The sequence below is a fragment of the Amycolatopsis heterodermiae genome (assembly GCF_034929455.1).
Lineage (GTDB): Bacteria > Actinomycetota > Actinomycetes > Mycobacteriales > Pseudonocardiaceae > Amycolatopsis > Amycolatopsis heterodermiae.
The window spans coordinates 222,121-313,718 of sequence record NZ_JAYFSI010000014.1 but is presented as its reverse complement, the minus strand read 5'-3'; the positions used below and the strand labels follow the sequence as shown (position 1 = coordinate 313,718).

82 protein-coding genes (1 of these 82 running past the window's edge) are annotated in these 91,598 nt (G+C 69.0%); 29 read left to right on the top strand and 53 right to left on the bottom strand.

The features are described 5' to 3' along the window. The first annotated feature begins 177 nt into the window (after positions 1-177). On the top strand, positions 178-5,289 hold the full coding sequence (gene mobF, locus VA596_RS42455; protein ID WP_323335351.1) for a MobF family relaxase: 5,112 nt from the start codon (positions 178-180) through the stop codon (positions 5,287-5,289). Here mobF and VA596_RS42450 read toward each other — a convergent pair. Next, a complete protein-coding gene (locus VA596_RS42450; protein WP_323335349.1) occupies positions 5,283-6,080 on the bottom strand; it encodes an NYN domain-containing protein in 798 nt (265 codons plus the stop codon). The two genes, mobF and VA596_RS42450, sit on opposite strands and share 7 nt — an antisense overlap. Before the next feature lie 246 nt (positions 6,081-6,326). Between VA596_RS42450 and VA596_RS42445 the strand changes: the two genes are divergently transcribed. Then, a complete protein-coding gene (locus tag VA596_RS42445; protein ID WP_323335348.1) occupies positions 6,327-7,517 on the top strand; it encodes a hypothetical protein in 1,191 nt (396 codons plus the stop codon). Between the two features lie 1,002 nt (positions 7,518-8,519). On the opposite strand, the gene VA596_RS42440 is transcribed toward VA596_RS42445, so the two are convergent. From VA596_RS42440 to VA596_RS42400, 9 genes are all read right to left on the bottom strand, one after another. After that, complete coding sequence (locus VA596_RS42440; protein WP_323335347.1) at positions 8,520-9,176, bottom strand: hypothetical protein; 657 nt, start codon at positions 9,174-9,176, stop codon at positions 8,520-8,522. Then, positions 9,173-11,053: a type IV secretory system conjugative DNA transfer family protein gene (locus VA596_RS42435; RefSeq protein ID WP_323335345.1), complete on the bottom strand. Its 1,881-nt coding sequence runs from the start codon at positions 11,051-11,053 to the stop codon at positions 9,173-9,175. The genes VA596_RS42440 and VA596_RS42435 overlap by 4 nt, the downstream gene beginning before the upstream one ends. A gap of 45 nt (positions 11,054-11,098) precedes the next feature. After that, a complete protein-coding gene (locus VA596_RS42430; RefSeq protein ID WP_323335343.1) occupies positions 11,099-12,064 on the bottom strand; it encodes a C40 family peptidase in 966 nt (321 codons plus the stop codon). A gap of 158 nt (positions 12,065-12,222) precedes the next feature. Continuing rightward, positions 12,223-13,587 (bottom strand): ATP-binding protein, encoded by a 1,365-nt coding sequence (locus VA596_RS42425; RefSeq protein WP_323335342.1) that lies wholly within the window; start codon positions 13,585-13,587, stop codon positions 12,223-12,225. Positions 13,588-13,754: 167 nt separating this feature from the next. Continuing rightward, complete coding sequence (locus VA596_RS42420; protein WP_323335340.1) at positions 13,755-15,263, bottom strand: SCO6880 family protein; 1,509 nt, start codon at positions 15,261-15,263, stop codon at positions 13,755-13,757. Next, positions 15,260-16,684, bottom strand: a complete 1,425-nt coding sequence (locus tag VA596_RS42415) for an ICP22 family protein (RefSeq protein WP_323335338.1) — start codon at positions 16,682-16,684, stop codon at positions 15,260-15,262. Before VA596_RS42415 ends, VA596_RS42420 begins: the two co-directional genes overlap by 4 nt. Next, the gene (locus VA596_RS42410) at positions 16,681-17,490 is read right to left on the bottom strand and encodes a hypothetical protein (RefSeq protein WP_323335336.1); all 810 of its coding nucleotides are present in this window, start codon (positions 17,488-17,490) and stop codon (positions 16,681-16,683) included. Before VA596_RS42410 ends, VA596_RS42415 begins: the two co-directional genes overlap by 4 nt. A 3-nt stretch (positions 17,491-17,493) precedes the next feature. Next, a complete protein-coding gene (locus VA596_RS42405) occupies positions 17,494-17,784 on the bottom strand; it encodes a hypothetical protein (RefSeq protein ID WP_323335335.1) in 291 nt (96 codons plus the stop codon). A gap of 91 nt (positions 17,785-17,875) precedes the next feature. Continuing rightward, the gene (locus VA596_RS42400; protein WP_323335332.1) at positions 17,876-18,799 is read right to left on the bottom strand and encodes a P-loop NTPase family protein; all 924 of its coding nucleotides are present in this window, start codon (positions 18,797-18,799) and stop codon (positions 17,876-17,878) included. Positions 18,800-18,969: 170 nt separating this feature from the next. Between VA596_RS42400 and VA596_RS42395 the strand changes: the two genes are divergently transcribed. Beyond that, entirely contained in the window at positions 18,970-19,683 is a 714-nt protein-coding gene (locus tag VA596_RS42395; protein ID WP_323335331.1) for a hypothetical protein, read from the top strand. 27 nt (positions 19,684-19,710) lie between these two features. Here the strand turns inward: VA596_RS42395 and VA596_RS42390 are convergent, their stop codons facing one another. Together VA596_RS42390 and VA596_RS42385 are read right to left on the bottom strand one after the other, a co-directional pair. After that, positions 19,711-20,919, bottom strand: a complete 1,209-nt coding sequence (locus VA596_RS42390; RefSeq protein ID WP_323335329.1) for a hypothetical protein — start codon at positions 20,917-20,919, stop codon at positions 19,711-19,713. After that, positions 20,912-21,394, bottom strand: coding sequence for a hypothetical protein (locus tag VA596_RS42385; protein ID WP_323335328.1), 483 nt, complete (start codon positions 21,392-21,394; stop codon positions 20,912-20,914). Before VA596_RS42385 ends, VA596_RS42390 begins: the two co-directional genes overlap by 8 nt. A gap of 469 nt (positions 21,395-21,863) precedes the next feature. Between VA596_RS42385 and VA596_RS42380 the strand changes: the two genes are divergently transcribed. Further along, positions 21,864-22,928 carry a cytochrome P450 gene (locus tag VA596_RS42380; RefSeq protein ID WP_323335327.1) on the top strand — a complete coding sequence of 355 codons (1,065 nt, stop codon included), beginning with the start codon at positions 21,864-21,866 and terminating at the stop codon, positions 22,926-22,928. On the opposite strand, the gene VA596_RS42375 is transcribed toward VA596_RS42380, so the two are convergent. Continuing rightward, positions 22,882-25,224: a helix-turn-helix transcriptional regulator gene (locus tag VA596_RS42375; protein ID WP_323335326.1), complete on the bottom strand. Its 2,343-nt coding sequence runs from the start codon at positions 25,222-25,224 to the stop codon at positions 22,882-22,884. The genes VA596_RS42380 and VA596_RS42375 overlap by 47 nt on opposite strands. Positions 25,225-26,019: 795 nt before the next feature. Between VA596_RS42375 and VA596_RS42370 the strand changes: the two genes are divergently transcribed. From VA596_RS42370 to VA596_RS42320, 11 genes are all read left to right on the top strand, one after another. Beyond that, on the top strand, positions 26,020-27,948 hold the full coding sequence (locus tag VA596_RS42370) for a S53 family peptidase (RefSeq protein WP_323335325.1): 1,929 nt from the start codon (positions 26,020-26,022) through the stop codon (positions 27,946-27,948). A gap of 82 nt (positions 27,949-28,030) precedes the next feature. Further along, the gene (locus tag VA596_RS42365; RefSeq protein WP_323335324.1) at positions 28,031-28,903 is read left to right on the top strand and encodes a L,D-transpeptidase; all 873 of its coding nucleotides are present in this window, start codon (positions 28,031-28,033) and stop codon (positions 28,901-28,903) included. A 34-nt stretch (positions 28,904-28,937) separates the two neighbouring features. Further along, positions 28,938-29,687, top strand: a complete 750-nt coding sequence (locus VA596_RS42360; protein ID WP_323335322.1) for a hypothetical protein — start codon at positions 28,938-28,940, stop codon at positions 29,685-29,687. Positions 29,688-29,831: 144 nt separating this feature from the next. After that, positions 29,832-30,941 (top strand): hypothetical protein, encoded by a 1,110-nt coding sequence (locus VA596_RS42355; RefSeq protein ID WP_323335320.1) that lies wholly within the window; start codon positions 29,832-29,834, stop codon positions 30,939-30,941. 21 nt (positions 30,942-30,962) lie between these two features. Continuing rightward, positions 30,963-31,436 (top strand): cupin domain-containing protein, encoded by a 474-nt coding sequence (locus VA596_RS42350; RefSeq protein ID WP_323335318.1) that lies wholly within the window; start codon positions 30,963-30,965, stop codon positions 31,434-31,436. 108 nt (positions 31,437-31,544) lie between these two features. Further along, positions 31,545-31,742, top strand: coding sequence for a hypothetical protein (locus tag VA596_RS42345; protein WP_323335316.1), 198 nt, complete (start codon positions 31,545-31,547; stop codon positions 31,740-31,742). A 2-nt stretch (positions 31,743-31,744) separates the two neighbouring features. After that, complete coding sequence (locus tag VA596_RS42340; RefSeq protein ID WP_323335375.1) at positions 31,745-32,842, top strand: 3-oxoacyl-[acyl-carrier-protein] synthase III C-terminal domain-containing protein; 1,098 nt, start codon at positions 31,745-31,747, stop codon at positions 32,840-32,842. Positions 32,843-32,884: 42 nt separating this feature from the next. Then, the gene (locus VA596_RS50850) at positions 32,885-34,648 is read left to right on the top strand and encodes a hypothetical protein (protein WP_458364034.1); all 1,764 of its coding nucleotides are present in this window, start codon (positions 32,885-32,887) and stop codon (positions 34,646-34,648) included. Positions 34,649-35,536: 888 nt separating this feature from the next. Next, the gene (locus VA596_RS42330; RefSeq protein ID WP_323335314.1) at positions 35,537-36,220 is read left to right on the top strand and encodes an RNA polymerase sigma factor; all 684 of its coding nucleotides are present in this window, start codon (positions 35,537-35,539) and stop codon (positions 36,218-36,220) included. Next, complete coding sequence (locus VA596_RS42325; RefSeq protein WP_323335312.1) at positions 36,217-36,468, top strand: hypothetical protein; 252 nt, start codon at positions 36,217-36,219, stop codon at positions 36,466-36,468. The genes VA596_RS42330 and VA596_RS42325 overlap by 4 nt, the downstream gene beginning before the upstream one ends. Positions 36,469-36,511: 43 nt before the next feature. Next, the gene (locus VA596_RS42320; RefSeq protein ID WP_323335310.1) at positions 36,512-39,226 is read left to right on the top strand and encodes a CHAT domain-containing protein; all 2,715 of its coding nucleotides are present in this window, start codon (positions 36,512-36,514) and stop codon (positions 39,224-39,226) included. A 433-nt stretch (positions 39,227-39,659) separates the two neighbouring features. Here the strand turns inward: VA596_RS42320 and VA596_RS42315 are convergent, their stop codons facing one another. Genes VA596_RS42315 through VA596_RS42305 form a run of 3 tightly spaced genes read right to left on the bottom strand, consistent with a single transcriptional unit; the run spans position 39,660 to position 40,895 of the window. Continuing rightward, the gene (locus VA596_RS42315; RefSeq protein ID WP_323335308.1) at positions 39,660-39,995 is read right to left on the bottom strand and encodes a hypothetical protein; all 336 of its coding nucleotides are present in this window, start codon (positions 39,993-39,995) and stop codon (positions 39,660-39,662) included. Beyond that, positions 39,974-40,483, bottom strand: a complete 510-nt coding sequence (gene tcmP / locus VA596_RS42310) for a three-Cys-motif partner protein TcmP (RefSeq protein WP_323335307.1) — start codon at positions 40,481-40,483, stop codon at positions 39,974-39,976. Before tcmP (VA596_RS42310) ends, VA596_RS42315 begins: the two co-directional genes overlap by 22 nt. A 31-nt stretch (positions 40,484-40,514) precedes the next feature. Beyond that, positions 40,515-40,895 carry a hypothetical protein gene (locus VA596_RS42305; protein ID WP_323335306.1) on the bottom strand — a complete coding sequence of 127 codons (381 nt, stop codon included), beginning with the start codon at positions 40,893-40,895 and terminating at the stop codon, positions 40,515-40,517. 88 nt (positions 40,896-40,983) lie between these two features. Between VA596_RS42305 and VA596_RS42300 the strand changes: the two genes are divergently transcribed. Further along, positions 40,984-41,730 carry a DUF5131 family protein gene (locus tag VA596_RS42300; protein ID WP_323335305.1) on the top strand — a complete coding sequence of 249 codons (747 nt, stop codon included), beginning with the start codon at positions 40,984-40,986 and terminating at the stop codon, positions 41,728-41,730. Positions 41,731-41,758: 28 nt separating this feature from the next. Here VA596_RS42300 and tcmP (VA596_RS42295) read toward each other — a convergent pair whose 3' ends face one another. From tcmP (VA596_RS42295) to VA596_RS42280, 4 genes are all read right to left on the bottom strand, one after another. Then, positions 41,759-42,904 (bottom strand): three-Cys-motif partner protein TcmP, encoded by a 1,146-nt coding sequence (gene tcmP / locus VA596_RS42295; protein ID WP_323335303.1) that lies wholly within the window; start codon positions 42,902-42,904, stop codon positions 41,759-41,761. Between the two features lie 346 nt (positions 42,905-43,250). After that, entirely contained in the window at positions 43,251-46,943 is a 3,693-nt protein-coding gene (locus tag VA596_RS42290) for a P-loop NTPase family protein (protein WP_323335301.1), read from the bottom strand. 65 nt (positions 46,944-47,008) lie between these two features. After that, positions 47,009-47,473: a hypothetical protein gene (locus VA596_RS42285; RefSeq protein ID WP_323335300.1), complete on the bottom strand. Its 465-nt coding sequence runs from the start codon at positions 47,471-47,473 to the stop codon at positions 47,009-47,011. A gap of 1,922 nt (positions 47,474-49,395) precedes the next feature. After that, complete coding sequence (locus VA596_RS42280; protein WP_323335299.1) at positions 49,396-50,901, bottom strand: recombinase family protein; 1,506 nt, start codon at positions 50,899-50,901, stop codon at positions 49,396-49,398. Positions 50,902-50,927: 26 nt separating this feature from the next. Between VA596_RS42280 and VA596_RS42275 the strand changes: the two genes are divergently transcribed. After that, entirely contained in the window at positions 50,928-51,203 is a 276-nt protein-coding gene (locus tag VA596_RS42275) for a hypothetical protein (protein WP_323335297.1), read from the top strand. 221 nt (positions 51,204-51,424) lie between these two features. Here VA596_RS42275 and VA596_RS42270 read toward each other — a convergent pair whose 3' ends face one another. The 15 genes from VA596_RS42270 to pyrR form a co-directional block, all read right to left on the bottom strand. Then, a complete protein-coding gene (locus VA596_RS42270) occupies positions 51,425-52,306 on the bottom strand; it encodes an IS3 family transposase (protein ID WP_323335295.1) in 882 nt (293 codons plus the stop codon). Next, on the bottom strand, positions 52,303-52,590 hold the full coding sequence (locus VA596_RS42265) for a transposase (RefSeq protein WP_323335294.1): 288 nt from the start codon (positions 52,588-52,590) through the stop codon (positions 52,303-52,305). Before VA596_RS42265 ends, VA596_RS42270 begins: the two co-directional genes overlap by 4 nt. Positions 52,591-52,768: 178 nt before the next feature. Further along, a complete protein-coding gene (locus tag VA596_RS42260; RefSeq protein WP_323335292.1) occupies positions 52,769-54,883 on the bottom strand; it encodes a primosomal protein N' in 2,115 nt (704 codons plus the stop codon). 104 nt (positions 54,884-54,987) lie between these two features. Beyond that, the gene (gene metK, locus VA596_RS42255; RefSeq protein WP_323335372.1) at positions 54,988-56,190 is read right to left on the bottom strand and encodes a methionine adenosyltransferase; all 1,203 of its coding nucleotides are present in this window, start codon (positions 56,188-56,190) and stop codon (positions 54,988-54,990) included. Positions 56,191-56,283: 93 nt separating this feature from the next. Next, positions 56,284-57,504 carry a bifunctional phosphopantothenoylcysteine decarboxylase/phosphopantothenate--cysteine ligase CoaBC gene (gene coaBC / locus VA596_RS42250; RefSeq protein WP_323335291.1) on the bottom strand — a complete coding sequence of 407 codons (1,221 nt, stop codon included), beginning with the start codon at positions 57,502-57,504 and terminating at the stop codon, positions 56,284-56,286. Then, positions 57,497-57,766: a DNA-directed RNA polymerase subunit omega gene (gene rpoZ, locus VA596_RS42245; RefSeq protein ID WP_005152353.1), complete on the bottom strand. Its 270-nt coding sequence runs from the start codon at positions 57,764-57,766 to the stop codon at positions 57,497-57,499. Before rpoZ ends, coaBC begins: the two co-directional genes overlap by 8 nt. After that, positions 57,763-58,431, bottom strand: a complete 669-nt coding sequence (gene gmk, locus VA596_RS42240) for a guanylate kinase (RefSeq protein ID WP_323335288.1) — start codon at positions 58,429-58,431, stop codon at positions 57,763-57,765. The genes rpoZ and gmk overlap by 4 nt, the downstream gene beginning before the upstream one ends. Continuing rightward, positions 58,428-58,745, bottom strand: a complete 318-nt coding sequence (gene mihF / locus VA596_RS42235; protein ID WP_013224622.1) for an integration host factor, actinobacterial type — start codon at positions 58,743-58,745, stop codon at positions 58,428-58,430. The genes gmk and mihF overlap by 4 nt, the downstream gene beginning before the upstream one ends. A 107-nt stretch (positions 58,746-58,852) precedes the next feature. After that, the gene (pyrF, locus tag VA596_RS42230; protein ID WP_323335286.1) at positions 58,853-59,701 is read right to left on the bottom strand and encodes an orotidine-5'-phosphate decarboxylase; all 849 of its coding nucleotides are present in this window, start codon (positions 59,699-59,701) and stop codon (positions 58,853-58,855) included. Further along, positions 59,698-63,012 carry a carbamoyl-phosphate synthase large subunit gene (carB, locus tag VA596_RS42225; RefSeq protein ID WP_323335284.1) on the bottom strand — a complete coding sequence of 1,105 codons (3,315 nt, stop codon included), beginning with the start codon at positions 63,010-63,012 and terminating at the stop codon, positions 59,698-59,700. Before carB ends, pyrF begins: the two co-directional genes overlap by 4 nt. Then, entirely contained in the window at positions 63,012-64,133 is a 1,122-nt protein-coding gene (gene carA / locus VA596_RS42220; RefSeq protein WP_323335282.1) for a glutamine-hydrolyzing carbamoyl-phosphate synthase small subunit, read from the bottom strand. Before carA ends, carB begins: the two co-directional genes overlap by 1 nt. Beyond that, positions 64,130-64,624, bottom strand: a complete 495-nt coding sequence (locus tag VA596_RS42215; RefSeq protein WP_323335280.1) for a PH-like domain-containing protein — start codon at positions 64,622-64,624, stop codon at positions 64,130-64,132. The genes carA and VA596_RS42215 overlap by 4 nt, the downstream gene beginning before the upstream one ends. Next, a complete protein-coding gene (locus VA596_RS42210) occupies positions 64,624-65,910 on the bottom strand; it encodes a dihydroorotase (RefSeq protein WP_323335278.1) in 1,287 nt (428 codons plus the stop codon). The genes VA596_RS42215 and VA596_RS42210 overlap by 1 nt, the downstream gene beginning before the upstream one ends. Further along, positions 65,907-66,839: an aspartate carbamoyltransferase catalytic subunit gene (locus VA596_RS42205; protein WP_323335277.1), complete on the bottom strand. Its 933-nt coding sequence runs from the start codon at positions 66,837-66,839 to the stop codon at positions 65,907-65,909. The genes VA596_RS42210 and VA596_RS42205 overlap by 4 nt, the downstream gene beginning before the upstream one ends. After that, complete coding sequence (gene pyrR / locus VA596_RS42200; RefSeq protein ID WP_323335275.1) at positions 66,836-67,447, bottom strand: bifunctional pyr operon transcriptional regulator/uracil phosphoribosyltransferase PyrR; 612 nt, start codon at positions 67,445-67,447, stop codon at positions 66,836-66,838. The genes VA596_RS42205 and pyrR overlap by 4 nt, the downstream gene beginning before the upstream one ends. A gap of 250 nt (positions 67,448-67,697) precedes the next feature. Between pyrR and bldD the strand changes: the two genes are divergently transcribed. Continuing rightward, positions 67,698-68,186 (top strand): transcriptional regulator BldD, encoded by a 489-nt coding sequence (gene bldD / locus VA596_RS42195; RefSeq protein ID WP_003096372.1) that lies wholly within the window; start codon positions 67,698-67,700, stop codon positions 68,184-68,186. A 91-nt stretch (positions 68,187-68,277) separates the two neighbouring features. On the opposite strand, the gene nusB is transcribed toward bldD, so the two are convergent. The 3 genes from nusB to VA596_RS42180 are packed head-to-tail and all read right to left on the bottom strand — an operon-like array spanning position 68,278 to position 70,417. Beyond that, a complete protein-coding gene (nusB, locus tag VA596_RS42190) occupies positions 68,278-68,733 on the bottom strand; it encodes a transcription antitermination factor NusB (protein WP_323335271.1) in 456 nt (151 codons plus the stop codon). Next, positions 68,733-69,296: an elongation factor P gene (efp, locus tag VA596_RS42185; RefSeq protein WP_323335269.1), complete on the bottom strand. Its 564-nt coding sequence runs from the start codon at positions 69,294-69,296 to the stop codon at positions 68,733-68,735. The genes nusB and efp overlap by 1 nt, the downstream gene beginning before the upstream one ends. A 44-nt stretch (positions 69,297-69,340) precedes the next feature. After that, positions 69,341-70,417, bottom strand: a complete 1,077-nt coding sequence (locus tag VA596_RS42180) for a M24 family metallopeptidase (RefSeq protein WP_323335267.1) — start codon at positions 70,415-70,417, stop codon at positions 69,341-69,343. A gap of 120 nt (positions 70,418-70,537) precedes the next feature. On the opposite strand from VA596_RS42180, the gene VA596_RS42175 reads away from it, so the two are divergent. Continuing rightward, the gene (locus VA596_RS42175; protein ID WP_323335370.1) at positions 70,538-70,930 is read left to right on the top strand and encodes a B-4DMT family transporter; all 393 of its coding nucleotides are present in this window, start codon (positions 70,538-70,540) and stop codon (positions 70,928-70,930) included. Here VA596_RS42175 and VA596_RS42170 read toward each other — a convergent pair. The 10 genes from VA596_RS42170 to VA596_RS42125 form a co-directional block, all read right to left on the bottom strand. Then, positions 70,900-72,369 carry a beta-xylosidase gene (locus tag VA596_RS42170; RefSeq protein WP_323335266.1) on the bottom strand — a complete coding sequence of 490 codons (1,470 nt, stop codon included), beginning with the start codon at positions 72,367-72,369 and terminating at the stop codon, positions 70,900-70,902. The two genes, VA596_RS42175 and VA596_RS42170, sit on opposite strands and share 31 nt — an antisense overlap. A 189-nt stretch (positions 72,370-72,558) precedes the next feature. Then, positions 72,559-73,488, bottom strand: a complete 930-nt coding sequence (locus tag VA596_RS42165; protein WP_323335264.1) for a GNAT family N-acetyltransferase — start codon at positions 73,486-73,488, stop codon at positions 72,559-72,561. Continuing rightward, positions 73,485-73,916, bottom strand: coding sequence for a type II 3-dehydroquinate dehydratase (gene aroQ, locus VA596_RS42160; RefSeq protein WP_247049129.1), 432 nt, complete (start codon positions 73,914-73,916; stop codon positions 73,485-73,487). Before aroQ ends, VA596_RS42165 begins: the two co-directional genes overlap by 4 nt. Further along, positions 73,913-75,022, bottom strand: a complete 1,110-nt coding sequence (gene aroB, locus VA596_RS42155; protein ID WP_323335261.1) for a 3-dehydroquinate synthase — start codon at positions 75,020-75,022, stop codon at positions 73,913-73,915. The genes aroQ and aroB overlap by 4 nt, the downstream gene beginning before the upstream one ends. A gap of 7 nt (positions 75,023-75,029) precedes the next feature. Continuing rightward, positions 75,030-75,554, bottom strand: a complete 525-nt coding sequence (locus tag VA596_RS42150) for a shikimate kinase (protein ID WP_323335259.1) — start codon at positions 75,552-75,554, stop codon at positions 75,030-75,032. Next, the gene (gene aroC, locus VA596_RS42145) at positions 75,551-76,738 is read right to left on the bottom strand and encodes a chorismate synthase (RefSeq protein ID WP_323335257.1); all 1,188 of its coding nucleotides are present in this window, start codon (positions 76,736-76,738) and stop codon (positions 75,551-75,553) included. The genes VA596_RS42150 and aroC overlap by 4 nt, the downstream gene beginning before the upstream one ends. A 322-nt stretch (positions 76,739-77,060) precedes the next feature. After that, positions 77,061-77,669 (bottom strand): prepilin peptidase, encoded by a 609-nt coding sequence (locus tag VA596_RS42140; protein ID WP_323335255.1) that lies wholly within the window; start codon positions 77,667-77,669, stop codon positions 77,061-77,063. Positions 77,670-77,837: 168 nt separating this feature from the next. Continuing rightward, positions 77,838-78,497, bottom strand: a complete 660-nt coding sequence (locus VA596_RS42135) for an anti-sigma factor family protein (protein ID WP_323335253.1) — start codon at positions 78,495-78,497, stop codon at positions 77,838-77,840. Then, positions 78,494-79,006 carry a sigma-70 family RNA polymerase sigma factor gene (locus tag VA596_RS42130; RefSeq protein WP_323335252.1) on the bottom strand — a complete coding sequence of 171 codons (513 nt, stop codon included), beginning with the start codon at positions 79,004-79,006 and terminating at the stop codon, positions 78,494-78,496. Before VA596_RS42130 ends, VA596_RS42135 begins: the two co-directional genes overlap by 4 nt. A gap of 4 nt (positions 79,007-79,010) precedes the next feature. After that, positions 79,011-79,379, bottom strand: a complete 369-nt coding sequence (locus VA596_RS42125) for a hypothetical protein (protein WP_323335250.1) — start codon at positions 79,377-79,379, stop codon at positions 79,011-79,013. Between the two features lie 113 nt (positions 79,380-79,492). On the opposite strand from VA596_RS42125, the gene VA596_RS42120 reads away from it, so the two are divergent. Then, positions 79,493-79,930, top strand: a complete 438-nt coding sequence (locus tag VA596_RS42120) for a QcrA and Rieske domain-containing protein (protein WP_323335249.1) — start codon at positions 79,493-79,495, stop codon at positions 79,928-79,930. 77 nt (positions 79,931-80,007) lie between these two features. Here VA596_RS42120 and VA596_RS42115 read toward each other — a convergent pair whose 3' ends face one another. Together VA596_RS42115 and VA596_RS42110 are read right to left on the bottom strand one after the other, a co-directional pair. Then, positions 80,008-80,463, bottom strand: coding sequence for a PTS sugar transporter subunit IIA (locus VA596_RS42115; RefSeq protein WP_323335247.1), 456 nt, complete (start codon positions 80,461-80,463; stop codon positions 80,008-80,010). Beyond that, entirely contained in the window at positions 80,460-80,777 is a 318-nt protein-coding gene (locus tag VA596_RS42110; protein ID WP_323335246.1) for a PTS glucose/sucrose transporter subunit IIB, read from the bottom strand. Before VA596_RS42110 ends, VA596_RS42115 begins: the two co-directional genes overlap by 4 nt. A 165-nt stretch (positions 80,778-80,942) precedes the next feature. Between VA596_RS42110 and VA596_RS42105 the strand changes: the two genes are divergently transcribed. The 7 genes from VA596_RS42105 (at position 80,943) to VA596_RS42075 (ending at position 87,766) form a co-directional block, all read left to right on the top strand. After that, positions 80,943-81,728, top strand: a complete 786-nt coding sequence (locus VA596_RS42105) for a GntR family transcriptional regulator (RefSeq protein ID WP_247049119.1) — start codon at positions 80,943-80,945, stop codon at positions 81,726-81,728. Then, positions 81,728-82,969 carry a PTS transporter subunit EIIC gene (locus tag VA596_RS42100; RefSeq protein ID WP_323335244.1) on the top strand — a complete coding sequence of 414 codons (1,242 nt, stop codon included), beginning with the start codon at positions 81,728-81,730 and terminating at the stop codon, positions 82,967-82,969. The genes VA596_RS42105 and VA596_RS42100 overlap by 1 nt, the downstream gene beginning before the upstream one ends. A gap of 38 nt (positions 82,970-83,007) precedes the next feature. Beyond that, the gene (locus VA596_RS42095; protein WP_247049117.1) at positions 83,008-83,274 is read left to right on the top strand and encodes an HPr family phosphocarrier protein; all 267 of its coding nucleotides are present in this window, start codon (positions 83,008-83,010) and stop codon (positions 83,272-83,274) included. 92 nt (positions 83,275-83,366) lie between these two features. Continuing rightward, positions 83,367-84,182, top strand: a complete 816-nt coding sequence (locus VA596_RS42090) for a serine hydrolase domain-containing protein (RefSeq protein WP_323335242.1) — start codon at positions 83,367-83,369, stop codon at positions 84,180-84,182. Beyond that, the gene (locus VA596_RS42085) at positions 84,179-85,666 is read left to right on the top strand and encodes an alpha/beta hydrolase (RefSeq protein WP_323335241.1); all 1,488 of its coding nucleotides are present in this window, start codon (positions 84,179-84,181) and stop codon (positions 85,664-85,666) included. Before VA596_RS42090 ends, VA596_RS42085 begins: the two co-directional genes overlap by 4 nt. A gap of 37 nt (positions 85,667-85,703) precedes the next feature. Then, positions 85,704-86,309, top strand: coding sequence for a TetR/AcrR family transcriptional regulator (locus VA596_RS42080; RefSeq protein ID WP_323335239.1), 606 nt, complete (start codon positions 85,704-85,706; stop codon positions 86,307-86,309). Between the two features lie 68 nt (positions 86,310-86,377). After that, positions 86,378-87,766, top strand: a complete 1,389-nt coding sequence (locus tag VA596_RS42075) for a DHA2 family efflux MFS transporter permease subunit (protein WP_323335237.1) — start codon at positions 86,378-86,380, stop codon at positions 87,764-87,766. Between the two features lie 181 nt (positions 87,767-87,947). Here the strand turns inward: VA596_RS42075 and VA596_RS42070 are convergent, their stop codons facing one another. Further along, positions 87,948-88,877: a D-2-hydroxyacid dehydrogenase family protein gene (locus tag VA596_RS42070; RefSeq protein WP_323335235.1), complete on the bottom strand. Its 930-nt coding sequence runs from the start codon at positions 88,875-88,877 to the stop codon at positions 87,948-87,950. A gap of 4 nt (positions 88,878-88,881) precedes the next feature. Then, on the bottom strand, positions 88,882-90,075 hold the full coding sequence (locus VA596_RS42065) for an endonuclease/exonuclease/phosphatase family protein (RefSeq protein WP_323335233.1): 1,194 nt from the start codon (positions 90,073-90,075) through the stop codon (positions 88,882-88,884). Positions 90,076-90,226: 151 nt separating this feature from the next. On the opposite strand from VA596_RS42065, the gene VA596_RS42060 reads away from it, so the two are divergent. Together VA596_RS42060 and VA596_RS42055 are read left to right on the top strand one after the other, a co-directional pair. After that, positions 90,227-90,664, top strand: coding sequence for a hypothetical protein (locus tag VA596_RS42060; protein ID WP_323335231.1), 438 nt, complete (start codon positions 90,227-90,229; stop codon positions 90,662-90,664). 25 nt (positions 90,665-90,689) lie between these two features. After that, entirely contained in the window at positions 90,690-91,349 is a 660-nt protein-coding gene (locus tag VA596_RS42055) for a TetR/AcrR family transcriptional regulator (protein WP_323335230.1), read from the top strand. Here VA596_RS42055 and VA596_RS42050 read toward each other — a convergent pair. Next, a protein-coding gene (locus tag VA596_RS42050; RefSeq protein ID WP_323335228.1) for a GrpB family protein crosses the window boundary here: on the bottom strand, positions 91,336-91,598 show its final stretch. 994 nt of this gene lie beyond the right edge of the window; 263 of the gene's 1,257 nt are visible here — the last part of the coding sequence; its start codon lies beyond the right edge, outside the window; the stop codon is at positions 91,336-91,338. The two genes, VA596_RS42055 and VA596_RS42050, sit on opposite strands and share 14 nt — an antisense overlap.

The window sequence follows — 91,598 nt, the reverse complement described above, 5'->3', positions numbered from 1 at the left end:
GCGCCCCGCCCCCCACCCACACCCCCCCCCCACGCCCCCCCGCCGCCCCCTCCCCCCGCCGACCACGCCACCGCCACCACCTCACCCCAGCCCGCCCCTACCCCGCACACAGCACGTCTTGCAGACGTTCTGAACCAGGTGGGCTTCGCCAGATTTTCGGCGTAGTCTGATGTGGACATGATGGGCTTGCGCAAGCTGAGCCCTGGTGGTCATGAGTATCTCACGAACACGGTGGCGTGCGCCGATCGCAGCCGTGAGCTCGAGCCCGGCGAGCTGTTAAGTGACTACTACCTCTCCCGTGGTTACCCGGCAGGCCAATGGTTCGGCGCCGGAGCAGAGCACTTAGGACTCTCCGGCACAGTCACTCCTGCCCAGATGAACGCCCTGTTCGGCGAAGGCCGGCACCCGAACGCCGACGCCATCGAAGCCAAGATGATCGCCGGCGGCGCCACCGCCGCCGAGGCGCTGAAGGCAACTCGGTTGGGTCGGCGGTTCCCGCAGTACTCCGCGCTGGATCACCTGCGCTCCCAGGTTTCGCAGGCGTACAAGGACCACAACCGCCTGCATGGCCGCCCGATCGGCGCGCCGATCTCCGCAGCCACGCGCGCCGAGATCCGCCGCGGCGTGCAGATTCAGGCCTACCGCAAAGCCCATGACGGCGAGGGCCCGGTCAGCGACACAGAGCTGAACGAATGGCTGGCCGAGCAGAAACGGAACCTCAAGTCCGCGGTCTCCGGTTACGAGGCGGTGTTCGCTCCGGACAAGTCCGTCTCCATCGCGTGGGCAATGGCCTCGCCGGACCGGCAAAAACTCATCGTCGACATGGCCCGCCAAGCGGCTATGGAGACGGTGTCATACATGGAACGCAACATCGCGTTCACTCGCCGCGGGAACATGGGTGAGGCCCAGGTCGACGTCAACGGGATCACCGCGGCGATGTTCGAGCACTGGGATTCCCGCGCCGCGGACCCGCACCTGCACTTCCACGTGCTGATCTCCTCGAAGGTGCAGCGCAGCGACGACGGAGAATGGTCTGCTCTCGACGGGCGCACCATGTTCGCTGCGACGGTCGCCGCGTCGGAGCACTTCGACAACCGGCTGCGCGACCTGTTCCGCGAGCAAGGCGCCTCCTGGGTGCAGCGCGGCGCAGAGGGTGTCGACGTGAAACGCCCCGTGTGGCAGCTCGAAGGGTTGCCTGTCGAGCTGGTGAAGCTGTTCTCCCAGCGGCATCGCCAGTTCAAGGCCGCGCGCGCGAAGCGCATCGTCGAGTTCAAAGCCAAGCACGGGAAGGAGCCGACACCGAAGGACATCTTCGCCATCGACCGCGCCGCCCAGTACGACAACCGGCCCGGCAAACAACCCCCGAAGACACTGCCCGAACACCTCAAGGCATGGCGTGAACACGCGTTGACCCTCGTGCGAGCCAACGTCCTGGACAGCCTCGCCGATCGCATGTTCCTCAGCGGACGCGCGGAGCCAGACGCGTTCGACATCGCCAAGCTAGCGCAGGCGACGCGGGACGTGGTGTCGGACAACTACAGCCACTTCTCCTGGTGGAACCTCGCCGCCGAAGCCCACCGCCAGACCGCGCACCTCACGGTGCCAGTCGACAAGCGCGAACAGCTCGTCGACGACGTCGTCGACACCATCCTCGCCCAACCCGACACCCTCGCCCTCGTCGGCCCGACCGCAGTCAACGAACCCGCCTCACTGCGCCGCCGAGACGGCGAGTCAGTGTTTGTCGAGCACCGCTCCGCCCGCTACACCACCACGGCGACCCTCGCCGCCGAAGGCGACCTGCTCGCCTGGGCGCGCCGCGGCGGCGGCCATCGTCTGCGCGTCGACACCATCGAGAAGTCCCTCGCCGGCCAGGGCCTCAACGCCGGGCAGACGGAGATGGTGCGCCAGTTCGCTCGTTCCGGCCGGAGGGTGCAGCTCGCGTTGGCCCCGGCCGGGGCCGGGAAAACCTCGGCGATGAAGGTCCTGGCCACGGCGTGGCGGCGCACCGGGCACCGGGTCTACGCCTTCGGCCCGTCCGCTCGGGCGGCGCAGGAGCTCGGCTCCTCGATCGGGGCGAAGCCGCACACGCTGCATCAGCTGACCACCGCACTGCGGTTCGGGTTCGCGCGCGTCGCGTTCCCGATGGAGGCCGGGGACCTGGTGATCGTCGACGAGGCCGCGATGGCCGGCACCCACACGCTGCACAAGGTCGTGAAGTACGCCCTGAACAAGGGCGCCGATGTACGCCTGATCGGTGACGACGCGCAGCTGGCCGCGGTCGAGGCCGGCGGTGCGATCCGGCTGATCGCCCACGACGTCGGTGCCGTCCGGTTCCGGGAAGTCGTGCGGTTCCGCGGCGAAGACCGCAAGGAGCAGGCCGCGGCGTCGCTACAGATCCGGGCCTGGAATCCGAAAGGGCTCGAGTACTACTTCGACACCGGCCGAGTCGCTAACGGGTCATTGGAGACGATGCGCGATGCCGCGCGCTCACGCTGGCAGGCCGATCTCGACGCCGGCGTCCAGTCGCTGCTGATCGTCCCGACCAACGAAGACACCGTCGCGCTCAACATCGAAGCCCGCGAACTGCGCCTGCGCCGCGGGGCGATCGACCGCGGCCCCGAGGTGGATCTGCACGACGCCACGAACGCCGGCGTCGGGGACTGGGTCGTCACCCGCCACAACCAGCGCCTGCTCTCGCTGTTCGGCGGAAAGGACTTCGTCAAGAACGGCGACATCTGGACCGTCACCGACGTCCACGCCAACGGCAAGATCACCGTCCAGCACCGCGTCCACAAGGCTGCGATCACGTTGCCGGCCGGGTACGTCCAAGCGCACGTCGAGCTCGCTTACGCCGCCACCATCAACCGAGTCCAGGGCATGACCAGCACCGGCAACGCGCACCTGCTGGTACCGCCGACGATGACCCGCGAGCAGTTCTACCCCGGCATCACCCGCGCCATGCTCCGCAACTTCGCCTACGTCGTCACCCACCATCACGTCATCGACCAGCACCGCGAAACCCCCGAACCAGTGTCGCCGCGGTCGGTGCTGACCGGCGTGCTGAGCCACTCCGGCGCCGAGGTTTCGGCGACCGAAACGTTGCGGGAGGCCCAAGATGAGGCGGTGTCGATGGGCACGCTGGTGCTGCGCTACAACTACACCGCCACCTACCGCGACGAGGACCGCTACCGCGACATCCTCAGCCGTCACGCCCCCTCCACCGTCGATCTCGACAGCGAACCGTCGCTCATCCAGACGCTGCGCAACGCCCACGACCTCGGCTGGGAACCCGACCCGCTCGTCACCGCCGTCGTGCGCTGGCGCCTGTCCCTCGACGACGCCGACAACCCCGGCGCGGCGCTGCAAGCACGCATCAGAAAGCACCTCGAACGCCGCCGGCCGCCCTCACCGACCGCACCACCCCAACCGGCCGATGTGTCCCGGTGGCGGGGCATCGTCGACGCGATCGCCCCGCACGTGGCCGTCGAAAACCCGGAATGGGAGAAGATCTGGATCCGCGCGGCCGGCGCGCTGGCGGTCGGGTTCGACATCGATGCCGCGGTGACCACCGTCGCGCACCAGCTGGCTGGGCGTCCGGTGGTGCCGGATCCGATGCCGGATGACCGCTACGCCGACGCCGCTCTCGCCACCGAACTGCAGCGCCGGGGCGAACGCGGCGAGGCCCACGTACGAGCCGTTCCCTGGCTGGCCCGCCCGGACTTCGCCCACGTCCGGCACCACCCGGGGCACGCCCAGTATCTGCATGAGATGAACCACGCCATCGCCGACCGCGTCGAAGTGTTACGCGCCGCGGTGATCCGCGATCAACCCGCATGGGTATCGGACCTCGGGCCGCGCCCTGACAACCCGATCGCTGCTGAGGATTGGGACGACCTGGTCGGCCTGGTCGCCGCCTACCGCGAAACCTTCCGCATCAAGGGCGAAGCGCCACTGGGCGGTAAGCCCGATAGTCACGGAGCGAGGGCGCACGCCTGGCGCACGCTGTCCGCGCGGTGGGACTCCTTCGGCGGAGCGCCGCCGCCCACGTCTGCCTCGCCCTCACCTGTCAAGGCGCACACAGCCGACCAGACCTCCCGGATGGACGACGTGTTCACCGAGTTCGAGCACGCCGAGGAACGCGTCGTCCTCGAGCCCCTCAACGTGCTCATCCGCCGCTACGAGCTGCTGGCCCGCGACGGGGACGAAGACCGCTACCTCGACGTCCTCGCCCGCTACGTCCCCGACGCGGTCAACGCCGCCGCCGAGCCCGCCGTCCTGAACGCGCTGGCCAACGCCCAGGATCAGGGCTGGCAGGCCGAACGGCTGGTCCGCAAGCTCGCCGACGAGAGCGGGTTCTCCTGGGCCAGCGACCCGGCTGCCGTCCTCGCCAAACGCATCGCCGAGCACGTCAGCGAGCACCGGCCGCCGGCGCGCATCGGGGCACCGACCGACGAGCAAGTCGACCGGTGGCGCAGCATCGTCGCCGGGCGCCTGCCGGACGCGACGGTCACCGACGAGCAGTGGGGCATCGTGTGGCGTCACGCCGCAGGCGGGACCGCTATCGGCGTCGACGCCGACACGGCCCTCACTGACGCCCTCGCACGTCTGGCCGATGGCATCTCACGGGACGGCGCCGACGACTACCGGCGTGCTGGTGAAGCGCTCGTGGCCGCGCTGGCCGACCGCCACCGTGCGGGCGAAGGACTGCACGCCGCGCTCCCATGGCAAGCCCAGCCGGACCTCGGAGCGCCCGGTGAGCACCGTGGTGCCCTGGAACGGCTGGACGGGCTCAACGGCGAGATCGCCGCCCGCGCCGACCAGCTACTGGACCAGGCGCAGCGGGAGCAGCCGCGGTGGATTGCGCAGCTCGGTCACCGGCCGGGCGATTCCGGTCAGGCAGTGAACTGGGATCAGGCTGTCCGGCTGGCAGCGGCGTACCGTGAAACCTACGGAATCACCACCACCGATGCCGCCTCCCCGCTCGGCCTGCGACCCGCCGGCCATGGTCCCAAAGCCGTGGCCTGGGACCAGATCACTACCCAATGGAGGCAGCTGATGACCACGCCAGAACCACAGGACGCCGCATCGGATGCGATGCTGACCGTTGAATCCCGCCGCGACACCCTCGTCGCCCTGCGTGACGAATTCGCCAGCGGCGTCGCTGCCCGCACCCAGCAGCTCCAGGACGAGAAGGACGGTAAGGAGGCACGCCGCGACGAGGCTGCCGATGAGTACGACGGTCGCCATGAAAGCCTTGGCGACGACCTGCACCGCGGAATGGGCTACTGACCGTTGCGAAGATCCGGGCCGGGCCGCTGGCGATCGTCCAGCACATACACGACGCTGGCCTTCCCGTCGGGCGCGGAACGGCGCTCAATCTGAAACAGCGTCGTGGCTTCGATCAGGCCGGACAGTTTCGGGTAGCCGTAGTTGCGGGCGTCAAAGTCCGGGCGCCGTTTGAGGATGATGTTCCCGACCGCGCCCAGCGGCGCCCAGCCGTCCTCATCGGACGCCGCGTCGACCGCGCTGCGCAACAGGGTCACCAGTCCGGTGTCCTGTTTCAACTCGGCGGCTGATCGTCGCGGGTTCGGCTTCTCCATCGTGCCAACCGGGCTCGCCGGGCTGGCTACCCGGACCAGGTTTTCGGTGTAGACGAACTTGTCGCACGCCGCGACGAACGGCGCCGGTGTCTTGCGTTCCCCGAATCCGTACACCGTCAGCCCGGACTCGCGCAGCCGCGAGGCGAGGCGGGTGAAGTCGCTGTCGCTTGATACCAGGCAGAATCCGTCGAACCGGCCGGTGTAGAGCAGGTCCATCGCGTCGATGATCATCGCCGCGTCGGTGGCGTTCTTGCCGGTGGTGTAGGCGAACTGCTGCATCGGCTGGATCGACGCGGTCAGCAGCTGTTCCTTCCAGCCGCGTAAGTTCGTGCCGGTCCAGTCGCCGTATGCGCGCTTCACGTGGGCGGTGCCGTACTTGGCGACCTCAGCCAGCAGTCCGTCGATGGTGCCGGGCTGGGCATTGTCCGCGTCGATCAGGACAGCCAGCTTCGCCGCATCGGAGTTGGCCACGGTCGTCATTCCCTTCACCTGCTACATCGGTGATCGTCCGTCGACGCGCCCGGGCGTGCGACTCCGCGATCTTGCCAAGCGTGCACGACGCCGGCTTACCTGGCAACGGGAAGGCCCGCGGCGGCGCCACGCACCAGAGTCCTCCTCGAGCTGGCTTCGGCATCGGCTGGCGCGATCCTGGCTTCGGTCTCTCAGGTTCATCACCTAGTGACCCTGCCTCAGCGCGGGGTTGGCGGATCGAGTGTGATGGTCGGTATGACCATCTTTTCGGCACTTGGGCGGACTGACTCATCCTCGCGTGCGCACGCGGAAAGCCATTTCGGCTTCCTCGACCGGGTGGCGGGGCACTACTGGGACCAGGTCCGGGGGCTGATCGAGGACTGGTTCTCTCGGCTCTGTCCGGACGCCCAAGCGGACGTCAGAGGACGGCTGCGCTCCCGGGATGACCGGCAGTGCAATGGGGCCTTCTTCGAGTTGTACTTGCACGAGTGCCTTCTCCGGATGGGCTACGCGGTGACCTGCCACCCGGAAATCGAGGGATCCAGTCGCCGTCCTGACTTTCTCGCGGAGAAAGATGGTGCGGCCGTCTATGTCGAAGCTCGCTCAGCGTCGTCCAGCGATGTCGTGGTGGGCGCTGTCGCGAGGGTCAACACTCTGTACGAGTCGCTTGACAAGATCGACAGCCCGAACTTCTTCCTGTCGATCGACGTGGAGAAGCAGGGAGGCGGCCCGCTTCGGGCGCGTCCGCTGCGCTCAAAGCTGGAGAACTGGCTCAGAGAGTTGGATCCAGACGCATACACGGATCGCGGGAACGGCCGCCACGACTTCCCAGATCTGTCCTACGCAGCAGACGGGTGGCGGATCCAGTTCCACGCGCTCCCGAAGTCACCTGAAGCACGCGGGAAAGAGGGCGTGAAACCGCTGGGGATCTTCGGCGGCGGACAGGACTTCCCGGTGCATGACGAGGAGGGGGTCAGGAGTGCGTTGAGCGACAAAGGCTCTGCGTACGGGCCACTCGGTGCTCCGTACATCGTCGCGGTGGCGTCGAGCAGCATCATCAACGATGACTTCGACGTGAAGAACGCCCTGTACGGCACTGAAGCCCTACTGATCGGCACCGGCCCTGGCGGTGATACCAACCCGGCCGTCGTCCGCGATCCCAACGGCTACTGGTACAAGGGCGACCACTGGGGCCACCGCCACGTGTCGGCGGTGCTCGTCGTCAAGCAACTTCACCCCGCTTTCGTTGGCACCAAGCAGCACACCGTCTGGGAGCATCCAGACCCTGAGTGGTCCGTCCCGCCGCTTCCGATGTGGCGGCGATCTACCGTTGACCCACATGGCGTAATCCATTTCGCTGATCCGGCGCGCGCGCCGACGGAGTGGTTCGGCCTGACAGACCCGTGGCCGATCGGGGAGCCCTTCTCGACGCCGAGTCACTCATAGGGCCGCCAGACTGGTGCGCCCCAGCCCATGCCGACCTGCACTGTTTCACGCCACCTTGTCGCTCCGGCGAATGCCACGTCCAGCTCGCTGTTCACGACGGAGCGGACCCCGGTTCCGCTTCGTCATCCAGCTCCACGACCTGTAAGTCCTCCTGCGGCGCGGCGCGCTTGCCTGCGGCGAAGGCATCCTCGACCTCCGGGTTTAGCCTCCGCGGCCGGCTGTGCCGAACGACAACCGGCACCGGCCGCGGTTTCTCTTCCGTGTCACTCACCAGCTCCACTGGCTTCCATTGAGGTTACTCGACCTCGGACTGCCGGGATTTCCGACACAGAAGACTACGGTTAACAATAGAATCGCAGCATGATCTACTGACGTTCGTCAAAGAACGCACCGTTGGCACTCAATCTACCGATGCCTATATTCGAAAGTCATCAAGCACATTCATGCCCGGAGCATCTAAGACCGGATATCCGGTTACGGTTTCATGCGCTTTCGCGCAACTGCGCCTGCGCCTGCCGTCAGCGCGCTCACGCCTGCCAGCAGGCTTGGAGCCCACGGTCCCGCGAAGTACGCAAGCGCAACCAACGCAGCCAAGCCAGCAACGACGGCCACTAGCGCTAGAACCAACCACAGCGTGAACCAGATGGGCGCCGTACCTTCCGGGAAGAGCCGGTCCAGCACCAGCTTGAGAGTCGCGTGACTGTCGGAAGGAGGGTCACCACTGTCGGCGGGAGACGTCATACCCAGATCATGGCCCAGTTATCCCACCCAGGGTACCCGGTGAATCACTTAACGTAGTCAAGGCAGAACTCAGTGATATTTGTACAACAGCGTCAAGTTCAGGCTTAACTAGGGGGGCAGACTGGCAATTCTCTGACCAGCGATAATTACTCTGAGCAACATTGATGGCTTCGCAAAATCAACCATTCAGACCACTGGCACACCTACAGACATGTGATGCATATCACTTCTGGCGCCGTGTGTCTGTCGCTTTGCCGCCTTTCATAACCCGGTGTCGTCTCGAGCGACGGGAGCGCCGTCTCTGGTGGTGGAGGCATATGATTCTTCAAGAGTGAAGCGGTCTGCCAGTGGCATCGCGCCTACGGCCTTGTGGACCTCGGTGAGGCACTGCTGGTGAGTCCACTCGGTGATCATGCGTTCGGCGAATCCGGCCCGCCACCGGTCGTGCCAGTACTGGGCGTCGCTGGCCTTGGCGCCCTTGCCTAAGTGCGCGGCCCGCCACGTGTAGGTCAGCGTCGCCAGTTCGGCCACCAACCCGGGGTGCTTTGGCCAGCAGTCGGGGATCGCGACCGCGCGGGTTCCGCCTTTGCCGACGTAGACGGCGTTGTAGTACTGCACGAAATTGGTGACAGTGAATACCGGGGTCTGCTCCCGATGCTGCTTGTCCTCCGCGGCCGGCGGTGCCGAGAACGGCAACCACGGCGCCATCCGCGGTTTGTTTTGGGCGTCGCTCTCCAGCTCCGCGATCTTCCCGTTGAGCTGCTCGATCTCCGACTGCTGGGACTGCACCCTGTCCCATAGTTCCTCGGTCATCGCATCGAGTTCGGCGCGCGACCGGGCGGGCTGCTGTTCCGGCTGCGTCGTTCGGTCGTTCGGTCGCTCGGGTTCCGGGGTGGTGATGTCGTCGTCTTCGGTCATCGCCGCGGCTCCTGAATGTACGGACTGCCCGCCATCGTCGGCGGGAGCGGGCGGGGATACCCGTCTGTGCCGACCGGGGTCTCGCCGCGGCGGATAGCGGCGACATCGGCCTTCAGCTGAGGCCAGTCCGGGCGTTGTCCGACGTCGACGGTGCGGCCGAGGATCGGGCGGAGGTTGCCGTGCAGGATCAGGACCCGGTCGCGGTCGAGGGTGCGGATGTCCCCGGCGCGCAGCGTCGGGACGGTTTCCTCGCCGCTGGCGCCGCGTCCGGGGCTGAAGATCCCGTCGCTGTGGTGCTGGTGAGTGCGGCGGCGGTGGTACCCGGACAGTGTGGACAGCCACTCGAGGGTCTTGTCGTCCTTCAGACCGGGGAACGCGGTGAGGGTGAGGGTGTTGTCGATCAGCTGGAGCCGGCCGGGTTCACCGTAGAGCTCGTCGAGCTGGGAGCGGGACTGCGCGGACCAGTGGATCAGGACGCCGCGCCCGGCGGAGTCGGCGATGATCGCCGGCAGCCGCGGCACCGGCGTCCCGGCGAACAGTTCGTCCAGGATCGCCGTCATCGGCGGTTCCAGCCGGCGTCGTTCACAGCGCAGCGCGGTGTCCTGCGCCGTGGTGAGGATCTGCTCCACCACGGCGGTCAGTACTGCTCGGGCCTGGGGTGCCTGGTGTTCGCCGGCGACGATGAACAGGCTGCCGCGGCGGCGCAGGAACTCGTCGACGTCGAGTTCCTGCCCCGGTGCGGGGGTGGCGAAGTACCTGATGGCCGGGTTCATGAACGGCTCGATCGCCCGCCGCACGGACATCCAGACCGCATCGGCGGTCTCGGCGACCATCCCGATCTCCGAGCGCAGGTTGAACGCCAGCTCGGGGAACTGGTGCCGCAGCAGTTCGACCGGCTCCTGATCCGGTGGCTTGGTGACCGACCAGACGACCAGGTCGCGGACCGTCCGGTGATGTACTGCCGCGGCGAGCAGGTAGGCCTGCAGCACGATGGTGGCGCGGCCGCGGAACACCGCATCGTTGCCGCCGAGGTCGTCCAGCCCGAGTGAGGATGCCTCGATCAGCGTCTCCGCCCGACGCAGCGCGACTGCGGGGTCGGCGCAGCCGGTGATCGGGGACCAGCGGGCGTGCGCGGGCCAGGACAGGGTGCCGGTGGCGTCGATCACCAGCACTGGCCCGGCGTCGGGGCGGCGGGTGCGGGCCAGCAGGCACCACTCGGCGAGGTCGTTCTTCGTCGTCGACGCGATCAGCGCGCCTGGCGCGGCGAGGACCTTGTGCACCAGGTCGGTGCGGCTCTTGCCCGAGCGGGTCGGTGCGATCGTCCCGGTCGGGGTCTCCAGCGAGGTCACCAGCCGCTGGCGCCGGGGGCCTCGATGTAGCGGGACCGCGATCTGCTCGACCGGCGCGGTCCGGCGTTGCTCGTCGGTGAGGTCACCGCGGGTCCACACCGCGGTCGTGCGCGCGGCGGCGACCGACAGGGTCCTGGTCATCTCGCGGCGGGTGGCGTGTCCGGCATCGGTGGGAGCCACCCGCCGCCAGACCGGGATCGCGGCGCCGACGGTGAGGCCGGCGGCGAGCATGGTGATCGTGGTGAACCAGATGTAGAACGCGATCTGGTGGTCGCTGACCGCGCCCGACCACGGGATCGGCAGCCCTGGCCCAGGATCAGCGGCGTGGAACGCGACCGTCAGGGCGAAGCCCGCCCATGCGGTGATCGGGGGCCAGGTCCACGTGCCGGTGAAGAACCCGGTCACCAGAACGGTCGCAGCGATGACGATCGCGCCGAGCGTGCACAGTATCGCCAAGGCGGCGACCGCCAAGCCCATCAGGGCAACGTCGCGGTCCAAATTGAGTGTGTCGGTGTGTGTGCGCGGCATCGGCCGCTCCTCCCGGACAGCGGGAGGGCAACGCCACGAGGGTCATCAGAGTGGGCTCCCTCCCGGTGGCGGGGAGGGCAAATCTGGGTCGGCGATCCGGCGGATCGCGACGACCTTCGCGGTCCACGCGGAGAGGGGTTCGAGGATGACGCCGGTGCCGGTGTCGTAGGCGTCGACGATCAACCCGTGCCCGGCGTACATCCCCACGTGCCGCGGCACCTGCGCGGTCCCGAGCGAGCCGGGGATGAACAGCAGATCGCCGGGTTGGACCTGCTGGATCGAGGTGACGGCGTGTCCGGCGTGGACCTGGCTGACGGTGCCGGCGGGGATCCCGACTCCGGCGGCGGCCCAGGATGCGAGCATCAGTCCGGAGCAGTCGTAGGCGTTCGGGCCTTTCGCGCCCCACACGTAAGGTTTGCCGAGCTGGCCCAGGGCGAAGCCGACCGCGGCACGCTGGTGGACATCGTCCGGCAGCGTGAACCCTGGTGGCAGCTTCGTCGGGTCGACCTGGCCTGGGTCGCGGGGGACGTCGGATCCGCCCTGGTCGGGGCACAGCGTTTTCGCTTGGACTGCCTCGGTGCCGCCGCCGGGCGCCGCAGGCGGGGTCGGGTTGTCCGGTCCGGTCCAGAACCGATCCACGATCGCGGCGGCGGCTGGTTCGCGTGGGGCGTAGCGGTCGGGGAAGCCGCTGCGCTGCACGGCCTGCTCGGCCCGGCCTGGGGCCATGGTGTCCCAGCCGGGCAGGGCGATCAGGGCGTCGAGGAACTTGCCCGTGGCGTAGACGGGGTTGAGGATCTCTTCGCGGGTGCCCCAGCCTTGGCTAGGGCGTTGCTGGAACACCCCGAGGGAGTCGCGGTCGCCGTAGTCGAGGTTGCGCAGCCCGGATTCGACCATTCCGGTGGTGGTCGCGAGGACCGCGGCTCGTCGCGGCAGCCGGCGTTGCTGGACGACGTCGGTGATGGTGCGGGCGATGTCCATCTCGTCGGCGCCCAGTTGCTGGCGGTCCACCACGATCGAGCCACCGCCCGGGCCCCCTTGGTCGCATCCGGTCAGTTGCCCGAGCGTTGCGGTGGCGGCGGGCCCTACCAGTAACGCCAACACGAGGGTCGGCAGGAGCACAAACCCGACGAGAGCAGCACCTACCGCAGCGACAACACCTGTGGGTCTCGTCATAGCATCGCCGCCAATTTACTGCTGTGTAACGAGTTCTGCTTCCGCGTGAGTTGAGCGTTGGTATCGAAGATCTGCCGCTCGGTCCGGCTGAGCACAGTCTGAATCCGAAGTCCGGTCCGGTTCTCGATCTTCCACAGCGCCCGCCCCTGCCGGTCATTCGCCCACCCGGTCGTGGCTTCGTGTTCCTTCTCCGACAGTACAAGGACATCAGCCAGTTCAGCCGCCACGCGAGTCGACTGTCCAAGAAGGACACGAATTGAGCACAGCGCCAGCAGATCCCGCGCGATGGCGACTTCTTGGGAACCGGTGGCGCCGACGGAGAGGAAGTCGCCGGGTTTGTGGCTGACCAGCACCTGGATTTTGCGTTCCGCGCGCGAGAGCCGAAGTTCACTGTCGACTGCCTGGACCGCGCGCAGGCCGAGGCGCAGTTGCCGCCAGATCTCGTCGCGGACGACGATCCGCAGCTCCCCGTCCTCCTGCAGATCCGTGGCCAGCGACGACCACGAGCCCAAGCACGTCAGCGCGACGGCGACGGCCTGGTCGCCGCGCGTGCGTAGCCGCGAGAGGTCGAGGCTCTGGATGGGGGCGTCCCAGTCGACGGTGAAGTTCGTGGCCGTGTCGAACAGCCCCGCCAGCGGGCCGCTGATCAGGTTGGCCAGCGCGTCGGTGATCGAGCGCAGGTGGTCGAGGAACTGGCGGCGCCCGGCGAAGCGCAGCTCTTGCCAGAGCTGCTCGTCCGGGTCGGCCAGCGCCTGGTGGACGTCGGGGATGGTGATCGGCTTGAGGCGGGTGTAGCCGTCGTGGACGCCGAGCAGCTGCCGCAGCACCGCCGAGAGCGCGGCTTCGTCGGTGACGGTGGGCCGGTAGCCCTGGGCTTCGGCGAGCGCGACCAGCAGCTGCACCCACCGGCCCAGGACCCCGTCGAGCTCGTCGCGTTGCCGTTCGGTGGACCAGGTGTCCCAGCGGGCGGCGAGGGGGCCGAGGTCGAGGGCGTTGAGGCGGGCGGTGCTGCCGCGGCCGAGCATGATCGGCGTGACACCCAAAGCGTTTAGCAGTGGGGTGTATTCGCCTTTGACGTCGCCGGAGATCAGGGTGCGGACGCCGGTGAGCATCATCCGCAGCAGGAACGCCACTACCGTGGAGGACTTGCCTCGGCCGGGTTCACCGAACAGGACGAGGTTCGGGTTGGTGCAGATTGAGCGGAGGACGAATTCGACCGGGTGCAGGTAGAACGCGCCGCCGGAGTGGACGTCGTAGCCCATCCGCGCCCCGACCGCCGGCAGCGGGCTCGCCGCCAGCAGCGGGAACAGCCCGCCGATCTGGTGCGTGCCGGCCTGGTAGACCTGCAGCGGCGCCGCCACGGGCGACCACCCGTATCCCGGCCGGGCGAATCCCCGTCGAGGCGCGGCCCGCTGGTTCACGCGAGCGCTGCGGCCGTCCGGACGGCGGCGTCCGGGTGGGCGGGTGCTGACCGCGGGTCCGAAGGTGGCGAGCAGTTCCGCTGCCGTCCGCTCGTCGCTACGGCGGCTCACGACGCACCGCCCCGAAGGCGGGGCAGCCCGACACCGACGGGCAGGACGGCGGCGACGAACCCGGCGTCCTGGGCCAGTTCCATGCGCAGGAGCTGGAAGCGGCCGGCGATGTCGTTCTCCAGCTTGGCCGCGTGGTCCTCGACGTTCCACGTCTCCGGGATCGTCACCGCGGCGGCAACAGCGAATCGGACGATCCCGTGCCCGGCCGCGACCGCGTGCTCCTGCGCCCGCGCCCCACCCGCCTCCCGGGCCTCCGCGGCGCCGGCGTTGAAGCCTTTCGAGGACTTCCAGTCCCGCATCACGCCTGTGCGGAACCGCAGCCGGCGCACCGCTCTGCGGGACCGATGCTGTGACAGGGTCTCGTAGTGGATGGCCAGGCTGCGGCGCTCGCCGGCGGTTTTGACCGCCAGCAGCCCGCCCAGTGATCCGAATACCGTCCCGGCCTCGGGCATCAGCACCGAGTAGGACACGGTGGCGAAGCCGTCGTGGTAGTAGGCCCGCGTCGAGGGTGCTGGGGCGTGCACGGGCCCGGCCGTTGCCCAGCGCACCCCGGCATCACCGTCGGGCTGGTGGCGGTGCGCGGCGAGCGTGGCGGCGGTGGCCGGGTTGAACCCGGTGCGGATCGCCACCGCCAGTTCCGGGCCCGAGAGCCACTTCACGCCGGTGGCGCCGAGGGACTTGAGCTTGTCCTCAAGCCCGTCCAGGACGCGGTAGAGCACCGCGGCCCGGCCGGCGACCCCGCCCCCGGCCGCGGCGGCCGGGCGGCGCAGGGCGTCTTCGGTTCCGGAGAGGGTGACGAACACTTCGTGTCGGACCGACACCGCCCCGACCAGCCGGTCCAGCTCCACGTTCGCCTGTCGCGCGAGCGCGGGGGCATCCGGGACGTCGTGGTCGGCGCGCCATGCCTGGTAGTCGGCGCCGTCGTCGGGGACGGTGCGCACCAGCAGGCTCATCCGGTCGATGACCTCGCGGTGCCCGATCGACAGCAGCAGGTTCCCGAGCCGGTTGGCCAGCCGTTCGCATTGGGCGTCGGAGAGCATCCCGACCCCGGCGTGGGTGAGGCGGGCGGTGGCGCCCCATCGGCCCTCGCCGGTGTCGTGGATCAGGCACACCCGGCCCGCATCGCGCAGGGGTGGGCCGTCGGGGAACCGCAGCCGGGCCAGCACTCCGGGCAGATCTGGCTCATCGAGGTCGGTGGTCTGGCCGGTGACCGCGCGCGACTGCCACCGCGACCAGCCCAGCGCGATTCCGGCGCGGTAGAGCAGCAGATGCCCGAGCCAGCGCAGCGCCGGGCGCCCGCGGAACGGCACCACGACCAGGGCCGCCGCTGTGCCGCAGAGACCGCCCAGGGCCAGCGCTTGGCCGAAGCGTCCGGCGGCCAGTGCGAGAATCACCGGGATGGCGAGCCCGATGCACACGAACGCCTGCACGGGGGTCAGCCCGATGATCCAGCCTGCCCGCTCTCGGCGGGACAGTCCTTTGTAGATCCGGGTCGCGGCGTTCACAGCAGCACCGCGGCTTCCTCGGCCTCACCGGCCGCAGCACCACCACCGCCGCCGTCATCCGGTGGCCCGCCCGTCGGCTTCGGGACCGGCGGGGTCGGTGGCCCGGTATCTCCCCCTGGTTCTGGAGGTGGCGACTCGCCGCTGCCGTTGCCATCGTCGTCGGCGGGCGAGGCTGCGCTCGCGCCGCCGGTATCACCGGTTTCTGTCGTGGGCGATGTTGTCGTCTCGGCTGGGGGGTCGGTTCCGGAGTCTGGTGCACCGCTGCCGCCGGTCGCGTCGGCGTCGGCCGCGTTGCTGTCGGGCTTCGTGGCGGCATCGTCCGTCCCGTCAGGCGCGTGCTCGTCGCTGCTCGCGTCAGGCAGCCCGGTGGTCGTGTCGTCGGCGGCGGCTGCTTGGTCGAAGCGGTCGACGTTCGCCTGCTCCTGGCTATCGCCATCGTCGTCGCTGTCACCGTCGTTTCCGTTGTTTTTCAGGTCTTTGCGGGCCATTTTCCCGAACGCGCCCGCTGCGCGACCGGCGATGCTGTTGGCGCCGTAGGAGTCCAGACCCGCGTCCGCGAGCTTGTCCCGGAACACGCCTTGCGGGTCGGAGTCGGGGTCGACGAACGCGAACAGCTTGAACAGCACCAGCGGCACAAACAGCGCGAGGAACAGCACCCCGATGCCGGCCAGCAGCCCGGACAGGCCCTGCGCGCCGCCGACGATCGCGACGGCCAGCACCAGCACGAACGCCAGCGCGGGTTTCATCACGATCGCGACCAGGCCCCACCGGACGACTGTCCAGTACCATCGCGCGGTCACCTCGGCCATTAGCCCGGCCGCGGCGATCGGGATCGTCGCGACCACGACGTCGATCGTGGCCTCGCGGAACACCGCCTCGAACGCGAACCCCAGCCCTGCCGGGATCACCCCGAAGGCCCCGGCCAAGCCCAGCGCCACGTTCTTGACCTCATCCGACAGCGCGTCGGTGAAGCCGGTCATGTTCAACGCGTCGCGGAAGTTCCCCACCCGCAACCCCGTCGACAGGATCGCTTCGGTCAAGCCGTCGGCGGCGGCGAGGAACGCCGCGACCACGCCGACGGTCACCGCGAGCGCGATGCCGTACTGGAAGGGCCCGGTGATCAGGCGGACGAAGCCGCGGCCGCCGTGCAGGACGGTGGTGATGATCTGCCAGAAGAGCAGGCCCAGCGCGATGGCGCCGGAGATCCACAGCGTCATCGGCCACAGGATCGACACCGGTCCGTCCGTGGTGGACACGGTGAAGAGGGAGAACTTGTCGACGAGCTCAAAGGCGGTGCGCAGGATGAACAGGGCGGCGGCCCAGGTGGCCGCCATGAACGGCTCGAGGATTCCTGCCGCGGTCGCGCCGATCGCTTTGCCGGCGAGGCCGCCCAGCTTGTCGAGCAGGTCCAGGGGGTTCACCGGGCACCGTCGCGGATCAGGGGCCGGTAGCCGGCCGCGACCGATTCGGCGCTGCCCGGCCACGCGCAGGCGGCGTAGGCCGCGCGGGCGCCGGGGGCGATCCGCCAGGCGGTCCCGGTCCGGCGCAGGGCCTGGCAGTCGCCGATGCCCATGCTCGTGGTCTGGCCCTGGTAGTCGAAGCTCAGCTGACCGAGGGTGCAGACCACCGCGAACCGGCCGTCGTCGGCGGTGCCTTTGATCAGGCCCTGAGACACGTCGTAGGTCACCGCGAGGCCGGGCGTGAGCTCGCCGGGCCGGATGCCGGCCTCGTTGCGGAATGACGTCAGCAGCGCGAGCGGACCGCTGCCTTGCAGGGACGGGGCGTGCGGGAGCGCGGATTCGCCGTAGGCCCGCGCGTAGGTGGCCGGGTCGCCGCCGCGCAGCGCGGTCTCGTTGAAGTCGGTCAGCCAGCCGAGCGCGCCTTCCGCGGTGGCGGGGAAGCCGTCGGAGATCACGCGGTTCGCGATGGGCGCCGGTCGCGGGACGGTGATCGGCGGTCCGGCCGTGGCGGTGGTGAGTTCGTGCGGCAGGGCTGCCTCGGGTGGCAGGGTCAGCATGTGCCGGGTGGCCAGGGCGGTGGCCTCGTCGACCGGCGCTGTGGGTGTCGGCGAGGGCGCGGCGCCAGGCGGGGTCGTGGTCGGCGGCGGTGGTGTCGTTGTGTGGCGGGCAACCAGTACCACGGCGACCGCGGCGACGAGCAGGACGACGATGATGATCAGGCGGCGCGTTTGCGTGCGGGCGCGCGGCGATTCGGTGGTGGTGAACATGGCTCAGCCGCCCGCGAAGCTGTTGATCAGCGACCAGCCGATGCCGTAGAGGATCGCGCCGGCGACGGCGCAGAGCATCATGACGACGCCGACTTTCCCGGCGCGGTGATGGTCGACCCAGCGGCCACCGGCCCAGACGATCAGCCCGACGAAGAAGCCGAAGACGAGGGCAACACCCGCGCCCCACTTGACGTTGTTGAGCAGCCCCAGGATCTTGTCGCCGCCAACCGGGGGCTGCACCGGTGTCGGATTCGGGATCTGGACGAGCCAGTCGATGACAATCTGCGCGGACACGGCGCCCTCCACATCGCACCGCCCGACGTCACGTCAGGCGGGTCAAGTGGGAGGGCGTTGAAGTTCTTCTCAGCAGAGCGGCGGGATGGGCTCAGCCGGTGTCGGGCTCGGCGACACGGCCGTCACGCCCACCAGCAGGCGGCGGCCATCGGAGGTGCAGGCGGTGTGTCCGCTGCGGCAGCACCCGCCAGGAACGGAGGAGGCCGTCGGCCGGCGTCCGTAGCGAGGCGGGTGTCACGTCCTCGGTGATGCCATGGGTGGCGACCTCACGATTGTGGGGAAAGAACACCGCGTTGGGTAGCAGGACGCTGGTTCGGCGCCCCGCGGTGCCCACGACCCCCTTCGGCCAACGGCGAGCACCGACGACGAGCAGTTGTGTGGGCGGGGTGACCGCGCCTGCGCGCACCCACGGAGCAAGGCGGGACAAGACCTGTTCGGCGTGCGCAAGGCCGGGCACTGTGGGTCGCACCACCAGCGCGGGAATCGGTGACGGGCTGCCGACGCGCAGCCACTGCCCCGGCCCGAGCGCGGGGTCGGTCGCGAGCCGCCAGGGGTCGTGTCCGATGTCGACCACCGTCACGTCGACGCCGCCACCGCCTGGGTGCCAGTACAGCGGCGGCGGAAACAGCACCGGCTCTTCGGTGGTCGCTGCTACGTCGAGGCGCGCCAGGACTGCGCGGGCACGCCGGGAGAACCGGATGCCAGCTGCAAGGCCGGGCCCGTTCCGTCGTGGCCCATCTGCCCGCGCAGCGCGTCCCAATCCGGAACGAACCGGATCACCTGCGTCGACGAGCAGAACCGAGCGACCCGCCAGCTGGAGCGCATCGGCGATCGCGACGGCGGTGCTCGTGGCCCCCGCGCCGGGAGAAGCGGCCAGGATCGGCAGGACCCGGCCGAACGGTGACCAGTCGACCAGCTCAACCGCCGCCTCCACGGGCGCGGACGGCTGCCGCTCAGGCTCAGGCGAGTCCACACGGGAGTCAACGTCCGCGGGTAGGTTCTCGGATGTGACCATGACAGCCTCCCCTCAGCGGTAGTGGTGCGCCGGTGAAGGGTGCGGCGGTCACAGCGGGACCGTGCTCCAACCCCCTGTACGGGGTGGCGTGGGTTGCTTTCCCTCGGTAAACCGAAGATACTCGCAACGAGTGTGGCTCTTTGCATTCGATGGTAGACCGAACTTGCGATGTGTCAAACACGATCGATCGCGGCGAAGTCTGTACCAGATGGTCACGACAACGGGCGGGGTGCGGTGTGGGACGACGATATGAGGACGAGCCGGTTTTCGACAGCTGGGAATCGACCTCGCCGGCGCACCTGGACTCGCCGATCCCGCACCGTCCCTACGCTGCCCAGCAGCAGCTCACCCTCGACCTGCTTAACCTGGACACCTTTGCCGAGCGGTTGACCTACCTGTTCGAGCACGAATCGACCTACTACGTGCTCGAGGGTGAGCCCGTCGTGGATCCCGACGAGATCGCCCGCCTGGCCGCCGACGAGGACCCCGATTTCCGAAGTTTCGTTGCCCGGGTCCCGCTGGTGGCGCGCTGGGTCCAGGCCCGCAGCGGAGTCACAGTGACCAAACAGGCCCTGCATAACTTCAAGGGCGGGATCCGCGAAAACACCCGCCCGTCGATCACCAAAGGCCTGGCCGCGTTCTGGCGGATCCACCGGGACCTGCTCGACCCCCACGTGGGGGCCGCGGAGTTCGAAGTGCCCTACGACGAGACCGACCGCCGAGCTCACGAGCTGATGATCGAGATCGGCGGGGTCGGGGTCAACGCCCGGACGATCGCCAGCCGTCTGGGCGGCGCTCGCGAAGCGGACAAGCAGCTGTTGCTGAAGGTGCTGGAGCGGATCGCCCGGAATCCCCGCGACCCCGGCCCCGAGCGGCCCCGCTGACAGTCCGACACTCCGGCACCTCCGCCATCACATCCGGCTGCCGGCGGCGGGTTGTCGCGGTCCTATCTTCGTCGCCAGCCGCTGTACCCGGCGCTCGCTCAACGCCTCACCGACAGCGGCCAGCCAGACCCGCCGCGTGCCGTCGTCGACGCGCAGACGCTCGGTTTCCGGCCACCACACCTCTGCCTCTTCAGCGTCGTCGGTGGTGTCATCGGAGATGTGCTCACCCGATGGGCGTGACAAGTGCGCGACGAGGGTGGCAGTCGCGATCTCGATCTCCACGGCAGCGGCCATCGATTCGATGTTCAAGCCGTAGACAAATTGCAGGTCCTGCCGGATCGCACGGCGTATCGCATCATCGATCATCTGGTTCACGATGAGCAGCGCGTCCTCGATCTCGACCAGCTGTTGCGGCTGGGTCAAAGGGGGCCGGCGACGGCTGGCGAGCAGGATCCGCGTCCGCCCCCACAGGTGCTCGATCGCAGCGTCCTCGCGTTGCTTGCGGCGCCGGTCGCGCCGGTCGAACACTCGGCGGGTCGCCGCGGCGAACGCCGAGCCCAGGATGAACAGCAGCAGCCCGGCGGCGTCGGTGAACACTCCGAAGTGGCTGCCCCGGGGCAGATGGTGCGGGTCGGCCAGCAGCCGCAGAGCGCCGCCGAAGCGCCAGCACAGCCCGACCAGCGACACCGCGATACCGAGCTGGGCGAGGGCGACGCCGCCGCGGACCCCGGCCACCTCGCCCCTCGCCACCACGGTCAGCCCGAGCAGCAGCAGCGCGAGCCAGCCGACCATGTAGCCCAGGTAGATCGCGCTGTAGAGCTGCGAGGACAACGAGGGGTTGCGGGGTGAGGCGAAGAAGGACGTGTGTGCGCCGGCCAGCACGTAGAGGGTGGCCATCGCCGCGGCACAGACCACGAAGATCGTGAGCACGCCGGGCATGGGAAGGCGCAACTGGCCGAGGGTGTGCAGGAACGCGGCGACAAATACCATCGCCAGCATCCCCAGCACGTTGTGGGCCACGATCGCGACGTTGTGCAGGCCGGTGACGTTGTCGGCCCAGTCCAGGGTCATCGGGTCCCCGGCCGCCATCGACAGGGCCATGCACGCGATGCCGGCGGTGAGGAAGTGGCGGCTGGAGGTGTAGCCGACCCCGCGGTTGACCAGCATCTTCCTGCCCGATTCCGCCACGCCTGCGACGGCGGCGCCGTACCAGAGGACGGTGACCGCGTCAGCCATCGGCGTACAGGTGGTGACGGGCGCCGAAGGCGGCGCGTAGGGCCGTACGGCCGGGCGGGAGGTGGCGGTAGCGGTGGCGCGTGGTCCCGGCCCGCACGTGCGCTTGCAGCTGGTGGGCGAACTGCTCGGCGTCGAGCTCGCGCTGGTTCTCGGTGCTCGTGCGGCGGCTGCAGACGTAGTCGCCGGGGTGGTCCAGCACCCAGTGGCCGATCTCGTGGAAGACGATGTGGTAGACGTGCGCCGGGGCGGCGGCGGCCGCGACCCCGAGCAGGCAGTCCGTGCGCACGCGCATCATCAGTCCGGTGGTCCCGCTGCGCCCGGTCAGCATCCGGCCCAGGACGACGGTCATTTCCCGTTGTTTCCCGACGGCTTTGAGGAAGGCGCGTAGCTCGAACGGGTACCGGATCGGCAGCGTGGCGATGATGGTTTCGCAGCGTCGGCGGAACTCCTGGTCCTCGTTTCTTGTGTGATTCAACTTTCTCCCCTGGATGTTGTGTCGGTCCAGCCGGTCCCCACCGGCCTCCTGGTCACTCCCCGCAACGATGGATCTTCATCGCAGCAGGTCAAAGCGTTTCCGCCATCCTGACGGACGCGATAAACCTCCGACGCCCCGAGACACCCGTTGGATCCCGCAATGTTCGTTTGCGGGGGTCGTGCGGGGGTGTTTGCGGTCGGTGCGGGGTCGATGCGTGTCCGCATATTTCCCACGCGGACCGCGTTGGTTCCTGGTGGAGGGTTGATTCTGCGGTCGGCGAACGACTAGTCAGGAGGTCATGGTGCTGAATTCGGGGGACGCGCCGACGCGCGGGACTGTCACCGATCCGGTGACGTTGGCACGGGGGTTCAACCATCTAGATCCCGCGGTCGCCGCGACGGCATACGAGACGCTGGGGGCGATCCGGCGGGGGTGTCCGGTCGCACGCAGCGGACAGCTGGATGGGTTCGTGCTGGTCACCGGGTACGACGAGGTCCGCGAGGCCGCGCAGGCGCCGGACCGGTTCAGTGCCTACGTCGAGGGGCTCGGCGCGGCGGCGGTGGTCACCGAGATGCGGGAGGCGGTGGCGCCGATGTTCGAGACCGACGAAGAGCACCATCACCAGTGGCGGCGCGCGCTGGGGAACTTCTTCACCCCGGCGGCCGCGGCGGCCCAGGAGCAGTACGTGCGGGCGATCTGCCGCGAGACGCTGCAGGAACTGATCCCGCACGGGGCGGCCGACCTCGTCGGCGGCTACACCCAGCAGGTGCCGCCGCTGGTGATCGGGCGTGTCCTCGGGCTGACCGAGCTGGAGCGGGCGTGGCTCTCGGAACATGTCCGCGCGCTCTACGGCGCCGAGACCTTGGCCGAGGCCCAGCAGATCGGCCGGGTGTACGCGGACTTCCTGCTCGGGCAGATCCGCGAACGCCGCGCCCACCCCGGCCGGGATCTGCTCTCGCGCATGGTCACCGCCGAGGTCAACGGCCAGGCCGCGGGCGAGGACGAGCTGGTCAAGATGACCATGCTGATGGTCGCGGCCGGGTACCTGACCACCGCCGACGCCTGTGCCACCGCGATCCTGCAGCTCCTCGAAGACCCGGCGCTGCGCGAGCGCGTGGCGGGCGACCCAACGTTGCTGGGGCCATTCGTCGAGGAGCTGGTCCGCTACGAGCCGGCCGTCTCGGCCACCGGCCGCACCGTCACCACCGACACCCACCTGGGCGGGATGCCGCTCTCCCCCGGAGACCGGTTGCTGCTGGCGTGGGGCAGCGCCAACCGCGACGAACGCCTCTTCGCCGACGGCGACGTCTTCCGGCTCGACCGCGAACGCAGCCGGACGCCGCACCTGGGGTGGGGCGCTGGCGAGCACCGTTGCCTCGGCCGGCACCTGGCCCGGATCGAACTGCGGGTCATGCTGGAGGAGCTGCTGCGCGCGGTCCCCGATTTCCGGCTGCAGCCGCACGCGACCGTGCGGCGCACGTTCGGGGTCATCCGCGGCGTGGCGGCGCTTCCGGTGCAGTGGAGCCGACGCTAGGGGCCACGTACGCCTCGTACCACTCGACCAGCTCGGCGCGGCCGCGCAGGTTCAACAGGCGGTAGATCTTTGTCAGGTCGCCCTCGACCGTCCGCGCCGAATTGTGCAGGGCAGCGCCGATCTCGATATTCGACTTCTCGTCGCTGACCATGCGCGTGATCTGCCACTGCCGTTCGGTCAGCGCCGGTGACGTGGGGTTGGCGTCGCCGAGGGCGAAAGACACGATGCGGTCGTCACGCCACCGGCCACCGGCGTCCCGTGCCGCCTCGAACACTTCCTCGCCGATGGCTTCGATAACCGCGGCGATCGCGATATCCCGATGATGGCGCCACCCGGGCAGGCCGTTGAACCGGACGCCGTGGCGGGCCTGCAGGCTGTCCGACCCGCCGTACAGGTACGCCGCGCTGAGGTAGTCATCAGCCAGGACCCGCTTGCGGGCTTCCTCTTCCACACCCCAGGCGGGACCCCACAAGTCGCCGAGTTTCACCTGCGCGCGCAGCGCATTGCGGGCGCTGGCCTGCGGTTGGGAGCCTTCGGGAAGGCCGCGAGTCCATTCCGCCCAGGTGATCGCCCATGCCGCGCCGCTGGCGTAGGCCGCATCGAGGCACCACTGCGACATGCGGTCGGCCTCCCCGACCGGCCCGAGCAATCCGGCGGTGAGCGCGTGGAACAGCCCTGCCATGTATTCCGAGCCGTCGGCGCCGGCCGCGCGGAATCCCTCCCGCGCCGCCTCCAGCTTCGCATAGCCGCTGCGCAGCCCCAGGGCCAGCGCGTCGTAAGTGCCATCGACGAACTGCACCGCCGGGGATTTCTCCACCCCAATCTGCTGGGCAAGGTGGAGACAGTCGTCGCGGTGAGCTTTGCCCCGCTCGCGGGCGCCGAGTGCGGTCCAGATCCACCCGACCATCGCCAGCGCCGAGACCCGCGCCGGTGACGGCTTCGCCGACTCCGCCTGAAGGAGTTTTTCGACCTGGCGGCAGACCGGAATCTCGGTAGCGAAGAAGTACGGCGCACCAGTACGCAACAGGTCGACCATGATCGTCATCCCGCGCTCCACCTGCCCGCGTTCGGCACACCACGTCACCACGGTGGCGATGTTGCCGGACTCGGCGTCGACCCCGCTCAGCCAGCACATCTCGTCCGGGCCGAACCAGCCTTCCGCCGCCTCCCGCACCAGCTGCGCGACCCACGCGCAGAGACGTTCCTCGATCGCGTCCTGGTCGCCGAAACGCCGCAGACACCGGCGGCCGTACTCGCTCAGGTAGTTGTGCTGCCGATACCGGCCGTCCGCGGACGCGCCTTCGATGATCGAGTGCTGGACCAGGTAATCCAGCGTCGTCAGGATCTCGGCACGGTCGACGACGGCGTCGGCGCAGACCTGCTCGGCCGCCTCGAGGGTGAAGCCGCCGGTGAACACCGTCAGCCGGGCCCACACCCGCTGCCGCACCTCCGAGCACAGCTTCCAGGACTCGCCGATCGCCACGTCCAGGGCCAGATGGTGCGCTTGGACTCCGCGGGTGCCCGGGGCATACCGCAGCGACAGCCCGCCTTCCAGCCGGTCGAACACCACGCGCGGTGATCGTCCGGTGCTCAGCTGGGCCGCGACGAGTTCCAGAATGAGCGGGATCCCGTCCGACCAGCGCACGAGCTGAACGATCACCGACCAGTCGTCCTCGGCGGTCAGCGGCCGCCCGGCCAGGGCGGCGCGGTCCTGCAGCAACCGGACGGCGTCGCATTCCTCGGCTTCCGCGCGTCCGGCGTTCTCCCCTGGGATGCGAAGCGGATTCAGGTGCACGATCCGCGCGCCATGGATCTGCAGCCAGGCGCGGCTTGTCGCGATGATCTGCAGCTGCGAGGCCTGGTTGATCAGCAGGTCCACGAGCTCCTGGACGGGCCCGAGTAGGTGTTCGCAGTTGTCCAGCACGAGCAGGACGCGCCGGTCGCGCAGAAACCCGGTCAGCACGTCCAAGGGTTGTGCGTCAGGCTGGTGATTGGCGACACGTAAATCTGCCAGCAGCAAGGTGCAGATTCGCCCGATGGTCGGTTCGCCATCGGCCTCATCGCTCATTTCGGCGAGGCGAACGAAGGCCGCCGCGTCGTAGCGATCGCGGCGCCGCCGGAAGACTTCTCCGGCCATGCGCGTTTTTCCGACTCCGCCACTGCCCGTCATTGTGACCACGGGAGTGCCTTCGTCGAGATAGCTTTCCACCTCGGTCACCTTGTGCAACTGACCCACGAACGTTGTCGGATAGGCCGCGCCCGGCGGGCCCGCACCCGGCGATGGTCTACGCGCCATGATGCAAGCGCGTCGCACCGGCGGTGACCGTGCTTCGTGCTGCTGCGGCTTGCGCCTCCGGCATCGCTCCTCCTCGTACCGTCCCTGCTCGTCACGGGCCTCGATCGGTTCCCGTCACGCCCCTCGCCGGCGAGCACCGCGTTCACCCCAGGTGTGCCGCGCTCCGCGTCATGTTTCGTACCACGGGTAGCACCGTGACCCTCAAGCGTTAACCATCGGAACACTCAATCGGGTTAATCGTCCACACCTTGTCGCAGCGCATCGACTGCACCGAGTAACAGTCGACTCGCCTATCGATCGACCGAAAACACCAGCACCGCAAAGATCACAAGAAGGGTATAGATGCACACTTTCTGCAACATCACACAGGAAGGCGCCCAACAAGCACACGCGGGTCCGCCATCTGCGAACACATGCGTTGACTTTTACCGAGAACTGGTTATTGTTCGTTTCAGCAAGGCTGATCGTGTTCACGCCGGGGAGGCGTGATGCAGACACGGTCGGCCGACACGTTAGGACTGACACGTGCTCACAACACCGCCAGTATTCCACGTTTTGGCTCGCGGACCGCCGTCGTCGTCTCGATCCGACGACGACTTCCGACGCAGATCCTCTCCGGTCGCACCGCGACCGTCACGATGACCAGGCCGCACGGCCGGTCCACATCATCCGAAGTCTCCGCTCAGCCCTCTTCGCGTATCCCTGGCTGCGGCACGAGGCCCGCCTTTCAGCACGCCTGCCACTCAACATACGGCGCGCTGGATGGCTTTCCCTTTCTTTCAAGGAGAAACCTCGATGCACAGCCGTCTTTGGCATGCCCTCGCCGCGACCGCGGCCCTACTCGCCTCCACCGCGGCCACCGCCGTCGCCGCACCCACCACTCCCACCGGCAACACCGGCGACCGCGCCCCGATTGCCGGGAGCACCCCAGCCTGGGCCACCCCGCATACGGAAGTCGCCCGCAGCAACGGAAACACCGTCCGCCACATCCAGGTCGCCCTCGCGCTGCGCGACCAGGCCGGCGCCGAACGCCTCGCCGCGCACCTGGCCACCCCGGGCAGCGCCGAGCACGGAAAGTTCCTGTCGTCGAAGGAGTTCCTCGACCGATTCGCCCCCACCAAGGACGCCGTCGATCAGGTGTCGCAGTGGCTGGGCTCGCAGGGGCTGCATGTGACCGGGGTCAGCGCCAACCGGCACTTCGTCGACGCCGAAGCCCCGACCGCCACGCTGGAGTCGGCGTTCGGAACGAGGATCGCCGCATTCCGGGCCCGGATCGACGGCACCACACGCACGCTCACGGCCCCGGCGGCGCCGGTCACGGTGCCGACCTCGCTGCGCGCCTCGATCACCGCCGTGCTCGGCCTCGACGACAGCGCCGCCCTGCTCACGCCCCAGCACACCCGCCCGGCCGCCGCGGCGGCGGCGGCGGCGGAGCAGCACTGCGCTCGCTGGTGGGGCGAGCAGAACAACACCGACGTCCCGCAGAAATACCCCGCCGGCTCCCAGTCGAACTCGCTGTGCGGCTACACCGGCACCCAAGTCCGCGCGATGTACAAACTGGACAACGGAAACACCGGCACGGGCACGACGATCGGTGTCGTCGGCGCCTACAACTCCGCCACCGTCGTCGCCGACACCAACCAGGCCGCCGCCCAGCTCGGCGTGCCGCCGCTCACGGACGGGCAGTACAGCGCAGTCCTGCCGCAAGGCGGGTTCACCGACGCGACCGAGTGCGGCGCCGACGGCTGGGCCGCAGAGCAGACCCTGGACGTCCAGGCCTCCCACACCATTGCCCCGGCCGCGAAGATCCGCTACTACGCCGGGAAAACCTGCAAAGGAACCGGGATCTACGACGCATTCAACCAGGCCGTCACCGACAACGCCGTGGACGTGATCAGCAACAGCTACGGCAACGCCGACGGCGAAACCAGCCTGCCTCAGGCGGCGCGGGACCAGTTCAACAGCATGGCGCTGCAGGCGGCGATCCAGGGCCAGACCATCACCGTGTCCACCGGCGACGCCGGCAACAACTCCGGCCCCGTCGGCCACCCGACCGCCAGCTTCCCGTCCTCGAGCCCGTGGGTCGTGGCCGTCGGTGGCACCAGCGTCGGCCTGGACCAGAACAACCAGCCCAAGGTGCTGACCGGGTGGGAGAACAGCGGCAACACCCAGACCGGCAACTCGTGGGCACCCCAGCGGGACGCCGATGGCCCGTTCGCCTCCGGCGCCGGCGGCGGCACCTCCGCGCTGTATGACGCGCCGGACTGGCAGGCCGGAGTCGTCCCCGGTGCGGGTGGGAAGCGGGCCGTGCCGGACATCGCGGCGCTGGCCGACTCCTACACCGGGATGCTGGTCGGACAGACCATCAAGGGCCAGTTCGGTATCGGCTCCTACGGCGGCACGTCGCTGGCCTCGCCGCTGATCGCGGGACTCGTCGCCGACGCCCAGCAGGCCCGTTCTGGCACCGCCCGCGCCGGTCTGCTCACGCCGGTCCTCTACAGCTTGAAGGGCTCCGGCGCGATCGCGGACGTCGTGCCGCAGAAGGCGGGAGTCTGGACGCCGATGATGCACGCCTTCGGCGGCGTCGCCGTCCCCGGCGGGCAGGGCAGCTACCTGATCGACTTCGACGCCCGCCCGCAGAACCTGCAAAGCGGTCCCGGCTGGGACAACGTCACCGGCCTCGGCACCCCCGCCGACGGCTTCGTCGGAGCGCTTTCTCAGTAATCACAACCTCTTTCGCGGCAGGTCCGCTCGAGTGCGGGCGGGTCTGCCGCGGCCTCCATCGACCCTTGAGGAAGGACTCGTCATGTCCGAGATGTCACGACCGGCGCCGAACCGGTGGCGGGTGCTCGCGCTCTGGCTGGCCGGGATCGCGCTGGTCGGTACCGCGGGCGTGCTGCTCGCACCGTCTCCGAAAGCGCCCGACGTCGCTCGCGGCGGCGCCGAGCCGGTCGAGCTGGGAGTCGAGATCCACGCCCCGGTCGTTGCCGCCCGCGCGGTTCCGAATCTGGCCAGGCTGCCTGAGGCCAGCACCCTCGGCACCGTCGCGAACGCTCCGCAGGACGCGACGGCCGAGGAGATACCGGACGGGCAGCTCGTGCACCCGACCGAACCGGTTCCGGTATTCGACCAGCCCGGTGGCGCGGCGATAGCTGCTCTTCCGACCACGCAGCTCGGGTCCGACACGTGGGTGCCGGTGATCGCGGAGGAACCGGGCTGGGTGCAGGTGCTGCTTCCTTCGCGGCCCAACGGCTCCACCGGTTGGCTGTCCAACCAGGACAACACGCTCGACAGCCGGTCGACGACCGACCGGATCGTCATCGACCGGGCCGCGTTCCGGCTCACGCTCTACCGCGACCACCAGCAGATCGGCACCTGGAAGGTCGGCGTCGGCACTCCGGCCGCGCCGACCCCGGCCGGGCGGACGTTCGTGCTCGCCTCGATGACCGACGCGAAACAGAAGTTCAGCCCGGTGATCTTCCCGCTCGGGATCCACTCGGCCACGTTTTCCACCTACGGCAGCGGACCGGGGACCACGGGCATCCACGGCTGGCCCAGCACCGACGTGTTCGGCCGCCGGTCCAGCGACGGATGCATCCGCGTCCCCGCCGACGCTCTCGCCACCTTCACCAACCCCCTCGACCCGGTGCCCATCGGTACCCCGGTCCTCATTCGCTAACCCAACCACACCAACACTTCTGGAGAAACCAGCCATGAACACCACTCGTACTGCTCTCGCCGCCGGAGCCGGCGCGCTCCTCATCGGCACCCTCACCACCTTCGCCTCCAGCTGCACCCCGGCGACCGCGGCGCCGCCCGCGCTCGCGGCCGCCGCGGCGACCTCGACGGCAACCGGGATCTCAGTCTCCGGCGGCGAGCACCTCTCGGCCCGGCCGAGCGTGTCCAGCAGCGGCGCGATCAAGACCGCCGGCGGCTCGGTCTCCAGTCCCAGCGGCGCCGTGGTGGCCAGCGGCATCAGCCTGCAGGCCGGCGCCGGATTCGCCGAAGCCCGAGTCACCTCCGTGCGAGTCGGCGGGACCACGGTCGGGCCGTTCACCGCGACCTGCCGCAACGGCGCCATCACCACCAGCGCCCCCAAGGACGGCAGCGGCAACCTCAAGGTCACCGGCGGCGGCAACGGCACCGCCGGGGTCATCACCGTCACCACCAGCACCGCCCCCACCCGCACCAACGGAACCGGCGCACCGACATCGGCAAAGCCCACAGCGGGCACGGCAATCACGGTGACGGTGGCGACGGTCAGCTGCGGCGCCGGAACCCCGCCACCGCCGACCGGCAACCCGCCGACCGGAACCCGCCCGGCCCCGACGCACAAGCCCGGGGCTCCGGAGACGTCCCGACCGGCTAAGCCAGGTGAACGGCACCAGCAGGGCGACAACCCGAGCGACCGGACCGCGCCCAAGCCGCAACCGAAACCCGGCCACGTCGCCGTCACCGGCTGATCACCACCAGACCGCGCGGGCCCGCACCCCCACCTCAACCCCTCCAACGCGGGCCCGCGCACCCCTTCCGCTCCCACGTCCCCGCCGGGCGACCCCTCCCCACGCCCGCACAACCCAACCAACTCACCCACCAGGGGAGATCTCATGTCCACACTCGTTTTCAGCCACGCCAGCACCCACTACCCCGACACCACCGCGCCCTCCGAAGACGACCGGGCCGTGCATTTCGTCGGCTCACTGCCTGCTGTCCTGACCGGCGACCACGCCGCGACAATGCAGTGGTTCCTCGACCACAGCACCGACACGTCGCTGACCGGACTGCCCTGTGATCCGGACCCGCGGTGGATCATCGACTGGCTCGACGGCCTCGCCACCGTCGACGCCCTCGAACCCGTCCGCACCGGCCACTCCGCCGACTACGACGACATGCCGACCTACCACCTCAAGCGCGGCCACTGGCTCGAATCCGAGGACCTGTCCCTCGGGCGCGCCGACCACACCGACGCCGTCATAGCCGCCCGCGCCCAACTGCACGACGACCGCGACTTCCCGCCGCATCAGGTGTCGATCCCGAACCCCTACGACCTGGCGTTGTTCACCTTCGGCAGCCCGGGGGCGGCGGTCACGCACCTGCCGGTATTCCGCCAGGCCGTGCTCGACGACGTCCACACCATCCACCGCCAGCACGGCGCCCAAGTCGTGTTCCAGCTCGAAACCCCCGCCGTCCTCGCCACGCTGGACCGCACCCCCCGGCCGCTCTGGCCAGCCGCGGTACGGGCGCTGGCCAAGCAGGTCGCGCGCGTCTTCGCCGACGGCCCCCGCGACGCGGCGTGGCGGATCCACCTCTGCCACGGCGACCTCGGCCACCAGCCCCTGTTCGCGCTGACCGACCTCGTGCCCGCGGTGCAGTTCCTCAACGCGCTGCACAAGCAGCTGCGCCGGCTGCGGATCCCGATGCCAGCCGTGCACATTCCGATGTGCACCGGCACCGACGCACCTCCGACGGATCCGCGGTTCTACCGGGCGCTGCGGCACCTGCGCCGCGACATCGACGTCATCGCCGGCCTCGTCGACGAAACCCACCCCCAGGACTCCCGCGCCGCGCTGGAACTGGTCGAGACCGAACTGGACCGGCCTGTGCTCGCGGTCGCCGCCGCCTGCGGCCACGGCCGTCGGCTAGTTCCCGCGGCGGTCGCCAACGCCGCGCTCGCGTGCGAACTCGCGCATCACACCACCGACACCCCCGCCCGCTGACCCACGGAGAGGACTGCCGCGATGGACACCACGACCACGCCGATACCGTCCGCCGCCGGAAACCTGACGAGCGAAGGCGAGGCGCTCAAGCCAATCTTGCGGACTGGGATCGTGCCGACCCGCGCGCTCTCCGGTGGCCGGATGCACCTGCCCGGCGCCACCACCCTCGCCCCGCAACGGCACGACACCACCGAGACCGCGATCGCGATCATCAGCGGCCACGTCGCCGTCCTCTCCGGCAACGCCATGCAGCCCTTCCACCCGCAGGCCGGGGACATGATCTACATCCCGCCGACGCTGCCGTACGCGGTCGTGAACCTCAGCAACAACGCCTCCGTCCTCGCCTTGGTCTTCCGCACCGACCCCGGCTTCGACACCGACGTGCACCGCATGCCCGAGCTCGACCGCGCCGCCCGCGACCAGATCCCCGACCTGCGCCGCGCCCACCACCAGGCGCTGCTCACCCGGCGCAGCGGCCGCGCCCGCCGCACCTGACCCCTACCTCTCGCTCCGTCCAGCGCCACGCCACCCGCCGACCGGACTCGTTCGGCGCCTCCCTGTCACCTGGCGTGCCACACCTACCGGCTTGATCAGGAAGACGTCATGCTGACCTGGATTACCGACACCGCTCGCGATCTACTCGACGACCCGCCACCTGGCGGACCGGTCACGCTCGACGAGATCGCCGCCTGCGCGGGCATCACGACCCGTCAGCTGCGGGCCTACTACAGCTCAGTCGAGGCCATCGTCGCCGACAGTGCCGACCTCCCAGCACATTCGACCCAGGTTGGGCGGTGCTGACGATGCGCTGGAAGAACCTGCACCTGCGTGGCATCGGCGCCGCGCTCGGCGACCTCGTCGCCGTCGAAAACCTCGAGACCGGGCGCACACTGGACGCAGCGACCAGCCAGCGCGCCGTGTCGATCGCCTCGCTCAGCACCGGCATGGATCTGGCTGTCCGTGCCGGACGCAACGCCCTTGCCAGCATGGCCATCACCACCACCGGCCCACTCCCGGTGCCCGACTTGCACTTCCACGCCGCGATCTGGCGCGGCAGCCGCGGCATCGACTTCTGGTCACGCGCCGCCTACGTCCGCACCCGCCTCGGCCTGCCCGCCGGACCCGGCATCGCCACCGAGCTCAACGCCATGAGCAACAGCCTCGTCGGCGGCATCGACATCTCCACCCGCGTCCTCGCCGGCAGCCCCGACCTCGACACCGTCCTGCTCACCGGCGGCGAAACCTTCGGCCCACCCGCCTTCGACCACCTCACCGCCGACCACGGCATCGCCTACGGCGACGGCGGCTCCGCCCTCATCCTCGGCCGCCACCCCGGCCTCGCCCACATCCTCGCCACCAGCTCCTACACCGACCCCACCCTCGAACAACTCCACCGCGGCAACCACCGCTTCGCCCCCGCCGGCACCACCGAACTCGGGATCGAACGGATCCGCGAGCGGAAACGCCAGTACACCGACGCCGTCGGCCAGGCCTCGGTCACCCGCCGCAATCACGACGGGGTCCGCGCCGTCATGGACGAGGCCCTCCGCGACGCCGACCTGCAGCTCGACCAGCTGCGCTGGATCCTGCTGCCGCACTACGGCCGGCACCTCCTAGACACCCACTGCCTGCAACCACTCGGCATCACCGCCGAGCGCACCCTCTGCCACGCCGGCGACCAATGGGGCCACATCGGCCCCAACGATCAGATCGTCGGCCTGACCCATCTGATCACGCGTGGCGCGGTGGTCCCTGGCGACCACGTCGCGTTGCTCGGCATCGGTATCGGCATGACCTGGACAGCCGCGGTTCTTCGCATCGACGCGGTGCCGCCCGGCATGAGTGCCCTTGCTCCGCCCTTGCGCTGGCCCTGGCGCGCGCCGGCCGACGCGCAGCGTTGACCAGCGCCTGGCCCCCGTAACGCCGAGCTCCCGAGGACTCCCATGCCAGACGCCTACCTCCCGTCACGTCTCGACCAGGCACTCTTCGGCCCACCGTTCATCGTTATCGACACTGACAACGCCGCGCGCACAATCACCCACTGCCTCGACGACGCCGCCGGTATTCTCAACACCGACAGTGCGGCACGCGCGATCGTCGGCACGCTCCGGTCACCTCTGCTCGCCATCGACATTGACCCCGAAGACGCCGGTGCCGGTGCCGACGCTGGCGACGTGGTCGCCGAACAGTTGCTTCTCTGGGCCGGCCGCTACGGGCTGCCCTGGCTGCGCCGCGACTCCGGCCGCCCCGGCCACACCCACCTCATCATCAAGACACCGCCGTGTCTGCGCGAAGAGCTCCAGTTCGTCGTCCGTACCGTCGCCAGCCGGCAGAACGTCTCCGCTACCCTCCGCTCCACCCTCCGGCTCACCTCGTCGCCGCACCGGCGCGGGCTGCCCAGCCCCGTCGTAAGCTGCACACTTAATACGGCCGACGCACATACGCACGTCACCTCCACAACACCGCGTGCCGCGCGACCCGCCCGACAGCGACGCGGCTCCGGCAGCAGCAGATCCGAAAGTGAATACGGCCACGCCCTCGCCCTTGCCCGCGCCAACCACAGCACCGCGCACGCCTGGGCCTTCGCCAACCTCGCCGGTACGAAGGCCCGGGAGATCGGCCAGAACGCCTGGCGACGCTGGTTCTGGGCACCCGCCACCACGATCGCCGCCGCCGAACGCGGCCTCACCGAGCAACAGGCATGGGACCTCTTCCACCGAGCCTCTCCCAACCAGGCTGCCCACGTCGGGCGCGACACATGGCGCCGCAGCCGCTGGTCACCCGCCCTTCGCGAAGCGGCGGAAACTCGGCCGCGACGCAAACGCCTCGGACCACACCAAGCCGCCGACCACGTACATGAACCTCCATCACCTCGGCTCCGGCAGGTGCAGGCGGCGCTTCACGCCGCCGTCGACAGCCATCTAGCACGGAGAATCGGCTCCGGCGGGCGCAACGACGTGATCGCCGGCGTAAGGGTCGTCAGTCTGCGCGCGGCCCTTGACGCATTCGCGCATGCGGTTCTCGCCACCCAAGGCTCTACTTCTGTACGCCACTGGGCGGAGCGTGCAGGTCTCGATCCCAAGACCGTTCGCCGAGCCCGAGACGCCGCGCTCAAGCTTGGAATCCTCAAACGCGTGCACAGCTACGCCGGAGGCGACGCCGACTGCGACGCATTCGCCCTGAGCGAAAACACAGTAGCCGAACACAACACAGAATTAAGTTCCCCCACTTTGTACACCCCCAGCCGCGGCAAGGCTGACACCCTCAGGTTGCAGTTACAGCATCAGCAGGACAGACACCAATTCGCGCTCAACCACAAGCCGAGAGCCACTGTCACTGAGATCAACCTTCGGCATTCAGAAGAAAACGCTTCACCTGCCGCCAGCGTCAGCGCCGCTCCTCGCAGACAGCGTGAACTCACTGGAGTCGACCGCTCTCATCTCCGAGATGGCGACCTCTTCCATTGCGTCGATGGCCTTTGCGAGGATCGAGATACGCCCACGCGTCCGGATCGCTGGAAAGGAACCTTCCTCTATGGCGCGATAGATGGTCATCGCAGACACACCGAGCAGGCTAGCCGTCTGCCCGACCGTCAGGAAACGCGGCGTGCTCACAGGGGATTCAAACATCGCAAACTTCCGATGCTACACAGCAAAGGGAAGGTTTTCGTCGACAAGGAGAATGACCGCCCGCATCGACACCACTGACTTCAGCATCCGCCAGAATCATCAACTCGTCAACCGGTCCCGAACGATTGAGTCGGGTCTCGCCGACGCCGAACCCAGGCCGGCGACTGCCTCACCGCTGCCGGTCAGACGGAGAACCTAGTCACGTCCTGCCACGAGAATGTACAGATGGGGTACTAGCGAACGCCCGCCTTCTCGCCCCGGCGACGATCAGAGATCGACCCACGCTTCGTGCGGTACGGTTAGATAATTCTCTTCGAGACACCTATTACGTTGCGCCCGTGATATCGCAGGTCGCCCGCAGCGTAACGGCACGATTGACGTGGCTCTAGCGGCCCGCCTCGCCGTGGCAACTAACTGCCCACAATGAGACGAAACCTGACTTGGCAGGGATCTCTTCGACGGGACCGCTCTGCTACACATGATGAGTCCAGGGCGAACCTGCAGGGAAAGTAGCTAGGTAGAGGTTACAGCTACAGCGCCCAGAGCTGACCGCTGCCTCTGTCCGACACAGCGCCGTTCGTGACCCAGCGTGTCTAAGCGCGTGCCGCGGGTGTCATATTTAGATGATCTTGCAGGTTTCGCCGTTCCCTGCGCTCCTGACGGTAGACGCAGTCGATAGAGATGAGAGGGCGGACCAGCGATGATCTTGGACGTCGCGCTGATGCCAGCGGTAGTCACGGGCTTGGTCGTTGTGGTGCCCTTGACCGGGAGGGCTCTGCACCGCTTGCTGAAGACGATCGAGCACCTGCGGCAAGAGCGGACCGTGGTAGAGGTTGTACGGGAGCAACGGCAGATGGCGGAACTATCGCTGCGGAACGGGACCGAGATGTCACATAGCGTAGAGGGTGGGGCTCGGCTCGTCATCCGACAGTTGCCAGCCGGACAGAGCACGAAGGACGTGACCAAGTGAGCGACGAGGGAGAGACCACCGACGCCGACGAACGCGAGGAGGGCGACCTCGGCGATTTCCGAGAAATTGCTCTTGCTGCAGCCCCGCTGCTCAACCGGCCGGCGACCCCTCCCCTAAAGGCGGTTTGGAACGGGGACGGGGAGACCGCCGCTCGAGTTGTCGCCCCCTCCTCGGACAAGGTCGGGACTCCCAGGCTTGAACGGTTCTGCTTCGACAATTTCTACCTGACCCACCGGCCAGCCCTGTTAGCGAAACTGGTGAAGTTCTGCGCTGGCGACCGGGACCTAGCTGAGGACGCGGTTCAGGAGACCTTCTTCACCGCCTATCAGTACCTGGGCCCGCTTTCTGAGCACCCAAACCCGGCCGGATGGCTGTACTTGGTCGCAACCCGGGCGGCGATGAAGTTCTTCACTCGAGAAACGCCGACTGACAAACACGAGGACGAGGCGTCGTCAGACAACAGCCTCGATGAAATGCCGATCGACCTGGTCGATCTGATGTACCGGGTACTGAGCGAGGAAGAGCGGCAGGTCATCGAGTATCGATACCTACTCGGTCAACGTCGCCAATGGGTTGCCGACCGTATGGGCCTAAAACTCCGTACCGTGGACAATAGAATCAAGACGGCGCTCACGAAACTGAGGGACCACCTCGCAGAGCCGAAGGGAGACCAGTCGTGACTACAGGCGAATACGGCAACGAACTGGTCGTGCGATCAATCGTCGACCTGAAGCGGCAGTTGACCGAGTTGAAGCTGGACGCTCTGCGCCGGTCCGATGACGCCGAACTAACGACCGACGTCAACGACATCGACGCGATCGCAGAAGAAGTGGCTGCCGGCATGAAAGCACGACGAGCACGCCCGGCTATCGGCAACGACTGCGTCCCCGCGCGGCCAGACCCGAGGACATCAGTAAATCTGTGGTGAAGAGCTACACCGAGAGGAGCATCGGACCCGGCGGCGATGGAGTATGACAATAGATGAACTGCGGAATGCTCTGCGTGCACGGCTCGACCGATACGAGATCGAGCAGGATCCGGCAGCAGTGCTCGACCCCGCCGCGTTGGTGGACGCGCTTGCACTCGCCGAGGCAATCGAAGGCCGAAGCCGACAACACGCGGAGGCCGCAGCTGCGGTCGGCCTATTGCACTGGTACCGCTATCTGCTGCTCCCAGATCCCGATGACCGGCCCGACCTATACGAAGCGGTCGCCGTGTTCGAGAAGATTAGCAATAGCCGTCCAGACCTCGTGCCAGAGCCGCTGTTGACGACGTTCGCCGAAGTCAAGAAGAAGTTGGGGCGCCAACTCCTGACATCATCGACAAACTATGCCGCACCTGCCGACGACCGCGATGGCAAGGCTCGGACTGCGGTAAAGCTCGCCAGTCTCCTACTGCGTCGACATGAATTGGACGGTTCCCTGGTCGACTTGGACGAGGCCATCAATATACTGACCACAGTCGTTCCCTCAGGCCACGACAGTGCATCCCATTCGGAGGCGCTCACGGTGGCGCTGTTCCTCCGGTACGAGGCCACCGGAGACGATCGCGATCTCGACAAATTGATCACGATCGGACGCTCGCTACTTAACCGCGATCAGCCGCAAAAAACGGCACAGTTGTCCATGATCGCGCTCGCGCATTATCGCCGCTTCCAGTTGATTAGCGACTCCAATGATCTCGACTACGCCGTTGAGTTAGGTCGGCAGGCAGCCGCCACGGCATTACCAGGGAATCCCGAACTGCCTGGCATTCAGTCAAATCTCAGTGTCGCGCTACGCGTTCGCTTTGAACGTCGGGAGGCCCCTCATGATCTCGATGAAGCAATCAACATGGCTGCAACGGCAGTTCACACAACACCACGAGACCACCCGGAACTACCCCGTTACCTCACCAATCTCGGACTAGCACTACGTGAACGCTACGAACGGTACCGCGCCGCGCCCGATCTCGACGAAGCAATCAACATCGCACGAACGGCAGCCCATGCCACATCACCGAAGCACACAGACCGTGCGGGCATTCTTCTCAATCTGGGTGGCACGCTGCTGCTGGCAGGCGATAGTTATGCCATGGAAGCCGTCGAGGTTCTACGGGAAGCCACCGAGTTGGCCGCAACACCGTCGCTTCGCGCACTCACCGCTACTTATCTGGGCCGAGCTTCTGCGGCTACCGCCGACTGGGCGCTCGCTACCAACGGGTTCGAAATAGCGATTGATGCTGTTAGTCAGATGGCCGGACACGGATTTAGCCGGGACGACAGCGAGTTTCACCTAGCACGGTTCGCCAGCCTCGCCTCTAATGCAGCGGCGTGCGCGGTAAATGCGGGCGAGCCTCTGCGTGCCGTTGAGCTTTGGGAGCATGGCCGAGGGCTGCTATTGAAGCGGTCACTCGATCTCCGGGCAGACTTGACAGAACTCGCACGGAAAGCGCCTGAACTGGGCTCCCGTTTCGTTATGCTACGCAACAAGCTAGATCGCGAATACGAACGCGACATGAGCGCCCCCAGCGGTCACTGGCCCTCAGATATACCGCGTGACCGCCTCCAGCAGCAGTGGACGGACCTGCTGACTGAGATTCGCGAACTGCCAGGGTTTGAGCGTTTCCTCGACCGTCTGCCCGTCACAGAAATGCTTGCCGCCGCCCAACGAGGCCCCATAGTGCTTCTCAACGTCAGCACGTACCGGTCCGACGCCATCGCCTTGACCGCCGATGGCGTACGCGTGATCCCGCTGCCGGCAGTGAACCCGGCCGAGGTAAAACGGCAACAGGCAGTTTTCGACACGGCCATGGCCTTCGCGTGGATCCGACCTGATCCGCGTCTCGACGATGTGCTCGAATGGCTCTGGGATACCGTCGCCGAGCCGGTACTTCACGGTCTGGGGCTAGTCGCTGACTGCGACCGCGAGCAGCGGTTGCCTCGGCTGTGGTGGTGTCCATCAGGTCCGCTGTCGTTCCTGCCCCTGCATATGGCCGGCTATCATCGGGCGGGGGCGGGCGACCTAAGAACAACATTAGACCTGGTCGTTTCGTCTTATACGCCCACAGTCAGCGCCCTGATCCATGCGCGAAGGAAGCATACAAGGACTGCGCCGCCTCGAGTACTCGCTGTTCTCGCGGCAGACGTGGCAACTCTGCCAGCGCTGCCGTTCGCCGTACGTGAGATCGAGGCGCTGGGTCAGCGGTTCCCATCCCAAGTGGACCTCCTGGCTAATGCCGAAGCGACACGAGCCGCCGTTCTGTCCGCACTCGCCACAACCACGACGGTGCACTTCGCCTGCCACGGGGTGACCACCCGAGACGATCCCTCGTCCAGCGGGCTCGCGTTGAACGACCAACTCCTGACCGTGCGAGACCTCACACAAGTCCAGTTGGACGGCACCGAACTGGCGTACCTCTCTGCATGCCATACCGCCGCTCCAAACTGGTCGCTAGCGGACGAGGCGACCAATCTGGCGACGGCATTCCAGTTGGCAGGCTTCCGACATGTCGTCGCCAATCTATGGTCAGTCCCGGACAAGGTGGCGGAGACTATCTCCCATCTGTTCTATGACGCCCTGGGCGACGGTTTCACTATCGACGCTGATCAGGCGGCGTTCGCTGTGCACACAGCGATGCGCACGCTGCGAGAGCGCTATCCCGAGCAGCGCGCATGGCTACTGGCCACGATCCACGTTGGATCTTGAGTCACGCCTCTAAATGGAGGCGGACAATTGGCATAGCACCCGGCGCATTCGCGCCCAGCTTGCAACGGCTGCCGGACGACTTCTTCATGACACTGAATCCTGGCGCGTATTGGATTCCAGTCGGATTCTCTTTCGATCAGCGGTCGAATACCACGACCGTTCCGTCGGGGTAGAAACCCTTCCTAGCCTGATTAGGACTTGAAACTAAGCCGTCTTTCTGCATTGGTGCGAGCGTGGCGCGCTTGACATGGCTGCTGATGTAGGGTGCTGCAGCCATGACGTGGTCGACGATGGATTCTATGGTCACCGCTTGCCCCGCGAAGTGTGCCAACAGGTGCTTGCGTAGCGGGGCAGTATCGACGGCTTGCGAAAAGATGACCTCCTGGTTCGCAAGCCGATCTCGGAAGCTGAAGTCGCCCGAGGGTGCGACTTTCTACATCGCCCCCTTCATACGGTCGAGGCTAATGAGTTCACGAGTGCAGTAGAACAAGTCGTAAAGTCGTTTGCCGCGATTGTCATATATCGCGAAGCTTTGAATGTAAGGGAACTTGCACATCTCGTGCAGTTGGCGCTTGTACAGGTCGTGCACATACTGGCTTCGCTGTACGTCGTGCAGCAGTGAAGCGCCCTTGTACTCGTCGGTGCCGAACAGGTCCGTCAGCGCCTGGTCGATGCCACCTGCGCCGCAGAAGCGGGTGACAACCTCGTGAGCGAAGTAGACGAGCAGTTCGCCTTTCGGGTTGTTGGTCAGGCGAGCGAGGATCGACATCGGGGTGGCTTTGACGCCGCGGGATCGACGAAGGAGAACGTCGGCGCGAGCCGGGCGTTGCGTCCGTCCAGGTCATCGAGCATCTCGCCGGTGACTTCGATGAAGGGTCTTGTTCTCGATGCCCATCTTGACATTCGCCGGCCAGGGGGTGTGTTTGCCTTCATCTCGGCGACGAGGCGCGCCAGGTTGGCGCCGCAGGCCGGGTCCTTCTCGTTGAACAGGAACAGGAACTCCGTTCCGCTCATGTTCGGGAGGTAGTCATGACCGAGCAGGGTGTCGAGCGCGATGATCGGCGACCCCGGGTACCGGGGGTTGCCGTTGCTGTATTCGCCTGGGCCGGCGAAGGCGTCGTAGTAGATGACGCGCCGGTTGTACTTGGCGATGATGGGGAACCAGGCGCCGAGGTAGGCGCGAAGCAGACTGTGCTTCGCGGCTGCGTGCGGCGGACGGCCCCACAGCTGGAGTTCGGCAGACCTGGACGTCGACATAGATCAAGAGTCGCCGACACCGCCAGCTGTGTTACGGGATGTCACTTCCAGGTGACATCCCGTCGTTACCCGCCGATCCTGCATCGACAGGACTCGATGAGGTCGTCAGGACGTCGCGTTGCCCGTGCTCGCTAAGTTCCTGAGCCCAGGACCATGCGGCGCTCGGGTTGCGGATGTAGAACTTCCGGCGTGAGTCGCCGCGGGGTAGTGGGCTGATCAGTCCAGTGTTGACCAGGGCACGCAGCGGGCTCTGCAGGTTGCTGATCGTTATCTGGAGGGTCTTGGCCAGGTCGGTGAGGCAGACGATGCCGTCGTCGGTGCTGGCAATCGCCAGCATCAGCTCGAGGCGGTACCGCTGTCCGAACGCGTGCTGGGAGACCTGACGCAGCCGTTCCGCATCCATCTCGGTCACGAACTCGATGTTACGGGATCCTCGTTACGGATATCGCGTAAAGTTTCTCGGGCAAGGGGCGGTGAACGGCGCGCGGGCAGGAGTGACGATGAGCGGCAAGTCGGCGATCGAGTGGACGGAAGTCACCTGGAACCCGACGACAGGTTGCGACCAGGTATCGGCCGGTTGCGACAACTGCTACGCCCTCACTCTGGCCAAGCGGCTGAAAGCCATGGGCACGCCGAAGTACCAGAACGACGGAGACCCGCGTACCTCCGGCCCCGGCTTCGGCGTGACGGTCCACCCGGACGCGCTGGATCTGCCGCGGCGTTGGCGCACACCGCGGGTGGTGTTCGTCAACTCGATGAGCGACCTGTTCCACGCCAAGGTGCCAACAGCATTCGTGCGAGACGTGTTCGAGGTCATCGCGACCACTCCACAGCACACTTACCAGGTCCTGACCAAACGCTCGACCCGCCTGCGGCGGCTGGCCGATCAACTGTCGTGGCCAGCGAACCTGTGGATCGGCGTCAGCGTCGAGAACGCCTCACAGCTTGGCCGGGTCGATGACCTGCGCGACGTACCGGCGGCGGTGCGGTTCCTGTCTTGCGAGCCCCTGCTGGGACCGCTGGACGGGCTCGAACTCGACGGTATCGATTGGGTGATCACCGGCGGCGAGTCCGGTCCCCGGGCGCGCCCCGTCGACCCAACGTGGGTACGGGGCATCCGCGACCGCTGCCAGGACGCCGAGGTCGCCTTCTTCCACAAGCAGTGGGGCGGCCGCACACCGAAGGCCGGTGGCCGCGAACTCGACGGCCGACTGTGGGACGAGATGCCACAGCTACTCACCCACTGAGGCGCCAGCCACTCGTCCACTGTCGTGATCAGCCGACCACCCAGTCTCGCACCTGCTTGGGCGTGCAGTCGATGCGGATCGTGCCAGCCTTGTGCAGCTCACGGGCTGCTTTGCGCACGAGCACGTCGCCGGCGATGCCGTAGGCATCGCCGAACACCGCTTGCGGGTGGTGCGCCAGCTTGAAGCTGCCGTCCCGACCGGCGAGCTTAACCAGGTTGCGCTTGATCTCCTCGATGGCGCGCTGCTCTTCGTCTTCCTGCTGGAACTCGGCGAGGTTGAACAGCACCCCTTCTGGCGGGTCGGCGCCCGGACCGACTACGTCGAGCCACGCGCGTCGCGCCGCGGCGGCGCTGTGCCCGAAGACCCAGATCCCGTGCTCACCCCTGGTCAAGAACACCAGGTGATAGACCGGTTGATGATGCATTTGCCTCCGCACTGGGACCACGACATGTTTCATGTTCGTGGCCGCGCCCAGCCGGCGCGCATATTCGGTGACGACGGCTTCTGCCGCAGACTCCCAGTCTGCGCGGCGTGAGCTCTTGTGCGCCTCAAGCGCGACTTTCCGCCACCACGGCCCGCCGCAGACGGCGTCCATCGCCTGGATCGCGGCATGATCAAGCAAGTTTTTGTGTAGGACACCTGCGGCGCGTCGGGTGAAGTCGGCGCTGAAGTTCAGGAGCGCCTCGGTTCGTGGCCAGCTGCTACCGCGTGCCCGCCGAAGCAGACGGTGCAGCTCGACGAACGGCAGGATCGCACCGCAGGGGTCAAGGAACAAGAACAGCGGCACGCCGCCAGCGCGGGACACGATCTCGGGCAAGTGATCCTGGACTTGGCCGTGAAACGCCTCGACCTGCAGGCCTTGATCGCGGTAATCGGCCGCGACCGTCGACAGCCTTCGATAGTCCTGCCTACGGCGTTCGACTAGCAGAACGCCGACTTGAGTGGACGTACGCGCGCGATGCGCAGCCTGCAGCAGCAGCTCCGCCGATGCTGGTCGTCCATCGTCGTAACGGCCGCGGCCCGCATAGCCGTCTACAACCATCGCTCGTCGACCGGGGATCTTCGAGGCGGTCATCACGACGAACGGGAGGGCATACCCGCGCAGCAACTCGTGCTTGAACACCGATTGAGCCTGCTGGATGTTCAGCAGGCCAGCGCTGGTGCCTTTCGCCATAGGGAAGTCCCTCCCCGCAGCCGATCTTCCGATCGTCACACGGCCACGGATGAGACTGAAGGAACGCTCCGCTATATCGCCCGCGCGGCCGAATGCCGCTGCGAACACGTGAACGATGATGCACTCCAGGTCGGTACTTCTGAGGGAGGCACGTCGGATAGACCGCGTGACCAGTGCCTTCCGGTCAGTTACTCACGGTAAGACTGTACGAGCTCGCAACCATGATCCCGCCGTCGAGCAGGTGTAGCAGCAGATGCAGCGTCGGCGAGCCGGTTCCCAAAGCGGAGGTTCGCCGTCCGGTGACACTTGGCTATGTTGTCGCAGCCCGGGATCGCAAACCACCAGATCACGGCCACCAGCGTCGGAAGTCCTGGAGTGCGATCATGACTTCTCTGATTCCTTCGGTACCGATCAACCGGGGAAGCGCCGAACCCGCCGTCCGGAGGAGCTCGCATCGAGACCTTAGTCCGCCCGCGCGGCGAACTAAATGCCAGATTGCTTCGTCCGCGGTCGGCGACCCGATCTCGCAGAGAATCGCGACTAGCTGCGGCTCCATCGTACTGACGGCGTACGGCTGGGCGACCCTGCAGCTGGCAAGGTCGTCGTTGTTCGGCTTCACTCTCGGCGTGTGCGTGTTGCCGGTATAGTACCAGCTTGTGTCGACATTGAGAGCCTGCTTGATGCCTTCGGCGAGCAGATCAGCCTGATTGGCTTCAAGGCCGAGATGAAGCAAGACGAAGGCGGTGAGAACCGGGTCGTCGAGTTTGCGGGCCGCGGTAACCGCACGAGTAAGGTCGTCTCCATGGACGTAGTCGGCCAGTGCAGCGAGCGCTAAGGCGCGTTCACCTTTCCAGCGAATTGCTGTGGCAGCCTCGAGAACTTCGCTCGCCGCCAGAGGAAACGCAGGGTGCCGGGCGAGGTGGTGCAGAGTCAACGCGATGTCTGTAGATGATCCAGGGGTATCTCTCGTCCGAATCACTTTGTCCACTTGCTCGGCGGAGAAGTATTCGGCTGCGGTCGACAGAATTACGTGTCGCGGCGTAGATGGACACTCGTCCGCGGCCTCCAGCGCTCGACCTAGGTACGTTTGGCGAATCTCGGTCGGCAGATGCCGGCACAGGACGGCGAGAGCGATGCCGCGACTGTACGAGTCCGTCACCTGGAGCACGACTTCAGCCGCCTCCACCGGATCCGGTAGATCCGCGGCCAGGTGGACGAGCGGACCGATCTGCCCCAGCCGGGCCAGTTCAAAGGCTCGCTCTATGCCAAAGTCCTGATTGTGCCTCAAATCGGTCATTCCCGAGGAGACGCCGACCGCAGCTTCGGTGGCGGCATATGGCTCCAGTACCTCCAACATGTCCGCAACCACCTCGGCATCATGGCCGGTACTGATAGCCGACCTCATCGCGTCCTTGATCAGCTGGGCACGATCTACCGCCGGAACATGGTTCACCAGTTCGGCCAGTACGTGGCTCGGCGTATTCTTACCCTTCGGTGCCAGCTCATACGCGCGATCGATAAGAGCTGATTTGTGCTCCCGCGCGGCGTTGCGCAGCACCGTCAGAGTAAGCTCCCAATGATTGTTTCTGAAAGTTTCTTTCCAGCCAAAATCGAGGATATCGAGAAGCAAATCCAGGGGTCCCGCCGGTATTTCCTTAAACATTTCCTCAATGGCGTCCATGACATACGGATTCCGCGGGAATACGACAAGCGCTGTCCGAAATGCCTCGGTTCGCGCCTGCGGTGACACTCGACCGACGAGGGCCGCCATCGTTTCGATACTCATTTGCGGGTCGGTCAGGTGCACGGCGGCATCGAGCGCTCGCTGCGCCGGCTCACCTGTCAAAGACTGGCTCAGCCAGCGCAAGCAAGCGGCCTTGACCTCGTCCTGCGTGGTCCCCAGCACCTCGTCGAGAAGGAGGGACGGGTCGCCGGCAACACCGAATATGGCATCGATGCAGCGTTGTTCGACTAGGCTGAGACTGGCGGCAAGATCCGAAGCTAGCTCGTGCGCGGCCTTGCCGGGCAGTTCGACCAGGAAGCCGATAGCATTTCGGCTGTTTGCCCTACACCATTTCGCAACGAAGCGAGCGATGTAATCTGCCGAACTCTCGCGAACCGACCGGACGAGCGCGCGGATCCACCGGCGGTCTATCCAGCCGGATGTCGCCAGCATGTTCATGTCGTGCAGCAACGGAGGCAGCGCCCGTTGTTGCTGGCGTTCTGTGAGGTGCGGAAGCAACCCGAGGTCAGCACGGATGCGGTGATCCGTCTTACGCATGCCTGAAACATGGCTGAGCGCCCTGTCTAGCAGTTCCGGCGGGAGCGCCGGCGCGATAGCCGTCAGGGTATCCGCTTCCAGCCAATCGGCTCCGATCGAGCAGACCGCCTCGAGTGCTCGAGGCAGAAGCTCGGCCGGGAGATACGGTGCAAGGTCGCCGAACGTCCGCGGAATGAGAAGTGCGTTTGCAAATACCCGATCCAGCGGCCAGACGTGATGCTTCAACAAAAGTACAAGTAATTGCCCCGAGGTTTCATAACCGTGCATGTCCAGCGCGTCAGTAAGCAGCAAATAGCGCAATTCCAGCCCGGGTGACGGTGCGGCCTGCAGCGCGATGCCGACATCCTCGAGGAACGCCGCGGGATCTTCGTCTTTCGCCGACATCCACACGTTGCTCGCTACACGGTCGTCGATCGGGCGCTCGAGCCGGAGCAACCAGTCTAGATCGTCGAACCGGTTTGCCCTAACGAGGTGCGTCGATAGGTGGCGTAATGCGTAGCCGTCGTTCGCATATGCGGGCCGCAGATCGTCCGCGAGCGAGCGAAATTCAGTCAGATAGTGATCGCAGATCCGACCGTGTGCCGCTGCCGCGTCGATGACAAGAGCCTCACTCCAGGAACGGGCGCTGTCGCCGGCGTCCGCCGGAACGGTACCTAGGAGAAGTTCGCGGAAGCTGCTGTGGTGCAGGGTGAATTTTCGCGGTACCTCGTCGGTCACGGACAGGAAGGGGCGCAGGACGTTCTGGCACCAATACCGTGCCGTCGCGTCGTCGACACCTGCCAACGTGGCAAGCGCGGCGACGGTGAGCGGCTCGCCGGCCACCGCCAGCGTCGCCAGAACCACCCGGTCAGACCAGCGCTCGAGATGACTGAGGTAGTACGAGCCGAGCTTCGCAGGCAAGGTCGTCATATCGTCTACCCGGCGCAGGCCGAGCCGGACCTCCTCCAGTACATACCGCAGGTAGACCCAAACCCCGCCGCAGCGGTCCACCAACGCGGTGACGAAGGCGCGTGCCGAGATGCTGGTTTCGCCAAGCCGGTTTCGGAATTCGGGCCGTCGAGTAATAGCCCGCAAGTGCTGCGCCAGGTCTTCGCGGTTACGTTCGCCGCCAGCGAGGATCGTGAGTACCTGAGACGGCGCGTCAACGTGTCCTGGCGAACTGCCGGTGCGATAGGTGCCGACGACGAAGACGCCTGTTGGCAACGCCCGGGGCAGGCCCCATGGCAGCAGACCGTCGAGTTTTTCGGCCTCGTCGGCGCCGTCAATCACCAGTACGATCGGCTCGGCGGCGACATCCGCCGCTTCGATAAGCAGCGATTCGAAGTCCCCGGGGTCGACTGGCTCGGGCAGGGGAACGAGGCCGTAGCGGTCGGCCAGCTGAGCAGCCAGGTTACGAAGCGCGGTCGCCGAAGTGCCGCCCTTGACGAATCGGACGAAATGCGAAATCCACTTCCGCTCCTGGGCCAGGTGCGCGGCGACGGCCGTCTTGCCCATCCCGGCTTCCGCCTCGATCCAGACGAAACCCCGGTCGTGAGCGGAGATGAACCGGTCGATATCGTCGATGAGCCAGCGGCGGCCGGCAAAGCCGTACGCGAGCACGTCGACGAATACGACCCGCGGATCCTTCGCTCCCGAGGGCCTGTGGATCGCTTCGCGGGCTTCGCCGTAGAAGTTGTTGATGGTAGCCGCGGTTACATCCCCCAGCACTTGGCCGATCGCGGTGGAGCCTGTGGCGGCGTGGGCAGTGCCGATACCCAAATGGGGGACGACGACAGGGGCGTCGCCGGACGGGTGAGCTGCGGGAGTGCCGGTGGCGGGGTGCTCTATGCCCGGCCCGGCCGGTGAGGGTCCGGGGGCTGGTGCACGGTGACGTCGCGACCCGCCGCGCCGATGGCGATGCTGCCTTGCCCGCTGGCGTTAGCCATTCCGGAAACCGCGATTCCGCCTTGGGCCGCCACCAGACTGGGATGATGCTCGGCCTCAGAGATCGCCGAGGCCAGCTGAGCGGCGAAGCTCTCGTCGTCCTCGACCGCGTCCTCGACGGCGTCGGTGACGCGGCGGCGGGTCCGCTCGGACACCTCCCCGCTTTCGGCAACTTCTGTCTCCAACTTCCGTACCGCCGGGTCGGTGCCCAGCTTGCCGAGCACGGCCTCCAGGATCTTCTCCCGAGCTCGAGCCGCGGCCGCGTCGGTCACCTCGTCGGCGACCCCGTCAAGCACCTTCCCCGCGCGGCGTGCCTTTCCGACCGCCCATGCGAATAGGGCGCCGACCACCAGCTCAATCCCCACAGCTCCATCTCCCCTTCCGACGAAAAACCCGGGACGGCCGCGTCCCGTGCGCACAGTCAATCGCCGTACACGATCGAAATGCAACACGATACCTCCTCGCCCCTCGGCCGGGTTGGTGCTCCCGCGCCGCTCGTGGATCTTTGCTTCCGCGAACAAGCCTTCGACCAGGTACTCCCGATGATCCGCTTTCCCTTCGCCGAGTTGCTGCTGCCACGTTGCCGACTCCTGTTCATTGAGCAGTCGGTCGACTGGTCAGCGTTGAGCCGTGGCGCCAGTCCGCGGCGGATTAGTCGGGGCAGTGTTACGGGCTTGTCCTGGACACCGTGGTGGTGTGGTTAGCCTCGCTGACACTCGCTCCGTCGGCTCGGGACGGCAGCCGCCGATTCGGCGGATGCCCACATGCACTCGCGCACGGGCAGGGTGAGCCTCCCCCGGACACCACAACCGACCGACGCCACACCGTCCGGGTGCAGCTGCCACTGTCCCAGCAGGGCAGCGAACTCGGGCTGGCTCCCGGCAGACGACTGTGATTCCGGCCCTGGGGAAACGGTCCTCGACCGCGGCGGCCGTCTCAAGCCCGAGGACGATGCCGGCGGCATGTGATGGGCCAACGTCAGCCGGGCCCCAGCCGCTCGTGATATCCGCTCAGGCTGAAGGTCACCTCTTCGGCGTCAAAACAATGTAAACCGATCCGGCCACCACCCCTACCGAACAAGCCGGGTCGAAAGCCGAGTAGTTACGAAATGGTCGAGCACCTCGTCGCAACGCCACAGGTCGGTCTCGATCATAACCGGGTGCTCGGATCGTTTGTACAGCCGATCTTACGAAGACCGACAACAGCTACGAGGTCGCGATCGACGTACAGAGCACGATTCTCATTACTCATCTAGCTCCGGCAGCTCCGCGCGGGCGCGGCCGGAGCCGTCTGGCCGGTTCGGCATGGAGGTCCTGCCATTGCGTACGACGTCGCGACCGAGCCAGGGCCAAGCCGGCAGCACGGCGCGTGAACGCGAAGGGCCGACTTCCGCGGCCACCGAAATAGGTGCGGTGGCACCCGGCCGGTCATGGACACAACACGGCGTACCCTCCGACCCTGCACCTCCAGCGACACACGCGAACTGCGTGTGGCGTACACCACATCGCGCGTGACTCCTGCGTGACCCATTTCGTGACCCGAAACCGTGTTCACCCGTGTGATTTCTGGGGTCACGAGAGGCACCCTTGAGGATATAGTAGCTGGTAGAGGGCTTAGGTAACACTGTCACCCACTCTCCTAAGGCGGGTGTCACAAGGTCGAACCCTTCGACGGTTCCGAACGCCCCTTCCTACCGCCACAGTCAACGCCGATGCCCTCCGAACAAGTGCAACAGCTTGAATTCCGCGCTTCACCCCAGGCACACGCGAGATCATGCTCGGTCACCTCTTGGGGCGACGGGACGTGCCGCCTTGCCGACCGCTCGCTCACACGGCACCATGGAACTAGGTGAGTCGTAGCCTCACCGGCGCCCTCCCACTCGAAATGCGTGGAGGCGTCGTGTCGACACAATGGTCCGTTGCGGAACAGCTCGAGCGACATGGGGCCGCTCCGGATACCTCACAGTGGGTCCGTACATCATGAAGCGTTCTCGCCGATCTCAGCAAAACTTCAAGGGGTCAGACGAGGCCGTCACCATACAAGCGCACGCTAACGAGCCGTATGACCAGTTCATAATACGCTTGATCTCTCACTCTGGACAACCGTCGCCCGACGAGTCGACGCGACTGAGGCAATTGCTTCCACTTTCGATGCCCCTCAGAGCGCACCCAAGATGTTGAGCCACCACAAACGTCGCCACGTACCGACGAAACAACACCGCGAAGAAGAGGGCTCAGACGACGCACTGCCGCAGCCAACACGACGAACTCTCTTAACTACGACAACCCTAGTCCGCACTAAGCGGTCGATAGAAACGCGTTCGATGCATCGTCGAAATTGGGACTTTCCGGCGCCCCGGACCAATCGGCAATACCTGAAGCTGCCCAAGACCAAGAGCACCATCGGGCGTAGCCGCAAGAATAATCTTCGCCAGAGCACGCTTCGTCGAGAACTCAGCAGTCCGCCATTGCGACAGCACCGCGCCACCAGGTTCGATCAGACCGGACAGCGCCGCTGGAGTCTGCAACTCTCGCTCCTTGGCCTCCAGCTTCTCGATCTGATCCTCGAGCGCAGCTGCTACCGTTGCCGCGAAGCGACTACGCGTGCGCTTACCAACGACCGACGCTGCCAACTCGTCAAGTTCGCTCCTTGCCTCCGCCAACTCGGCCTGCACGGCGTGCAACTCAGCAGTTCCCTCGTCAACCGCCAGATGGGAGGACAAGGTCGTCAGGTATGCCAAGATCGCTTTTTCCGCATACGTTTCGAGCTCGTACTTGTCAATCGTCACGCAGCCACTCTTGACGCAGACGTATCTCCAATACTTCTTGCGCTTGCGATTGACTCGCAACCCATCACCACAGGTGCCGCACGCCACAAGGCCAGACAGCAAGTGAACTACCGCGCCAGGATGTTCGTTCGTCAGCCTAGCCGGATCACGCAAGATCTTCTTCACGCTATAGAAATCTGTAGGACTGACCAGCGCCTCCCACTGACCTTCAACAACGGAGGCGCCTGGCGTCAACGGGTGGTAAGCGCTCTTCCGTGCCGGGTCGTGCACTCTCAGCCCGATGTAGCACTCCCGGAGGAGCATCAGACCGATGTTCTGCGGAACCCACTCCCCACCACCTCGCCGGCGAAGACCCCGTTCGTTGAGGTCACGCGCGATAGCCTTGAGGTGATGGCCGCTCTTCACACGTCGGTACATCTCCTGAACGATCGGCGCCTCCGTCGGATCAGGCTCCTGGACAATCAACTGCTTGGTCCGGTCGTCATATATGCGGCGATAGCCAAACGGGATCCGCCCGTGCGGCAGCCCCTTCCGCGCAGAGGCCTTCGTCGTGCGCCGGATGTTCTGGCTCATCTCGGCGACGTCCAGTTCCGCCTTGCTTGCGTCGTCGATGAGCTGCTTGCGGTCGCGGGGTTTGCGAGGGTCCACAATGCGGTCGTATTGCTCGACCCAGAACACGACGTCCCGTTTCGCGCAGAGGTTTATCAGCTCCAGCCACTCCTCGGTCTGGCGGGAGCCGCGGTTGCTGGCGTACAGCATCAGCACGCGCGCGGTGAACCGGTCGGCCTTGAGGTCGGCGATCAGCCGGTCGAACGCCGCGCGTGCCTTGCGCTGGTACTTCGACGCGGATCCGACCTCGCGGTACGTCGGCGTCTGAAGGCGCCACTCGAACCGTTCGCATGTTTCGAGGTGCCCGTCGTGCTGCTCTTCCGGCGATCGTTCAACGCCGGACTCGTCCTTCGAAACCCGCTCGTAGGCGGCGACCTCTACCCCGGTGAGCTCCATGATCCCAAAGTACCTACGAAGGCTACTTGTCGAACGAATCGATGTTCCGCGCCAACCGGATTCGCCTGGGCCTGAACCTGACGTCGGTGGCCGGCGGCCACCTGCACACGCCGGTTCTGGGCGAGCCAACGGATCCTGCGGCCCTGACGGACCCGGCTTTCGAATCCCGCCGCCAGGCGATCGCGGCCCAGGTGGTCACCTTGGCGACGGCCGCCGCGAGCCCGTCCGGCCCGGAAACCCCGCCCCAGGCAACGGAATCCCCGCGCGCCGCCCTCGAATCCCTCCCCGGCACCGTCCTCTGACCCCGTGTCGTCCCTTCAATCACACGTGATGCCCCTCTAATCACGAGTGATGCCCCTCCAATCACGCGAGATCGCTCCCCGATCACGCGAGTTCGGGCTCCGGACACACGAGTCCGGAGTTTCCGCACGCGCGACGGGGCTTTCCGCGTGATGCAGCGGGCATCACGCGTGATTGAGGAGGCATCACGTGGAGTTGCCCCCGGGAGGCGGACACCGGTCCTTCAGGCAGCTGAGACACGACCGTAGCTGACCCGGGCCTCGGCGGGGGTGTTCTGACCGACCGTGGAATGCAACCGACCATGGTTGAAATACCGCAGATAGACGAACACATCGTGGCGGGCCTGGCGTCGGGTGCGCCAGATCGTGGTCCCGATCTCGGCTTTCAACGTTGCGAAGAACGCTTCGGCGACGGCGTTGTCGTAGCAGGACCCGACCCGCCCGATCGACGGGCGGATCTTCTTCTCCGCCAACGCGGCCCGGAACTGGCCCGAGGTGTACTGGACACCACGATCGGAATGAAACACCGCATCCTCGTCGATCAGACCACGAGCAGCGGCCAGATCGATCGCGTCGCAGACCAGGCTGGTGCGCATATGGTCAGCCATCGCATGCCCGACCACCTCACGACTGTGCAGATCGATCACCGTGGCCAGGTAAAGCCAGCCAGCTAAGGTCGGCAGGCAGGTGATATCCCCAACGAACCGCCGGCCCAGTGCCGAGGCGGTGAAGTCGCGGCGGATCAGATCCTTCACCGATGTCACCGGGTGCGTGGCCGGGCGGGTCAGCGACCGGCGTTTGCGGCGGGTGATCCCGGCCAAACCATGCTCACGCATCAGCCGCTCGACCCGCTTGTGGTTCACCGCATGTCCGCGGCGGTGCAGCTCCGCGGTGACCCGGGGCACTCCGTAGGCGCCACGGTGCTCGGCATGGATCTTGCTAATCAGCGTGACCAGGTCCTGCTCCGCGTCCGCGCGGGCGTTGCGGGCCGTCTCGGCAGCGACCCACTCGTGGAAGCCCTGCCGGCGCAGGCCCAGGACCCGACACAACCGCTGGACACCGTAGGTGGTGCGGTGTTCGGAGATGAACCGGTAGCGGTAGCTCATCGATCCATCTCGCGCGCAAAATAGGCGGCTGCTTTCTGCAGGATCTCCTTCTCTTTCTGCAGCTCAGCGACCTGTTTCCGCAACCGCTGGACCTCGTCGGTGACCGCGGGATCCGCCACGGGCCCGGCCTGGGGTTCCTTCTTCGCGGTGTTCACCCAGGAGCGCAGGGTCTCGTGGTTGACCCCGAGTTCGCGGGCGATCTGCCGCAACGGCCGGTCGCTGGAGTTGACTAGCTCGATCGCGTCTAGGCGGAACTGCTCCGGGTATTTCGACGTGCGTGACACCTTGACATCCTCCCTCCAGACCAATGTCTGGAATCAAGGTGTCCGGTCCCCGGGGGCAACTCCACACGTGTGATTGGAGCGGCATCACGCGTGATTGGAAGGGCATCACTCGTGATTGCGGGGTAGACACTCGTGATTGGGGCGTCGACACGTGTGATTGCGGGGTCGACACGAATTGCTAGATGAGTTCCATCGGGTCCAGCTGGATGCGGATCGGTTCTGGTGCCTTGCGGGCGTCTCGCCGGGCGGCGGCCGCGTGGATTGCTGCGGCCAGGGCCTTTCCTTCCGCCCGGGAGACCCGGACCAACGCGCGTTCTCGCTCCGCGTTGCCTTCTTCGTCGACCTCGCCCAGCGGGACCGGGCCCAGGACTTCGCCCGAAGGGGGCAGCGGGAGGTCGTCCAGGAGGGCCGCGACCGCGTCCGGGGTGCCCTCGACGCTCGCCATGCGCATCGCCGGGGGGAAGCCCAGCTCCTGACGCTCGGCCAGTTCCTGGGACGCGTGCCACGCCGGGTCCCAGCGGACCAGGGCCTGGACCACCGCCATGCCCGCCTCGGCGCCGACGATCACTCGGCCACCCGAAGATGCTGGACGGACCAGGGCCGCGGCGGCCATCCAGCGGCGGAGGGTTTCCTCGCCCGCTCGCAGGTCCTGGCGGCCCAGCAACGCCCAGCCGTCCAGCAGCAGAGCCGCGCCGTAGCCGCCTTCGGCCACCGGTTCCGCTCCCGGCGTGCACACCACCAGCGCCGGTTTGCCTGGTACCGAAGCAAGAACCTCCGTCGCGCCGGAGGTGCGGACCGGGACGCCGGGGAACGCGCGGCCCAGCTCTTCCGCCGTGCGCTTCGCGCCGACGATCACCGCGCGCAGGCGGACCGAGCCGCACGCCGCGCAGCGGAACGCCGTTTCCGGGACGCCGCACCAGCGGCACGCGGGCGGCTTCGGCCGGCCGTCGATCGAGCCGCCCGGCAACGCCAACGGCCCGGCGCAGCGGCGGCAATGTGCGGGTGTCCGGCAGTTCCCGCACGCCAGGCCCGGGACGTAACCGCGGCGAGGGACCTGGATCAGCGTCGGGACGCCCGCCGCGAACGCCTGACGCGCCGCTTCGAACGCCACCGCCGGCAGGCGGGCGACGCGGGCGGCTTCGTCGCGGGCGACGTCGAAGTCCTCGCCGACCGGGGTGACGCGCGGGGCGGCCGTGCGCAGCACCGTGCGGTCCGCGAGCACCGGGGCCGCCCAGCCGGACTCGACGAGCAGCTGCGCCTCCGCGGTGCGGGCGAACCCGCCGACCAGCAGGGACGCCTTCGCCGTGTGCGCGCGGTCCATCAACACGTCACGGACGTGCGGGTACGGCGCGTGCTGGTCGAGGTGCAGGTCGTCGCCGTCGTCCCAGACGACGAACAGGCCCGGCTCGGCGACCGGCGCGAACATCGCCGCCCGCGTGCCGACCACCACCCGCACGGCGCCGCGCAGCACCGCGAGCCAGCGCCGGTACCGTTCGGCGGGCCCGAGCCCGGCGATCAGCGCCACGACGCCATCGGCACCCACCAGCGACACGCACGCCTCGTGCACCCGCGTCAGGTCGCGGTGGTCCGGCACGACCAGCACGGCACCGTGCCCGGCCGCGGCGGCCGTCGCCGCGGCCTCGGCCAGCCGGCGCGGCCAGTCCTCGCCCGGCAGGGCCTGCCAGACGGCGTTCGCGGGCTTCCCCTCGGCCAGCGCCTCCAGGAACGCCGGGCCACGCTGGTAGCGCGCCCAGGCTTCGGCGTCCGGGGCCTCCGGGAACGCCGCGAGCGAAGCGGGCGGCTCCCCCTCGACCTTCGCGTGCCGGGGCGGGATCGCGAGCCGCAGGACGTCCGACAGCGTGCCGCCGTAGCGGTCGGCCACCGCACGGCACAGGGCGTGCAGCGACGGCGTCAGCACCGGCTCGGCGGACGTGACGCGGTCCAGGAAGGCCAGCTTGCTGCCGTAGTCGCTCGTCTCGGCGCGCTCGACGAGGTAACCGTCGACCAGCTGCCCGGCGAACCGGACGCGGACCCGGCAACCCGGCACGGCCGTCTCGTGCAGCTTCTCCGGAACGCGGTAGTCGAAGGTGCGGTCGAGGTGGGCCAGCGGGATGTCGACGACGATCCGCGCGACGGACCGCTCGGGCGCGGGCTGCTGAGCGCCCTTCGCCTTCTCCCCCGGCTTCGGTGCCTTGGACGGCTTCCGGGCACGCGACGGCACCGCGGCTTTCGCGGCGGCGGGCGGCGGCTCCTCGGGAAGCTCCCAGAGGGCGGCGGGCTCGGAACTGCTCACCCCGAGATCTCTACCAGACCCCATTGACGGACTCCGACACCCCTGACGCCAGAACGCCGTGAAGGCCACCCCGGAACCCGGGATGGCCTTCACGGACGGGTGAATCAGGCTCCCGCGGCGGCCTTCAGGGCCTCGGCGCGAGCCGTGCTCTCCCAGGGGAGGCCCAGCTCCGGACGGCCGAAGTGGCCGTACGCGGCGGTCGGGGCGTAGATCGGGCGCAGCAGGTCCAGGTCGCGGATGATCGCGGCCGGGCGCAGGTCGAACACCTCGGTGATGGCCTGCTGGATCTTCGACGGGTCCACCGTCTCGGTCCCGAACGTCTCGACGAACAGGCCGACCGGGGCCGCCTTGCCGATCGCGTACGCGACCTGCACCTCGGTCCGCGTGGCCAGCCCGGCCGCGACTACGTTCTTGGCGACCCACCGCATGGCGTACGCGGCGGAACGGTCGACCTTCGACGGGTCCTTGCCGGAGAACGCGCCGCCACCGTGACGGGCCATGCCGCCGTAGGTGTCGACGATGATCTTGCGGCCGGTCAGGCCGGCGTCACCCATCGGGCCGCCGATGACGAAGCGGCCGGTCGGGTTGACCAGCAGCCGCGCGCTGGAGGTGTCGATGCCCAGGCCCTCGAGCTCCGGGCCGACGACGTGCTCCTTGACGTCGACGCTGAGCATCTTGTCCAGGTCGATGCCGTCGGCGTGCTGCGAGGACACGACCACGGTGTCGAGACGGACCGGCTGGTCGCCGGCGTACTCGATGGTCACCTGGGTCTTGCCGTCCGGGCGCAGGTACGGCAGCACGCCGTCCTTGCGGACCGCGGTCAGCCGCTTCGACAGCCGGTGCGCCAGCGCGATCGGCAGCGGCATCAGCTCCGGGGTGTCGGAGCAGGCGTAGCCGAACATCAGGCCCTGGTCGCCCGCGCCCTGGCGGTTGATCTCGTCCTCGTCGGACTCGACGCGGGACTCGTAGGCGGTGTCGACACCCTGGGCGATGTCGGCCGACTGCGACCCGATCGCGACGTTGACGCCGCACGAGTTGCCGTCGAAGCCCTTCGCGGAGGAGTCGTAGCCGATCCGCAGGATGACGTCGCGGACGATGGTGGGGATGTCGGCGTAGGCCTCGGTGGTCACCTCACCGGCGACGTGCACCTGGCCGGTGGTGATCAGGGTTTCGACCGCGACGCGGCTGCGCGGGTCCTTCGACAGCAGGCCGTCGAGGATCGAATCGCTGATGGCGTCGCAAATCTTGTCGGGGTGCCCTTCGGTCACCGACTCCGAGGTGAACAATCTGCTGCTAGACGCGGTCACGGTGGCCGTCACTTCCTCACCTAGTCGTCGGATGCCCCGGTACTTAGGCACCCCTTACCCGTGCAAGCGTACTGACTATCGCTCGGGGCCCAGTCAATGCTTCATGAAGCTCACAACAGCGTCCCACAATGTGGACGCGAGCTCCGATTTCCGGGCCAGGGGGATGGGGATCTCGGTGCCGTCCGAGCCCAGGAGCCACCCCGAGTTGTCCTCGGTGCCGAACGCCTTGCCGTCCCCGACGGCGTTGACCATCAGCAGGTCGGCGCCCTTGCGCTTGAGCTTCGCGCGGGCGTGGTCGAGGACGCTGCCGTGCTCGTCACCGGTCTCGGCGGCGAACCCGACGACGACCTGGCCGCTCCGCCGGTTCCGCACCAGTTCGGCGAGGATGTCGGCGTTGCGGTCCAGGGTGATGACCGGGTCCGGCTGGTCGTCGGACTTCTTGATCTTGTGATCGGCCCGGTTCGCCGGCCGGAAGTCGGCGACGGCGGCCGCCATCACGACGACGTCGGCGGCTTCGGCCGCGGCGTGCACCGCCTGCCGCAGCTCCTCGGCCGTCGAGACGTGCTCGACCGTCGCGCCCGCCGGGTCCGGCAGCGCGACCGTGTGCGCGGCGACCAGGGTGACCTCGGCGCCGCGCTGCGCGGCGACGCGGGCCAGCGCGTACCCCTGCTTGCCGGAGGAGCGGTTGCCCAGGTAGCGGACGGGGTCGAGGGGCTCGCGGGTGCCGCCGGCCGAGATGACCACGCGGACGCCTTCGAGGTCGCGCGGCAGGGCGCCGGGCTTGGCCAGCAGCAGCCGGGCGAGGTCGACGATCTCGGCGGGGTTGGCCAGCCGGCCCTTGCCGGTGTCGACACCGGTCAAGCGGCCCGAATCGGGCTCGGCGACGATCAGGCCGCGGGAGCGCAGCAGCGCGACGTTGTCGCGGGTCGCCGGGTGCTCCCACATCTCCGTGTGCATCGCCGGGAAGAAGGCGATCGGGCACCGGGCGGTGAGCAGGGTGTTCGTCAGCAGGTCGTCCGCGATGCCGTGGGCGGCCTTCGCGAGGAGGTTCGCGGTGGCCGGGACGACCACGACGAGGTCGGCCTCCTTGCCGACGCGGACGTGCTGGACCTCCGGCACCTCGGTGAACACACCGGTGTGCACCGGGTGGCCGGAGAGGGCTTCGAAGGTGGCCGCGCCGACGAAGTTCAGCGCGGCTTCGGTGGGTACCACGCGGACGTCGTGACCGGACTCGGTCAGCCCCCGCAGGACCTCACAGGCCTTGTAGGCGGCGATGCCGCCGCCCACGCCCAGGACGACGCGGGGCTTACTCACCCTCGGTGTGCTCGAGCAGGCCACCGTGGATCTCGCGCAGCGCGATCGAGAGCGGCTTCTCGCGCGGGCCCGGCTCGACGAGCGGGCCGACGTACTCGAGCAGGCCCTCGCCCAGCTGGGCGTAGTAGTCGTTGATCTGGCGGGCACGCTTGGCCGAGTAGATCACCAGCGCGTACTTCGAGCTGACCTTCTCCAGGAGGTCGTCGATCGGCGGGTTGGTGATGCCCTCGAGCTCTTCGTGCAGGGTCGCCTGAGTCGTCACTCGTGGTGCTCCGAATCTATGGGACTACCGGCGGCAAACTGCTCGCCGGTAATCAAGTTTAGCAAGTGCTCAGCGGCCTCACGCACGTCGGCGTTGACGAGCCGCTCGTCGAACTCGCCGGCGGCGGCCAGCTCACGCTCCGCTTCCGCCAGGCGGGCCTGCACCGCGGCCTCGTTTTCGGTGCCGCGCCCGGTGAGCCTGCCGACCAGCTCGTCCCACGACGGCGGCATCAGCATCACCAGCCGGGCCTCCGGCATCGCCTTGCGGACCTGCCGGGCGCCCTGGAGCTCGATCTCCAGGATCGCCGGGCGGCCCTCGGCGAGGGCCTTCTCGACGGGCTCGCGCGGCGTGCCGTAGCAGTTGCCCGCGAACTCGGCCCATTCCAGCAGCCTGCCGTCGTCGACCATCGCGTCGAATTCGACGCGATCGACGAAGTGGTAGTGCGCCCCGTCGATCTCACCGGGGCGCGGCTGGCGCGTGGTGACCGAGACGCTGAAGTAGATGTCGGGCTCCAGCTTCCGCAGTTCGCCCACCACACTCGACTTCCCGACCCCGGACGGCCCCGATACGACCGTGAGCCGGTGCCGGGGGATGTCCCCCGCCACCGGCTCACTGCCGCGGTCGGCGTCCCGGCTCACCGGGTAGTCACGACCGACGCCGTTCACTCGCCGCTGAACTCGGCCAGCAGCGCCTTGCGCTGCCGGTCGCCGAGGCCGCGGAGACGACGGCTGGGGGCGATCTCCAGTCGTTCCATGGTCTGCTGAGCGCGGACCTTGCCGACGCCCGGAAGGGCCTCGAGCAGAGCCGAAACCTTCATCTTGCCGAGGACTTCGTTCTCCTCGGCCTGCTTCAGCACGTCGACCAGAGTGGTACCGCCCCGCTTCAGCCGCTCCTTCAGCTCAGCACGGATCTTGCGAGCAGCGGCGGCCTTCTCCAGCGCCGCAGCGCGCTGTTCCTCTGTCAGCTGGGGAAGTGCCACGTTTTCCTCCGGTAGTTCTCAAATCTGGGTGGGTGACGCGACGGTACCCACCCGTGAGCACCGGCCACAATGCGGGGGTGGCTGGTGGGACTGGATTCCAGGGCCTGCTATTGGCCGTTTTCCTGCGGGTCGGCCAGCAGTTCGGCGACACGTTCGACCGCTTGGCGCAAAGCGGCTTGCTCCGGTCCGTGACGCAGGAGGTCACGGGACGATGCGGGCAACACACCAGGTAGTCCTATACCGAAAAGGGCCCGCAAATCGCCCACAGTGGCGCCCTGGGCCCCGAAACCGGGCGCCAGCACGGGTCCGTTCAGCTGTGAGAGGTCCAGTTCGCCCGGAGCGACGGTCGCGCCGACGACGACACCGATATCGCCGAGCGGCCCCGCTTGAGCGTTGAGTGCCGCCGCGGAATCCACGATTCCCTGCGCCACGGTGCGTCCGCCGGGCAGCAGCGCGTTCTGCACGGCCGCCGCTTCCGGGTTCGAAGTTCGCGCAAGCACGAAGACGCCGCGCCCCGCGGCGGTCGCCGTAGCCGCGCACTGGGCCAAAGAGCCGAACCCGAGGTACGGCGAAACGGTGATCGCGTCCGCCGCGATCGCCGCCCCGTCGGCCACGTACGCGGCCGTGTAGGCCGCCATCGTGGACCCGATGTCACCGCGCTTGACGTCCAGCAGCACCAGCGCGCCGGCTTCGCGCGCCGTTTCCACCACCCGTTCCAGCACCCGGACACCCGCGGCACCGAAACTTTCGAAGAACGCCGACTGCGGCTTCACGATCGCCGTGTGCGCCGCCAGCACCTCGGTGGCCGACAGCGCGAACCGTTCCAGGCCCGACGCGTCCACCGGGAGCCCCCACGCCTCGATGAGGCCCGGGTGCGGGTCGATCCCGGCGCACAGCGGGCCCCGGGCCGCGACGGCCTTCGCCAGCCGCGCCCCGAACCGCTCGGGCGAGCTCACGACTGCGCCTTCAGCGCCGCCTGCAGCTCCTGCAGGGACTTGACGCCGATGTCGCCCCGGATCAGCGCCTCGATCCCGTGCACGGCCGCCGCGGCGCCCTGCACGGTCGTCACGCACGGGATGTCGCGCGACACCGCGGCGGTGCGGATCTCGTAGCCGTCGATCCGCGGGCCGCTGTTGCCGTAAGGGGTGTTGATGACCATCTCGACCCCGCCCGCGAGGATCAGGTCGACGATGTTCGGCTCGGCTTCGCTGGAGCCCTCGTAGTGCTTGCGCACCACGGTGCACGCGACCCCGTTGCGCCGCAGCACTTCCGCGGTGCCGGAGGTGGCGAGGATCTCGAACCCGAGGTCCGCCAGGCGCTTCACCGGGAACACCAGCGAGCGCTTGTCGCGGTTGGCGACCGAGACGAACACCCGCCCGGACGTCGGCAGCGAGCCGTACGCGCCGCTCTGCGACTTGGCGAACGCCTTGCCGAAGGAGACGTCGACGCCCATCACCTCGCCGGTGGACTTCATCTCCGGGCCGAGCAGCGAGTCGACGCCGTGGCCTTCGGGCGTGCGGAAGCGGTGGAAGGGCAGCACGGCCTCCTTCACCGCGATCGGCGAGTCGGCCGGCATCCGCCCCCCGTCGCCCTCGGCCGGCAGCACCCCGCTGCCGCGCAGGTCCTTGATCGTCGAGCCGGTCATGATCAGCGCCGCGGCCTTGGCCAGCGGCACCGCCGTGGCCTTCGACACGAACGGCACCGTGCGCGACGCCCGCGGGTTGGCCTCCAGGACGTACAGGACGTCGTCCTTGAGCGCGTACTGGACGTTCAGCAGCCCGCGGACGCCGACCCCGCGCGCGATCGCCTCGGTGGAGCGCCGGACGGCCTCGAGGTCGGTGTGCCCGAGCGTGATCGGCGGCAGCGCGCACGAGGAGTCGCCGGAGTGGATCCCGGCCTCCTCGATGTGCTCCATGACGCCGCCGAGGTAGAGCTCCTCGCCGTCGTACAGCGCGTCGACGTCGATCTCGATGGCGTCGTCGAGGAACCGGTCGACCAGCACCGGGTGCTCGGGGTTGATCTCGGTGGCGCGGCTGATGTAGCCGGCCAGGGTCTCCTCGTCGTAGACGATCTCCATGCCGCGCCCGCCGAGCACGTAGGACGGCCGGACCAGCACCGGGTAGCCGATCTCGTCGGCGATCCGCTTGGCGCCCTCGAACGACGTCGCCGTGCCGTAGCGCGGCGCGGGCAGCCCGGCCTCGGTGAGCACCTCGCCGAACGCGCCGCGGTCCTCGGCCAGGTTGATGGCCTCCGGCGGGGTCCCGACCACCGGCACGCCGGCGTCGGCGAGCTTCTTCGCCAGTCCCAGCGGGGTCTGGCCGCCGAGCTGGACGATGACGCCGGCGACCGTGCCGGACGCCTGCTCGGCGTGCACCACCTCGAGGACGTCCTCGAAGGACAGCGGCTCGAAGTACAGCCGGTCGGACGTGTCGTAGTCGGTGGACACGGTTTCCGGGTTGCAGTTGACCATGACGGCCTCGAACCCGGCCTCCCGCAACGCGATCGCCGCGTGCACGCAGGAGTAGTCGAACTCGATGCCCTGGCCGATCCGGTTCGGGCCCGAGCCGAGGATGAGCACCTTCGGCTTTTCCGTCTGCGCGGCCACTTCGGACTGCGCTTCGGGGTCCGACTCGTAGGCCGAGTAGTGGTACGGCGTGGTGGCGGCGAACTCGGCCGCGCACGTGTCGACCGTCTTGAACACCGGCCGCACGCCGAGGCGGTGGCGCAGCGCGCGGACGCCGTCCTCGCCGGCCAGTTCCGGGCGCAGCGCGGCGACCTGGCGGTCGGACAGGCCGGTGCGCTTGGCGCGGCGCAGCAGGTCGCCGTCCAGCACCGGGGCGTCGCGGACCTCGGCACCGACCTCGCCGATCAGGGCGATCTGGTCGATGAACCACGGGTCGATGCCGGAGGCTTCGTGCACCTGCTGCACGGTTGCGCCCAGCCGCAGCGCGCGTTCCACGTCGTAGAGCCGGCCCTCCTTCGGCGTGCGCAGCGAGTCCAAAGTGGACTCCAGCGTGACGCCCTCGGGGTCGGGCAGCGTCCAGAACCCGGTGGCCTTGGTCTCGATCGACCGCATCACCTTGCCGAGCGCCTCGGGGAAGCTGCGCCCGAAGGACATCGCCTCGCCGACGCTCTTCATCGTCGTGGTCAGCGTCGGGTCCGCGCCCGGGAACTTCTCGAAGGCGAACCGCGGCATCTTGACGACGACGTAGTCCAGCGTCGGCTCGAACGCCGCCGGGGTCACCCCGGTGATGTCGTTGGTGATCTCGTCGAGGGTGTACCCGATGGCGAGCTTCGCGGCGATCTTGGCGATCGGGAAGCCGGTCGCCTTCGACGCCAGCGCGGAGCTCCGGGAGACGCGCGGGTTCATCTCGATGACGACCATCCGGCCGTCGGCCGGGTTGATCGCGAACTGGATGTTGCAGCCGCCGGTGTCGACGCCGACCGCGCGCAGCACGTCGATGCCGACGTCGCGCATCACCTGGTACTCGCGGTCGGTGAGCGTCATCGTCGGCGCGACGGTGACCGAGTCGCCGGTGTGCACGCCCATCGCGTCGACGTTTTCGATCGAGCAGACGACCACGACGTTGTCGCTCTTGTCGCGCATCAGCTCGAGCTCGTACTCCTTCCAGCCGAGCACGCTCTCCTCGATGAGCACCTCGGTGACCGGCGACTCGTCGAGGCCGGTGGAGGCGAGGCGCTCCAGCTCCTCGGGCGTGTGCGCCATGCCGGAGCCGAGCCCGCCCATGGTGAACGACGGCCGGATGACGACCGGCAGGCCCAGGTCCGCGACGGTGTCCCGGACCTCGTCCATCGTGTGGCACACGCGGCTGCGCGGGGTCTCGGCGCCGACCTCGGCGACGATGTTCTTGAACTTCTGCCGGTCCTCGCCGCGCTGGATGGCGTCGATGTCGGCACCGATCAGCTCGACGCCGTACTTGGCGAGCACGCCGCGCTCGTGCAGGGCGACCGCGCAGTTGAGCGCCGTCTGCCCGCCGAGGGTGGCGAGGATCGCGTCCGGCCGCTCCGCCGCGATGACCTTCTCGACGAAGTCCGGCGTCACCGGCTCGATGTAGGTGGCGTCGGCGAACTCGGGGTCGGTCATGATGGTCGCCGGGTTCGAGTTCACCAGGGACACGCGCAGGCCTTCGCTGCGCAGCACCCGGCAGGCCTGGGTACCGGAGTAGTCGAACTCCGCGGCCTGCCCGATCACGATCGGCCCGGAGCCGATCACCAGCACGTGCTGGATGTCCGTCCTCTTCGGCATCAGGCCTTCTTCTCCATGAGCGTAACGAAATCGTCGAACAGGGGGGCCGCGTCGTGCGGGCCGGCCGCGGCTTCGGGGTGGTACTGCACCGAGAACGCCGGGACGTCGAAGGCCCGCAGGCCCTCGACCGCGCCGTCGTTGGCGCAGTAGTGGCTGACCTGAGCCGCGCCGAAGGGCGACTCGAAGCGCTGCCCCGGCTCGCCTTCGAGGGCGAAGCCGTGGTTCTGCGCGGTGATCGCGACCCGCTTGGTCACCACGTCGATCACCGGGATGTTGATGCCGCGGTGGCCGTAGCGCATCTTGTACGTCCCCAGCCCGAGCGCGCGGCCCAGGACCTGGTTGCCGAAGCAGATGCCGAACAGCGGGATCTCGCGGCCGAGGACCTGCTTGGTCAGCTCGGTCGCGTGCACCGTGGTGGCCGGGTCGCCCGGGCCGTTGGAGAGGAACACGCCGTCCGGCTCGATCGCCAGCAGGTCGTCCAAGGTCGACGTCGAGGGCAGCACGTGCACCTCGATGCCGCGGGCGACCAGCTGGCGCGGGGTGTTGGACTTGATGCCCAGGTCCAGCGCGGCCACCCGGAAGCGCACCTCGCCGGACGGCGAGACGACGTACGGCTTCGGCGTCGAGACCTGGCCGGCCAGGTCGGCACCCTCCATCTTCGGGCTGGCGAGGACCTCGGCGACCATCTCGTCGACCGTGCCCAGCGCGTCACCGGAGAAGACCCCGGCGCGCATCGCGCCGAGCTCGCGCAGGTGCCGGGTCAGCGAGCGGGTGTCGACCTCGGCGATGCCGACGACGCCCTGGTTCGCCAGCTCGTCGTCCAGCGAGCGCTTCGAGCGCCAGTTGGACGGCGTGCGCGCGGGGTCGCGCACCACGTAGCCGTTGACCCAGATCTTCGACGACTCGTCGTCCTCGTCGTTCCAGCCGGTGTTGCCGATCTGCGGTGCGGTCTGCACCACGATCTGCCCGTGGTAGGACGGGTCGGTCAGCGTCTCCTGGTAGCCGGTCATGCCGGTGCAGAACACCGCCTCGCCGAGGCTCCGCCCGCGCGCGCCGTAGGCCGCGCCGCGGAACACCCGGCCGTCTTCGAGTACCAGTGCGGCCTGAGCGCGCGCGTTCACTGGGCACCTCCCTTGATCTTCAGCTCTTCGATCCACTGTGGATAGTCATCGAGTTCGTCGCCGCGGAAGCCGGTGTCGAGCCCGGTTTCGCCGGCCCGCCAGGTGATGACCAGCAGGGCGTCGGTGCCCATCACCTTCCCGGCGATCTTCGAGTCGCGCCGGACCCCGGTGATCGCCTCACGCGGGATCCAGAAGTCGGGGGCGCCGCCGCGTTCGACCGCGACGCCGCCTTCGTGTAGCCGCCAGACCGCGCCGGAGCGCAGCCCCGCGCCGCGCGTGACGACCCGGTTCTGCCACTCCCCCGCGATCGTCGTGGCGACGTAGACGCCGGTGGACTCCAGCAGGATCGCACCCGGGTCACTGGGGATTTGCTCGAACGGCGGCACCTGCACGCTCTGCGAGCGCGCCTTGCGGCGCCAGCCGAGGTACATGCCCCACAGGCACAGCAGGAAGAAGGCGACGATCGCCAGCACCAGCCACAGGCGTTCCATCAGCAGATCTTCCCGTCCCGGGCGGTGACCCGCCCGCGCAGCAGCGTCGCGGTCACCACGCCGGGCAGCCGCATTCCCTCGTACGGGGTGTTGGCGGCGATGCTCGCCAGCTCCGCACCCCGGACCGTCCACTCGGCGTCCGGGTCGACCAGGGCCAGGTTCGCCGGCTCACCGACCGCGATCGGCCGCCCGTGGTCGGGCAGGTTCCCGATCTCGGCGGGCCGCTCGCTCATGACGCGGGCGACGCCGCGCCAGTCGAGCAACCCGGTGCGGACCATGGTCTCGGCCACGATGGACAGTGCCGTCTGCAGCCCGAGCATGCCCGGCCGCGCGGCCGCCCACTCCGTGTCCTTGTCCTGCACCGCGTGCGGGGCGTGGTCGGTGGCGACGCAGTCGATGACGCCCTCCGCCAGGGCCGCGCGCAGGTTCTCCGCGTCCGATCCGGTCCGCAGCGGCGGGTTCACCTTGTTGACCGGGTCGTAGGTCGCCAGGCGCTCGTCCGTCAGCAGCAGGTGGTGCGGCGTGACCTCGGCCGACACCTTCGTGCCGCGGTCCTTCGCCCAGCGCAGCACGTCCGCGGTGCCCGAAGTGGACACGTGGCAGACGTGCAGCCGCGCCTTCGCGTGCAGCGCGAGCAGGCAGTCACGCGCCACGATGGACTCCTCGGCGGCCGCCGGCCAGCCGGTGTAGCCCAGCCGCGCGGCCTGCTCGCCCTCGTGGGCCTGGGCGCCGACGGTCAGCCGCGGCTCCTCGGCGTGCTGCGCGATGACGGCGTCCAGCGCGGTCGAGTACTCCAGCGCGCGGCGCATCAGCAGCGGGTCGGCGACGCAGAGGCCGTCGTCGGAGAACACCTTGACCCGCGCCTGCGACGCGGCCATCGTGCCCAGCTCGGCGAGCCGCTCGCCCTTGAGCCCGACGGTGACCGCGCCGACCGGGTGGACGTCGACCAGGCCGACCTCCTGCCCGCGCCGCCACACGTGCTCGACGATCACGGCGTTGTCGGCGACCGGGTCGGTGTTGGCCATGGCGAACACCGCGGTGTACCCGCCGAGCGCCGCGGCGGCCGAGCCGGAGTCGATCGTCTCGGTGTCTTCGCGGCCGGGCTCGCGCAGGTGGGTGTGCAGGTCGACGAAGCCGGGCAGCAGCACCTGGCCCGCCGCTTCGATGATTTCGGCGTCCTCGGGGACGTCCACGGCGCCGATGGCGGTGATCACGCCGTCCTCCACCAGGACGTCGACGGGATCACCCTCGCCGTAGGGGCGGGCGCCCTTGATGAGGGTGCTCACGCGGCGGCTCCTTCACTGGCCAAGAGGTGGTAGAGGACCGCCATGCGGACGTGCACGCCGTTGCGGACCTGTTCGGTGATGGCCGAGGCCGGGGAGTCGGCGACCGCGCTCGCGATCTCCATCCCGCGCAGCATCGGGCCGGGGTGCAGCACGACCGCGTGGTCCGGCAGCAGCTTCTGGCGCCGTTCCGAAAGGCCGTACGCGATCGAGTACTCGCGGGCGCTCGGGAAGAACCCGCCGTGCATGCGCTCGGCCTGGACGCGCAGCATCATCACCGCGTCGACCGCGGGCAGTTCGGCGTCGAGGTCGTGTGAAACGGTCACCGGCAGGCTTTCCACGCCGTAAGGCAGCAACGTCGGCGGCGCGACGAGCACCACCTCCGCGCCCAGGGCCGAGAGCAGGTGCAGGTTCGAGCGGGCGACCCGGCTGTGCAGCACGTCGCCGACGATCGCGATGCGACGGTCCTTCAAGGACCCGAGCCGCTCCCGCAGCGTCGCCGCGTCGAGCAGCGCCTGGGTCGGGTGCTCGTGCGTGCCGTCGCCGGCGTTGACCACCGACGTGCCGGGCTCGGCGAGCCAGCCCGCGAGCCGCTGGGCGGCGCCGCTGGCGGGGTGCCGGACGATCACGCAGTCGGCGCCCGCGGCGGCCAGCGTCAGCGCGGTGTCCCGCAGGGATTCGCCCTTGTTGACCGAGGAGCTGGACGCCGAGACGTTGATCACGTCGGCGCTCATCCACTTCCCGGCGATCTCGAACGACACCCGGGTGCGCGTCGAGTTCTCGTAGAACAGGGTGATCACCGTGCGGCCGCGCAGCGTCGGCAGCTTCTTGACCTCGCGGCCGAGCAGGGTGTGCTTCAGCTCGTCGGCGGTGTCCAGCACGGCCGTGGCCAGCGCCGGGTCCAGCCCGTCGGTGGCGAGCAGGTGCTTCACGAATCTTCTCCAGGAACGTCTTCGGTGGCTTTCGAGGCCCGGAGCAGCACCGAGTCGCGGCCGTCGATCTCCGACAGCAGGACCGACACCCCCTCGGTGCGGGCGGTCGGCACGTTCTTGCCGACGTAGTCCGCGCGGATCGGCAGCTCACGGTGACCTCGGTCGACGAGCACCGCCAGTTGCACCGCGCGGGGGCGGCCATGATCACGGAGGGCATCGAGCGCGGCCCGGATCGTCCGGCCGGAGAAGAGCACGTCGTCGACCAGGATGACCACCCGGTCGTCGATCCCGCCGGGCGGCAGCTGCGTCTGCTCGAGCGCGCGGGGCGGGCGGCGGCGCAGGTCGTCCCGGTAGAGGGTGACGTCGAGGGCGCCGGCCGGCGGGCGGACTCCGGAGAACTCGCCGATCTTGCCGGCGAGGCGGGTCGCGAGGGGGGTGCCGCGGGTGGGGATCCCCAGCAACACGGGCGGGGTAGTGCTCTCCGCACCGTTCGCGGTCTTTTCGATGACCTGATGGGCCATTCGGGCGATCGTGCGCGCGACGTCGCCGGCTGTCAGGAGCTCGCGCTCCCCAGCCGAACCAGCCGCGTCACGAGGACGTGACGACACTGCGGACTCCTTCCCCGCCTCACCGGACGGGTCCTTAAAGGACGTCTGTTCCCCTGCTGGTCGGGGCTTTCGCACCGACAGTAGCAGGCACTTTGCTCAGCCTTACGGGTGGTGTGGCGTGATTCGCGGCAAGCTCGCGCTTGACCTGGTGACAACAATGCGTAACCATTACTCTGAGTATTCGACTCGAAGAGTCCCCTGGAGCCGGTCACCCCGACCGGGAAGGGGGTGGAGAACGGAGAACGACCAGATGGGCGATTACGCCAAGGCGCTCGGGGCCAAGCTCCGCGGGATCCGCCAGCAGCAGGGCCTGTCCCTGCACGGGGTCGAGCAGAAGTCCGGTGGGCGCTGGAAGGCCGTCGTCGTCGGCTCGTACGAGCGTGGCGACCGTGCCGTCACCGTGCAGAAGCTGGCCGAGCTGGCCGACTTCTACGGCGTGCCGGTGGTCGAGCTGCTGCCCGAGGGCCGAGTCCCCTCCGGTGCCGAGCCCGCCACCAAGATCGTGATCAACCTGGAGCGCCTGCAGCAGCTGCCGGCGGAGAAGGTGGGCCCGCTGGCCCGCTACGCCGCGACCATCCAGAGCCAGCGCGGCGACTACAACGGCAAGGTGCTCTCGATCCGGACCGAGGACCTGCGGTCCCTGGCGATCATCTACGACATGACGCCGGGCGAGCTGACCGAGCAGCTCATCGACTGGGGTGTCCTCCCGCCGGAGGCACGTCCGTCCAAGGAAGACTGATCCGCTCGTGTTGTGTTGCGCCGACGCAGTGAGCGTTCCCCGGTGGGGCACCGGAGACGCTCACTGACTCGTCGGGGGGCTCGCAGCAGACTCAGAGCACAGCGCGGAGGCGGTCGGCGATCGTGCCGATCCGGCCCAGCACGCCGTTGACGAACCGCGGCGAGTCGTCCGTGGACAGTTCCTTCGCCAGGCCCACGGCCTCGTCGATCGCGACCGGGTCCGGCACGTCCTCGGCCCAGAGCAGCTCGTAGACCCCGACCCGCAGCACCGCGAGGTCGACCTTCGGCATCCGCTCCAGGGTCCAGCCCTGCGCGTGCTCGGCCAGCAGCTCGTCGATCCGCGGCCGGCGGGTGGTGACCCCCTCGACCAGGCTGATCGTGTAGTCCCCGATCGGGTCGACCTCGGTCGCGCCGACGCGGTCGGCCAGCAGCGTCACCGGATCGGTGTCGCGCTGCGCGGCCTCGTAGAGCATCTCCACGGCCCGGCGGCGCGCCTGCCGGCGGCTGATCGCGCCGCCGCGGTTCGGGTGGGGCTTCGAAGTCGGCATCAGCTGGAGACGCGGCCCAGGTAACGGCCGTCACGGGTGTCGACCTTGATCTTCTCGCCGGTGGACAGGAAGAGCGGGACCTGGATCTCCGCGCCGGTCTCCAGCGTCGCCGGCTTGGTGCCGCCGGTGGAGCGGTCGCCCTGCAGGCCCGGGTCGGTGTGCTGGATGAGGATCTCGACCGAGGTCGGGAGCTCGACGTAGAGCGCCTCGTTCTCGTGCACCGCGACCTGGACCTCGGTGTTCTCCAGCATGTAGTTGGCGTTGTCGCCGACCACCGCGGCCAGCACCGTGATCTGGTCGTAGGTGTCGCCGTCCATGAACACGAAGTCCTGGCCGTCCTTGTACAGGTAGGTCATGTTCCGGCGGTCCACCGTGGCCGTCTCGACCTTCGTGCCCGCGTTGAACGTCTTGTCGACCACCTTGCCGGTGAGCACGTGCTTGAGCGTCGTGCGCACGAAGGCACCGCCCTTGCCCGGCTTCACGTGCTGGAACGCGGTGACGGTCCACAGCTGGCCCTCGAGGTTGAGGACGAGCCCGTTCTTCAGGTCGTTGGTCGTGGCCACGAGCTTGCAGTCTCCTGTGTCGATCTTCGGGTTCGCGGCCGCCGTCAGACGACCACGAGGTTCTTGGTGCTCAGGGTGAGGAGTTCGGGCTCCCCAGCCCGCACGACGAGCGTGTCCTCGATGCGCACGCCACCGCGCCCCGCGAGGTAGACGCCGGGCTCGACGGTGACCGCCATACCGGCGGACAGTGTACCGACGCCCGTGGCGGCGAGGCTGGGCGCCTCGTGGATCTGCAGGCCGACGCCGTGGCCGAGGCCGTGCGCGAACTCCTCGCCCCGCCCGGCCGCGGCGATCACCGAGCGGGCCGCGGCGTCCACATCGGACACTTCCACGCCCGGCGCGACGGCGTCGACCCCGGCCGCCTGCGCGGCGTGCACGAGGTCGTACACCTCCCGCTGCCAGTCCGCCGGCTCGCCGAGCACGAACGTGCGCGTCATGTCCGAGTGGTAGCCGTCGACGGTGGCGCCGAAGTCCAGCTTGACGAAGTCGCCGCGCTTCAGCTCGGCGTGCGTGGGCCGGTGGTGCGGGATGGCCGAGTGCGCGCCGGCGGCCACGATCGAGGCGAAGCTGGGCTCGGCCGAGCCGTGCTCCAGCATCCGGTGCTCCAGGTCGCGGGCCACCTCCAGCTCGGTCCGCCCGGGCCGCAGGCCGCCGGCGGCGACCAGGTCGTCCAGCGCGCGGTCGGCCGCGGCGCACGCCTGCCGCAGCGCCTCGATCTCGGCCTCGTCCTTGACCAGCCGCAGCTTCTCGATCAGCCCGGGGGTCCTCGTCAGCTCGACGTGCTTGCGGAGGTCTTCGTACTCCTCGACGCTCACGTGCTGGCTCTCGAAACCGACCTTCCAGTCCTTCGCGACCCGCTTGACGAGCGCGGCGGCGCTCGCCCGGTCGACGACCGTCTCGAGGTCGGGCACCTCGGCGGCGGACTGGGTGGTGTAGCGGCCGTCGGTGCAGAACAGGGTCTGCCCGTCCCCGCCCGCGTGCACCAGCACGGCGGCGTTCGAACCGGTGAACCCGGTCAGGTAGCGGATGTTCAGCAGGTCGGTGACCAGCAGCGCGTCGAGGCCCGCGTCGGTGAGCGAGTCCCGCAGCGCCGCGCGGCGGCGTCCATGGGTTTCAGGCACTTCCCCACCCTAGTGGCGCGGCGGCGAGACGTTCGTCGGATCCGCACGCTGACGAAGCGACTCGCCAGTAGGCAGCCTAGACTCCGCAGGATGAGTGCCTGGGTGTTGCGCGGACTCGGGATGGCGGTGCTGCACGGCGCGGCCATCACCCTCCTCGCCAAGTACGCCGTCTACCACCCCACCGACCAGACGCTGGTCGTGTCGCTCACGCTCGCCGTGCTCGTCGGCGCCGCCGCGCTGTGGAGCGCGCTGGACGCCTGGCGCGGGCTGCCCGACCGCGGGAAGGTCTGGTTCATCTCGGCGCTGGTCGCCGGGCCGGTCGCCGGGGTCCTCTACGTCATCGGGCGCGCCTTGTTCGTCGACCAGACCGGGGTCTCCGAGCTGGGCGGCGCGCTCACCGGCGGTGCCGCGTTCTCCGCGCTGCTGGTGCTGATCCCCGCCGGGCTGGGGCTGTTCGTCGGCGGGCGCGTCGGCGGCCGGGCTCAGCCGCCGAGCGAGGAACCCCGCGCGTAGCCGTCCCACTGCGCGGTCGTCAGCGCGTGCGGGGACGAGCCGTTGAGCGCCACGACGCCGTCGTCCGGCACCCGCCACAGGCGGCGGTCGTCGAGCACCAGCCCGAACCCGCGGCCCGGGGCCAGCACCGCTTCGGCGCCCAACCTCAGCCGCGCGACCACCGGCAGTGACGCCACCGCGGACGGGGCCTTCTCCAGCGTTTCGCCGGCCAGGGCCACGGCCACCGCGCGCCGATCGACCCGCACCCGCTTCCCGGCCCGGACCAGGTCCATCGTGCGTTCCGGCGACGGCATGGTGACGCCGTCGAAGGTCGCGGCGACCCGGGCGGCGGACCCGCAGGCCTGGCTGCCGCGCAGGTCGAGGCCGTAGTGGCGCAGGCCGGTCGGGGCGGCCGCCCCGCCGATCGCGGTGGCGCGCACGACGTCGAACGGCACCCGGTCGCACGGGTCGGCCGTCGAGAGCGGCGCGTGGCCGTCGGCGCGGCGCACCAGGCCCGGCCCTTCCTTCCACGGCCCGGGCACCACGACCGGCTGGAACGGGTGCTCGGCGAAGTCGGGCGTCCAGAACGTGAGCGTGGTCCCGCCGTCGGTCTCGTGCGCGATGACCCACGCGTCGAGCGCGCCGGCCCACATCAGGTCCGCGCTGAAGCCGTCGACGACCGACCGCTGGCGCGGCGCGGCCGTCGAGGCGACCGGGACGAACCCGCCGACGTCGAGGGCCTGCACCCCGGACGCGAAGGCGGGGTCCGGCGAGCGGAGCACGAACTGCCCGGCGCCGTTCTCGCCGGCGGCGCGGCCGGTGGTGTCGGTGAACATCAGGTAGAACCAGCCGTCGAGGTAGACCGCCGAGGGCTGGCCGGCGCCGTAGACGTTGGCGCGGTGGAGGTCGTGCGACGGCCCGAGGATCGGCTTCCCGCCCGCCGCGCGGGTCCAGTGCACGCCGTCGCCGCTGGTCGCGAGCCCGATCGCGTTGCCGAGCGCGTGATCGCCGGCGGCACCGGTGTAGTACAGGTAGTAGGTCGAGCCGACGCGCAGCACCGACGGGTCGCAGGTGTGCATGCCGTCGAAGTTCCCGGGCGCGCCGGAGAAGACCGCCGCCGGGATCCCGCCGCCGGGCGCGGCGAACGGGCCGTCGATGGACTGCGCCTGGGCGTAGAGGACGTCGTCCCCGGCCGGCCCGGCGCCGCCGTACTGGCTGCACCACCACATCCGGGTGAGCCCGTGGTCGAGCATCACGGTCGGGCCGTAGTTGTAGACGGCGTCCGCCCCGCCCGCGGCGATCACACCGCCACTCTGCCGGGGGTCACTCGAAGCGAGCTTGACATCGCTGGGCCGGGGCGGCGCGGTGGTCTTGCCCCCCGCGATGGCGGGCTTGTCGCCCGCGGCTTGCGGCTGGGCGTAACCCTCGGTACAGCCCGCGAGCAGAAGCCCGGCCAGCACGCCGGCGAGGAGGGCACGAGCGGGTCGCCGACCCCCACGACGAAACGGGCTCACGACACCGGAGTGTAGCGAGATGAGACTCGATCAGGTGACGCAGCTCCCTGTCGGCGGTCACTCGATCTTGGACGTCTGGACCAGGTGATCAGCGCTCCTGGGCCGCACGACCGGCCCGTCGCAGCTAGCGCCCGGTCACGACCCGGTGGTGGGGCCGGCCGGCGCCGGTCCTTCGAGGGCCACCAGCTCGACCTCGAAACCGGCGTCGTTCTCGAGGTAGGCCGCGTAGTGGGCGTCGCCGCCCGCGTGGGGGTACATGTCCGCGAACAGCGGCTGCCAGCCGTGGTCGGCGGCGCGGGTGGCCAGGTCGTCGACGTGGGCGCGGGTGTCCACGTGCAGGGCCAGGTGGTTCAGCCCCGGCCGGGTGCGCTCGTGGCCGGCCGCGCTCATCGCCGGAGAGGCCTCGACGACCAGGTAGGTGGCGCCTAGCCGCCAGCTGACGCCGTCCGGCCAGCGCTGGAACTCGCGCCAGCCCAGTTCACCGAGCAGCCAGCCCCAGCTGCGCTCGGCCTCGGCCAGGTCGGGCACCCACAGCTCGATGTGGTGCGGCCGCCCGTGCGTGGCCGGCAGGGCGACCAGCACGCGGTGCAGGTCGCCGTAGTGGATGCCGCTGCCGACGTCGAGGAAACCCAGGCGTCCGGCCACTTTCCGGCTCGCCGCGTTGTTCTCGTGCACCAGCGCCCAGACCGCGGGCAGGCCGAGCCCGTCGAGCCCGTGGTCCAGCACCGCGCGGGCGGCCTCGGACGCGAGGCCCTGCCCGGCGTGCGCGGCACCGACGTAGTAGCCCAGCTCGGGCACCCCGCCCGGCAGCTCGGACGACGGGCGCAGGTGCGCGACGCCGATCACCTCGCCGTCGCGCTCGATCACCCAGTGGCCCTGCCCGGCCGGGCCGCGGTAGGCCAGCCGCCGGTCCACCATCCCGCTGGCGGCCGCAGGATCGGAGAAGTCCGCGGCGAAGAAGCGGCTCATCTCCGGGTCCGAGAACACCTTCACGACGCTCTCGCGATCGGCCTCGACCAGCTGCCGCAGCTTCAGCCGCGCCGTGGTCAGCGTCGGCAGGCTCATGCCGGGTGCGCGGCGAGCCAGCGCAGGGCCAGCGGGTAGCCGTCGACGCCGAGGCCCGCGATCACCGCGGTCGCGATGTCCGACAGCACGCTGTGGTGCCGGAACTCCTCGCGCTTGTGCACGTTCGAGATGTGCAGCTCGATCAGCGGCGCTGACAGCTGCGCCGCCGCGTCGCGGACCGCGATCGAATAGTGCGTCCAGGCGCCGGCGTTGAGCACCACCGGGTTGCCGCCGTCGGCGGCTTCGTGCAGCCAGCCGACCAGCTCGCCCTCGTGGTCGGTCTGCCGGACCTCGACCTCGATGCCCAGCTCCTCGCCGGCTTTCACGCACAGCGCGGCGAGGTCGTCGTGGGTGGTCGAGCCGTAGACCGACGGCTCGCGCTTGCCGAGCCGGCCGAGGTTGGGGCCGTTGAACACGAACGCCTTCACAGCAGCACACTCCCGCCGTTCTTCGGGGCGTCGGCGGCGATCGCCGAGTACGCGGCCGCGAGCAGCGACGGGTCCGGGCCCTCGAGCCGGCCGGGCTTGCCGAGGCCGTCGAGGACGACGAACCGCAGCACTCCCGAGCGGGTCTTCTTGTCGCCCTTCATGGTTTCCAGCAGCTGGGACAGCGCGTCGGCGTCGTAGGTCGTCGGCAGCCCGAGCAGCTTCAGCACGGAGGCGTGCCGCTCGGCCGTGGCGTCGTCGAGCCGCCCGGCCAGGCGCGCCAGCTCGGCGGCGAACACCAGGCCGACGCTCACCGCGGCGCCGTGGCGCCACCGGTACCGCTCGCGGCGCTCGATGGCGTGGCCGAGGGTGTGGCCGTAGTTGAGGATCTCGCGCAGGTCGGACTCGCGCAGGTCGGCGGCCACGACGTCGGCCTTGACCTTGATCGACCGCTGGACCAGCTCGGCCAGCACGTCACCGGTCGCGTCGAGCGCGGCGGCGGGGTCGGCCTCGATCAGCTCGAGGATCCGCGGGTCGGCGATGAAGCCGGTCTTGACGACCTCGGCCATGCCGGCGACCAGCTCGTTGGGCGGCAGCGTCTCCAGTGTCGTCAGGTCGACGAAGACCGCGCTCGGCTCGTGGAACACCCCGACGAGGTTCTTGCCGGCCTCGGTGTTGATGCCGGTCTTGCCGCCGACCGCGGCGTCGACCATGCCCAGCAGCGTGGTCGGCACGTTGACCAGCCGGACCCCCCGCATCCAGGTGCCCGCGACGAACCCGGCGAGGTCGGTGACCGCGCCGCCGCCGAGGCCGACGACGACCCCGCGCCGGTCCAGCCCCATCCGTCCGAGCACCTCCCAGCAGAAGCCGGCGACGGTGAGCGCCTTGCCGTCCTCGGCGTCCGGGATCTCGACGCGGTGGGCGTCGAGGCCCGCCGCGGCCAGCTCCTCGCGGATGGCCTCGGCGGTGGTGGTCAGCGTGGGCGGGTGGATCAGCGCGATCTTGGAGGCGTCGGCCAGCTGCGCGGTGAGCTCGCCGAGCAGGCCACGCCCGATGACGACGTCGTAGGGGCGGGCGGTGGCGACGGTGATGCGCACCGGTTCGGGCACGGGTGACTCACTCCTTGGCTTCGGCGGGGACGACGAGCCCCTTGACGAGGTCGGCGACGATCTCGGCGGGCGCCCGGTCGTCGGTGACGACCTCGACGGTGGCCACCTCGCGGTAGACCGGCACGCGTTCGTCGAGCAGTTTCTTGAACGTGGCGCGGGGGTTCACCCCGGCCAGCAGCGGCCGCGCGCTCGACAGCCCGGTGCGCTGCACCCCGGCGGCGAGGCCGACGTTGAGGAACACGACGGTGTGCGCGGCCAGCCGGGCGCGGGTGCCGGGGGTGAGCGGCGCGCCGCCGCCGAGCGAGAGCACGCCGTCGTGCTCCGCCAGCGCGGTGGCGACCGCTTCCTCTTCCAGCGCACGGAAAGCGGGCTCGCCGTCGTCGGCGAAGATGTCGGAGATGCTGCGCCCGGTGCGGGCGACGATGTCGGCGTCGCTGTCCCGAAAGACCAGGCCGAGCGCCTCCGCCAGCAGCGGCCCGACGGTGCTCTTGCCCGAGCCCGGAGGGCCGACGATGACCGCGCGAGGACTCACCAGCGCTCCTCGAGGGCCTTCAGGTACGCCTCGGCGTTGCGCTTGCTCTCGACCAGCGAGTCGCCGCCGAACTTCTCCAGCGCGGCGTCGGCGAGGATCAGCGCCACCACCGACTCCAGCACGACCCCGGCACGCGGCACCGCGCAGACGTCGGAGCGCTGGTGGATGGCGACCGCGGGCTCACCCGTCCGGACGTCCACTGTGGACAGTGCTTTGGGGACGGTCGAGATCGGCTTCATCGCGACGCGCACCCGCAGCGGCTCACCGTTGGTGATGCCGCCCTCCAGCCCGCCCGCGCGGTTGGACCGGCGGGTGACGCCGACCGGGCCGGAGCCGCGGTCGATCTCGTCGTGCGCCTGGCTGCCCCAGCGGCGGGCGGTGGTGAAGCCGTCGCCGACCTCGACGCCCTTCATCGCCTGGACGCCCATCAGCGCGCCGGCCAGCCGCGCGTCGAGGCGGCGGTCCCAGTGGACGTGCGAGCCGAGGCCCGGCGGCAGGCCGTAGGCGATGACCTCGATCACGCCGCCGACGGTGTCACCCGCCTTCCGCACGGCGTCGACCTCGGCGACCATCGCGTCGGTGCCTTCCTTGCTGAAGGCGCGCACCGGGCTCTCGTCGATGGCGGGCAGGTCCTCCGGCTTGGGCAGGTCCCCCTCGGGGGCGTCCGCGCCGCCGATCGAGACGACGTGGCTGAGGATTTCGACGCCGAGCAGCTGCCGCAGGTAGTTCCGCGCGACGGTGCCCAGCGCGGTCCGCGAAGCGGTCTCCCGCGCGCTGGCCCGCTCCAGGACCGGGCGGGCCTCGTCGAAGCCGTACTTCTGCATGCCGGGCAGGTCGGCGTGGCCCGGCCGCGGCCGGGTGAGCGGTTCGTTGCGGGCGAGGCCCTCGAGGATCTCCGGGTCGACCGGGTCGGCCGCCATGACCTGTTCCCACTTGGGCCATTCGGCGTTTTCGATCTGCACGGCGACCGGGCCGCCCTGGGTGAGCCCGTGGCGGACGCCGCCGAGGAAGGCGATGTGGTCGGTCTCGAACCCCATCCGCGGGCTGCGCCCGAACCCGAGCCGGCGGCGGGCCAGCTGCCCGGTGACGTCGGCAGTGGTGACCTCCACCCCGGCGGGCATCCCTTCGAGCACGGCGGCCAGCGCGGGTCCGTGCGATTCACCTGCGGTGATCCAGCGCAACATGTCGTCAATCCTGTCACGGGCGCCGAGGGGCCCGGGGAAGTGCCCCGCCCGCCTGGGATAGGGCTGGGATGGGGAGGAACGCAGACCGCCGGACGGCGGATGGTGGGTGCGGCTGAGGGGCTGCTGGGGGTCGGTTGAGCGAGATCCGACAGGCTGCGGTGAGCACCTTCGCCAGAGACCACCGAAGCAGGTGCGAAGCGGCCAGCTCCGCCCAGCCAGGCCACAGCGAGCGGCTGCGCCGAAAGGGTTGCCATCGTGGGCCGAGCAGGGCGTGAGTCACCTCCATTGGGAAGCCGCCGCCGCGAGGGGTGGCTGCGGAACCTCACAACGCCAGTGGGAACAGCGCGCACAGCCATGCCGCGGCCAAGAGGGCCGGTCCGTGGGGAACGCGTTCCCTCCGGCGGACTGCCGCCATGGCGAGGGTGAGCAGCGCGGCCGAGCACGTCGCCAAGAGCAGGGCCGGCCAGCCTGCCGCGCCCAGGATCGCGCCCAGGCTGCCCGACAGCTTCACGTCTCCCGCGCCGAGGCTGGCCGGGGCGAAGTGGTGGACCGCCGCGTGGGCGCCGCCGAAGAGGAGGGCGGCCGCCAGCGCCCGGAGGGCCAGGGACGGGCCGCCGCCGCCCAGGGCTGCCGCGCCGATTGCGGCTCCGAAAAGCGGGTACGCCGGCAGGGTCAGGACGTCGGGGAGGCGGAGGTGGCGGAGGTCCGCAAGGGCCAGGGGTACTGCGACGACCGTCAGCAGCGCGGGTACCGGCAGCCACCAGCCCGGCCAGCCGCCGGTCAGCCAGCGGACGGTGACGGCTGTGGCGCCGAGGGCGGTCAAGCCCGCCGCGAGAGCCGACGGGATCGGCGCGGACGCGCGTCGCAGCGCCCAGGCCGCCGCGGGCACGGTCGCTGCCGCGACGAGGAGGAGGAGGAGGAGGAAGATCACCTCAACAGCCTGCTGCGACTGGTCTGACCAGGGCAAATGCCGAGCGTCACGAACGGTCCGTTCGCGACGCTTCAGCGCCGGTTTCACTCCTGTGGGTGACAGCCAGGCAACCGGCACAAAGGGAAAGCGGCCCGTCCGGGACCCCCTGCGTCCCGGACGGGCCACAGCTCACAAACTCAGCCGCAGCAACGCCCGCCCGCTGCCGCCGCGGACCTCCAGCGCGGCCATCTGCGGGGTCTTCAGCGCCGTGCCCACCACGATCCGGGCCGTGTTGTCCGGCAGGGCCTTCCAGGTCGCCAGCTCCGTCTCCTTGCCGTCACGGCCGATCGCCACCAGGACGTACTCGCCGCCGCTGCGGCCGCCCGTGTAGCTGCACGACATGTCGACTTCGGTGCCCCACTCGTGGTTGCCGAGGCGCGCGTCGGCGCGGACCGGGAACTCGCCCAGGGCCGTCAACGCGAGCGGTTGCGGGCCGGCGGGAACGGCACCGGGCGCTGGCAACGACGCCACCACGCCGAGCGCGATGCACGCCGCCACCGCCACCGCGGCCGACACGGACGTCACCATGGTGCGGATACGGCGTCCTCGTCGCACCCGCTTCAGCACCGACGACAGCAGGTCCGGCGGTGGCGGACCGGCGTCCACGACCGCGCTGACCTGCGGTGGGCCGCTCTGGGCCAGCAGGCCCGGCAGGCCGGCCAGCTCGCGCACCGCGGCCGCGCAGCGCTCGCAGCCGCGCAGGTGCTGCTCGAAGCGCGCCCGGTCCTCGGGGGACAGCGCCCCCAGCACGTACGCGGCGTCGAACGTCGCGAACGGGTCCTCGCTCACTGGGTCACCCCCCTCTCCTCCAGCACCAGGCGGAGCGCGCGCAGCGCGTAGTGCGTGCGCGACTTGACCGTCCCTTCGGCCACTCCCAGCGCCACCGCGGCGTCCGCTACGGAATAGCCCTGGAAGTAACACAGCACCAGCACCTCGCGGTGCCGTTCCGACAGCTCCGCGAGCGCTTCGGCGACCAGCCAGCCCTGCACCGCGCGGTCCGTGCCGTCCGCGACGGCCCGCTCCGGCGGCTGGTCGGTCATCACCTCGGAGCGTGCCGACGCCGAGCGCCAGCCGTCGATCGCGATCCGCCGCGCGACCGTGAACAGCCACGCCCGCGCCGACCCCTGCGACTGGTCCAGCACCGTCGTCGACCGCCAGGCCCGCAGCAGCGTCTCCTGGACGACGTCCTCGGCGCGGATCCGGTCGCCGGAGGTCAGGTGGAGCGCGTACGACCACAGCGCGGCCGCGTGCTCCTCGTGCAGCGCGCGCATCAGCGCGTCTTCCGCGACTTCTCCCACCGGGTCAGACCGCGACGCGCCGCCGGTCCTTCACGAACATCAGCGCGAGGCCGCCGACGATGCAGACCGCCTCGGTGATCACGCCCCAGTACTCCGGCTGGCTGTTGAACTGGTCGTGGTTGCCGGCGAAGCCGACCGTCGCGGCCAGCACGTACGCACCGAGCGTCAGCACCCCGAACCCGACCGCGCCCAGCGCCGGCAGCCAGTGCCGCCAGGCCAGGACGGCGATCGCGAGCACCAGGCCGCCGATCGCGTCCAGCAGGAACAACGGGCCGACGATGCCCGGGTAGTCGTCCGTCCACAACAAGTAGTGCACACCCGCCGAACCCAGCAGCGCCGCCGCCACGACGATCCGCAGAACCCAACCCACCATGATCGTTCCTCCGCTCCACACCCACTCAGGTACATACACGGAGCAGGGACCCTTCCGGTTCACCCGGCCCAGTGGGAATTGAACCGATCCGATGTCGATCTCGTTTAATGGGCATGACTGCCGAACTGCACTCCCGCCGCACCGTCCTCACCACCGGTGCCACCGTCGCCGGCGTCGCCGTGGGCACCGTGGCTCTCGCCGCCTGCGGATCCTCGGACGACTCGAAATCGGGCACCGCCCAGGCCCCCATCGCCGCGGGCACCCCGCTCGTGGCGCTCGACGAGGTCCCGGTCGGCCAGGCCAAGGCGGCCAAGGCGCCGGACGGCTCCGACGTGATCGTGTCCCGCACCTCCGACTCGGCCGTCGCCGCGTTCAGCGCGATCTGCACGCACCAGGGCTGCACCGTCGCGCCGAAGGGCGCCGACCTGGTGTGCCCGTGCCACGGCTCGGTGTTCAACGCCCTCACCGGCGAGGTCAAGCAGGGGCCGGCGAACAAGCCGCTGCCCTCGGTCCAGGTGAAGGTCGAGAACGGGAAGGTCGTCACCGGCTGACGGGCCGGGAGACAGCGAAGGGCCCTTGTGGACGGTGATCGTCCACAAGGGCCCTTCGTCTGTGTGACAAAAGCGACTCAGGCGTCCCAGGCGAACAGCCGCTCGCCCGCCGTGACGTCGCGGCCGCCGTCCAAACCGGACAGCACCTCCGCACCGGCGTCGAGGGCGACGACGGGCACGATCGCCGAGTAGCCCGCCGCGGTCACCGCCTCCGGGTCCCAGCTGACGATCGGCTGGCCGGCCCGCACCTGCTCGTCCTTGACGACGTGCAGCGTGAAGCCCTCACCCTTCTCCTTCACCGTGTCGATCCCCAGGTGCACGAGCACGGCCTGGCCGTCGTCGGTCTGGACGACGAAGGCGTGCGGGTGCAGCGTCTTGATCGTGCCGTCGACCGGCGCGACCGCGTCCGCCCGGCCGCCCGAGGGCTGCACGGCGATGCCCGGCCCCACCATGGCCTCCGCGAACACCGGGTCCGGGACCTCGGTGATCGGCACCACGCGCCCGGCGACCGGGCTGAGGATCTCCAGGCTCACAGCAGGTCCTCGATGTCGCTGGCGATCGTGTCCGCCTCCGGCCCGACGATCACCTGCAGCGCGGTGCTCCCCATCTTGACGACGCCCATGGCGCCGGCCTTCTTCAGTGCCGCCTCGTCGACGAGGCCCATGTCCTCGACCTCGCACCGCAGCCGTGTGATGCAGCCCTCGACCTCGGTGAGATTGTCCGCGCCGCCGAGTGCCGCGAGGATCTTTTCCGGCCTGTCATCCGCCATCGCGGTCTCCTTGTTCACTGTTTGTTCCCAACCTGACGCGAACCGCGTGTCCACCTGTACTACGCCGTTCGTCGGCATGCACGCCGCCGCGGGCCACGAACGGATAACGGTGGGTTGACACCCGTCCGCGCGGCGGAGCATCCTGCCCCATCAGATCATTGGTCTAGACCGGAACGTACCAATGTTCCGGACCGGACGCGAGCACCGGTCCCCCGGGACCGAGAAACGAGGAGGGTGACGCCGATGAGCGCGGCCGCGCACGTCCCGCCACCCGACCGGGTCGTCAACGGGCCCACGCCCAAGCACGCCCAGCTGCGGGAAATCCTCCGCCGCACGGTGGAGCGCGAGCTCCCGCCGGGTGCGCCGATCCCGTCGGAACGCGAGCTGGCGCAGCGCTACGGCGTGTCGCGGCTCACGGTCCGGTCGGCGATCGGCAAGCTGGTCGAGGAGGGCCTGCTCGCCCGGGTCCGCGGCAAAGGCACCTTCACCGCGGCCCGGCGGATGGAGCTCCAGCTCTACCTGATGTCGTTCACCGACGACATGCGGCGGCGGGGGCTGACCCCGACGACCGAGGTGGTCTCCGCGGCCACCGAGGTCCCACCCACCGCCTCCGCGCACGCCCTCGGCCTGGCCGAGGGCTCCACCGCACACCACCTCGTGCGGCTGCGCCACGCCGACGGCGTACCCCTCGCCGTCGAACGTGGCTGGTACCACGCGGGCCGGGCTCCCGGCCTGCTCGAGCTCGACCTTACCCAGTCGCTCTACGCGCAGCTGGCCGAGACGTACGACGTGCGTCCCGACCAGGCGTGGCAGACGGTCTGGGCCGAAGGAGCGGACCGCGAGACGGCCCGGCTGCTCGGCATGCGCGCCGGCAGTCCCCTGCTCGTGTTCCGCCGGGTCTCCAGCGCCAACGGCGACCCGATCGAAGACATCACGTCCTGGTACCGGGGAGATCACTACCAGGTGACCATGCAGTTGGACCGGAACACCCCGGAATCCGGTACCCCACCCCACTATGGAGGTTCCTGATGAGCTCCACCACCGCGGAAGGGGCGACGAAGCGCAGCGGCAGCGGTCTTGCCGGGCTTCAGCGCTTCGGCCGCAGCCTCATGCTCCCCATCGCCACGCTGCCGGCCGCCGGCCTGCTGCTGCGTCTCGGCCAGGACGACCTCCTGGGCAAGGACGGCCTCGGCTGGGACAAGGTCGCGGCCGTCCTCGGCGCCGCGGGCGGTTCGCTGTTCAACTGGCTGCCGCTGCTCTTCGCGGTGGGCATCGCGGTCGGCTTCGCCCGCAAGGGTGACGGCTCCACCGGTGTCGCCGCGGTCGTGGGCTTCTTCGTCTTCACCAGCGTCATCCAGGTGTTCGCCCCGCTGAAGGACCTGCCCGGCTACAAGCCGAACGGCGGCTTCGAGCTGGCGCCCATCAAGTGGCCCTACAGCGTGCTCGCGGGCGTCGTCGTCGGCTTGGTCGCGGCCGTGCTGTGGCAGCGCTACCACCGCATCAAGCTGCCCGCCTACCTGGCGTTCTTCGGCGGCCGCCGGTTCGTCCCGATCATCACCGCCTTCGCGCTGCTGATCCTCGGCGTGATCTTCGGCCTGCTCTTCAAGTACGTGAACACCGGCATCGAGAACGTCGGCGACGCGGTCACCGGCGCCCCGGTCGTCGGTGGCGGCATCTACGGCCTGCTCAACCGCCTGCTGATCCCGGTCGGCCTGCACCAGCTGATCAACGTGCCGGTCTGGTTCATCTTCAAGGGCGGCGACATCACGAACTTCTTCAACGGCGACCCGAACGCCGGTGCCTTCACCACGGGCTTCTTCCCGATCTTCATGTTCGCGCTGCCCGCGGCGGCGCTGGCGATCTGGCAGACCGCCCGCCCGGCGCAGAAGAAGGTCGTCGGCGGTGTGATGATCGCGGCCGCGCTGACCTCGTTCATCACCGGTGTCACCGAGCCGATCGAGTTCTCGTTCATGTTCGTCGCGTGGCCGCTCTACATCTTCCACGCGGTGATGACCGGCCTTTCGCTGGCGATCGCCAACCTGCTGAACGTGCACCTGAGCTTCTCGTTCTCCGCCGGCGCGATCGACTTCGCGCTCAACTCGAGCTCGAAGGCGGCCCACAACACCTGGATCCTCCTCGTGATGGGCGTGGTGTACGCGGCGATCTACTACGTGGTGTTCCGCTTCGCGATCACCAAGTGGAACCTGAAGACGCCGGGCCGCGAGGACGACTCGATCGAGTCGGACCTCGAGTCGACCGCCGCGAAGTAACATCGCAACCGACGTAAACCCCTAGGGAGAGGACGAACATGCCGGAGAAACGCGTCGCCGTCGCGAGCAAGGTGGGCCTGCACGCCAGGCCGGCCGCGCTGGTGGCGAAGGCGGCCGCGGCGCAGCCCGTCGCGGTGCAGATCGCCAAGGCCGGGGGAACCCCGGTGGCCGCCGGCAGCGTGCTCAACCTGATGACCCTCGCCGCCGGGTACGGCGACGAGGTCGTCATCAGCGCCGAGGGCGAGGGCGCCGAGGAGGCCGTGGAAGCGGTCGCCCAGCTGGTCGCCACCGACCTCGACGCCTGAGAAACACCCTGCAGTAGTACCCCGCGAAGGCCTCCGCACCGGTCCCCCGACACCGGTGCGGGGGCCTTCGCGGCGTTTCGTAGGGTGGACGCATGGAGAGCGTGCGCCTGATCGACGAGTGGCCGGTGGACACCGCCGCGACGGCCGTGGTGAAAGCGGACGGGACCGTGCCGGGCCGCCACGGCGACACCACGCGGAAGTTCCGGCTGGCCTCGGTCAGCAAGCCGTTGACCGCCTACGCGGCGCTGATCGCGATCGAAGAGGGCGTCGTCGAGCTCGACACCCCGGCCGGGCCCGAGGGCTCGACCGTGCGGCACCTGCTCGCCCACACCTCCGGGCTCGCCTTCGACGCGCACAAGGCGATGGCCGCGCCGGGCACCCGGCGGCTCTACTCCAACGCCGGGTTCGAGCAGCTGGCCGACACCCTGGCCGAGCACTCCGGCATCCCCTTCGCCCAGTACCAGGCCGAGGCCCTGTTCGGGCCGCTCGGCATGACCGGCAGCAGCCTCGACGGCTCGCCCGCGTCCGGCGCGGTGTCCACTGTGGACGACCTGGCCGCGTTCGCCGCCGAGCTGCAGGCGCCGAAGCTGCTCGACCCGGCCACCGTCACCGAGGCCACGAACGTCGTCTTCCCCGGGCTTTCCGGTGTGCTGCCCGGGTTCGGCCACCAGAAGCCCAACGACTGGGGCCTGGGTTTCGAGATCCGCGACCACAAGAGCCCGCACTGGACCGGCGCGAACAGCTCGCCCCGGACGTTCGGGCACTTCGGGCAGTCGGGCACGTTCCTCTGGGTCGACCCGGACGCCGGCGCGGCCTGTGTCGCGCTGACCGACCGCGCCTTCGGGCCGTGGGCCGCCGAGGTCTGGCCGCGCTACACCGACGCCGTGCTGGTGGACCTGGGCGCGTGAAACGGCTCCTCCTCGCGTCCCTGCTCCTGCTCGCCGCCTGCAGCGCCCCCGAAGCCGCACCCGCCCCGTCCGCGACGTCACAGCCGACGACCGCCGAGGCACCCCCGGCGCTGGGCACGAACGGCGCCGCGGTGCCCGTGCTGCACTGGACGCCGTGCCACGGCGGGTTCCAGTGCGCGCCCGCGTCCGTGCCGCTGAGCTACCGCGAGCCGAAGGGCCCGGCGATCACGCTCTCGGTGATCCGGCTCCCGGCCAAAGACCCCGGACGCCGGATCGGCTCGCTGTTCTTCAACTTCGGCGGCCCGGGCACCGACGGCGTGGGCGAGCTGACGCGGTTCGCCGCGCGCTACCCCGACGAGCTGCGCGCCCGGTTCGACCTGGTGAGCTTCGACCCGCGCGGGATCGGCGGGTCGGCGCCGATCAGCTGCCCGGGCGCCGATCACCCGCCGGCTGTCCCGTCGCCGATGCGGCAGCCGGACGTCTTCTTCGCGGCGAGCGCGGCGCCCGGGAAGGCGTGCGCGGCCGGTTCCGGCGACCTCCTGTCCCACCTCTCGACGGCGAACGTGGCGCGGGACATGGATTTGCTGCGCCAGGCCGTCGGGGACCAGACGCTGAACTTCTACGGCTACTCCTACGGCACCTACCTCGGTGGCACGTACGCGAACCTGTTCCCGGACAAGGTCCGCGCGATGACCCTCGACGGCACGCTCGACCTGGTCGCGAACGCCACCGGTAAACCGGGGCAGGAGAAGCAGCCGGTCGACGTCAGGGCCGACGTCGCCGCCGCGCAGCAGCAGGAGCTGGACCAGTTCTTCACGGTCTGCGCCGCGGCCGGGCCGAAGTGCGCGTTCTCCGGCGGTGACCTCAAGGCGAAGTTCGCCGGGGTGTTCGCCCGCGCCTCGCGCGGCGCGGGCGTGTCCTCCCTGATGCGGACGATCGACAGCGCGTTGTACCAGTCCGGCCGGTGGAAGAGCCTCGCGTCGACCCTGTCCGCGCTGCCGGCGGATCCCGGAGCCGCTTCGCCGGTGCTGGACCCGTACGTGCCGACGCACTCCCCCGGTTTCCTGGCGGTCCAGTGCGTCGACAGCGACAACCCGCCGGCCGCGGCCGATTACACCGCGCTCGCGGCGAGCGAAAGCAAGCGGCAGCCGTACTTCGGGCTCGGCGCGGTGTTCTCGATGGCGCAGTGCGTCGGCTGGCCCGCCCGCGACGCCGACCGCTACACCGGCCCGTGGAACCGGGCGCGCAAGAACCCCGTGCTGGTGCTGAACAACCGCTTCGACCCGGCGACCCCGCTGCACAACGCCCAAGCGACGGCGAAGGAACTGGGTGACGGCCGGGTCCTGGTGGTCGACGGCTACGGCCACACGTCCCTGGACGTCCACAGCGCCTGCGCGACGGCGGCGGTGGTCCGGTACCTGACCGATCTCGCCGTCCCGGCGGAGGGCACGACCTGTGCCCCGGACACGGTGCCGTTCCCCTGACTTGACGCGGGCCCGACCTGAAGTAAATACTTACTGCATGTCCGACAGCCGTGCTCTCCTGCTCGCCGCCGCCGCGGAGCAGTTCGCCAAGCACGGGCCGCGCGGCACCCGCGTGCAGGACATCGTCAAGGCCGCCGGGGTCAACGAACGGATGATCTACCACCACTTCGGCAACAAGGACGGCCTGTACGCGGCGGCGCTCGCCGCCCAGCAGGACGGCCTGATGGCGGCCTGGCAGCCGGTGCTCGACGAGGCCGTCACCCTCGACCCCTACCCCGGCATGCGCATGGCGCTGCGGGCGTTCGCGCAGAACCTGATGGCGCGCCCGCTGCTGGTCGCGCTGTGGATGCACGAGTCGCTCGGCGGCTGGAACACCTTGCCCCCACCCGACTCCGACACCCCCATCAAGGAACTGCGCGCCCTCTACGAACGCGGACAGGCCGAAGGCGTGTTCCGCGCCGACTGCCCGTTCCTCGTCGCGCACGCGACGGCCACCAGCGCCGTGGTCGGCCTCGTCGTGTTCGAGGGCCGCGGCCGCGCGTTCGTCGACCGGGCCTTCGGCGCCGACCCGGGGCCCGACGGCGTCCTCGACCTGATCGTCGGCCAGCTCCTCGACGGCATGTCCGGCCCTGCCACGTCCTGAGAACCCGCTCGGCCCGCCTCTGGTTTCTTCGTGTCCGTATTGCAGTAAATGTTTACTGGGAGGAATCGATGACCACCACCTCGCCCCGCCCGCGGCTCTCGCCCGGGCTCGTCCGGATGGCCGTGCCCGTCCTGCTGATCACCCTCGCCGTCCAGCTCGACGCCACCATGACGGCGGTCGCGCTGAAGGCGCTGCTGGGCGAGTTCGGCAGCACGCTGAGCGCGATCCAGTGGGTCGGCACGGCCTACCTGCTGGCCTTCTGCGTCGCGATCCCGGCCACCGGCTGGGCCGCCGACCGGTTCGGCGCCAAGGCCGTCTGGCTGAGTGCGATCGGGCTGTTCCTCGCCGGGTCGGTCGCCTGCGGCGCGGCCTGGTCGGCGGGCGCCCTGATCGCTTTCCGGGCCGCGCAAGGGCTCGGCGGCGGGATGCTGATCCCGCTGAGCCAGGCGATGCTGGTGCAGCGCGCCCGGCCCGAGGAGCTCGGCAGGCTGATGGGCCTGGTCGCGCTGCCGTCGCTGCTGGGGCCGGTGTTCGGCCCGCTCGTCGGCGGCCTGCTCGTGGACGGCGCGTCGTGGCGCTGGATCTTCTACGTCAACGTGCCGATCTGCGTCGCGGCGTTCGCACTGTCCCTGCGGTTCGTGCCGGACGGCACCCGCCGTCCGGGCGGCGCCCCGCTGGACGTCCTGGGCGTGGCGCTCCTCTCCCCCGGCCTCGCCCTGTTCGCGTACGGGCTCTCGCGGGCCGGTGACCACGGGAGCTTCACCGCGCCGGCGGTGCTGTGGCCGGCCGCGCTCGGCGTCGTGCTGCTGGCGGCGTTCGCCGGGCACGCGCTGACGACCCGCCGCGAGCCGATCCTCGACCTGCGGCTGCTGCGGTCCCGGCCGTTCGCGGCGTCGGCGGGGACGCTGCTGGTGGCCGGGATGCTGCTGCTCGGGACGGGCCTGCTGATGCCGCTGTACTACCAGCAGACCCGCGGTTTCGGCGCGGCCCACGCGGGGCTGCTGGCCGGGCCGTCGGGGCTGGGCATGGCGCTGGCGCTGATCCTGGCGGGCCGCCTGCTGGACCGGCTCGCGCCGCGGACGATCGTGGCCGGCGGGCTGGTGCTGTGCGCGGCCGGCGCGCTGGCCCTGACCGGGCTGACGGCGTCGTCAAACCTGGTCTGGGTGAGCGCGGCGCTGCTGGTCAGCGGGCTGGGTGCGGGCGCGGTCCTGGTGCCGGCGATGAGCACGGCGTACCAGGACCTGGATCCGGCGCAGGCCCCGCGCGCGACGTCGGCGATCCGGACGTTCATGCAGCTGGGCGGCCCGTTCGGGCTGGCGCTGTTCGCCGTGCTGCTGCAGGCGAACCTGGCCGCCGATCCGGCGGGCGGCTACGGCACGACGTTCTGGCTCGCCCTGGTCATCACGGCCGTGTGCGTGGTCCCGGCCGCGTTCCTGCCGCGGCGGCGTCGTGACTGAGAAACCGTGTTAGAACACTGTTTCTCACTCACGACCAACTTGCACCGCGCGTTCAGCCGGATGGCCGCGCGGGGCAGGGTCTTTGGACCCTGCCCCGCGCGTCGGCCGGGTGATGTGATCTAAAGGTGCGGGCCCGCCGCCGGGCCGGTGCGGGGACCTCGGGCCCCGGCGGGCCGCACACTTACTCCATGACGCGAATCGGGGAACCCGCCTGGAAAGCAGCGATGTCCTCGACGGCGTCGCCGTAGAAGATCTCGTAGACCTCCCGCGTGACGAACCCGATGTGCGGGGTGAGTGTCGCGTTCTCGAGTGTCCTCAGTGGATGGTCGGCCGGGAACGGCTCGGTGTCGTAGACGTCGATCGCCGCACGGATCACCTTGCGCCGCAACGCGTCCACCAGCGCGGCTTCGTCGACGATCGGGCCGCGCGAGGTGTTCACCAGCAGCGCGCCCGGCTTCATCGCGGCGATCTCGTCCGCGCCGACCAGGCCGCGGCTGCGGCCGCTGAGCACTAGGTGGATCGACAGCACGTCCGAGCGGGCGAACAGGTCCTCTTTGGACACCGCGGTGACGCCGTGCGGCTCCGCCTTCTCCGGCGTCAGGTTCTGGCTCCAGGCGATGGTCTCCATCCCGAAGACCTGCCCGATCTTCGCCGCGCCCGCGCCGAGCCGCCCGAGGCCGAGCAGGCCGAGCGTCTTGCCGTGCAGCATGGTGCCGACGCTCGTCTGCCAGCCGCCTTCGCGCATGGAGCGGAACTCCTGCGGCAGGTTGCGCGACGCCGCGAGGATCAGCGCCCACGTGTGCTCCGCGGTCGGCTCGCCGATGTACCCGGTGGCCGACACGACGACGCCGTTGCGGCGCGCGGCCGGGACGTCGATGGCCGCGTTCCGCTTGCCGGTGCTGACGAGCAGCTTCAGGTCGGGCAGCCGGTCGAGGACCTCGGCGGTGAACCGGGTCCGCTCGCGCATCGCGACGACCGCTTCGAACCCCTGCAGCTGCTTGACGACGTCGTCCAGCGGCTCGGTGAAGACCGTGATGTCGGCCTCCAGCGAGTCCCAGTCCCCGAAGGTGCGGGAGACGTCCTGGTAGTCGTCGAGAATGGCGATCCGCATGATCTCACCGTAGCGGCACGAAGACGTCCACGCGGACCAGGTGATGGTCGGACGCGTCGTTCAGCCGGGACAGCTCGTCCGACGGCACCGGCCAGAACACCTCCGCGTGCCAGGGCAGCAGGCCCTTCGACGGCAGCACGTAGTCCGTGCGCAGGTTGCCCGGCGTGACGTCGTTGAAGTCGCCCGTGTCGTAGAACGGGTCGCTCTTCTGGCCCACGTTCGCGCCGCCCTGGGCCTGGGCGGCCAGCACCGCGCCACGGCTGCCCGGATGGGTCTGGATCACCCGGGGCGCGTTCAGCAGCTGCTGGATGGCGCCGGGCACGCTGTCGCCGTCGAGCGGGTCGGAGTTGTTGTCGCCCGCGACGACGAACCGCTCCCCCGCGCCCAGCCCGCCGCGGTGCCCGCGGTCGTCGTAGAGGTAACCGCCCTTGCCGGGTGTCGTGTAGTCGGCCCAGAAGCGGATCTCGTCGTGGTTGCGGGTGCCGTTGTGGTCGTCCGGGCCGTCGAAGCTCGGCGGCGTCGGGTGCGACACCAGGAAGTGCACGGTCGAGCGGCCGATCTTCAGCGGCAGGTCCCAGTGCGACTTCGACGACAGCCGCAGCACGTTCAGCTCGGCGGGGCTGTACCAGTCGTGCGGCGCCGGCGTCGCCGGGTCGTCCGGCAGGAGCGCGCCCGGCATGTCCTTCCAGAGGAACTTCTGGAACGTCCGGACGTGCGCGGCGTCGATCGGGTACTTCGACAGCACGAGCAGCCCGTACTGGCCCTCGAACGTCCCGAAGCCCTGGGCGTCGTTGCCGCCGCCGACCGTGCCGTCGCGGTCGAGGTCGAAGCCGGTCGGGACGCCGGTGTTGACCGGCGCAGTGTAGGCGTACGGGTAGTCGATCGGCTTGGCGCCGTGCTGGCTCACCGCCAGGTAGTTCTTCCGGAACGCGTCGGCCGCGGCGTTGCCCGGCACGTAGTCGAACTCGTTGATCAGCTGGACGTCGGCGCGGTTGCGCTGCACGACCTCGGCGACCTCCTGCGCCTGGGCGTTGCCCGGCGTCGAGAGGTCACTCAGCAGTTGCCCGGCCGCGGCACGGTTGAGCGACGCGTTGAAGGTGGCGAAGCGGACACTCCGCCCGAAGTTCGCGGAAGCGGGCGCGGGCACGAAGAGCGCGACGAGGGCGGCCAGGGACAGCCCGGCGGCGATGCGTTTCACGGTGGTACCTCCCAGTCGGCGGCCACCTTATGCGCCGAAGCGCCCCGCCGAGTGAGCGTCAGGTGAACAGGCGACGTGACCCAGCTCTCTTGAACACGTTCAAAAGGCGGGCTACCGTCTCCGTTGAACACGTTCAAAAATTGGAGGGACCATGGAACCCGTCGTTGTCGCCTACGCGCTCTACCTGCTGATCAGCATCCCGTTGACGGTGCTCGTCGCCCGGACGCTCAGCAAGCACGGCCGCACCTTCCTCACCCAGGTCTTCGAGGACAGCCCCGGCCTGGCCAACGCCGTCAACCAGCTGCTGGTCGTCGGCTTCTACCTGATCAGCCTCGGCTTCGTGACGCTCTTCCTGACCAGCCACGCCGACGTGCACGGTGCCCGCGAGGTGTTCGAGCTGCTGTCGGTGAAGGTCGGCGTCGTCGCGCTCGTGCTCGGCGTCATGCACCTGTTCAACGTGCTGGTGTTCAACGGCATCCGCCGCCGCCACCTGACCCCGAAGGCGGCCCCCGCGCCGGTGCTCGCCGGCCGTCCGGTCCCCTACCCCGGCGCGCCCGGCCCGCAGGTCCCGCCCTTCCCCGCGCCCTGACGTGAGCGGCACTAACGTGCAGAGCGTGCCGAAGAGCGAGGAAACGCGGTCCCTGATCGTCACCACCGCCATGCGGCTGTTCACCGAGAACGGCTACGACCGCACGACGATGCGCGCGATCGCCGCCGAGGCCGGGGTCTCGGTCGGGAACGCGTACTACTACTTCTCCTCGAAGGAACAGCTGATCCAGGGGTTCTACGACGAGATCGCGCGGCTGCACCTCGACGCCGCCCGCGCCCTGCTGGTCCACGAACCCCGGTTCGCCGAGCGGCTGAAGGCCGTCCTGCTCTGCTGGCTGGAGCTGGCCGAGCCGTACCACCGCTTCGGGACGCAGTTCTTCGTCAACGCGGCCGACCCGGAGTCGCCGCTGAGCCCGTTCAGCGACGAGTCCGCGGCCGCCCGCGACGCCTCGATCGAGCTGATGCGCGAGGTCGTCGACGGCTCCGACGTCAAGCTCGACCCGGAGCTGCGCGCCCAGCTGCCGGAGCTGCTGTGGCTGTTCCAGATGGGCGTGGTGCTCTTCTGGGTGCACGACCGCTCGGCCCGGGAGAAGCGCAGCCGGATGCTGGTGGAGCGCAGCGTCCCGCTGCTGGCCCGGCTGGCCGCGCTCTCCCGGCTGCGGGTGTTCCGGCCCGTCAGCCGGGAGATCGTCGACCTGATCCAGGACCTCGCTAAGCGGGACTGACCGCCCGGAAGTACAGGAACCGCGGCTGGGTCCGCAGGTTCTTCGCCCACTTCGGGTCGGTTTCGTCCGCTTCGGGCACCGGCATCGGCTCCACCAAGCGGTCGACGGCGAAGCCGGCGTCACGGACCGCGTTGAACGTCCAGCTCAGCGGCCGCCGGTAGAACTGGACCGGGTGGGTGATGCCTTCCAGGCCGAAGTCGTCGTCGAGCAGCTCGACCTCGAAGTAGTTCTCCTTGCCGAACCAGTGCC

Coding starts and splice junctions, on each gene's coding strand:
- mobF (WP_323335351.1), top strand. CDS start 178: ATGATGGGCTTGCGCAAGCTGAGCCCTGGTGGTCATGAGTATCTCACG.
- VA596_RS42450 (WP_323335349.1), bottom strand. CDS start 6,080: ATGACGACCGTGGCCAACTCCGATGCGGCGAAGCTGGCTGTCCTGATC.
- VA596_RS42445 (WP_323335348.1), top strand. CDS start 6,327: ATGACCATCTTTTCGGCACTTGGGCGGACTGACTCATCCTCGCGTGCG.
- VA596_RS42440 (WP_323335347.1), bottom strand. CDS start 9,176: ATGACCGAAGACGACGACATCACCACCCCGGAACCCGAGCGACCGAAC.
- VA596_RS42435 (WP_323335345.1), bottom strand. CDS start 11,053: ATGCCGCGCACACACACCGACACACTCAATTTGGACCGCGACGTTGCC.
- VA596_RS42410 (WP_323335336.1), bottom strand. CDS start 17,490: ATGTTCACCACCACCGAATCGCCGCGCGCCCGCACGCAAACGCGCCGC.
- VA596_RS42400 (WP_323335332.1), bottom strand. CDS start 18,799: ATGGTCACATCCGAGAACCTACCCGCGGACGTTGACTCCCGTGTGGAC.
- VA596_RS42390 (WP_323335329.1), bottom strand. CDS start 20,919: ATGGCTGACGCGGTCACCGTCCTCTGGTACGGCGCCGCCGTCGCAGGC.
- VA596_RS42375 (WP_323335326.1), bottom strand. CDS start 25,224: ATGGCGCGTAGACCATCGCCGGGTGCGGGCCCGCCGGGCGCGGCCTAT.
- VA596_RS42370 (WP_323335325.1), top strand. CDS start 26,020: ATGCACAGCCGTCTTTGGCATGCCCTCGCCGCGACCGCGGCCCTACTC.
- VA596_RS42365 (WP_323335324.1), top strand. CDS start 28,031: ATGTCCGAGATGTCACGACCGGCGCCGAACCGGTGGCGGGTGCTCGCG.
- VA596_RS42360 (WP_323335322.1), top strand. CDS start 28,938: ATGAACACCACTCGTACTGCTCTCGCCGCCGGAGCCGGCGCGCTCCTC.
- VA596_RS42355 (WP_323335320.1), top strand. CDS start 29,832: ATGTCCACACTCGTTTTCAGCCACGCCAGCACCCACTACCCCGACACC.
- VA596_RS42350 (WP_323335318.1), top strand. CDS start 30,963: ATGGACACCACGACCACGCCGATACCGTCCGCCGCCGGAAACCTGACG.
- VA596_RS42345 (WP_323335316.1), top strand. CDS start 31,545: ATGCTGACCTGGATTACCGACACCGCTCGCGATCTACTCGACGACCCG.
- VA596_RS42340 (WP_323335375.1), top strand. CDS start 31,745: ATGCGCTGGAAGAACCTGCACCTGCGTGGCATCGGCGCCGCGCTCGGC.
- VA596_RS50850 (WP_458364034.1), top strand. CDS start 32,885: ATGCCAGACGCCTACCTCCCGTCACGTCTCGACCAGGCACTCTTCGGC.
- VA596_RS42320 (WP_323335310.1), top strand. CDS start 36,512: ATGACAATAGATGAACTGCGGAATGCTCTGCGTGCACGGCTCGACCGA.
- VA596_RS42315 (WP_323335308.1), bottom strand. CDS start 39,995: ATGTCGATCCTCGCTCGCCTGACCAACAACCCGAAAGGCGAACTGCTC.
- tcmP (WP_323335307.1), bottom strand. CDS start 40,483: ATGTCGACGTCCAGGTCTGCCGAACTCCAGCTGTGGGGCCGTCCGCCG.
- VA596_RS42300 (WP_323335305.1), top strand. CDS start 40,984: ATGAGCGGCAAGTCGGCGATCGAGTGGACGGAAGTCACCTGGAACCCG.
- tcmP (WP_323335303.1), bottom strand. CDS start 42,904: ATGGCGAAAGGCACCAGCGCTGGCCTGCTGAACATCCAGCAGGCTCAA.
- VA596_RS42280 (WP_323335299.1), bottom strand. CDS start 50,901: ATGGAGCTCACCGGGGTAGAGGTCGCCGCCTACGAGCGGGTTTCGAAG.
- VA596_RS42270 (WP_323335295.1), bottom strand. CDS start 52,306: ATGAGCTACCGCTACCGGTTCATCTCCGAACACCGCACCACCTACGGT.
- carB (WP_323335284.1), bottom strand. CDS start 63,012: ATGCCGAAGAGGACGGACATCCAGCACGTGCTGGTGATCGGCTCCGGG.
- VA596_RS42215 (WP_323335280.1), bottom strand. CDS start 64,624: ATGGAACGCCTGTGGCTGGTGCTGGCGATCGTCGCCTTCTTCCTGCTG.
- bldD (WP_003096372.1), top strand. CDS start 67,698: ATGGGCGATTACGCCAAGGCGCTCGGGGCCAAGCTCCGCGGGATCCGC.
- nusB (WP_323335271.1), bottom strand. CDS start 68,733: ATGCCGACTTCGAAGCCCCACCCGAACCGCGGCGGCGCGATCAGCCGC.
- VA596_RS42175 (WP_323335370.1), top strand. CDS start 70,538: ATGGCGGTGCTGCACGGCGCGGCCATCACCCTCCTCGCCAAGTACGCC.
- VA596_RS42165 (WP_323335264.1), bottom strand. CDS start 73,488: ATGAGCCTGCCGACGCTGACCACGGCGCGGCTGAAGCTGCGGCAGCTG.
- aroC (WP_323335257.1), bottom strand. CDS start 76,738: ATGTTGCGCTGGATCACCGCAGGTGAATCGCACGGACCCGCGCTGGCC.
- VA596_RS42125 (WP_323335250.1), bottom strand. CDS start 79,379: ATGGTGGGTTGGGTTCTGCGGATCGTCGTGGCGGCGGCGCTGCTGGGT.
- VA596_RS42120 (WP_323335249.1), top strand. CDS start 79,493: ATGACTGCCGAACTGCACTCCCGCCGCACCGTCCTCACCACCGGTGCC.
- VA596_RS42110 (WP_323335246.1), bottom strand. CDS start 80,777: ATGCCGACGAACGGCGTAGTACAGGTGGACACGCGGTTCGCGTCAGGT.
- VA596_RS42105 (WP_247049119.1), top strand. CDS start 80,943: ATGAGCGCGGCCGCGCACGTCCCGCCACCCGACCGGGTCGTCAACGGG.
- VA596_RS42100 (WP_323335244.1), top strand. CDS start 81,728: ATGAGCTCCACCACCGCGGAAGGGGCGACGAAGCGCAGCGGCAGCGGT.
- VA596_RS42095 (WP_247049117.1), top strand. CDS start 83,008: ATGCCGGAGAAACGCGTCGCCGTCGCGAGCAAGGTGGGCCTGCACGCC.
- VA596_RS42090 (WP_323335242.1), top strand. CDS start 83,367: ATGGAGAGCGTGCGCCTGATCGACGAGTGGCCGGTGGACACCGCCGCG.
- VA596_RS42080 (WP_323335239.1), top strand. CDS start 85,704: ATGTCCGACAGCCGTGCTCTCCTGCTCGCCGCCGCCGCGGAGCAGTTC.
- VA596_RS42075 (WP_323335237.1), top strand. CDS start 86,378: ATGACCACCACCTCGCCCCGCCCGCGGCTCTCGCCCGGGCTCGTCCGG.
- VA596_RS42070 (WP_323335235.1), bottom strand. CDS start 88,877: ATGCGGATCGCCATTCTCGACGACTACCAGGACGTCTCCCGCACCTTC.
- VA596_RS42060 (WP_323335231.1), top strand. CDS start 90,227: ATGGAACCCGTCGTTGTCGCCTACGCGCTCTACCTGCTGATCAGCATC.